At 63.4% G+C, this 112,867-nt stretch carries 90 protein-coding genes, 2 tRNA genes and 6 pseudogenes; 50 read left to right on the forward strand and 48 right to left on the reverse strand.

Annotation, left to right across the window (positions count from 1 at the left end):
• Positions 1 to 178: 178 nt before the first annotated feature.
• Positions 179 to 1,732, reverse strand: coding sequence for a DNA cytosine methyltransferase (locus DRF71_RS00045; protein WP_112309873.1), 1,554 nt, complete (start codon positions 1,730 to 1,732; stop codon positions 179 to 181).
• A 67-nt stretch (positions 1,733 to 1,799) separates the two neighbouring features.
• Here DRF71_RS00045 and DRF71_RS00050 point away from each other — a divergent pair, with 67 nt between their 5' ends.
• The 5 genes from DRF71_RS00050 to DRF71_RS00070 all read left to right on the forward strand — a co-directional run bounded on the left by DRF71_RS00050 (position 1,800) and on the right by DRF71_RS00070 (position 8,829).
• Positions 1,800 to 2,291: a very short patch repair endonuclease gene (locus DRF71_RS00050; RefSeq protein WP_112308624.1), complete on the forward strand. Its 492-nt coding sequence runs from the start codon at positions 1,800 to 1,802 to the stop codon at positions 2,289 to 2,291.
• A gap of 352 nt (positions 2,292 to 2,643) precedes the next feature.
• Positions 2,644 to 2,874 (forward strand): hypothetical protein, encoded by a 231-nt coding sequence (locus tag DRF71_RS00055; RefSeq protein ID WP_112308625.1) that lies wholly within the window; start codon positions 2,644 to 2,646, stop codon positions 2,872 to 2,874.
• The gene (locus DRF71_RS00060; RefSeq protein WP_112308626.1) at positions 2,864 to 3,088 is read left to right on the forward strand and encodes a hypothetical protein; all 225 of its coding nucleotides are present in this window, start codon (positions 2,864 to 2,866) and stop codon (positions 3,086 to 3,088) included. Before DRF71_RS00055 ends, DRF71_RS00060 begins: the two co-directional genes overlap by 11 nt.
• Before the next feature lie 12 nt (positions 3,089 to 3,100).
• The gene (locus tag DRF71_RS00065; protein ID WP_112308627.1) at positions 3,101 to 3,643 is read left to right on the forward strand and encodes a DUF3489 domain-containing protein; all 543 of its coding nucleotides are present in this window, start codon (positions 3,101 to 3,103) and stop codon (positions 3,641 to 3,643) included.
• A 227-nt stretch (positions 3,644 to 3,870) separates the two neighbouring features.
• Positions 3,871 to 8,829: a RecQ family ATP-dependent DNA helicase gene (locus DRF71_RS00070; protein ID WP_198672027.1), complete on the forward strand. Its 4,959-nt coding sequence runs from the start codon at positions 3,871 to 3,873 to the stop codon at positions 8,827 to 8,829.
• Positions 8,830 to 8,835: 6 nt separating this feature from the next.
• Here DRF71_RS00070 and DRF71_RS29175 read toward each other — a convergent pair.
• The 6 genes and pseudogenes from DRF71_RS29175 to DRF71_RS00100 form a co-directional block, all read right to left on the reverse strand.
• A pseudogene (locus DRF71_RS29175) lies at positions 8,836 to 9,711 on the reverse strand (type I restriction enzyme endonuclease domain-containing protein); the annotation flags it as partial.
• Positions 9,712 to 9,871: 160 nt separating this feature from the next.
• Positions 9,872 to 10,948, reverse strand: coding sequence for an endonuclease domain-containing protein (locus DRF71_RS00080; RefSeq protein ID WP_112308628.1), 1,077 nt, complete (start codon positions 10,946 to 10,948; stop codon positions 9,872 to 9,874).
• Complete coding sequence (locus tag DRF71_RS00085; protein ID WP_112308629.1) at positions 10,945 to 12,030, reverse strand: hypothetical protein; 1,086 nt, start codon at positions 12,028 to 12,030, stop codon at positions 10,945 to 10,947. Before DRF71_RS00085 ends, DRF71_RS00080 begins: the two co-directional genes overlap by 4 nt.
• A gap of 281 nt (positions 12,031 to 12,311) precedes the next feature.
• Positions 12,312 to 13,976 (reverse strand): recombinase family protein, encoded by a 1,665-nt coding sequence (locus tag DRF71_RS00090; protein ID WP_112308630.1) that lies wholly within the window; start codon positions 13,974 to 13,976, stop codon positions 12,312 to 12,314.
• Positions 13,973 to 14,302: a hypothetical protein gene (locus DRF71_RS27060; RefSeq protein ID WP_157970842.1), complete on the reverse strand. Its 330-nt coding sequence runs from the start codon at positions 14,300 to 14,302 to the stop codon at positions 13,973 to 13,975. Before DRF71_RS27060 ends, DRF71_RS00090 begins: the two co-directional genes overlap by 4 nt.
• A 281-nt stretch (positions 14,303 to 14,583) precedes the next feature.
• Positions 14,584 to 15,024 carry a MarR family winged helix-turn-helix transcriptional regulator gene (locus tag DRF71_RS00100; RefSeq protein WP_112308632.1) on the reverse strand — a complete coding sequence of 147 codons (441 nt, stop codon included), beginning with the start codon at positions 15,022 to 15,024 and terminating at the stop codon, positions 14,584 to 14,586.
• A 117-nt stretch (positions 15,025 to 15,141) separates the two neighbouring features.
• Between DRF71_RS00100 and DRF71_RS00105 the strand changes: the two genes are divergently transcribed.
• Both DRF71_RS00105 and DRF71_RS00110 read left to right on the forward strand, forming a co-directional pair.
• On the forward strand, positions 15,142 to 15,567 hold the full coding sequence (locus DRF71_RS00105) for an organic hydroperoxide resistance protein (RefSeq protein WP_112308633.1): 426 nt from the start codon (positions 15,142 to 15,144) through the stop codon (positions 15,565 to 15,567).
• Positions 15,568 to 15,650: 83 nt separating this feature from the next.
• Entirely contained in the window at positions 15,651 to 16,148 is a 498-nt protein-coding gene (locus tag DRF71_RS00110; RefSeq protein ID WP_112308634.1) for a hypothetical protein, read from the forward strand.
• Positions 16,149 to 16,264: 116 nt separating this feature from the next.
• On the opposite strand, the gene DRF71_RS00115 is transcribed toward DRF71_RS00110, so the two are convergent.
• Complete coding sequence (locus DRF71_RS00115; protein ID WP_112308635.1) at positions 16,265 to 17,017, reverse strand: SDR family oxidoreductase; 753 nt, start codon at positions 17,015 to 17,017, stop codon at positions 16,265 to 16,267.
• 106 nt (positions 17,018 to 17,123) lie between these two features.
• On the opposite strand from DRF71_RS00115, the gene DRF71_RS00120 reads away from it, so the two are divergent.
• From DRF71_RS00120 to DRF71_RS00140, 4 genes and pseudogenes are all read left to right on the forward strand, one after another.
• Positions 17,124 to 18,050, forward strand: a complete 927-nt coding sequence (locus DRF71_RS00120; protein ID WP_112309874.1) for an AraC family transcriptional regulator — start codon at positions 17,124 to 17,126, stop codon at positions 18,048 to 18,050.
• Between the two features lie 271 nt (positions 18,051 to 18,321).
• On the forward strand, positions 18,322 to 18,711 hold the full coding sequence (locus tag DRF71_RS00130) for a MerR family transcriptional regulator (RefSeq protein WP_112308637.1): 390 nt from the start codon (positions 18,322 to 18,324) through the stop codon (positions 18,709 to 18,711).
• 590 nt (positions 18,712 to 19,301) lie between these two features.
• Complete coding sequence (locus tag DRF71_RS00135; RefSeq protein WP_112308638.1) at positions 19,302 to 23,306, forward strand: hypothetical protein; 4,005 nt, start codon at positions 19,302 to 19,304, stop codon at positions 23,304 to 23,306.
• Positions 23,307 to 23,365: 59 nt separating this feature from the next.
• A pseudogene (locus DRF71_RS00140) lies at positions 23,366 to 23,476 on the forward strand (single-stranded DNA-binding protein); the annotation flags it as partial.
• On the opposite strand, the gene DRF71_RS00145 reads toward DRF71_RS00140, so the two are convergent.
• The 3 genes from DRF71_RS00145 to DRF71_RS00155 form a co-directional block, all read right to left on the reverse strand.
• Entirely contained in the window at positions 23,451 to 23,948 is a 498-nt protein-coding gene (locus tag DRF71_RS00145) for a plasmid pRiA4b ORF-3 family protein (RefSeq protein ID WP_112308639.1), read from the reverse strand. The pseudogene DRF71_RS00140 and the gene DRF71_RS00145 sit on opposite strands and share 26 nt — an antisense overlap.
• A gap of 389 nt (positions 23,949 to 24,337) precedes the next feature.
• Entirely contained in the window at positions 24,338 to 25,450 is a 1,113-nt protein-coding gene (locus tag DRF71_RS00150) for a Fic family protein (RefSeq protein ID WP_198672028.1), read from the reverse strand.
• A 29-nt stretch (positions 25,451 to 25,479) separates the two neighbouring features.
• Positions 25,480 to 26,295 (reverse strand): hypothetical protein, encoded by an 816-nt coding sequence (locus tag DRF71_RS00155; RefSeq protein WP_112308640.1) that lies wholly within the window; start codon positions 26,293 to 26,295, stop codon positions 25,480 to 25,482.
• A gap of 1,247 nt (positions 26,296 to 27,542) precedes the next feature.
• Between DRF71_RS00155 and DRF71_RS00170 the strand changes: the two genes are divergently transcribed.
• Entirely contained in the window at positions 27,543 to 29,144 is a 1,602-nt protein-coding gene (locus tag DRF71_RS00170) for a GMC family oxidoreductase (RefSeq protein WP_112309876.1), read from the forward strand.
• 65 nt (positions 29,145 to 29,209) lie between these two features.
• Positions 29,210 to 29,902 carry a GntR family transcriptional regulator gene (locus DRF71_RS00175; protein ID WP_112308643.1) on the forward strand — a complete coding sequence of 231 codons (693 nt, stop codon included), beginning with the start codon at positions 29,210 to 29,212 and terminating at the stop codon, positions 29,900 to 29,902.
• Here DRF71_RS00175 and DRF71_RS00180 read toward each other — a convergent pair.
• Positions 29,899 to 31,395 carry an aldehyde dehydrogenase gene (locus DRF71_RS00180; protein WP_112309877.1) on the reverse strand — a complete coding sequence of 499 codons (1,497 nt, stop codon included), beginning with the start codon at positions 31,393 to 31,395 and terminating at the stop codon, positions 29,899 to 29,901. The genes DRF71_RS00175 and DRF71_RS00180 overlap by 4 nt on opposite strands.
• Positions 31,396 to 31,504: 109 nt before the next feature.
• Here DRF71_RS00180 and DRF71_RS00185 point away from each other — a divergent pair, with 109 nt between their 5' ends.
• From DRF71_RS00185 to DRF71_RS00210, 6 genes and pseudogenes are all read left to right on the forward strand, one after another.
• A complete protein-coding gene (locus DRF71_RS00185; RefSeq protein ID WP_112308644.1) occupies positions 31,505 to 32,368 on the forward strand; it encodes a transketolase in 864 nt (287 codons plus the stop codon).
• 1 nt (position 32,369) lies between these two features.
• Complete coding sequence (locus DRF71_RS00190) at positions 32,370 to 33,356, forward strand: transketolase family protein (RefSeq protein ID WP_112308645.1); 987 nt, start codon at positions 32,370 to 32,372, stop codon at positions 33,354 to 33,356.
• A 76-nt stretch (positions 33,357 to 33,432) separates the two neighbouring features.
• Positions 33,433 to 34,671 carry a sugar ABC transporter substrate-binding protein gene (locus DRF71_RS00195; protein WP_112308646.1) on the forward strand — a complete coding sequence of 413 codons (1,239 nt, stop codon included), beginning with the start codon at positions 33,433 to 33,435 and terminating at the stop codon, positions 34,669 to 34,671.
• Between the two features lie 58 nt (positions 34,672 to 34,729).
• Positions 34,730 to 36,217, forward strand: coding sequence for a sugar ABC transporter ATP-binding protein (locus DRF71_RS00200; protein ID WP_112308647.1), 1,488 nt, complete (start codon positions 34,730 to 34,732; stop codon positions 36,215 to 36,217).
• A 91-nt stretch (positions 36,218 to 36,308) separates the two neighbouring features.
• Complete coding sequence (locus DRF71_RS00205; RefSeq protein ID WP_408634521.1) at positions 36,309 to 37,244, forward strand: ABC transporter permease; 936 nt, start codon at positions 36,309 to 36,311, stop codon at positions 37,242 to 37,244.
• Positions 37,228 to 38,305: pseudogene (locus tag DRF71_RS00210) on the forward strand (transposase); the annotation flags it as partial. The gene DRF71_RS00205 and the pseudogene DRF71_RS00210, both read left to right, overlap by 17 nt.
• Positions 38,306 to 38,472: 167 nt before the next feature.
• On the opposite strand, the gene DRF71_RS00215 reads toward DRF71_RS00210, so the two are convergent.
• On the reverse strand, positions 38,473 to 39,255 hold the full coding sequence (locus DRF71_RS00215) for a shikimate dehydrogenase family protein (protein ID WP_112308649.1): 783 nt from the start codon (positions 39,253 to 39,255) through the stop codon (positions 38,473 to 38,475).
• Positions 39,256 to 39,333: 78 nt separating this feature from the next.
• Here DRF71_RS00215 and DRF71_RS00220 point away from each other — a divergent pair, with 78 nt between their 5' ends.
• The 4 genes from DRF71_RS00220 (at position 39,334) to DRF71_RS00235 (ending at position 42,637) form a co-directional block, all read left to right on the forward strand.
• Positions 39,334 to 40,470, forward strand: a complete 1,137-nt coding sequence (locus DRF71_RS00220; RefSeq protein WP_198672029.1) for an iron-containing alcohol dehydrogenase — start codon at positions 39,334 to 39,336, stop codon at positions 40,468 to 40,470.
• A gap of 10 nt (positions 40,471 to 40,480) precedes the next feature.
• Positions 40,481 to 41,185, forward strand: coding sequence for an SDR family NAD(P)-dependent oxidoreductase (locus DRF71_RS00225; protein ID WP_112309879.1), 705 nt, complete (start codon positions 40,481 to 40,483; stop codon positions 41,183 to 41,185).
• Positions 41,186 to 41,196: 11 nt separating this feature from the next.
• On the forward strand, positions 41,197 to 42,171 hold the full coding sequence (locus tag DRF71_RS00230) for a zinc-binding dehydrogenase (protein ID WP_112308650.1): 975 nt from the start codon (positions 41,197 to 41,199) through the stop codon (positions 42,169 to 42,171).
• Between the two features lie 238 nt (positions 42,172 to 42,409).
• Positions 42,410 to 42,637: a hypothetical protein gene (locus DRF71_RS00235; RefSeq protein ID WP_157970843.1), complete on the forward strand. Its 228-nt coding sequence runs from the start codon at positions 42,410 to 42,412 to the stop codon at positions 42,635 to 42,637.
• Positions 42,638 to 43,598: 961 nt separating this feature from the next.
• Here the strand turns inward: DRF71_RS00235 and DRF71_RS00245 are convergent.
• Together DRF71_RS00245 and DRF71_RS00250 are read right to left on the reverse strand one after the other, a co-directional pair.
• Positions 43,599 to 44,510, reverse strand: a complete 912-nt coding sequence (locus DRF71_RS00245; RefSeq protein WP_112308652.1) for a LysR family transcriptional regulator — start codon at positions 44,508 to 44,510, stop codon at positions 43,599 to 43,601.
• Between the two features lie 75 nt (positions 44,511 to 44,585).
• Positions 44,586 to 45,590 (reverse strand): NADP-dependent oxidoreductase, encoded by a 1,005-nt coding sequence (locus DRF71_RS00250; protein WP_112308653.1) that lies wholly within the window; start codon positions 45,588 to 45,590, stop codon positions 44,586 to 44,588.
• Positions 45,591 to 45,945: 355 nt separating this feature from the next.
• On the opposite strand from DRF71_RS00250, the pseudogene DRF71_RS00255 reads away from it, so the two are divergent.
• The 3 genes and pseudogenes from DRF71_RS00255 to DRF71_RS00265 all read left to right on the forward strand — a co-directional run.
• A pseudogene (locus DRF71_RS00255) lies at positions 45,946 to 46,312 on the forward strand (primosomal protein N'); the annotation flags it as partial.
• A 169-nt stretch (positions 46,313 to 46,481) separates the two neighbouring features.
• Positions 46,482 to 46,690, forward strand: a pseudogene (locus DRF71_RS00260) (transposase); the annotation flags it as partial.
• 396 nt (positions 46,691 to 47,086) lie between these two features.
• A complete protein-coding gene (locus DRF71_RS00265; protein WP_112309880.1) occupies positions 47,087 to 48,448 on the forward strand; it encodes a formimidoylglutamate deiminase in 1,362 nt (453 codons plus the stop codon).
• Positions 48,449 to 48,920: 472 nt separating this feature from the next.
• Here DRF71_RS00265 and DRF71_RS00270 read toward each other — a convergent pair.
• A tRNA-Tyr gene (locus DRF71_RS00270) sits at positions 48,921 to 49,004 on the reverse strand.
• Between the two features lie 178 nt (positions 49,005 to 49,182).
• Between DRF71_RS00270 and rlmB the strand changes: the two genes are divergently transcribed.
• The 5 genes from rlmB (at position 49,183) to DRF71_RS00290 (ending at position 54,013) form a co-directional block, all read left to right on the forward strand.
• Entirely contained in the window at positions 49,183 to 49,959 is a 777-nt protein-coding gene (gene rlmB / locus DRF71_RS00275) for a 23S rRNA (guanosine(2251)-2'-O)-methyltransferase RlmB (protein WP_112309881.1), read from the forward strand.
• Between the two features lie 407 nt (positions 49,960 to 50,366).
• Positions 50,367 to 51,659, forward strand: coding sequence for a crotonyl-CoA carboxylase/reductase (gene ccrA / locus DRF71_RS00280; protein ID WP_112308655.1), 1,293 nt, complete (start codon positions 50,367 to 50,369; stop codon positions 51,657 to 51,659).
• A 185-nt stretch (positions 51,660 to 51,844) separates the two neighbouring features.
• Positions 51,845 to 52,021, forward strand: coding sequence for a hypothetical protein (locus DRF71_RS27815; protein WP_198672030.1), 177 nt, complete (start codon positions 51,845 to 51,847; stop codon positions 52,019 to 52,021).
• Positions 52,022 to 52,104: 83 nt separating this feature from the next.
• A complete protein-coding gene (locus tag DRF71_RS00285; protein WP_112308656.1) occupies positions 52,105 to 53,646 on the forward strand; it encodes an ATP-dependent DNA helicase in 1,542 nt (513 codons plus the stop codon).
• A 130-nt stretch (positions 53,647 to 53,776) separates the two neighbouring features.
• Positions 53,777 to 54,013, forward strand: a complete 237-nt coding sequence (locus DRF71_RS00290) for an Lrp/AsnC ligand binding domain-containing protein (RefSeq protein ID WP_112308657.1) — start codon at positions 53,777 to 53,779, stop codon at positions 54,011 to 54,013.
• Here the strand turns inward: DRF71_RS00290 and DRF71_RS00295 are convergent.
• Entirely contained in the window at positions 54,010 to 56,205 is a 2,196-nt protein-coding gene (locus DRF71_RS00295; protein WP_112308658.1) for a dehydrogenase E1 component subunit alpha/beta, read from the reverse strand. The two genes, DRF71_RS00290 and DRF71_RS00295, sit on opposite strands and share 4 nt — an antisense overlap.
• 107 nt (positions 56,206 to 56,312) lie before the next feature.
• Here DRF71_RS00295 and DRF71_RS00300 point away from each other — a divergent pair, with 107 nt between their 5' ends.
• Positions 56,313 to 57,233: a LysR substrate-binding domain-containing protein gene (locus tag DRF71_RS00300; RefSeq protein WP_232831226.1), complete on the forward strand. Its 921-nt coding sequence runs from the start codon at positions 56,313 to 56,315 to the stop codon at positions 57,231 to 57,233.
• Here the strand turns inward: DRF71_RS00300 and hpbA are convergent.
• Entirely contained in the window at positions 57,211 to 59,247 is a 2,037-nt protein-coding gene (gene hpbA, locus DRF71_RS00305; RefSeq protein WP_112309883.1) for an N-methyl-L-proline N-demethylase HpbA, read from the reverse strand. The two genes, DRF71_RS00300 and hpbA, sit on opposite strands and share 23 nt — an antisense overlap.
• A 123-nt stretch (positions 59,248 to 59,370) precedes the next feature.
• Between hpbA and DRF71_RS00310 the strand changes: the two genes are divergently transcribed.
• Both DRF71_RS00310 and DRF71_RS00315 read left to right on the forward strand, forming a co-directional pair.
• Positions 59,371 to 60,009, forward strand: coding sequence for a TetR/AcrR family transcriptional regulator (locus DRF71_RS00310; RefSeq protein WP_112308659.1), 639 nt, complete (start codon positions 59,371 to 59,373; stop codon positions 60,007 to 60,009).
• Positions 60,010 to 60,047: 38 nt separating this feature from the next.
• Positions 60,048 to 60,833, forward strand: coding sequence for a YdcF family protein (locus DRF71_RS00315; RefSeq protein WP_112308660.1), 786 nt, complete (start codon positions 60,048 to 60,050; stop codon positions 60,831 to 60,833).
• Positions 60,834 to 60,837: 4 nt separating this feature from the next.
• Here the strand turns inward: DRF71_RS00315 and DRF71_RS00320 are convergent, their stop codons facing one another.
• Together DRF71_RS00320 and DRF71_RS00325 are read right to left on the reverse strand one after the other, a co-directional pair.
• The gene (locus tag DRF71_RS00320) at positions 60,838 to 61,899 is read right to left on the reverse strand and encodes a quinone-dependent dihydroorotate dehydrogenase (protein WP_112308661.1); all 1,062 of its coding nucleotides are present in this window, start codon (positions 61,897 to 61,899) and stop codon (positions 60,838 to 60,840) included.
• A gap of 10 nt (positions 61,900 to 61,909) precedes the next feature.
• Positions 61,910 to 62,248 (reverse strand): DUF952 domain-containing protein, encoded by a 339-nt coding sequence (locus DRF71_RS00325; protein ID WP_112308662.1) that lies wholly within the window; start codon positions 62,246 to 62,248, stop codon positions 61,910 to 61,912.
• A 167-nt stretch (positions 62,249 to 62,415) separates the two neighbouring features.
• Here DRF71_RS00325 and DRF71_RS00330 point away from each other — a divergent pair.
• The 3 genes from DRF71_RS00330 to DRF71_RS00335 all read left to right on the forward strand — a co-directional run bounded on the left by DRF71_RS00330 (position 62,416) and on the right by DRF71_RS00335 (position 63,928).
• Positions 62,416 to 62,489: transfer RNA gene (locus DRF71_RS00330), tRNA-Gly, on the forward strand.
• A gap of 168 nt (positions 62,490 to 62,657) precedes the next feature.
• The gene (locus DRF71_RS29180) at positions 62,658 to 62,966 is read left to right on the forward strand and encodes a DUF6538 domain-containing protein (protein WP_332872048.1); all 309 of its coding nucleotides are present in this window, start codon (positions 62,658 to 62,660) and stop codon (positions 62,964 to 62,966) included.
• A 32-nt stretch (positions 62,967 to 62,998) separates the two neighbouring features.
• Positions 62,999 to 63,928 carry a tyrosine-type recombinase/integrase gene (locus tag DRF71_RS00335; RefSeq protein ID WP_232831227.1) on the forward strand — a complete coding sequence of 310 codons (930 nt, stop codon included), beginning with the start codon at positions 62,999 to 63,001 and terminating at the stop codon, positions 63,926 to 63,928.
• Here the strand turns inward: DRF71_RS00335 and DRF71_RS00340 are convergent.
• Positions 63,910 to 64,119 (reverse strand): hypothetical protein, encoded by a 210-nt coding sequence (locus DRF71_RS00340; protein ID WP_112308663.1) that lies wholly within the window; start codon positions 64,117 to 64,119, stop codon positions 63,910 to 63,912. The genes DRF71_RS00335 and DRF71_RS00340 overlap by 19 nt on opposite strands.
• Before the next feature lie 457 nt (positions 64,120 to 64,576).
• Here DRF71_RS00340 and DRF71_RS00345 point away from each other — a divergent pair, with 457 nt between their 5' ends.
• Entirely contained in the window at positions 64,577 to 65,170 is a 594-nt protein-coding gene (locus tag DRF71_RS00345; protein ID WP_112308664.1) for a CmcI family methyltransferase, read from the forward strand.
• 27 nt (positions 65,171 to 65,197) lie between these two features.
• On the opposite strand, the gene DRF71_RS00350 is transcribed toward DRF71_RS00345, so the two are convergent.
• The 3 genes from DRF71_RS00350 to fabA are packed head-to-tail and all read right to left on the reverse strand — an operon-like array spanning position 65,198 to position 67,773.
• A complete protein-coding gene (locus tag DRF71_RS00350; protein ID WP_112308665.1) occupies positions 65,198 to 65,986 on the reverse strand; it encodes an enoyl-ACP reductase FabI in 789 nt (262 codons plus the stop codon).
• Between the two features lie 23 nt (positions 65,987 to 66,009).
• Positions 66,010 to 67,239 (reverse strand): beta-ketoacyl-ACP synthase I, encoded by a 1,230-nt coding sequence (gene fabB / locus DRF71_RS00355; RefSeq protein ID WP_112308666.1) that lies wholly within the window; start codon positions 67,237 to 67,239, stop codon positions 66,010 to 66,012.
• Between the two features lie 24 nt (positions 67,240 to 67,263).
• Entirely contained in the window at positions 67,264 to 67,773 is a 510-nt protein-coding gene (fabA, locus tag DRF71_RS00360; protein ID WP_112308667.1) for a bifunctional 3-hydroxydecanoyl-ACP dehydratase/trans-2-decenoyl-ACP isomerase, read from the reverse strand.
• A gap of 272 nt (positions 67,774 to 68,045) precedes the next feature.
• On the opposite strand from fabA, the gene irrA reads away from it, so the two are divergent.
• Positions 68,046 to 68,474, forward strand: a complete 429-nt coding sequence (gene irrA, locus DRF71_RS00365) for an iron response transcriptional regulator IrrA (RefSeq protein WP_198672031.1) — start codon at positions 68,046 to 68,048, stop codon at positions 68,472 to 68,474.
• A 76-nt stretch (positions 68,475 to 68,550) separates the two neighbouring features.
• On the opposite strand, the gene DRF71_RS00370 is transcribed toward irrA, so the two are convergent.
• Positions 68,551 to 69,324 (reverse strand): hydroxypyruvate isomerase family protein, encoded by a 774-nt coding sequence (locus tag DRF71_RS00370; protein ID WP_112308669.1) that lies wholly within the window; start codon positions 69,322 to 69,324, stop codon positions 68,551 to 68,553.
• 9 nt (positions 69,325 to 69,333) lie between these two features.
• Entirely contained in the window at positions 69,334 to 69,948 is a 615-nt protein-coding gene (locus tag DRF71_RS00375; protein WP_112308670.1) for a DUF1285 domain-containing protein, read from the reverse strand.
• 335 nt (positions 69,949 to 70,283) lie between these two features.
• Between DRF71_RS00375 and DRF71_RS00380 the strand changes: the two genes are divergently transcribed.
• From DRF71_RS00380 to DRF71_RS00395, 4 genes are read left to right on the forward strand one after another with little or no spacing between them, the layout of a single operon-like run.
• Entirely contained in the window at positions 70,284 to 71,300 is a 1,017-nt protein-coding gene (locus tag DRF71_RS00380) for an AAA family ATPase (RefSeq protein WP_112308671.1), read from the forward strand.
• Positions 71,297 to 72,163 carry a DUF58 domain-containing protein gene (locus DRF71_RS00385; protein WP_232831229.1) on the forward strand — a complete coding sequence of 289 codons (867 nt, stop codon included), beginning with the start codon at positions 71,297 to 71,299 and terminating at the stop codon, positions 72,161 to 72,163. The genes DRF71_RS00380 and DRF71_RS00385 overlap by 4 nt, the downstream gene beginning before the upstream one ends.
• The gene (locus DRF71_RS00390) at positions 72,163 to 74,991 is read left to right on the forward strand and encodes a DUF4159 domain-containing protein (protein WP_112308672.1); all 2,829 of its coding nucleotides are present in this window, start codon (positions 72,163 to 72,165) and stop codon (positions 74,989 to 74,991) included. The genes DRF71_RS00385 and DRF71_RS00390 overlap by 1 nt, the downstream gene beginning before the upstream one ends.
• Positions 74,988 to 77,123 carry a hypothetical protein gene (locus DRF71_RS00395; protein ID WP_112308673.1) on the forward strand — a complete coding sequence of 712 codons (2,136 nt, stop codon included), beginning with the start codon at positions 74,988 to 74,990 and terminating at the stop codon, positions 77,121 to 77,123. The genes DRF71_RS00390 and DRF71_RS00395 overlap by 4 nt, the downstream gene beginning before the upstream one ends.
• A gap of 97 nt (positions 77,124 to 77,220) precedes the next feature.
• Here DRF71_RS00395 and DRF71_RS00400 read toward each other — a convergent pair whose 3' ends face one another.
• The 10 genes from DRF71_RS00400 to DRF71_RS00445 all read right to left on the reverse strand — a co-directional run bounded on the left by DRF71_RS00400 (position 77,221) and on the right by DRF71_RS00445 (position 89,252).
• Entirely contained in the window at positions 77,221 to 77,928 is a 708-nt protein-coding gene (locus DRF71_RS00400) for a DUF599 domain-containing protein (protein ID WP_112308674.1), read from the reverse strand.
• Positions 77,929 to 77,946: 18 nt separating this feature from the next.
• Positions 77,947 to 78,360: a CopD family protein gene (locus DRF71_RS00405; RefSeq protein WP_112308675.1), complete on the reverse strand. Its 414-nt coding sequence runs from the start codon at positions 78,358 to 78,360 to the stop codon at positions 77,947 to 77,949.
• 67 nt (positions 78,361 to 78,427) lie between these two features.
• On the reverse strand, positions 78,428 to 79,354 hold the full coding sequence (locus tag DRF71_RS00410) for a 2-hydroxyacid dehydrogenase (RefSeq protein ID WP_112308676.1): 927 nt from the start codon (positions 79,352 to 79,354) through the stop codon (positions 78,428 to 78,430).
• A 246-nt stretch (positions 79,355 to 79,600) separates the two neighbouring features.
• Positions 79,601 to 80,740, reverse strand: a complete 1,140-nt coding sequence (rodA, locus tag DRF71_RS00415; protein ID WP_112308677.1) for a rod shape-determining protein RodA — start codon at positions 80,738 to 80,740, stop codon at positions 79,601 to 79,603.
• Positions 80,741 to 80,744: 4 nt separating this feature from the next.
• Complete coding sequence (gene mrdA / locus DRF71_RS00420; RefSeq protein ID WP_112308678.1) at positions 80,745 to 82,691, reverse strand: penicillin-binding protein 2; 1,947 nt, start codon at positions 82,689 to 82,691, stop codon at positions 80,745 to 80,747.
• Positions 82,692 to 82,703: 12 nt separating this feature from the next.
• Complete coding sequence (locus tag DRF71_RS00425) at positions 82,704 to 83,243, reverse strand: rod shape-determining protein MreD (RefSeq protein WP_232831231.1); 540 nt, start codon at positions 83,241 to 83,243, stop codon at positions 82,704 to 82,706.
• Positions 83,240 to 84,253, reverse strand: coding sequence for a rod shape-determining protein MreC (gene mreC / locus DRF71_RS00430; protein WP_112308680.1), 1,014 nt, complete (start codon positions 84,251 to 84,253; stop codon positions 83,240 to 83,242). Before mreC ends, DRF71_RS00425 begins: the two co-directional genes overlap by 4 nt.
• An 84-nt stretch (positions 84,254 to 84,337) precedes the next feature.
• Entirely contained in the window at positions 84,338 to 85,375 is a 1,038-nt protein-coding gene (locus DRF71_RS00435; protein ID WP_112308681.1) for a rod shape-determining protein, read from the reverse strand.
• Between the two features lie 411 nt (positions 85,376 to 85,786).
• The gene (locus DRF71_RS00440) at positions 85,787 to 87,379 is read right to left on the reverse strand and encodes a 2-isopropylmalate synthase (protein WP_112308682.1); all 1,593 of its coding nucleotides are present in this window, start codon (positions 87,377 to 87,379) and stop codon (positions 85,787 to 85,789) included.
• A 424-nt stretch (positions 87,380 to 87,803) separates the two neighbouring features.
• Positions 87,804 to 89,252: a 2-isopropylmalate synthase gene (locus DRF71_RS00445; RefSeq protein WP_112308683.1), complete on the reverse strand. Its 1,449-nt coding sequence runs from the start codon at positions 89,250 to 89,252 to the stop codon at positions 87,804 to 87,806.
• A gap of 151 nt (positions 89,253 to 89,403) precedes the next feature.
• Between DRF71_RS00445 and DRF71_RS00450 the strand changes: the two genes are divergently transcribed.
• The gene (locus DRF71_RS00450) at positions 89,404 to 91,068 is read left to right on the forward strand and encodes an NAD+ synthase (RefSeq protein ID WP_112308684.1); all 1,665 of its coding nucleotides are present in this window, start codon (positions 89,404 to 89,406) and stop codon (positions 91,066 to 91,068) included.
• A gap of 986 nt (positions 91,069 to 92,054) precedes the next feature.
• Here the strand turns inward: DRF71_RS00450 and DRF71_RS27065 are convergent.
• Entirely contained in the window at positions 92,055 to 92,216 is a 162-nt protein-coding gene (locus DRF71_RS27065; RefSeq protein WP_157970844.1) for a hypothetical protein, read from the reverse strand.
• A 765-nt stretch (positions 92,217 to 92,981) separates the two neighbouring features.
• On the opposite strand from DRF71_RS27065, the pseudogene DRF71_RS29605 reads away from it, so the two are divergent.
• A pseudogene (locus tag DRF71_RS29605) lies at positions 92,982 to 93,167 on the forward strand (IS5/IS1182 family transposase); the annotation flags it as partial.
• Between the two features lie 389 nt (positions 93,168 to 93,556).
• Positions 93,557 to 94,753, forward strand: coding sequence for an MFS transporter (locus DRF71_RS00465; RefSeq protein WP_112308687.1), 1,197 nt, complete (start codon positions 93,557 to 93,559; stop codon positions 94,751 to 94,753).
• Between the two features lie 93 nt (positions 94,754 to 94,846).
• Here DRF71_RS00465 and ilvD read toward each other — a convergent pair whose 3' ends face one another.
• The gene (gene ilvD / locus DRF71_RS00470) at positions 94,847 to 96,685 is read right to left on the reverse strand and encodes a dihydroxy-acid dehydratase (protein ID WP_112308688.1); all 1,839 of its coding nucleotides are present in this window, start codon (positions 96,683 to 96,685) and stop codon (positions 94,847 to 94,849) included.
• Between the two features lie 246 nt (positions 96,686 to 96,931).
• Here ilvD and DRF71_RS00475 point away from each other — a divergent pair, with 246 nt between their 5' ends.
• On the forward strand, positions 96,932 to 97,846 hold the full coding sequence (locus DRF71_RS00475) for an NUDIX hydrolase (RefSeq protein ID WP_112309885.1): 915 nt from the start codon (positions 96,932 to 96,934) through the stop codon (positions 97,844 to 97,846).
• A 133-nt stretch (positions 97,847 to 97,979) separates the two neighbouring features.
• Positions 97,980 to 99,290: an MFS transporter gene (locus DRF71_RS00480; protein WP_112309886.1), complete on the forward strand. Its 1,311-nt coding sequence runs from the start codon at positions 97,980 to 97,982 to the stop codon at positions 99,288 to 99,290.
• A 66-nt stretch (positions 99,291 to 99,356) separates the two neighbouring features.
• Here DRF71_RS00480 and glnT read toward each other — a convergent pair whose 3' ends face one another.
• The 5 genes from glnT to DRF71_RS00505 form a co-directional block, all read right to left on the reverse strand.
• On the reverse strand, positions 99,357 to 100,700 hold the full coding sequence (gene glnT, locus DRF71_RS00485) for a type III glutamate--ammonia ligase (RefSeq protein WP_112308689.1): 1,344 nt from the start codon (positions 100,698 to 100,700) through the stop codon (positions 99,357 to 99,359).
• Positions 100,701 to 100,802: 102 nt separating this feature from the next.
• Entirely contained in the window at positions 100,803 to 102,140 is a 1,338-nt protein-coding gene (locus tag DRF71_RS00490) for an FMN-binding glutamate synthase family protein (protein ID WP_112308690.1), read from the reverse strand.
• Positions 102,141 to 102,150: 10 nt separating this feature from the next.
• Entirely contained in the window at positions 102,151 to 102,834 is a 684-nt protein-coding gene (locus DRF71_RS00495; protein ID WP_112308691.1) for a GltB/FmdC/FwdC-like GXGXG domain-containing protein, read from the reverse strand.
• A 1-nt stretch (position 102,835) separates the two neighbouring features.
• A complete protein-coding gene (locus DRF71_RS00500) occupies positions 102,836 to 103,729 on the reverse strand; it encodes a class II glutamine amidotransferase (protein WP_112308692.1) in 894 nt (297 codons plus the stop codon).
• Between the two features lie 187 nt (positions 103,730 to 103,916).
• The gene (locus DRF71_RS00505) at positions 103,917 to 104,843 is read right to left on the reverse strand and encodes a hydrogen peroxide-inducible genes activator (protein ID WP_112308693.1); all 927 of its coding nucleotides are present in this window, start codon (positions 104,841 to 104,843) and stop codon (positions 103,917 to 103,919) included.
• Positions 104,844 to 105,005: 162 nt separating this feature from the next.
• Between DRF71_RS00505 and katG the strand changes: the two genes are divergently transcribed.
• A complete protein-coding gene (gene katG / locus DRF71_RS00510; RefSeq protein ID WP_112308694.1) occupies positions 105,006 to 107,183 on the forward strand; it encodes a catalase/peroxidase HPI in 2,178 nt (725 codons plus the stop codon).
• 1,069 nt (positions 107,184 to 108,252) lie between these two features.
• On the opposite strand, the gene DRF71_RS00520 is transcribed toward katG, so the two are convergent.
• Genes DRF71_RS00520 through DRF71_RS00535 form a run of 4 tightly spaced genes read right to left on the reverse strand, consistent with a single transcriptional unit; the run spans position 108,253 to position 111,494 of the window.
• A complete protein-coding gene (locus DRF71_RS00520) occupies positions 108,253 to 108,687 on the reverse strand; it encodes a phage protease (protein WP_112308696.1) in 435 nt (144 codons plus the stop codon).
• A 45-nt stretch (positions 108,688 to 108,732) separates the two neighbouring features.
• On the reverse strand, positions 108,733 to 109,020 hold the full coding sequence (locus DRF71_RS00525) for a Mu-like prophage major head subunit gpT family protein (protein WP_112308697.1): 288 nt from the start codon (positions 109,018 to 109,020) through the stop codon (positions 108,733 to 108,735).
• A gap of 15 nt (positions 109,021 to 109,035) precedes the next feature.
• Complete coding sequence (locus tag DRF71_RS00530; protein WP_232831232.1) at positions 109,036 to 110,070, reverse strand: YcjF family protein; 1,035 nt, start codon at positions 110,068 to 110,070, stop codon at positions 109,036 to 109,038.
• A complete protein-coding gene (locus DRF71_RS00535; RefSeq protein WP_112308698.1) occupies positions 110,067 to 111,494 on the reverse strand; it encodes a YcjX family GTP-binding protein in 1,428 nt (475 codons plus the stop codon). Before DRF71_RS00535 ends, DRF71_RS00530 begins: the two co-directional genes overlap by 4 nt.
• Before the next feature lie 91 nt (positions 111,495 to 111,585).
• Here DRF71_RS00535 and truA point away from each other — a divergent pair, with 91 nt between their 5' ends.
• Positions 111,586 to 112,359, forward strand: coding sequence for a tRNA pseudouridine(38-40) synthase TruA (gene truA, locus DRF71_RS00540; RefSeq protein WP_112308699.1), 774 nt, complete (start codon positions 111,586 to 111,588; stop codon positions 112,357 to 112,359).
• Between the two features lie 73 nt (positions 112,360 to 112,432).
• Here truA and DRF71_RS00545 read toward each other — a convergent pair whose 3' ends face one another.
• Positions 112,433 to 112,864, reverse strand: coding sequence for a tellurite resistance TerB family protein (locus tag DRF71_RS00545; protein WP_112308700.1), 432 nt, complete (start codon positions 112,862 to 112,864; stop codon positions 112,433 to 112,435).
• Positions 112,865 to 112,867 lie beyond the last annotated feature (3 nt).

The raw sequence follows: 112,867 nt of genomic DNA on the forward strand, positions 1-112,867 counted from the left end.
GGGTTCAAGGGTTTGGAAGCGAAATGCGTGGTGCTTGTCGATATCGATCAGCTGATTGATGATGAACTGATCTATGTCGCCCTAAGCCGCCCGTCGCTTTTGCTTCGGGTGATCGGCCTGCCTGCGGACATATTGCGGCTAAAGGGCGGGTTGGGCAGCTAAGCGGTCAGTTTGCCCGTTACGCTTCGTGGGTGTCCGCTTTTGTGAGAGATGCGTAGATCAACGCTGCGATCTGGCGTGCCAAGAACGGTGGGACTGCATTTCCAACCTGGACGTATTGCTGTGTCCGGTTGCCGAGGAACAGGTAGTCGTCCGGGAAGGTTTGCAGCCGGGCGGCCTCGCGCACTGTCAGGCTGCGACACTGGACCGGATCAGGATGAATGAAGTAGTGCCCGTCTTTGGAGATGTGGCTGGTAACGGTTGTTGCTGCCTCATGGGACAACTGAACCCGGAAACGGTCGCTGAATATACCGCTGTGCCAGTTCTTGTGGTCGGGGCTGAGCGCGAGGGGAAAATCTGCCGCCTTCGGGCTGTACTGGCGCTTTTCACCGAAGACCGCCGCGAAAAGGTAGCGACCGAGATCTGACGCCATGTGCCCACGCGTTTCGTGCTGGGCAAGGGCCTGCAGTTCCGGTCGTTCGAGCCAACGCATCAGGTCGTCGTTGGAGGTCCCGTAGCCTGCGGGCAGGCTCGCGTCCGTACGTTGCCCCGGAGAGCCTTTCTTCATGCGCTTCAAAACATCGAGGAAAGCTTGCTGGAGAGCCTCATCTCCATTGCTCTTGCAAATGCTGGCCAGGATGTTTGCAGCCTCAACGACCTCGCGCTTCCAGGCGGTTGGCGTATCGACGTTGCGGCTGATACCGCTGCGAAGGGGCGGCATGTTTCCAATAGTCTCGCCGACCGTGCGTCTTGTGCCCGTGACAGGAATGCTGGTACCCGACATTCGGTTGGCAAGGTCCGACCTGATGCCAACGATGATGACACGATGGCGGCGCTGCGGCACTCCGAAATCCTCGGCACGTACGATGAAGTCGGACGGCTGTTTCGGCCCCAGCAGCGTTGCCTTGCCGTCCGAAAGACGGATCGCCCGAAGTTCATAGTGGTGTGCGTGCCCGGTGCCGAGCGAGGTCAGATCTTCCATCAACATCTCGAATACCATCCGGCTTTCGATCGTCGATGACAGCATGCCCTTCACGTTTTCCATCACGAAGGCGGCAGGGCGCAGTCGGTCCAGCACGCGGATGTACTCGCGAAAGAGGTAGTGCCGCGCGTCCTCTTCGGGCACGTATCCGATCTTGCCGTTGGCACGGGCGCGCCCGACCAGCGAATAGGCCTGGCAGGGAGGGCCACCGATGAGGATCGTGTCGTCGAAGTCCTTTCTCAGGCGGGCGATAACGTTGTCGATTGCTTCGGCGGCAGGCTCAGTGCCCAGTTCAAGGCAACGTGCCTCACTCGCGGCGTGATGCCATGCAACCGCGTCAACTGTAGACCAGTCCGGTTCTGCTGACTGGCCAGCATGGAAATCGATGTAAGCCTTCGGCAAAGCCCCATGCTTTTCGGCATAAGCGCGAACAAGTGCGCGCAGGGTCAGCGTCCTGTGCGCCGATGCCTCCTTTTCGACTGAAATGCCGATCTGAAACGGAGAATGATCGCCCACACGCAGCGAAGCGAAGCCCTCGCCCAATCCGCCAGGCCCGGCAAACAGATCGACTATGCCGAAAGTGGCTGGCAAATAAGTGTCCTCTCGCATTCAGATCATTGGCTGTATACCAGGTCCGACAGATGAAGCCAGGAGGCAAATGACAGACATCGTCGACAGCCAGACCCGCTCCCGCATGATGTCCGGGATCCGTGGAAAGAACACGAAGCCCGAACTGGCGCTGCGTCATTCCTTGCATGCGCTTGGCTTGCGGTATCGGCTGCACGCAAAGGGCGTTCCTGGCAAGCCGGACATCGTGATGCCGAAGTACCATGCCGTCATCTTCGTGCATGGTTGCTTCTGGCATCGCCACGCAGGCTGCCGCTACGCCACGGTTCCGGCAACGCGCCCCGAGTTCTGGGGGGCCAAGTTCGATGCAAATGTGATGAGGGATGTAGCAGTTCAGTCCGCTCTTCGGGAGGCGGGCTGGCGAGTCGGAACAGTCTGGGAGTGCGCCCTGCGGACCGAGACCTCCACTGCGCAAACACGGGACATGGTGGCGGCATGGCTTCATGGCGCTGGCGCTGTACTTGTCATCGGTGAGGTGGAGGTCCGAAATGCGCCATGCCCCAAACCTGATCATGCGTCGTGATACTAGATCTGAGATATGCGTGGCATGCGCTGGTTGAACGGTTGAGTGCGATGAACATTGAGCCATGACCGAGGTACTGGCCGATCTCGGCACAGGCCGGACCCGATGTTGTCGAGCATGCATCGAAAGAAAGCGAGGGTCCGCCAGAAGCTTCTGGTGTCATGTCCCACCTGAAGATCGAACTCTCCAACGCCCAACCAAGCACGACCAGCCTCGCGCTGATCGAGATGAGGTCGATTTGAGCGGGTTCATCACAAATCACTGATATTGCTTAAATTTAACTACAATCACAGGCGCCACAGAGCGATGCTGTTTGAACGAAGATTATGCAACTCACCCACGGAGAAATTCCATGACCACCCGCCGCGCCAACGCCTCCCGCGACAAAGCCCTCGACGCCTTCATGACCACCAAGTTTCAGATCGACGCGATGCTGGAGCGATTGAAGGCCCTGAGCAACGACCACTTCGAGACCCACCCCGACGAGATCAATTGGGGCCACGTCGGCGCCCTGAACCACTATGCCAGCCTTCTGCGCCAGATCACCGACGCCGCATTCAACGAGGGCGAACATGCCGCTTGATCCCGCCCAGCGCCACCAGATCGAACAGGATGCGATCACCGCCGCATGTGAGGCCGAACGCCTCGCCGCCTGCGATGACGCCATCGCCCTGCTGCGCGAGATCGCCGATCTGGAGCGCGACGACGATGGCGACGTGATCATTGGCGCCGGCGCCGACGGCCACAACGACCTGATGTCGCGGATCAGCGCCTTCCTTGCAGCCAACGACCAGTAGGAGGAACCCGCCATGACCAAGCTGACCGAAACCCAGACCATTATCCTCAGCGCCGGAGCCCAGCGCCCCGAAAACATCGCCTTGCCGCTGCCCAAGGGGCTGGCTGGGGCGGCGGCTAAGATGGCCGTCACCAAGATGATCGAACACGGCTGGCTGCTGGAAGTCGACGCCAACCTGCGGCGCGGCGAACCACTTTGGCGTGAGACTGCAGATGGTCACGGCACGACGCTGGTGGTGACAGATGCCGGTCTGTTGGCCATCGGAATTGAACCGATGGTGGTAAAGACAAGAGTGGCGAGCTGTCGAGTTGCCAATGCCGAACCCGAGGTGAAACACCCTACACTGCGCACGGGAACAAAGCAGGCGCTGCTGATCACCATGTTGCGGCGGGCCGAAGGAGCCACGATGCCGGAGATTATCGCCGCGACGGGGTGGCAGGCTAACAGCGCCCGTGGTGCGTTGTCGGGCGCGCTGGGCAAGAAGCTGGGGCTGGTCGTGGTTTCTGCAAAAGACGATGCGCGGGGCAGGGTTTATCGTATCGCCTTGCCGGAATGATCCACAGCCATCCGGCCTTCGGCGTAGACTGGTAGTCAAGGCCACATGCGCAGCCTGAGAAGGCAGTTTGTTTCTCGGAGCAGTCATGTTGCGGCAGAGCGGCAGAGAGCACCTGCCAATGCCCAAATGCAACTCGCAGCTGCAAACTGAGGCTATCGAATCCTGGCGATAGGGTTATCAATGGCTTAGAAGCCTTTGTTGGCCCTTGGAATTCGGATGCCTGACGTTTGACCTTTGACCCCGCCCCCTTCTTATCGTGCTGCGTCTCGGTTGATCTGGAGGTCGACCCGAAATCTGCGCGGATCTTTGCCTTTGCCGCAGTCCGGGAAGAGCGGTCTTTGGCTCACAAAGGGGCAGCGATTGACCCTGCGCTGGATCGGCTGGAGGCGCTCTGCGATGGGGCGGCACATCTGGTTGGCCACAACGTCCTGCGCCATGACCTGCCGCATCTGGTGGCCAACCGCGCGCGGCTGGCGGGGTTGGGGGCGGCCGCGATCGACACGCTTTGGCTGAACCCCTTGGCCTTTCCGCGCAATCCCTACCACCATCTGGTCAAGCATTATCAGGACGGGCGGCTGCAGGTCGGGCATGTGAATGACCCAGAACAGGACGCGCGGCTGGCGCTGCAGGTGCTGTCCGATCAGATCGCGGCCTTTTCACGGTTGGGGCAAGACGTGCCGGATGCGGTGCTTGCCTATCATCATTTGACGACGCGGGGCGAGGCCTCGGGCGGGTTCGATGCGTTGTTCCAATCCTTGCGCGGTCCTGCGCCGGGTGAAGCTGCTGCCCATGCCGCCATCCGTCGCCTGCTGGACGGCCGCGCCTGCAATCATCGGCTAGACCAGACGCTGGGTCGCCTGTCCGATCCGCGCAATGGCTGGCCGATGGCCTATGCGCTGTCGTGGATTTCGGTGGCGGGTGGGGACTCGGTCATGCCGCCCTGGGTGCGGATGCAGTTCCCGCAGGCGGGGCGGATCGTGCGGCACTTGCGCGACACCAATTGCGGCGATCCGACCTGCGGCTGGTGCGTTGAGAAGAATAACCCCAATGCCGCGTTGAAACGCTGGTTCGGTTTTCCGTCCTTTCGACCTCAGCCGGTTGATGACATGGGTCGCCCGTTGCAGGAGCGGATTGTGGCCGAGGCGATGGCAGGCAAATCCGTGCTGGGCATCCTGCCCACTGGCACGGGCAAATCGGTCTGCTATCAGATCCCGGCGCTGTCGCGGTTCGACAAGACCGGGGCGCTTACGGTGGTGATTTCGCCGCTGGTCGCGCTGATGGCCGATCAGGTGCAGGGGCTGGCGCGAGCGGGGATATCGGCGGCGGTCACGGTGAACGGCATGCTGTCGCTGCCGGAACGTCATGACGCGCTGGAAAAGGTGCGGATGGGCGATGCGGCGATGCTGCTGATCTCGCCGGAACAGTTGCGGTCACCGTCGATCCGTACGGTGCTGCAACAACGCGAGGTCGGGCTTTGGGTGCTGGACGAGGCGCATTGCGTCAGCAAATGGGGCCACGATTTCCGGCCCGACTACCGCTACGTCAGCCGTTTTATCAGGGAATTCTCAGGCGATAGCCCAGCGCCCGTCCTGTGCCTGACCGCCACGGCCAAGCCGGAAGTGGTGCGCGACATCCGCGACCACTTCCAGACGCGCCTTGGGGTGGACCTGATGCTACTGGATGGGGGCGCGGTGCGCACCAACCTGTCCTTCGCGGTGCTGCCCACGCAGAAGGCGACCAAGCTGACCGACATCCTGTCGGCAATCGAGGCGAACCTTCCGCCCGAAGGCGCCTCGGGGGCTGTGGTCTATTGTGCAACCCGTGGGGCGACGGAAAGGGTAGCGGAGTTCCTGAAAGGGCAGGGGCTGGCGGCTGATTACTTCCACGCAGGGTTACCGCCTGACCGAAAGCGCGATGTGCAAGAGGCGTTTCGCACCGGCCAGTTGCGGGTGATCGCCGCGACCAACGCTTTTGGCATGGGGATCGACAAGCCCGATATCCGGCTGGTCGTTCATGGCGACATTCCGGGCTCCTTGGAAAACTACCTGCAAGAGGCAGGGCGCGCCGGTCGGGATCGCGCGCCCGCCAATTGTGTGCTGCTGTTCAGCCCCGAGGATGTTGAGCGGCAATTCTCGCTGTCGGCGCGCTCGCGTCTGGCCCGGCATGAGATCGGCGCGATCCTGAAGGCGTTGAGGCGGATGGAAAAGCACAAGTCGGGCGAAGTGGTTGCCACGCCGGGCGAGATCGTGCGCGAGGAGAAGGATCAGGAGTTCGAGCGCGACAAGACCACCGATGACACCCGCGTGAAAACCGCTGTAGCTTGGCTGGAGGAAGCGACGCTGCTTTCGCGCGAGGAGAACCGGGTGCAGGTGTTTCCGTCGTCCTTGCGAATCCGGTTGGTTGATGAGGCGGCGGCCATCCTGGAGCGGGCGCAGATCACCGGCGTTCGGCGCACCCAATTGATGGACCTCGTGCGCAACGTGATGAACGCGCCTGTCGATGCAGGGGTTTCGACAGATGACCTAACGGGCGCTTGCGGCTTGTCAGGGCGCGAGTTGCACCGGGCCTTTGCCGATCTGGAGGCGCTGGGCATCGCCAGCAACGACACGGGCATCACGGTTTATGTGCATCTGGGTGTAGAGGATGCCTCGGCCCGCCGTCTGGATCACGCAGGCCGGATGGAGGCTGACCTGATTGCCCTGATGCAAGAGGCGGTGCCGGATGCCGAAGGAGCCGAGGCGCAACCCTTGAACCTGACCGAGACGTGCCAGGCCTTGCGCGACAAGGGTCATGTGCAGGTGCGCCCCGATCTGATGGAAACCATCCTGCGTGGCATGGCCCAAGATGGGCGTGATCAGGATGGCGGCAGGGGCAACCTGACCCTGCGCAAGGTCAGCCGCAACACGATCTTCGTGCGGCTGGAGCGGTCATGGCTTGTGGTCGCCCGGACGGCTGAACTGCGGCGGCAGGGTGCGCAGGCACTTCTCGCTCATATGACGGGCAAGGTCTCTAAGGGCACGCGCGGCAAGGATATTCAGGTCGAAACCACCCTTGGCGCGATGCTGGATGCGCTGAACGGCGACGCGCTGCTCAGGGCCGAGGTCAAGGACATGACCCGCCTGATGGACCGTGCGCTCTTGTGGCTGCACGAACAGCAGGTGGCCACCTTGGGTCGGGGCCTGACGGTGTTCCGCCCGGCGATCACGGTGCATCTGAATCCCAAGGGCGGGCCATTCACCGTGCAGCACTTTGCACCCCTCGAAGAGCACTACGGCGAGACAACGATCCAGACCCATGTGATGGCCGCCTATGCTGAAAAGGGGCTGGAGGCGATGGATCAGGCCCAGCGCCTGTCGGAAGATTACTTCGTGCTGGACCGCGACGCTTTCCTGCGCCGATGGCTGCCGGGGCGCGGCACGGAAATCCGGCGCCAGACGACGGGCACGTCATGGCGCACGATTGTCGATGCGCTCGACAATCCAGTGCAGGCCGAGATCGTGCGCGATGACCGCGAACAGACCAACGTGCTGGTGATGGCAGGGCCGGGGTCGGGCAAGACCCGAGTGCTGGTGCATCGCATCGCCTATCTGATCCGCGTGAAGCGCGAAGACCCGCGCGGCATTCTGGTGCTGACTTACAACCGCCACGCGGCGGCTGAGATCCGCGAACGCCTGCGCCGCCTGATCGGGGATGACGCGGCGGGGGTGACGGTGTCGACCTGCCACGCGCTGGCGATGCGGCTGATGGGGGCAAGCTTTGCAGGTGACCACGAGGGCCCGCGCGACTTTGACGGGATCGTCATGCAGGCGGTGGCCCTCTTGCGCGGCGATGGCCTTACCAAGCCCGAGGCCGAGGCCCTGCGCGAGACGCTGATCCAGGGCTATCGCTGGCTCTTGGTGGACGAATACCAAGACATCGGCCCCGAGGAATACGCCCTGATCGGCGCCGTGGCGGGGCGGTCGCTCGAGGATGACCTGCGCATCAGCCTCTTTGCCGTGGGCGATGATGACCAGAACATCTACGCCTTCGCCGGGGCCAGCATCGACTTCATTCGCCGTTTTGAGGCCGATTATGCCGCCAAACCGGTCTGGCTGACGGAAAACTACCGCTCCACCGCCGATATCATCGCGGCGGCAAACGCCGTGATTGCCCCAGCGGCCCAGCGCATGAAGGCGGGTCACGACATCACGGTGAACCGCGCCCGTGCCAAGGCGATGCCGGGCGGCGATTGGGCGGCGCTGGACCCGGTGGCGCAGGGGCGCGTCACCCTGCTGGGCGCCGGGGGCGATGCCGCGCAGGCGGTGGCCGCGCTGGACGAACTGCAGCGCCTCTCAAGGCTGGACCCCGATTGGTCATGGCGGCGCTGCGCCGTGATTGCCCGCGACTGGCGGCGGCTGGAACCTGTTCGCGCCTATGCCGAGGCGCTGGGCATCCCCATCGACATGGCGAATGAGAAGCCGCTTACCCTGTGGCGCATGCGCGAGATGCAGGGCTTCGTTCGTACCCTGTTGGCAGATCGCAGCCGGCTGCTGACCATCTCTGATCTGGTCGCGATCCTGAACGCGCAGCCGCAATCTCGCTGGACCGACCTGATAGGCGAAGGCATTGGCACCCTCGCACGCGAACTGGTCGAAAAGGCCGCCCCGGTTCCTGACATTGTCCAATGGTTCGGCGAATGGGCCCGGGATGTGCGTGGCGAACAGCGGGGGCTGCTGCTGATGACCGCCCACCGCGCCAAGGGGCTAGAGTTCGACCATGTCGCGATCCTGAACGGCGGCTGGGATCGCCCCTCGCGCGGCGAAGATGCCGACGCCCCACGCCGCCTGTTCTATGTCGCCATGACGCGGGCGCGGTCCACGCTGACCGTACTGACCGACGGACCGCACGCCTTCGTGCAGCCCGGTGACGCTGTCCTTTCCCGCCGCGTCACCCCCGACGCCGCCGCCTTGCCACGCGCCCGCCTGCGCTATGTGCCGCCCGACCCGAAGCTGGTGGACCTGTCCTTTGCCGGACGTCTGCGGCCGGGTGATCCGTCGCTGTCCGCCATCGCCGCCGCCAGCCCGGGCGACGCGGTTCAACTTATCCGCGATGGCGACCGCTGTCGGATCGACAACGCCCAAGGCCAAACCCTTGTCGACGATCTCGGTCGATGCGACAGCGCCATTCACGATCTGGCGGATTGCTAGGTCACGGTCGGCGGCCGACCGTCCCGAAGTATCGGCCGCCTTGACCATGGCAGCGCGGACCGTCTGGAAGAAACCCACCTCGTCCCGAACCTCGCGGGCCGCGTCGCTGGCTGAACAAAGGGCAAAAGCCTTGGATAATGCCAGCACCGCATCCTGGTATCGGCGGTGTGCTGCCTTCTTAGCTTCCTTGTCAGTTTCGCGCTGGGCTGCCTCGTCCTGTTTCGCAAGAATCCAGTCTAGAGCCTCGGCCAAAGCGACAAGTCGTTGGTGTGGTGTGCCGGTCAGTCCCTTGGAATAGTCGAAGCCATGATACATGGCGCGCAATATATCCAGCCGCTCCAATAGGGCCGCCACTGCTTCGGCCTCGTCGATACCCGCCTGTTCCTGGTCCGACTTGGAATACTGGCCCAGCGCCGACTTCAGGTTCTGTGCAACGCCGATGTAATCGACAATCAGTCCTGCAGGCTTGTCCCGGAATACCCGGTTCACCCGCGCGATGGCCTGCATCAGCCCATGCCCGCGCATTGGCTTGTCGATGTACATGGTGTGCATCGAGGGACTATCGAAGCCGGTCAGCCACATGTCGCGCACGATCACCAGCTTGAGCGAGTCTTTCGGATCCTTCGCCCGCTTGGCCAGCATATCGCGCCGCGCTTTGCCGCCGATATGCGGCTGCCAGGCTTCCGGGTCCGAGGCGGAGCCGGTCATGACAATTTTCACCAATCCGGCGCTGTCGTCGTCGGAATGCCAATCAGGACGCAGTGCTACGATCTGGTTGTATAGGTCGACGCAGATGCGGCGGCTCATACACACGACCATGGCCTTGCCATCCATCGCCTGCACGCGTGCCTCGAAATGGGCGACGAGGTCTTCAGCGACCATGCGCAGCCGTTTTTCAGCCCCGACCAGCGCCTCGACAGTCGACCACTTGCGCTTCAGTCGTTCCTGTTCGCTGACCGCCTCGTCCTCGGTCAGTTCCTCGATTTCGGCATCGACCTTGGGTTTTTCGGCGTCGGGCAGCTCGATACGCGCCAGTCGGCTTTCATAATAGATCGGTACTGTTGCTCCAGCCGCTGTTGCAGAGGCGTCGGCTCAAGGCGTCCGCAAACCCACCATCGGTGCGGCACCTTTGCGATAACCCACGAAGCCATTCGTCCCTCAGGACCATGAGGCTTTCAAAACGCGCTTCGATACACCGCTCCGCCTCGGCAGATACGCTGACGTGGGGCTTTTTCAAAACCGGCCACGCAAAGGCCTGATCAACTGAAGTGCTACTTGCGCCATCATCTTCCAAATCTGCCATAGCTTCGTCAAAAAGCTTTCGGGTCACTGGATCCATTAGCTGGATATCTAAGTCATGCTCGGCGCACTTGACGCAGGTTTCGACCTGTCGCCGCTCGGTCTCGAAAGCGGTCTGCATCTCGTTGGTGGGCCCCATGGTATCATGCATCAGGTCGATGCGGGCGCTCCACTCATCAATGAAGGCAGCGATTGATCCGAGCTTATCACCAAGGCTTTTCTTCGCCGTTTGCTGTCGAACAACCCGCGGCGCGGTGAAGGCGGGCGTATCGGCGAGGGCCATTCTTACCCGTCTGATCGCCTCGTCTGGCGTATTGAACACCACGCTCGCCGGAATTCTCAGGACGAGATAGCCGTTTTCGACGGAGTAGGCGTCCCTGATCCGGTCCCGTTCCACATGCTCGGGCGCAGAGTGGTATGTTGCACCGTCGATCTCGATGACCTGCCGTCCGTTCGCAAGGAAGTCGAACCGGTATCGATCCACCTCAACCTGCATGTCGAGAGTCATGACTGAGCATTTCAGCACCCCGTCATAGGGCTTAAGGTCGAAAGCGGTGACCATCGCGCGCAGGAAACTGGCCTCAGCAGGGGACTCGCATCGAGCGCAGAACAGGTCGAGCCAGCCATCGTCGGCTGCCGTGGCGTTGTACCAGCCCAACCGGGGCGGGGAGGGCGGCACAGCCGGAGTTTTGAGGTCCTCGAAGATGGTCCAGGCAAGAAACGCGACGCCGAAGAGCACATACGGCCAGGCGGCGCTGATCGGCAGCAGGATCGCGATCAACCCTATCCGGCGCCAGATGGTCTTGGTTTGTTCGGTCATCTGGCGTCCTCGGCGATCTGGGTCTCGATCAACTGACTTCCATCAAACAGGCAATCGATGCGATATTTCAGCTCAAGCCCGAACCCATTCTTGGCAGTGAAGCTCGAAACAACCCGAGCCCGGCCGGATGGGTGCTCCTGATACGCGAGATCCATGATCCGCGAGAAGGAGACGGTCGAAGGGTGGTTTGCTGCTGCCTTCGCGGACGCCTCGCATGCCTCGGCTCCATCGGCACGCCCGATTGGACGAATGGCGGCGAAGCTCGCGTCCCCAACCGCGTCATCCGGACTGAACCAGACGTTGAATACGGTTGCCCCGGTGCCGCAGGTCACAAAGAAGACCGGCTTTCCTGGCATGCTGCGGGACGAAGACAGGGCGACAGAGGATGGATCAATTTCACCACATTTGTCGTTCTCGCGCGCAATACGGTTCACGATCGTAACGATCTGAGGCTTGAAGCGGGAAGTGTCGTCATCCCAGTAAAAGTCCGCCTCTACAAAGATACGCTTCCCGGCATCGTCACTCTCGATGATCCGGATTGCGTCGGCCCGTACCCAGCCCCGGTTCCCCTTCAGCCACTCCGGCGTCAGCACCTCGATCTCAGTCCAACCCTCCTGGGCGCAAGTCCGGCGGAGTCGCTGCGAGTAATCTATTTGTTGATAGTGGGTCTCGCCCAGAGCGGCGGTAGCCTTCTCATTGATGATCCGCCCACCTTCTGGGGCAGCATAAAGTTCGTGGCTGCCATTCACGGTGACCTCGTCCATCAAGGCCAGTCCGCCATCGCCGCAGGCGGCCGGAACCAGGCTCGGGGCAACGGTTGCGACCGAAAGTGCGTCATCTGCCAACGCTTGCTGCTCTGTCTTTCTGGCTTCCGCTATCGTGCCCGACGCGGGCGCGGCTTTGGGGTTGTCGATTAAACCGACGAAGGTAACCAACGCCAACACCGCTACGAACGACCCGCCAACCCCTTTGAAGGCTTGGCTTCGGCTGCGGAAAGGTTTCAGCGGATACAGGATGCTGAAGAGGCTGTAAGCAAAAAAAAGGGTGGCGAGTAGCGCCAGAAGGCTGAGGAAAATTTGCATGAATCGGGTCAGGCCTTTGAAGGATCGCCTTCCTTAGAGGCGTGAATTGTGGACTTTCTATGGGAAAGCTGCGGCTTCTCGCCGAAAGTGATTATGATCATCTCATCCTGTGTGAGTTTACATCAACGCCACATCAACCTGCGACTGCACGTTTCGGTCCAGCTTTGCAGTTCAATCCGTGCGAATGTCGATGGGTGCTAGGATGAAAATTGCGCCGGGTCAAAGGCTTGGCGCGCAAGTCGTTGAAAGGACTAAGTTATTGGAATCGCTGGGGTTTTGGCTCATAACCTGAAGGTCACAGGTTCAAATCCTGTCCCCGCAACCAACGATCCCGGCGATAGCAAATTATCCAGGGCCTGCGCTTCCGAGAGGAAATCAGGGTTCTTCCTGCCCGCCGCAAAGCGCAAAATTGCGCCAAGATCGCCGCGCAGCACAATCGCCAATTCCCCATTGTCAGGCACCAGTGTCACCTGATCGACCAATGACCGGAAGGTCTCGGCGGCCTGGGTGCGACCATCCTCATCCTGCAGGTGCTCATAGAGCTGGCCGATGCGCTGCGCGTAGAGGCTTGCCATGTTGGGATGCATCAGGGGTGGGGGCTCGTCGCCATTGGCGAGTTTGTCGGCAAGCTCTGCCTTCCGCGCTTCCAGCTTCTTCATGTCTTCGATGATGGACTGTAGTGGCCCACCGGCCTTCAGGGCGGTCAGGAGCTTTGACAACTCACGATCCGTGCGTTCCAGCTCTCGCTTCCATCCTTCCAGGTCGGCACCGCGCTCGATGCGGAGCCGGTTCACCTCCCTGGTGAACTCGGCGCAGAACTCCTTGAACAGTTCAGGCTCCATCAGGTGTTTGCGCAGCCCGTTCAGGATCGAGGCTTCCAGCGCATCGCGCCGGATGTTCAGCCGGTTGTCGCAGGTGCCTTTGTTGCGCGCGGTGGAGCACCCCAGCAGATCCTTCGAGATCATGGAGTAGCCGCCACCACAGCAGCCGCATTTGATCAGCCCTGCGAAGAGGTGCTTCGGCCGCCGACGGTCGTTCAGGAAATTGCTGCTGGTCTCCTTGGCGGGTTCATAGGCGAGCCGGTTCTGCCGTTCCTTCACCGCATCCCAGATGTGCTGATCCACAAGCCGAAGCTCAGGAACCTCCTGTGTCACCCAGTCACTCTCGGGGTTAAGCCGCGACACTCGACGCCCGGTATCAGGGTCTTTGATGTAGCGCAGCCGGTTCCAGACCAGCTTGCCGACATAGAGTTCATTGTTCAGGATTCCCGTTCCACGCTTGGGATTGCCGTGGATGGTGGACGGTCCCCATTCACTGCCCTGCGGGCCGGCAATGCCTTCGCGGTTCAGGTCCATGGCGATGGTCCGGGAAGACTTGCCGTCGAGATAATCCGCAAAAATGCGGCGCACGACCCCGGCCTCTGTCTCGTTGATGGTTCGGTCGCCGCGCACCGCGTCCCCGGTCGCGTCGAAGCGCTTTACGACGTCATAGCCATAGCAGAGGCCGCCACCGGATTTGCCATCCTCGACGCGACCACGCAGACCCCTGCGGGTCTTGTCGGCGAGGTCCTTGAGGAACAGCGCATTCATCGTTCCCTTCAGCCCGACATGCAAATGGGTGATCTCGCCCTCGGACAGCGTGAACATCTTCACATCGGCATAGGTCATCCGTTTGAAGATGCCGGCGATGTCTTCCTGATCGCGCGACAGTCGGTCCATGGCTTCGGACATGATCATATCGAAGCGGCCGCGGGAGGAATCCAGGATCAGCGCCTGGATCCCCGACCGCAGGATCATGCTGGAGCCGGAGACGGCATGGTCGGTGTATTCCTCGACCACGGTCCAGCCTTCCTTCTCGGCGCGAAGGCGGCACAGGCGCAGCTGATCTGAGATCGAGGCGTCGCGCTGATTGTCGGAGGAATAGCGGGCGTAGAGTGCGACTCTCATGCGAGGTTCTCCCTAATCTGGGAGGCGGTCACTCGGCAGTCGGGCCGTCTCCTGTTGAACGAAGTCGCGTGCAGCCTGCCGGGCAAGTTGCCGGACAAGATCGACGAGGCGAGGATCGGGTCTGCGGGAATCGGCCACGCGCGCAACAGCTTCTTCTGTGGTCTGGGCGACCAGTCGAAGCGTCGTGGCTGTAGTTTGCCGTTGCCGTGCCATGTTCGTCCCATCGGCTGAAATGCCTGTATCGACGAGACTACCGAGAAAAAATCATCGGTTACAGAGAAGCGCTCGGCGGCGTTCGGGTGTTGGTAGAGTGCGGAATAGGGCATTGGCGTCGTCCTGAGCAGCATGGCGTCGCGCAAATACTGGCGCGACACTGTGCGAATGTGCGGCTCACAGGAGATATGAACATCTGCTCGCACAGCGAGACGTTCCAGCCAGGTCCTGAAGACAGGCTAGCAAGGGAAACGTGCGGCTGGCAAGGCTGATCGAAAGTACATAGACCGATTGGCATGGTCGCCCCATCGCGGCCGGTCGACCTGCCTGTGTTCTGCGAAACAGTGTTCCCTGGAACGGCAATTGCTCGGGATGCGGCAGTTTGGGCCGATCGCTATGCCTGCTCTTTGCTTGTCAGGGCCTCGTGCAGTTCCCGGACCTTGCGGTTGAGCGCGATCATATCTTCCGGGGCCATTCCGGCCTTGGCAAAGAGAGCCTCACCCAGACAACGGCTTTCAACCTTCAGCGCCGCCCCACGCGGGGTCAGCGCGACCGAGACGCTGCGCTCGTCATCCGGCCGGCGGGTGCGGGTGACCAGACCGGCCGCTTCCAGCCGTTTGACCAACGGTGTGATTGTGCTCGGTTCGAGATCCAGCCGGGCCGCTATCGCGCCGATGCCGCGGCCATCTTCCTCCCACAGCACGCTCAGCACCAGATATTGCGGATAGGTGATCCCCAACTGGTCGAGCAGCGGCTTGTAGAGCCGGTTGATCGCCATGGAGGTCGCATAGAGCGAGAAACACAGCTGGTCTTCGAGGGTCAGATCATGGTCCATGAGGCTCTTTACCACGAAACTCGTTATCGCGACAACAAAAAGCTGGACAGGGGCACCCGGGCGATCTAATGAAGATTATCGCAATAAATATTATCGAGAAACAGAAAGGAGGTGACCATGTCAGTCCAGGTCCTCTATCGCACCAAAGCCACCGCGACCGGTGGCCGTGAAGGTCAGGCCCGCAGCGAAGACGGTCGGCTCGAAGTCGCGCTGTCGACGCCGAAGGAACTCGGCGGCGCCGGTGGGGAAGGCACCAATCCCGAACAGCTCTTTGCTGCTGGCTATGCTGCCTGCTTCCTCGGTGCGCTGAAAGTCGTGGCGGGGCAGCAGAAGGTGAAGCTTCCCGCCGATGCCGTGATCACGGCGAGCGTGGGGATCGGGCCGCGCAGCGAGGGCGGCTTCGGGATCACGGCGGATCTGGAGATCAGCCTGCCGGGCATCGCGCGCGACGAGGCGCAGAAACTGGTCGAAGCCGCGCATCAGACCTGCCCCTATTCCAACGCCACCCGCAACAATGTCGCGGTCGGCCTGACCCTGATCTGAGACTGGCCCTACCTGATGCGATAGCCGCAGGCCGGCTGTCGCCTTCCAGCCTTCCGGCCCCCCAAATCATCACAGGAAATACCATGTTCGGGATCTCTCCCCTGGGCTGGCTGCATACGCTTGGCAGCCTGCCGGCCATTCCGCTTGCGCTCTGGATGCTTGCCCGCCACGGGCGGATCGTACCGCGATCAGGCGCGGGCATCGCCTGGTTCATCTTCATGGCAGTCGGCGGGCTGACGGTCTTTCTGATCGCGAAACAGCCGGTCAGCAATGGGATCGCTTCTGTGACTCTGGTGCTGCTCGTCGCGGGCTATACGGTCGGCCGGGTGTGGGCACTCGGCCGCGCCGCCCGCTATCTGGAAACCATCTTTCTGAGCCTTACGGTGTTCTTGTTACTGGCGCCCTCGGTCACCGAGACCCTGACCCGGGTGCCGAATGGCAATCCCATTGCGAAGGGGCCGGACTCGCCGATCGTGCTGGGCGCACTCGGCACGCTGGCTGTCCTGCTGGTCGTCGGGATAACGGCGCAGATCCTGCATCTGCGCCGCTCTGGAAATCAGGGCAGCGCAGTGTCGCGCTGACCTGATCATGAGGCACGCAGCCACCCCGGAGACTTCACCATGACGAGGCCGATCCCGCGCGCGAGAGTCGGCGGACAGGGACGCAGCCTGGCTATGCTGCTGCGCCCTATTCGGCCTCAGCCCCTGAACAGCGCCACGGCATCCGCGCCCGCCGGCACCCGCATAGGTGAGGTCGGATCGGTTGCCACGCGCCAGATCGCGGCTGCCACATCCTCCGCTTTGGTCTTCTCGTCATCAGATCCGCTGGCCAACCGCGCGAAGACGCCCTGAACCATCTCGGCATAAGGTTCCGGGAAGCCACCTGCCTGAGTCAGCCGCTCGCGGGCATTGGCCCCAAAGGCGGTGCCCGGTGCCTGACCAGGCAGCACCACATGGCTCCGGATGCCGAAAGGCGCGAGTTCCAGCGCCATCACCTCGGTCAGCGCGTTCACGGCAGCCTTGCTGGCGGTATAGACCGACAGCAGATCGTAATTGTGGAGGGTAACGCTGGAGGTCACGTTGATGATCACGCCGGTCCGATGCGCGCGGAACTGCGGCAGTACGGCCTGGATCATCGCGATGGTGCCGAAGGTGTTGGTCTCGAACACGTCGCGCACGACACTGATCGGGGTGCCTTCAACCGCGTTAAGCCAGCCAATGCCGGCATTGTTCACCAGCACGTCGATCTCTCCTGCGGCCGCAACGGCGGCGGCGATGCTTTGCGGCTCGGTGACGTCGAGCGGCAGGATCGTCAGTCGGTCGGAGGTGGGCAGCAGATCGGTCTTCGGGGTTCGCATTGTGGCAATGACATTCCAGCCTTCGGCCAAGAAGTGCCGTGCGGTCTCGAGGCCGAAGCCCGAAGAGCAGCCGGTGATCAGGATGGTGGGCATGGGGAGGTCCTTTCCTTGTAGCCTGCCTGATCTGGCCTTCCATGCCGCGATTACCTATAATCAGAAGTCCGAGATGATTTATCGAACGTCCAAGGTATGAGGGATGATGGCGGATCCGCTGAGCCAGATCGTGACCTTGCTTCGCCCCGGTGCGCCCTATGCCAAAATCGCGAGCGCCTCCGGTGCCTGGCGCGTGCGGCGGGACGAGGACGGCATCGTCTTCTACAATCTGACCCTTGCGGGGCGAGCGCTGCTGGAGGTCGACGAGCGACCGCCGGTTCTGCTGGAGGAAGGCGACTTCGCCCTGATCCCTGCCGCGCGGCGGTTCACCCTCTCAAGCCTGGAGCCGGCGCTGCCGCAAGGACGGTTCTCTGAACCCGTCCCGATCGCCCCCGGACAGGTCCGCATCGGTGACCCTGACCTGCCGGTCACGACGCAGTCACTGGTCGGCCACTGCACCTTTGCCGCGCGGGATGCCGGGCTGCTGCTCACTCTCCTCCCCGATCTTGTGGTGATCCGGGGTGAGGCGCGGCTGGCCATGCTGACCCGGCTGGTCGCGGACGAGGCACGAGCGACGCGGCCCGGGCGCGAGGTGGTGCTGGAACGGTTACTCGAGGTTCTGCTGATCGAGGCCTTCCGCGCTTCGGGCGGCACTACTGCGCCGCCCGGCCTGTTGCGGGGCCTCAGCGATCCGCATCTCTCCATTGCCCTGCGCGCTTTGCATGAGAACCCGGCGCGCCCCTGGACCGTGGCGGAACTCGCCCGTGCGGCGGGTCTGTCGCGCTCCGCCTTCTTCACCCGGTTCGAGCGCGAGGTTGGTCGCGCGCCGATGGCCTATCTGACCGGCTGGCGGATGAGCCTCGCCAGGGACCGGTTGCGGCGCGGCGATGGCAGCCTGACCGAGATCGGCGCAGCCCTGGGCTATGGTTCGGCCAGCGCGTTCAACACCGCCTTCGCGCGCGAGGTTGGTCAGCCGCCGGGGCAATATGCGATGTCTATTGCCGGAATGGTGCGGGAAGAAGCCCCCGCCTGAGGAAGGGCATAGTCCGTCCCGGCCCTTAGCCGCCGTTCAGCCCTGCCGCATGCTGTGCGACGACATCCCTGCAAGCCGCCGCTCAGAGGGCGCGCAGCGAAGCTGCTCGTCGCCACTGAAGTTGTGCGAGGCGAAGTATGAGTGTTTCTTGCCCTTCATCGGAGAACAGGCTTGAAGCGGGTATGACACCCGCTTAAACTTTGCGAAGCGGGTGTCATACCCGCTTCGTCGCAACAAGAGGGCATCATACCCATTCAGGAGCTTAGCGATCATGATCCCTGCGGGACGGGTACAGATATTGACAGGCCTGACCGCCAATCAACTACGGGAGTGGGCTCATCGGCGCGATCTCGTTCCACCCGATGTCGAGGCCGGCGGTCCGGGTCGGCCCGCGCTCTATAGCTGGCAAACAGTTTTGCTGCTGCGCATTGCTGTGGTTCTGCGCGAGCGGTTCAGGATTGAGTTGCAGGCACACAAGGAACTGCTGCACGCGCTGCACGAACTTCTTTCGGGTGTGCCCTTTCCGGCGCTACGGGGTGGCGTTCTGGCGTTGCGAGCCATGGAGCATGGCGAGCTCCTCTCTGAAGGCATGGCTCGTGTTGGCGTGGGTGTCCGAGGCATGGCTGGACGAGATGCCCTATTCCATCCTGTCGGCGCATGAGCTGGAGCGGGCAGCGAGATACTTCAACGAGATCGATCTAACGACGCTGGTGCTCGGACGAGCCCGCAACAAAGAGTACTCCCGCTGGGGGTTCGCTTCATATTGCTCGGAGGTTCATGGCAAGAACCGGCCTGCACTCCCGCGGCTCTTCGAGGAGGAGCATAACGCTTTGTTTGCGAATTTAGGGAGGTAGTTTTCTGTTTCAACGCGGCATCATCACAATCGTAGGTGCAACGTCAACATACGCGGTCCTTTGCACGCCTTGCGTCGAGGGCAGGACCGACGGGGGTCAACAACTCTGGATCAACGATAGAATTACCGCTCCCGCCGCGCCCCGCAAGGAGTTGCCACGGCTCTATCTGCAAACATTTTGCCCTAGTTCTCTTTCAAATTCGCCCATAGGTGCGGGGCGCTCTATCGATCAGCTCCGACAGAACGGAAAAGCGTGCGCGCGGGCCCTGCAATGCCATGTCAACGATCCGTGCGGCTAGCTACTATAAAATCGGTCTGCCACGTCGGAAAAGTCGAATTGGTAGCCAAATGAAAACATTGATGGAGCGTTCTGACGGTAGACCATCTAAAAGGATTCCATGCAGTTGTTCGGTTCAGGCCCACGTCTCGAAGCTCCTAGCGGTGACCCTGCTCGCCAGGCGGTTCCGGCGTTACGTGGCTATGCCTACCAGCTATATGTCTCCGCGCTCGCGTGGCTGGCGTTATCTGATGGCGAGATACTTTATCTGGAAGTCGCGGAGGATTATGCCATCGCGACACGCGAGGCGCTGACCGGCACGCAGGTCAGGGATACCAAGGGAAGTGGAAGAATCACGCTGCAGTCCGACTGGGCCCGGAGCACGATCGACTCCTACGTTGATCTCGTCATGCGCAATCCGGGACGTGTGGTCTCTCTCCACTATCTGACCACTTCTGCGATCGGGCTGGAGCGTGAGGGGGGCCACCGTGTCAATGGCGCGCCCGCTCTCGACTATTGGCGACGGGCAGCGACGGGCGCGGATTTAGGCCAGTTGAGAGGGCTGATCGAGAATCTCGACTTAAAGGAGGCAACTTCTAGCTATCTCGCGTCGCTGTCGGACGATGCATTTCGGACCGAGTTCTTGCAACGCATTCATTGGCATTGCGGGGCTCCCGGTCTGGCCGACTTAAGGGCGGACCTTGAGGCTGGGGTAGTCGAATATGTCGCATCAGCGCGCCAACTATCGAGCCAGACCGCGCGCAGCGTGATGCCGATAGTGCTGGAGCGGATACTGATGACGGCGGTATCCGAAGGAGCCCGTGCACTTCGGCGGGCGGACCTTCTACTGCTCATCGACGAGGCGGCGCTTGTCGCGGTCCCCATCGAGCAACTGGCATATGTATTCCAAGCCGGGATGCCGGCCAGAGCTATCACGCGCACGCAGTTGCTGACACCGGTCAACGACCTGCCAATGCCGGCGGTGAGGGCATCACGCGATGCGCTGGTAGCAGCAGTGGATGCAGCGCGCTGCGCCTGCGGATTGGCGATCGCAAGCGGGGCGACGGGACTTGGAAAGTCTCTGGCGGCGCGCATGGTCGCAGCACGGACCGGTAGGCCTTGGTTTGTCGTAGACTTTCGGTATCTATCCCCCACCGAGACTACCTCTCGGCTAAACCATCTTCGCGGCGAGATTGCAGCCTCGACCACACGAGACATTATCCTGGACGATTTGAATGGGCTGGACGATCCGATGGTGCGAGACGCTCTCGCAAGCCTGCTATCGGCCCTAAGGCGGCGCGATGCAACCGCGATAGTTACCACCTATCGCAGTCCCGCCAACACCACGTTGCAGCAGCTTGTGCCGGAAGCCGCCGCAACCGTTGAGGTTCCCTATCTGGATGAAGAGGAAGTTGCCGAACTTGTCGTCCAGACCGGTGGCGATCCCAAGTATGTAAGGGCGGTCTACCATGCCACGGCCAATGGGCATCCACAAATGACCATGGCGGCACTCCTACACCTAAGGCGCACGCAGTGGTCTCGGCAGGCACTCGCGGCGGTGTTCGGCGGACAGCTACATTCCGAGCTGGGCGCAGAACGGCGCGCAGTACGCGAGCGGCTGATCAGTGCACTGCCAGTCGATGCCCAAACACTACTTTTCCGCGCAAGCTTGATCCGCGGTGGATTCGATCGTCGCCTTGCGATTGCAATCGCCAGTCTGGATCCAGCAGTTCCGCGCGGCGGCCTCGTCCTCGACCAACTGATCGGTCCATGGATTGAGCCGTTCCGCCGCAGTAGGTTTCGGGTCTCACCGATGCTCGAGAATGCGGCAGACGAAGTACTCTCGAGGGAAGAGTGTCGGGCTATCCACCGCTGCGTCGCCGAAGCGACTATGATGGCTGACGAGGGGATGGACGCGGTCGATGCGTGGGTGGCGATGCACCACGCCCTACGCAGCGAGGATACAGATCTCGTTGTCGGATTCGCCCATAGCGTGATCACATGCAATGTGGAGATGATTGATGCTATCGCTCCGTTCCTGACCGAGCTCATGTACCTTCCGGTCGATGTGCCGATCTTCCCGAGCAACTCGTCCGCTTCCGCGATGATGCGCCTCGCCCAACTTCTTGTCCTGCTCCCCTATGGATCGGCCGATCAGGCCCATGCTGTTTTGCGAGCGTTGGAAGCGGAGCGGCTCGATATTCAGGGCGTGGCGCTATTCGAGGGGTTCGCGCTCTCCAAGTTGCTGCTGCACCCACGTGCGAGTGAGCTGTTTCCCGATTGGTTGGAAATCCTGTTGCGTTTCGACCAGCTCTGTCTGGCGGAGCCGCGGATAGCGGAGGCGAATTCGCGATTCACCTCAAAGGCCGGAGGAACTCCGCACGTGACCGGAGTCCTCTTCGCTGGCCAGCTGCGGAGCATTAAGACAATTGCGAGCTTCCGCGCGATCATTGAGCGCCTACACTGTGAGGACCCCGCGACTCGCGAGCGTCTACTCTCCTCGTTCCAACCAGGGCGTGGCGATATCTCGGTCTTCGTCAATCACGGGTGGATGAGGGAATCCGGTAGCGAGAACTTCGACTGGGAGGCCGCTCAGCGGGACTATGGTACCGCGTTCGAAATAGCCATGCAGTGGGGAAACAAGATGCTCGCCTCGCGCTGCGCGATCGCCCAAGCTATGTGCATCGACGAGAACGGGAACGATCCAGACCGCGCGCTCGCTTACCTGTCGCAGGTAGAGGCACGTATCGGGTGCCAAGTCGTATTGGGTCGTGCGAGAGCAAAAATCCATTGGCGTCGGCGCGATCACGCAGCTGCGCTGCCACTTCTTACAGCAGCGGCAGAGGTTGGTGGTCAGGATGCGATTGAGCACGCCTTCATTGCGCGGGAGGCCGGCATCAGCGCGGCGACGCTCAATGACTGGGAAGCAGCACGGCAATGGTTCGAGCGGGCGCATGTCGCAGCTGCAAGCGCGTCGGAGCTGCCGTCGGTGAGGGCTATGGCCATCGGCCTGCTCGCTGACACGGCCCAGGCGGCCTTCAAGGCCGGACGGCCGGACATCTCAATTCTTAAGATGCGCGACGCTTTGACGACGCTACCCAAAATTGACGCCGAGGGGGTGATTGCCGAGGCGCACTGCCATCGCGTCGTTAGGCATGGCCTGCTCTGGCTCTACCAACAGATCACAGGTGTATTGGACGATGAGGAAACCATTTACTTGCCGGGTGCCGCTAGCAACCCCGAGCCACTGGATGCAATCAGGTCGCATCCAGTGGTGGCGCTGGATATCTCGTTCTATTTACTCGCCGCAGCGGACGAGGCGCTAGACGAACCGACTGGCTTCTATCGGGCGTTCCGGGACCATCTCGTGGTAGGCTCGGTGCTGTCCTCGGAAATTTCTGCAACGATCACTGACGACCGCAAGGCAATCAGCACGCACGATCCGACTGACTTCGTCGCGCGAGTACGGCGACACGCCTCGATGGCTGGGATGGTATCCTCCGGCGAGGCGTACGAGTACGCTGCGGATGTGGTCAACCCGAGGCGCGGGACGATCCCCTTAGTGTCAATCGATGAGAATGCACTGGAGGATCATCTCCGTTTCGCCGAAGACTATTTGCTCAGCTTCGCTACCGGAGCGGCTATGGCGCGAGAGTTTGGAGCAATCGACTCCATCGTGGAGCAGGGCCTTGCCGCTCCAGAGGTATCCGCGCTGCATCCGCTGCTCCGGCGCATGGTGGGGGACATCAGCGCGCTAACATCTGATCGCGAAGGCGCAGCCAGTTCCATCTGGACAATCCGCGAAGACCTGTCGGGTCGCCCCGTCGAATTCTGCTGGACGGCAATGTGGCTCCTTATCCATGCAAGCAATTCGCGGCTACGTGATGGTGTAGTCGAGCCGCTGTTGGCATGGATTTTCGCGGGTGCCGATCACTTGGTCCGCAAAGCGCGGTTCCTATTGTCGAGTCCGGTGACCACAGCTCCACCCGTAGAGGAAATACTTGTAGTGCCAGAGCGGAGTATGGCGTCGGCAGCGCGCCTGCTACTGGCGCTCTCGCCCGCCGTGGGTACAAGGCTCATACCCAAAGTACGAGACAGGCTCGAAGCCATAATTGAATCTGATTAGAAGCCACAGGGCCGCAAGCGAAGAAGCGTAAGCCGTAATCTGTAATCGTGAGACTGACAATGCAGAACATCATCATCCTCGCGGGCAACATCGGCCAAGCCCCCGAAGCCATCACCACTCAGGGCGGCACCGGCATCACCCGCTTCACCCTGGCCACCTCCCGCCCCCGTTGCTGACGTTGGTGCGGAAAGTGTTGCGCAGATCTTTGTTGATCAGGTCGATGTCGAACCACTCGGGGTCGAAATGCCCGCCTGCCCAGCGAAGATGCGCCTTGTGGTCGTCATGGTCGGGGTCGCGGATGGTTTCGAGAAAGTCGGCATAGGACCAGGGGCCACCGACATCCTCCGGCGGTCGAGCGTGGGCTCCCTCCAGGCACTCAGCATGGCGGGGCGGGGGATCGAGGGACAGCCATTCCTCGATCCGGATCACATGGGTCCAGTCGTCGCCGAAGTCGTAGAGATAGCAGAAGGCCAGATCTTGTCCCGTGAAATCCGCCAGCCTGACCTCGGTGTAGTCGAAGACCCCCGTCCCGCCGAAACCGTGCTCCAACTGATCGGGATCGCCATAGCGCAAGCCGCCGATCCGAAACTCATGCAGATGGCTGTCGGTCCAGCTGAACGCGGCCTGAGCAGCCTCACGCATTTGTGGCCTCGCCGATTTCACGCCACGGTTTCCGCCCTCTTGCTTCCACAGTGCTTCCACGGGAGTTGGAAACGCAAACGCCGCCCCGAAGGACTGCGATTAAGCGTTTGATAACACGCGATTTTTTGGTTGCGGGGACGCGCAACAGACGATCACGGCGGAATGGGCCTGAACAGCAAAAAACCTCCGCGGCTGTCGCCTTGGGGGTTTCGCAAGTATCGTTGGTTGCGGGGGCAAGCAACCAACGATACTTGCGATTGGTCGAACGCCAGATCCCCAAGCTTGTTGCCTAGTGTAACCTGTTCTGCTGACATTGAAAATTACTCTTCTATGACCCACCAACTTTCAGCCTGATGCGGGTCTAATCGCGCCAGAGTTACCTTCGACCATCAGCCTTGCGTCGGCTCAACCAATCTGTAGTTGGTGCTGCGGCCACCGGCATCCTCCTTCTCCAGCACCCCCCTATCAACCAGGTCCGTAATGTCGCGGAGCGCCGTGTCGGAGGAAACCTTGGTCAGCTTCGCCCATTTCGAGGATGTCAGCTTCCCCTCGAAACCATCCAGCAGACGATTGATCACGGCGCGCTGACGCTCGTTGAAAGTCTCGCCCGCCACCGTCTCCCAGAAGCGTGCCTTGTGCAGGACGTGGCGCAGAACCTCTTCGGTGCCGTCGAAGGCCCGATCCAGGCATCCGAGGAACCAATAGAGCCAGCTGGTGATGTCCAGCCCGCCCTTCTGCGTTTTCTCCAGCGTCGAGTAGTACTCTCCCCGCTCGCGCCGGATCTGAGCCGACATGCTGTAGAAGCGCTGTGAACTCCCCTCGGATCGGGCTAACGCCATATCGGCAATGGCGCGGGCGATACGGCCGTTTCCGTCCTCGAAAGGATGGATCGTCACGAACCAGAGATGGGCGATGGCAGCGCGGATGACCGGGTCCGTGCCATCGCGTCTCTCGAACCAGTCCAGGAAGGCCTGCATCTCGCCAGGCAAGCGTTCTGCCTCCGGCGCTTCGAAATGCACCCGTTCACGTCCATAAGGGCCAGAAACGACCTGCATCGGTCCGGCCTCCGGCGGGCGCCATGCGCCGACAGCGATCCGGGTCATACCACTGCGCCCAGTCGGGAATAGTGCGGCATGCCAGGCGAAAAGCCGTTCCACAGTGAGGGGAGCGATATAGTTCTGCGTGGCATCCAGCATCATCTCGACCACACCCTCGACATCACGGTCGACCGGCGCAAGCGCACCGATCTCGATGCCGAGGCGCCGGGCAATGGAGGAACGCACCTGCTGCTTGTCCAGGTTCTCGCCCTCGATCTCGCTGGACTTCAGGACGTCCTCAGTCAGCGTCTGAAGGACGGCTTCGGCCTGCAGGTCGAAACCGAGCGCTTCCATCCGGCCGACCAAACGACCTTGGCGGTGACGAACCGCAGCCAAGGTTGTGCTGATGCCATCACCAGCCCATGTGAAGTTGGGCCATTCGGCCTGCTGATGGATATAGGTCATAATCACCGCTCCTCATGCGGCGATTATGATCAACAATCAGCGCAGCTGCAATACCAATCTCCGCAAAATATGCGGCGATTGAAAGGCTTTATCACCGCAAGGACCCATGCCGCATCGGCCAGAAACTCCAACGGCACTGCATCAAGGCCCTTCTTCAGGTTTTGCACTACTTCGGCTACAATTCTGCGCGCAACAGCACTTTTCCAAAACTGGCACAGATCCCTGATCAGAACGCCGCTTTCTGATACGGTGGTCAGGCAGGCATGCCCGCCGATCCCGTAGATGGGTAATTTTACACCGGGAACTTCCGCCCGCTTCCCCCGCATCGCGCCAATGATTTCTGCGCCATATTGTTCGGGGAAGTCTGGGCAGGCCACTGCCTTTGCGTCAAGTTCCAGATGTGATAGGTCTTCCCAGCTGATTGAACTGCCCGCTGCAATCTGATCGCCCGCGTTCACCAGCTCAAAGGATGGAAGAGCATAACGACCATGCAACTGCACCAGATAGTGCTGTGGCCCTTCCGTTTCCGAGAAGGCCGCAATCAGGAACTCGGCGGGCACAAATCCGTCGGCACCCAGGCGCTCGAAATGCCTCCTGATTGCAACAAGCGCGCTGTCCACTGATCCACCATATGCGGTTAACGCATCGCAGTGATTTATCAGATCAACGCAGGTTCCCAGAACGAACGAGGCGGAATCTCCCCGCCCGGTCACCGCCAGCGCCATTCCGGAAGCGGCGAACGCCTTGCGGGCGATAAGCCACAGATTGCCTGTCTCATCGAAGAACCCGCCATCCGTCAGGATTTGAATCCTGTCCGGGTATCGAAACGAGAAAAAGGCGCTCATCAGGCCTGCCCCCCAAGCACCATATCGACAGCCTCGGCAAAGCTGACACCCTTCTGCCGCGCGATGTCTTCCGCCTTGCGGGCCATCTCTGCGCTTTTGCGATCTACGGTATAGCCTTGGGGAACCCGATCATTTCATCGGTCCCGACATTCACAAAGTGATCAAAATGCCAGGAACCGCCAGCTTCGTGGCAGGCCCGAGCGTCAGCAAGGCTGTGGCGTTCGATCAACCGAGCCCGGTCGGGACGTTCATGGACCGGCAGACGGTCGCGATATTTACACCCGGTTCGGCTTCGGTGATGCGCCGGTGGGACCCTTTTGCATCTGATGATCGGGGGCGCGCCGGGCGGTGCGCGGCGATCCGGTCATCCAGGGCCGCGCCCCTCAGACCGTCGCCGGTCACGGTGCCGATTTGCTTATCAGGTGGGAAGAGGCTCCCGCCGGTTTGTTCGGGGGTGGCTTCCCGGCCCGATATCGCGTTGGTTGCTCCGGGAAGAGCTCCGCCGCCCGGATGTCGCCGATGATGGTGTTCATTGTCAGATGACCCCTATGATATTGGCCTTGCCGTTATGTGTCTCGCTTGCGCGCCAGCCTTTCACCATCACCCGGAACCCTGTCCCGGTGCTGACAGCCAGAAGGGGCCGCGGTCCTGGTGCGCGGGCGGCCCGATATCGGCTGCGCGATGCCTCCGGGAGGTTTGCGCGGTCCCGCCGGGGCCACGGTCCTGCCTGGATCCGGCGGTGGTTCGGGATGGAAAAGCCCGTCCCTGGCCAATCAGGACCGACCAGCGATGGGATGATCACAACCATCTCGCCGGGTTTCCCCGAACCAGTGGCGGAACCTGGCCCGATTTGACGAGGCGGCAGCCCGAACAGGGCTTCCATCTTCAGGCAGAGCCGGATGGCCGTCGTCAGGCAAGCAGCCTCCGGATTGTTTTCCGGGCTTTCTCCGTACTGAACAGCGGAGCCGGGCCATTGCGACAAGCAGTCGGCGCGCGCCACAGCATGCCCCTGATCCAGCCAGAGCAAAAGAGAGCCACGCCGCTTCAGCGCCTCCTGTTCGTTTTGCGGTCGTGCGAGGGCTCGGGCCGGGGCGAGACAGGCCATTAACCCAATGGATTCGCTATAAGAATACCGTCCGCCGTAAGCGTCTGCACCATAGCCGCAATCACCAAACAATCGCGAGCTCGCCGATTGACCCTCCCTCGCATAATAATATATGATATATTATTATGCGAGGGAGGAAAACATGGCGGATTACATCATCGTGGGCGGCGGCTCGGGCGGAAGTGCGCTGGCCGGGCGGCTGGCACAATCGGGGGCGAAGGTTCTGGTGCTGGAATCCGGGCCGAGGGACCGCCATCCTCTGATCCATATTCCTGCGGGCTTTGTGAAGCTGCTCGACAGCAAGTTGCTGTATCACTACGCCACCGAGGCGCAGCCACATCTGAACGGGCGCGCTCCGGTGATGCCGCAGGGCCATGTGCTTGGCGGCGGCGGTTCGGTCAATGCGGCGATCTATATTCGCGGTCAGCGGGGCGATTATGACGGCTGGGCCGAGGCCGGGGCCGAGGGCTGGGCTTACCGCGATGTGCTGCCCTATTTCCGCCGGGCCGAGGATAACGACCGGCTTGCGGATGCGTATCATGGCAATGGCGGCCCGCTTGGGGTCTCGGATCTGCGGCAGACCAGCGACCTGACCCGCGCTTTCGTGCGTGCGGCTCAGGAAGCGGGTATTCCCTTCACTCCGGATTTCAACGGGGCCCGGCAGCGCGGCGTCGGATTCAACCAGACGACCACCCGCAATGGCCGCCGTTGCAGTGCCGCTGTCGGCTATCTGCGGCCCGCCCTGAAGACCGGCAATCTCGAGATCCGGACCGGCTGCCTTGTCACAAGGGTCCTCTTCGACGGCGACCGTGCGACAGGTGTTGAATACGCCCGCAATGGCCGGCTGGAACAGGTGCAGGCGGCTGAGGAGGTGATCCTTTCGGCCGGCGCGGTGCAGACGCCGAAACTTCTGATGTTGTCGGGCATCGGGCCCGAGGTAGAGCTTGCCCGTCACGGCATCGCGGTCAAACAGCGGCTGGAGGGGGTGGGGCAGAATCTCCAGGACCATCTGGAATTCCCCGCCATCCGCTTTTGCACCGGCCGACAGGGGTATTACGGAGAGGACAGTTTCTTCCGGGCGATCAAAAACGGGCTGCAATATCTCCTCTTCAAATCCGGCCCGGTGATGTCGAATGTGACCGAGGCCTGCGCCTTTATGAATGTCGACGACTCCGAGGCAGAGCCGAATATACAGATGCACTTTGTCCCGATCGTTTTCATCGAGGGCGAGGCGGCACCGATCAAACGCGCCGGCGCCACGGTGAACCCCTGTGTGCTGCGCCCGGCGAGCCGGGGCGAGATCCGCCTGCGAAATGCCGATCCGGCCGCGAACCCGCTGATTGATCCGCGCTATCTCTCGGCGGCGGAGGATATGCGGCTGTCGGTCAGGGGGCTGCAACTGGCGCGCCGCATTCTCACGCAGCCGGCTTTCGCACCTTTTGTCGAGCCGACCGAGGCCTTTCCCGGCGCTGCGGTGCAGGAGGAAGCGGCGCTGCAGAGCTATATCCGCGCCCGGGGCAAGACGGTCTATCATCCGGTCGGCACCTGCCGGATGGGCCTGGATGAGATGGCCGTGGTGGATCCGCAGCTGCGAGTGCGCGGGGTGCGCAATCTGCGGGTCGTCGACAATTCGGTCATGCCGACGCTGATCTCGGGAAATACCAATGCGCCCGCTATTATGATTGGGGAAAAGGCCTCGGACATCATTCTCGGGATTGAGCCCCTGGCGCCCCTGAACGCCTGAGCGTGGGCGGGGCTTGTTCAACGGGGGTGGGAATGCGAAATATGGGTCAAATTGTGAGGTCGTCGATGACGCAGCTGCCAAAGATCGCCAAGGGCAACCTGTCCGAACAGGTCTATTCGACGATCCGGGCCTCGCTGATGGATGGCCATTACGAACCCGGCGAGCGGCTGACGATCGCCGCCATGGCCGAGCAGCTTGGCGTTTCGATCACCCCCGTCCGTGAGGCGATTTTCCGCCTCGTCTCGGAACGCGCGCTGGAGATGCGCGCGGCCACCTCGATCCATGTCCGCAGGCTGACGGTGGCGGAACTGCGCGAGATCCAGATCATTCGCAGCCATCTTGAAGGCGAGGCGGCGGCGCAGGCGGCGCATAAGATCAGCCGCGACGGGCTGAAAGAGCTGACCGATCTTCAGGAAGCCTTTACCCGTGCCGCTGCGAGTGATCCGCTGAACGCGAGCCGTCTGAACCGCGAATTCCATTTCCGTCTGGCCGAGGCGGCGGGCATGCCTTTGCTTTATGCAACCATTGAATCGATGTGGGCGCAGATGGGGCCGCTGATCCATCTCTATCACCTGAACACGCCGACCCGCGTGCTGGCCAGCGGCGATCACGGGCATTACCCGCTGCTGCGCGCCCTTGCGGCAGGGGATGCCGCAGCGGCACGCGCCGCCATCCAGTCCGATATTGGCGTCGGCTCTGTCATGGTGGACTGGCTGGAGGCGAAAGGGGCGGGAATTCCCGCCCCGCAAGACGGTTAAAGCTCGATCCAGGTCGTCTTCAGCTCGGTGTATTTGTCCAGCGCATGCAGTGACTTGTCGCGGCCATTGCCGGATTGTTTGAAGCCGCCGAAGGGCACCGTCACATCGCCGTGGTCATAGCAATTGACCCAGACCGTTCCGGCCCGAAGCCTGCGCGCCATGCGATGGGCGCGGCTGAGATCCCGGGTCCAGACCGCAGCCGCCAGCCCGTAAGAGCTGTCATTGGCCACGCGCACCGCCTCCTCCTCGTCGCGAACGGTGATGGTCGAGAGGACCGGCCCGAAGATTTCCTCCTGCGCGATGGCCATCGTGTTTTTCACATCCGCGAATATCGTCGGATTGAGGTAGAAACCATCGAGGCCGGTCTCCGGCCGGTCGCCGCCCAGCACCAGCCGCGCGCCTTCTTCGCGGCCTTTGGCAATATAGCCCTCCACCCGGTCGCGATGGCCGGATTCGACCAGCGCCCCCAGCCTGGTATCGGGGTCCAGCGGGTCGCCGGGGCGAATGCCGCGCGCGGTTTCCACCACGATGTCGAGAAACTGGTCCTGGATCTTTTCGGCCAGGATCAGACGTGAGGGCGCGACGCAGACCTCGCCCTGGTTGAAGCAGATCGCGGTGGCGGCGCGCTCGGCGGCAAGACGCAGCTCGGGCACGTCATCCATGATGATGTTCGGGGATTTGCCGCCACATTCCAGCCAGACCCGCTTCATATTGGACTGGCCGGCATAGTGCAGGAACAATTTGCCAACCTCGCCCGAACCGGTGAATGCGAGGCAATCAACATCCATATGCAGACCAAGCGCGCGGCCGGCGGTGGGGCCAAAGCCCGGCAATACATTGAAGACGCCCGCCGGAATCCCTGCCTCGGCGGCAAGCTCGGCCATACGGATCGCGGTCAGCGGCGATTGCTCGGCCGGTTTCAGGATCACGGAATTGCCGGTCGCGAGCGCCGGCGCCAGTTTCCAGGCCGCCATCAGCATGGGGAAATTCCACGGCACCACCGCCGCGACCACGCCGACCGGCTCTCGGGTGATCATGCCAAGCTGGCCGGGGCCGGTGGGGGCGATCTCATCATAAAGCTTGTCCGGGCATTCGGCATACCAGGCCAGCGTATCAAGCACGACATTCACATCAATGCTGCGGCTTTCGCTGATCGGCTTGCCCATATCCAGCGTTTCAAGGATCGCCAGCTCATCCATATTGGCCTCGAACAGAGCCGCAAAGCGCTGCAGCACTTTCTTGCGATCTTTCGGGCTCTGATTGCGCCAGACGCCGTTTTCAAAGGCACGCCGCGCCGCGCGCACGGCCTGATCGACATCCTCTGCATCGCAGGCGGCAATCTGCGTGATCACTGAGCCGTCGCGCGGCGCGATGGTGTCAAAGGTCTGCCCCGAAGCCGCATCCACAAACCTCCCGTCGATAAAGGCCTGGCCGCGCGGTTTCAGCCTGGCGCGGATCGCGTCGATCTCAGGCCTTGTCAATGTAAGGGTCATCTTTTCCTCCCGAATTTTCCCGGTGACATATATCATATATGATGCTAAATCACAAACAGGCAAGGATTCGTTGTCGCCAGTGACGCGACGCCTGAGGGAGGACAGAGGTGTGACCGCACCGATCAGAAACGACTTTCGACCAACCGAGGCCGAGGTGGCCCATCTGCGCGACCGCGCGCAGTTCATCCGGCTGGAGACCATAAGGCTGATCGAGATCGCCAAAGTGGGCCATTACACCAGCGTTTTCTCGGCCGCCGAGATCTTCGCCGCGCTGTATTACGACGTGATGCGGCTTGAGGACGATCCGAAACATCCCGACCGCGACCGCTTTCTGATGGGCAAGGGGCATGCGGCGGTGGGTCTGTTCCCCATCCTTGCGGAAAAGGGCTATCTGCCGGTCGAGGTGCTGAATGGCTACACAAGGCTTGGCAATCCGCTGGGCGACCACCCCGATATGCGCAAAGTGCCCGGGGTCGACTTTTCGTCGGGCTCGATCGGCCACGCGCTGTCCAACGGTCTTGGCATGGCGCTCGGCGGGCGTCAGCAGGGGCGCGACTTCACCACATTCGTGATGCTGGGTGATGGCGAGATGCAGGAGGGGCAGGTCTGGGAGGCCGCCATCGGCGCCGCCCATCACGGGCTGAACCGGCTGGTCGCCATCGTGGACCGCAACGGGTTCCAGCTTGATGGCGCTGTCGATGACGTGATGGGGATCGAGCCGCTGGACGAGAAATGGCGCGCTTTCGGCTGGGAGGTGCATGTCGTCGACGGTCACGACATCGCCGCTCTGACCGCCACCCTGCGCCGCGTCAAAGCCGACCAGTCCCGCGCGAAACCCTGCTGCATCATCGCCCGCACGCTGAAGGGCAAGGGTGTCAGCTATATGGAAACCGAACCGGGCTGGCATCTTGGCTATCTCGACCCGTCCGACGCCGAGGCGGCGCGGCAAGAAATCCTGTCGAGGGTGATCTGACATGACCATTCACAGCCGCCCGCAATCGCCGAACTCGTGGCATTACCGCGAACTCAACATGAAGAATCCGGGCCTTGATCACCTCTCGAACGGGTTGATCTCGCTGGTCGAGGCCGGGCATCCGGTGGTGGCCGGTTCCGCCGATCTGCAATATTCCAACGGGCTGAACCGCTTCGCCGAAAGATATCCCGACCGCTATATCGGTTTCGGCATTTCCGAGCAGAACATGGTCTCGGCGGCGGCCGGGCTCGCCACCACGGGGATGATGCCCTATGTCGCCACTTTCGCCTCGTTCCTCGGTCTTCTGACCTGCGAGCAGATCCGCATGGACGTCGCCTATTGCGCCTTGCCGGTGCGGCTGATCGGGCATCATACCGGCATTTCGATGGGCTTTTACGGCACCTCGCATCACGCGACCGAGGATATCGGCACCATGCGCTCGATCGCCGATCTGACGGTGGTTTCGCCCGCCGACGGCCCGCAGCTTGAGGCCGCGATCCGCGCCAGTGCCGACCATGACCGGCCGATCTATTTCCGCACCGGCCGCGGGCGCGAGCCCGGCCTCTACGACCCGGCTGCCCCCTTTGTCTTTGGCAAGGCCATCGAACATGCGCGGGGCGAAGAGATCACCATCATCGCCTGCGGCCTGCCGGTTCATCCTTCGGTGCAGGTCGCGAAAAAGCTGGCCGCCGAGGGGCGCAGCATCGGCGTTCTGGACATGGCGACGGTGAAACCCATCGACCGGGATGCGATCCTGGAGGCTGCCGCGCGCTCGAAAATCATCCTGACCATCGAAGAGCATAACATCCTCGGCGGGCTTGGCGCTGCGGTGGCCGAAGTGCTGGCCGAAGCAGGCAGCCCCGCACGCCTGGTGCGGCACGGGATCCGCGACGAATACGCGCTGATCGCGCCGCCCAGCCATCTTTATGCGCATTACCGGCTGGACGAGGCCGGGATCGAGGCGGTGCTTCGCGAGAATCTCGTCTGATCGGCCCCGCGCCGGGAGGGCGCGGGTGAAAAACAGGCCCGGGGACAGATCCCGGGCCGATACAAGGGAGAGAGAGATGTTTCATTCCAGAACGGCGCTTGCGCTGCTGTCCTCGGCTGCACTTTTGCTGGCGCTGCCGGCCGTCGCCGAAGAAAAGCACGAGATCTACACGCTGCTGCCCAATTCCGCGCTTTCCGGGGTGATCGACCCCGATCTTGCGGATCGCAGCGATATCGCCAAAGCGCTGCCGACTGCGCCGCGCGACCCGGCGGACAAGCTGGTGATCGGCTGGACCGAGATCACCCTCGGCAATCCGTGGTTTGTCAGCGTGATCGAGTCCGCCAAAGCAAAGGCCGATGAATATGGCTATGAGCTGGATGTGCAGGTCGCGGATGGCGACCCGGCAAAGACCAGCGCGCAGATCGACGCCTTCATCGCGAAAGGCGTCGATGTCATCGTGATGGACCCGACCGATCTTGCCGCTGCCGCCACCGATGCGCAGCGCGCGGTGGATGCGGGCATCCCGGTGATCGCGCTTGGCACCGTGCCCGATGACAGCCCGGTGGTGACGACCGTGCTCTTCAACCCCTATGGCAACGGGTTTGAGGCCGGCCGCTATGTCGCGCAGCATTTCGGCCCCGACACGCAGATCACCGCCGCTGCCATTCTGGGAACGGTCGGCAACTCTACCTCGGAAAGCCGGGTCAACGGGGTGATCACGGGGATCATCTATGAACGCTCGGAGCAGCTTGGCCTTGGCATGTCGAAAGAAGACGCGATGCTGGCCGGGTTCAACAAATTCCAGGAGCTGAAAACCGGCGGCTCTTTCAGCTATCCCGAAGCGAAGTTCGATGTTCTGTCGATGGGTGTCGGCTACTGGACAGAAGAGGGCGGGCTGGATGCGGCCGAAGACATCCTGACCGCGAATGGCCAGAAGATGAACATCATCCTGGCCGAAAATGACTTTATGGGCATGGGTGCGCTGCGCGCAATCGAGAACCAGGGCTACAAGGACAGGATCACGGTTGCCAATGCCGCTGATGGCTTCCGTGTCGCGCTGGATCTGGTGAAATCGGGCGACATGCTGGTGACCGGGCTCGGCTCGGGGTCGCATACCGGCGAGGGGGTCGTACAGCTGATCTATCAGATCTTCGACCAGGGGTTCGACGCGAACAACCTGCCGCTTGGATCCTACTACCCGTCCCAGATCGTGACGAAGGACAATGCGGACGAGTTCATTGATCCCGATACCAGCAACCTGTTCTTCCGCTACACGGTGCCCGCTTTCCGGACCATTCCCGAACTGCGCGGCTGATATCCAGCCCGGGTCGCCCTGGCGGCCCGGGGCTCACCTATGGCCTTGGGAGGGGATCATGGAACGCCTGCAAATGCATGGCATCGCAAAGGAATTCGGCGGGATCGCCGCTTTGCGCGACGCTGCTTTCAGCGCCCGCTCCGGTGAGGTTCACGCGCTGATGGGCGAGAACGGGGCCGGCAAATCGACATTGATGAAAATCCTCGCCGGCGCCTATGACCATCAGGGCGGCGAGATCCATATCGACGGCGCCCCCGCCGATATCCACACGCCGCTCGATGCCCTGCGCCGGGGGGTCTCGGTCATCTATCAGGAATTCTCGCTGGCCCGGCATCTGAGCGTGGCCGAGAATATCCTTCTGGAACATCTGGGCCACCGCTTCTGGCTTGCCCGGGCAGAGATGGAGCGCCGCGCAGCGGATCTGCTGGCCGATATGGGTTTTCCCGAGGTGGATCCCTGTGCTCTCGCGGGCGATCTGCCGGTGGCGATGCAGCAGGTGGTTGAGATCTGCAAGGCGCTGTCGCGCGATTGCTCTATCCTGGTGCTGGATGAGCCGACCGCGGTGCTGACGGCGCATGAGACGGAAAAGCTGTTCGCGCTGGTGCGGCGTCTGCGCGATCGGGGCGTCTGCGTGATCTATATCTCGCACCGGCTCGACGAGATATTTGCGCTTTGCGATCGGGTGACGGTGCTGAAAGACGGAGCGACGGTCGGCACCTGGGAGACCGCGACGCTGGATCACGACAGCCTGACCCGGCTGATGATCGGGCGCGAGCTGTCGGATTTCTTCCCGCCGCGCGCAGTTGAGCCCGGCCCCGTTGCGCTTGAGGTGCAGGGGCTTTGCACGCCCCGGCTGCGCGAGATCAGTTTTTCGGTGCGCCGGGGCGAAGTGCTGGGCATCGGCGGCCTTGTCGGTGCCGGCCGGACCGAGGTGCTGCGGGCGATCTTCGGCGCCGATCCCGCAAAGGGAACAATCCGGCTGCATGGCCGCGCGCAGACAATCCGGAACCCCGGAGACGCGGTGCGCGCCGGGATCGGCCTTGTCCCGGAAGACCGCAAGCAACAGGGCGTCTTGCTGGATCTGCCGATCCTTACCAATGCGATGCTGACCCCGGTTAATCCGCATCTGGGGCCGCTGGGCTTTCTGCGCGGCGGACGCGAGCGCGCGGCGGCGCAGCAGCTGCGCGAGGGGCTGCGTCTGAAGGCCGCCAGCCTTGAGGCTGAGGCAGGCACGCTTTCAGGCGGAAACCAGCAGAAGGTCGCCCTGATGAAATCGCTGGTCTCGGGCTGTGAGATCCTGCTGCTCGACGAGCCGACACGCGGTGTCGATGTGGGCGCGAAGGTGGAAATCTACCGCGTCATCAATGAACTGGCCGACAGTGGGGCGGCTGTGGTGATGGTGTCTTCGGAAATGCTGGAGCTGATCGGCATGTGCGACCGCGTGCTTGTCATGCGCGCCGGTCAGATCGCCGGCGCGCTTTCAGGCCCGGCGCTGACCGAGGAAGGCATCATCGAACTGGCAATGGGGCGGGACAATGTCCACTGAAACTCAGACCATCGGAACAGCGCCTGCCGCGAAGGGGCCCCGCGCGGGGCGGGGCTTGCTCGCGCGGCTGATCGACTGGAACATCTATATCATGCTCGTGGCGCTGATCATCGCCTCGGCCATTCTGTCAGAGCATTTCCTGACGGTGCAGAACATTTTCAACCTTCTGCGCCAGCTGGCACCGCTGGCGCTGGTCTCTGTCGGAATGCTGCTGGTGGTGCTGACCGGCGGGATCGATCTCTCGGTCGGCTCGGTCGCGGCAATCGGCGGCATGGTCGTGGCAATGATGATGCCGGCCCTGCCGGTCGAAGGCGGCTTTGCACTGATCCTTAGTGTCCTGGCCGCCCTGGGGGCAGGGGCGGTTCTGGGCGCGGTGAATGGCATCCTTGTTGCAGGGTTTGGCATGGCGTCCTTCGTTGCGACGCTTGCGATGATGACCATGGCGCGGGGCATTGCCTATATGCTGTCGAACGGCCAGCCGGTGCGTTTCCCGCGCGAGCTGCCGACGGCACAGATCCTGACCGCTTTTGGGGCAAAAGGGGTGCCAGGCCTCGGTATACCCTGGCCTGTGGTGGCAGCACTTCTGGCGGTGCTGCTCTTTGTCATCCTGCTGCGCCGCACCAGCTGGGGCCGGCTGACCGTGGCGACGGGCAGCAATGAGACTGCGGTGCGGCTCGCCGGTCTGCCGGTCGGGCGTTACAAATTCCTCGCCTATACGATCTGCGGCGGATTGTCTGCGCTGGCCGGGGTGATGGTGACCGCGCGCACTTCGGTTGGCACGCCGGTCACCGGCATCGGGCTTGAGCTGGATGCCATCGCCGCCTGCGTCATCGGGGGGGCGCTGCTGTCGGGCGGGAAGGGGACGGTGGTGCAGACGATGATCGGGGTGCTGATCCTCGGGCTGATCGGAAACATTATGAACCTGATGAGCGTACCGGCCTATCCGCAGCAGATCATCAAGGGGCTGATCATCATTCTGGCGGTGCTGTTGCAGGGCGTTGGGGCGCGGACGCGGCAACGGGTCTGACACCGGCCGAGGGTGTGTGGAAACTAGATGTTGTGGTAGACTTCTGCATGGCAGCAAGTTCCGGGCAGTGAATGCACGGGATCGCAACTTCACCAAGGGCAAGGTCGCCAGCCGCATCGCCCATCTGGAGGCGGACGTCGAACGCTACATCGCCGAGATGGTCCGCGTCGATCAACAAGAAGAAGGCGAGGTTCGGGCCGAGAAGGTCGCGCATTTGGCCAAGCGCTACGGCCGCGTCCGCCAGCACATCCAGCATCTGCAAGCTATGGATCGCGCGCTGGCCGATGCACCGGACGGTCAGATCTCCCTGACAGATCCTGACGCCCGCGCCATGGCCACGAGCGCCCGCAACAGCGGTATGGTCGGCTACAACGTCCAGACCGCCGTCGATGCGGAAACGCACCTGATCGTCGTGCATGACGTCACCAATCAGGGCCATGACCGCGATCTTCTGGTGCCGATGGCGCTGGCCGCGCAGGAGGCGCTTCATCGTGACACGATGCATGTGCTGGCCGACAAGGGCTACTTCAGCGGACGGCAGATCCTGACCTGCCATGAGGCTGGCATCACCACAACGATCCCCAAGCCGGAGACGTCCGGCAACAGGATCAAGGGTATGTATGTGAAGCCCGACTTCGCCTACGAGGCCGATGCGGATGTCTACCGCTGCCCCGCTGGCGAAGCGCTGACCTCTACCGCTACACGACCGAGGAAGACGGGCTGGAACTGCGCCGCTACTGGACCGGGGAGTGCGGCGGATGCCCCATGAAGGCCCGCTGCACAACCGGCAAGGAGCGCCGGATCACCCGGTGGGCGCACGAGCATCTGATCGAGGCGGCACGGGCCAGGTTGATCGGACCAACTGAGCCGATGACGATCCGCCGCGGCACGGTCGCGCATCCCTTCGGCACCATCAAGGCTGGATGGGCACGACCCACTTCCTGACCCGCAGGCTGAGGAACGTGAGGACCGAGATCGCGCTGAACGTCCTTGCCTGTAACATCAAACGGATGATGGCGCTGATCGGGATCCAAGGGCTGATGGCGGCGGTGAAGGCCTGAAAAGGGCCGCCAAACCACGTCCTGTCGAGATTTGTTGCTGGTCGCCTCATCTTGGCCGGAGCAACGCGTCAGATATCATCCGCGGTGAGTTTCCATACAGCCTAGGCCCATAGCGGACAGCGTCAACATCCGGGGCCCGCGCTTACCCTGGCGCGGGCCCCGGCCTGTCAGAGCAGGAAGTCGACCAGCAGACGCACCTGGGCGGTGATCATATGCAGCCCCTTATGGGTCGGGCAGCCCCGCGCGGCAGCGGCCGCCAGAAGGGGGGTCACATCCGGCTGCATCACCACCTCGGCCACAAGGGTTCCGGGCGAAAGCCGCGCCGGATCGAAGGGCAGCGGGTCGCCCGCATGCATTCCCAGCGAGGTTCCGTTGACAGCCATATCATATCCCGCCGGATCCATCGGCCCGACATCCACCGTGACGCCCGAAAAGGCCGCGCTGAGCGCGGTGGCCAGTGCCTCGGCTTTTGCGGCAGAGCGGTTTGCAAGCGTCAGCCGCGCCACGCCCGCGCCCGCCAGCGCATGGGCCAGCCCGGCAGCAGCGCCGCCTGCTCCGGCCAGCAGCACCGACTTTCCGCCCGGCTCATATCCTTGCCCGCGCAGCCCGGCGACAAAACCCTCACCATCAAACATCGCGCCGGTCAGGCTGCCATCTGCCTCGCGCCGGATGATATTGCAAACGCCAAGCATCTCCGCCGCGCCGGTCAGACGGTCGCAAAGGGCGGCAACTGCGGCCTTATGGGGGATAGTCACCACCATGCCGGCCAGGTTTTCGACGCCTCTCAGCGCGGCGACCGTCGCTTCGAGCCTCTCAGGTGCGACATCCATCGGCACCATCGCCATGTCGATTCCGCGCGCGGCACATTCGGCGTTGAAGACGCCCGGGGTCCGCACATGGCGGCAGGGATGCGCCAGAATCGGGGTGAATCGGGTGGTTCCTGTGATCATGGGTCTCCTCCGTTGCCCAGAAAGAACGATCTTGCAGGCGCGTAAATAACATATATGATATATTTTGTGGAGGGGCGAATGATGATACAAAACCCGCTGGAAGTGTTTGATGCCGGTATGACCGTGTTCGGGGCGCCCGGTCGTTATGTGCAGGGGCAGGGGCTCCTGGACCGGACCGGCGCCTTCGCGGCCCAGCTGGGCCATTCGGCTGTGCTGGTGGCCGATGCGGTGATCCTGCCGCTGATCGCGCCCCGGATCGCCGCCAGCTGTGCCGCCAGCGGCGTGGTGCTGGAGGTGCTGCCTTTCGCGGGCAAGCTTTTGCGCGAGACTGCTGCCGAACTGGAGGCAGCGCTTGGCGCGCGCGCGCCGGAGGTGGTGATCGCGGCGGGGGGCGGGCGCGCCATTGATGCCGGCAAGGCGCTGGCCGGGCGCAGGGATCTCGCCCTGATCACGGTGCCGACGGTGGCCTCGAATGACGCGCCGACCTCGAAAAACTATGTGCTTTATGATGAGGCGGGCCAGCTGGCAGAGGTCTGTCATCTGCGCCGGAGCCCCGATTTCGTGGTGGTCGATACGGCTGTTCTGGCCGGCGCCCCGCGTGCCATGTTCGCGGCAGGCCTGGGCGATGCGCTCTCGAAAAAGGCCGAGGCCGAGGCCTGTGCCCAGGGCCGTGGCACCACCATGTTCCTCTCGCGTCCGCCCCGGCTGGCGCTGACCATCGCGGCGCAATGTCATGCGGTGTTGATGGATCATGGCGCCGCCGCGCTGGACGCCGCCGGGACAGGCCAGCCGACCCCCGCTTTCGAGGCGGCGGTGGAGGCGATGATCCTGATGGCGGGGCTTGGCTTTGAAAGTGGCGGGCTTTCGGTCCCGCATGCGCTGACCCGTGGTGTGCCGCTTCTGCCCGGTGGCGCCGCTGCGCCACATGGGTTTCAGGTGGCCTGGGGCCTCCTGGTGCATCACCGGCTTTTGGGCGAGGCCCTGCCTGCCGATCTCTCGGCTCTGTTCACCGCAGCGGGTCTGCCGCGCAGCCTTGCCGCGCTGACGGGGCAGCCGGTCGGCCCGGCGCAGATCCGCGCGCTGGCCGGGGCCTCGCTGCCGGTTCGCCATATACTGAACTTTCCCCGCGTGCTGGACCTGCCGCAGTTGATCGAAGCCATCGAATGTGTCGAGGCCGCCGGAGAGCGGGGCTCCGGGCGGCCATGCGGCGGATGAGGAGAAGAAAATGACAAACGAGACTGAACGGCCCCTGGCCGTGATCACCGGCGGCGGCACCGGAATCGGGCGTGCCGTGGCCGAGTTGCTGGCGGAATCGGGCTATCGCTGTCAGGCGGTTGGGCTTGATTGCGACGCGGATCTGCCCGGGGAGGTCTCCTTCGCCCGCGCCGATGTGACCGATACAGCCGCCACGCTGGCGGTTCTGCCCGCCGGGCCGGTGGCTGCGCTGGTGAACTGCGCAGGCATGCTGCGCCATGCGAAAGAATGGGAAACCGGCCCGTTCGAAGAGGTCATGCGGGTCAATGTGACGGCGGGATTTGCCCTTGCCGCCGCCCTGGTCGACCGGCTGGCTGCTGCGGGTGGCGCGGTGGTCAATGTCGCCTCGATGTGGGCGATCTTCGGCTCTCCCGGCGCACCGGCTTATACCGCAAGCAAGGGTGCGGTGGCGGCGGTCACCCGCTCGCAGGCGGTGGCCTGGGCGGCGCGCGGGGTACGGGTGAATTCGGTCGCGCCGGGCTGGGTCGAGACGCGGATTTCCGAAAAAGCCCGCACCGATCCTGCGCGGGCGGACCGGATCGGCCAGCGGATCCCGATGGGCCGCTGGGCCCGCCCGGGTGAGGTCGCGACGGTGGTGCGCTTCCTGCTGTCGGCCGATGCGGGATATGTGACCGGTGCGATGATCCCGGTCGATGGCGGCTATTCGGTTTGCTGAGGGAGGAAAGCATGAAAGCCTGGCTACATCACGAAACCGGCGGCCCCGGGGTCCTGCGTCTCGAAGACTGCCCGAAGCCTGTTCCCGGCAAGGGCGAGGTTCTGGTTCGCAACCATGCCGTGGGGCTGAACCCGGTGGACTGGAAGTTCATCCTCTGGGGGCACCCGGCCTGGACCTGGCCGCATATCCCCGGTGTTGATGGTGCCGGCGAGGTCGAAGCCCTGGGCGAGGGGGTGCATCACCTGCGTCCCGGCGCGCGGGTGGCCTATCACACGGACCTGATCCGCCAGGGGTCGTTCGCGGAATATACTGTCATTCCGGCCCGGGCGGCCATCCCGCTGCCCGAGGCGCTGTCCTTTGTCGCAGCGGCTGCACTGCCCTGTCCCGGGCTGACCGCGCTGCAGGCGGTTGCGAAAGTGCCGCTGCCGCCGGGGGCACAGGTGATGGTCACCGGTGCTTCGGGCGCGGTTGGAGGGGGGCTCCTGCAGCTGGCCCGGGCAAGGGGCTGGATTGTCCATGCCGTGGCCTCGGCCTCCCAGACGGGGCGTGTCCTGCGCCTTGGGGCCGCCAGCGTGACCGATTACCGCCACAGCGGCTGGCGCGAGGACTGGGCAAAACGCATCGGGGACCGGCCGCTGGAGGCCGTCTTCGATATGGTCAGCGGCGAGCATGCGGCCAGCCTCGCCCCCCTACTGGCCGCCAATGGTCATTTGGTATGCATCCAGGACCGCCAGGAGACGGCGCCGCTGCCGGCCTTCACCACCACGATCTCGCTGCATGAGGTCGGGCTGAACGGGCTGCATGCCCATGGCAATGATGCGCAATGGGGTCGCCTTGTGGCCGAAGGCGCGACCATGGCCGCCGATATGGCCACAGGTCTTTTTGACCCGCAGATCCTGGAGGTTTCCCCATTCGATGATCTGCCTGCTGCTCTGGCGCGGCTGAAGGCGGGGCCAAATCCCGGCAATCGGGTGGTGACTCTGTAACCCCGTAGAGAAACACCCTAGGAAGTAGAAGCGGCGATCCCGTCTGATCCTCGGCCAGCCGATGGCCCACCAGGGCGCGAAGGTTCCTAAGGGCTATACCGTAGATCGCAAAGGCGCGGAGATGGCCCGCAAGGCCGAAGACATCGCGCGGCAGAAAGGCGCCAGCTGTCGATACCTGCCGTGTTTCGGGGAAATTTCCTGATCCTGACAGTATGTCGCCATGAAGGAAACTCATGTGATGGCTGACAACACATTTGGCAACCCACAAACGCACCGGGCCGCGCCGGGAGAACCCTGCGCGGCTCTGCAAGCGGATCAGGCGCTTCGGCGGCAATGTCTTGTCTGGGCTTTCCAGACGCGTGAACTTCGTGACCTGCCTCATATGCATGTCATCAACGTCGCACAGTCCTATTATGATTTTATCTGCAACCAATCTGAGCCGCGCGGGGCGATGGCTGAGCTGTGAGAGAGCTTGCCGCGCCCAGGGTGATCTGTCGCGGAATGCGGACCTGTCAGAAAATGCGCGACTGTCAGGAATTTTGTTCCGATCCTGACAGGCTGTAAGCGTGAATATGGTCACAGTTCGCACCCGCAGCCTGTTCGGAAACCTGTCTGGCATTATCATGCCTTATCAATACCTTAGGTTTCCGAACTGATTTCGGAAACTAACAGTGACCAACAGTCACAGTTTCCCAGTTTGCATGGCCGATTCTGGCACAATAGCTTCGTATAAATATGAATGATATCAGATTATTAAGGATAATCAACGGCCCAGAATACAAACTGGGAAGGGTTTTCCCGGTTCGCCGCCTCGTCCGGTTTCAGCGGTCAGACCTTGCTGCAGGGGATCTAAGGCCGCTTTCCCCAGAAATACTAATATTTACAAATCACTATCGAGGTCTGACCAAATCACGCGAGGTCTGACATTTCGGTCAGACCTCAACTGCCTCAGTCCCTCCGTTTTTTCCTCGCTCTAATGCATCCCATGGCTATGAATGGCGTCCGGGCTACGCCGCCCGTCGTTTTTTGCCTTGTGTTATCCGCATGATAGCCAATGTTGCCTGAATGACGTCTGGATGCGCGATAGATGATAGCTGGATGATGCCAGATCGCGCATTTTTGCCCCCCCGATTTCATCCCGTCCAGAATGGTTTCGCTCGAAATCGTCGGATTAGTTATGTCCTTTCAATTAGTTGTCAGGATTTCGGGCATCTGTGTATTCGTCCAGAAGTTAGACCCCCCTACAGACTCGTTCTGGAGGCCGTGCGATGCGACTTGAGATAGGTCGCGTCGATCATCACCGTTTTTGGAACGGCCGCCTCGGAAGCGAGAGCGAGCCGCCCCGTTCGGGACAGATCCCGGTGTCAGGGTCTGCCGTCCTGTCAGCAGGGGGGGGGCGCCGATATTCCTGGCAGCAGTCATTCCGCTTATGCGCGGCCAGGCGTTCCGGCCTGCGGCTCTGCGAAGGTGGAAAAATCATAGGCGCCGATATGCTCGCGGAAGGCCAGCTGGGCGCGGGACGGATTTTCCCGGCTGGGAAAGATCAGCGACATTTCATAGGGGGCAGGGGTCCAGTCCGGCAACAGGCGGATAAGCGTTCCGGCGGCGAGTGACGCCTGGCAGATATAGGCGGGCAGCAGCGCGATGCCGCCGCCAAGGATGGCCGATTGCAGCAGGAACCCCATCGAATCCGAGGACAGTGCCGCCGGCGGGCGCAGGTTCACCCGGATTTCTCTGACAAAGACCCAGTCGGGCTGGCTGTCATGGATCAGGCAGCGATGCCGGCTGATCTCGGCGGGGAGATCCGGCGTGCGGCAGCGCTCCAGATAGGCGGGGGACGCCACCAGCATGCGCCGGATCGCCGAGATGCGCCGCAGGATCATCTCCTGCCCCTGCGCTGCACCGACGCGGAAGGCGAAATCAATCTGCTCGCGCAGCAGATCCAGCGGGCGGTTTGTGGCGATCAGCTCGACGGTGATGCCGGGATGGGCCACAGCAAAACCGTGCAGAAAGCCGGGCATGAAATGGCTGGCGGTGATCTCGGGGCAGGTGATGCGCAATCTGCCCTCGGGCTGTGTCTTCAGATGCCCCATCGCCGTCGCGGCCTTGCGCGCCTCGTCCCTGATACGGCGGCAATATTCCAGATAGACCTGCCCCGCCGCCGTTGGCGTGACCTGGCGGGTGGAGCGGTTCAGAAGCCGCAGCCCCAGCCGCGCCTCAAGCTGGGCGATGCGCTGGCTGGCTGTCGATTTCGGTACGCCGAGGCGCTGGCCCCCTTTGGTGAAGCTGCCGGTCTCGGCAACTTCGACCAGCAGGATCATGTCGTCAGGACTGTCCATGGCTATCCCCTGTTGTCCGGCCAACAGAACAATATCCCGGCGCGACAGGGATGCAACGCCGATGGCGGGCCGGGGTCAGACCCTGACCAGCTGCTTGCCGAAATTCTCGCCCTTCAGCATCCGGGTAAGAGCATGCGGCGCCGCTTCGATCCCTTCGGCCACATCTTCCCGCGCCTCCAGCAGCCCCTCCTGATACCAGCGGGTCAACTGGCTGCGGGCCTCGGCATAATGCGCCTCGAAATCGTCCAGCAAAAAACCCTCGATCCGGGCGCGGGCGACCAGGATCCTGCGCAGGAAGCGCGGGCCGATATCCGGCTGATCGAACCGGTCGGCAAGGGCGACGGTGCCCACGATAACGATGCGACCAAAGGTGTTGAGGTTCAGGAGCGCGGCGTCATGGATCGGCCCGGCAGTGTTGTCCATGAACACATCGACGCCCGAGGGGCAGGCTTTCGCAATCGCCCCGGTCAGATCGCTTTCGCTGCGGTGATTGATGCCGGTCCGATAGCCGATGCCCTTGCACCACTCGATTTTCGCATCCGAACCGGCGATGGCAACGGGGTCGAACCCTTTGATCCGGGCGATCTGGCCCGCGATCTGGCCCACCGCGCCGGAAGCGGCCGAGATCAGCACCGTTTCGCCCTCTTTCGGCCGGCCGGTATGCAACAACGAGAAATAGGCGCTGAGCCCCGGCATCCCGAGGCATCCCAGCGAGGTCTGCACCGGCGCCGATGCCGGATCGAGCCGGATGGCCGTCTTCGCCGCAATGGTGGTCAGCGGTTGCCAGCCGAAATCATCGGCCTGGACGATGTCGCCGGGCCGGAACAGCGGCGATTCCGAGATGATAACCTCGCCCACCCCGCCACCGGTCATCATCTCGCCGGTCTTCTGGCTGGCGGCATAATTCTTTGCAGGGCTCAGTCGGGCGCGCATATAGGGGTCGACCGAAAGCCAGAGTGTGCGGACCAGCAGATCGCCGGGGCCGGCTGTTGGGGCGGCTCTTTGCTCAAGGCTGAAATCGTCGGGACCGGGCAAGCCGGTCGGAAAACGCTTGAGGATCCAGGTCGGATTTGACGTCATGGCTTGGCCCCTGCTGTCTGAGATATGGCGCCAGATTAACCCCGAACCGGGCGCGGGCACAGAGGGCCGTTTCGAACTGACTGTTCTGTATTATGGACAGTTCGATGTCTGGACAGAGCATAGGGGCGCGCCGTTCCACCCTGACGAATGCGCTGTCGGAGGCAGTGCGCCGCCGCTCCGGGGGACGCCTGTCCGTTTACAGGAGGTCGCGGGAAGGGGGCCGCCTCAGGGCATGGCCGCGAAGGCGGCTGCGGGTTGTCTTTGCAAGCGGCGGCCGTATCGACTGGCTGTATGTGTTCACCTCAGCCCCGGGCAGTGGTCCTCCGCACTTACACAGATGGAATGACGCCTGTATCGGGATATACTGCCAGGAGGTCCCGGCGCGACACGGGCGCAGGCGAATGAGCGTCGGCAGGCCAGCGCCCCCCCCTTTCGGCCGTTTTGCCGGCATCATCCTTTCCGGGGCCGATCTGCAACCGTTGTTCGATTTCGGAGCCGATCTCGCCCGGGCCGATGGCCCGATCCGCCAGGTCGGCGGCGAGGTGCTGGGTCCCACCCCCGCCCCTGTTGCCCGGGTACGCGGCCGCCACCGTGTTCGCCTGCTGATCCGTGCGCCGAAAAACGCCGCTCTGCAAAATGCCATTGCGGCCTGGCTGCGGCAGACCCGCCAGCCCAAAGGCATCCGGCTGGCCATTGATATCGACCCGCAAAGTTTTTTGTGACAGGGTCTTTTCTGGCCGCGCGAAGGGGGCGCTGCCCCCGCCTGCCTGCGGCAGCCTCCCCCGGAGTATTTCGGTCAAGAGGAATGGGCTTTCCTCCTGATCGGCTTTGTCGCACTCGCCTTCTGCCCGGCGGGTTCGTGTTTGTGGGTCGGCGGGTCGGGCTTGCCCCATGAAGAAACCTGCCCCTGATTTCCGAACACCGGACTGATCGGCTACAGTCATGCCCTGAAGCGCCGTGGCGCGCTGATGGTGTGGTTTGACCCGGAGATGGCCTGGTTCGCGGCCCCGAACGGAGGGCCGGGTCATCCTGAGAGGGGCCCGGCGGCGGCCATTCAGTTCTGCCTTCAGGTCAAGCTGCTGTTCCGGTTGCCGCTTCGGTAAACGGAAGGGTTTGTGGAGAGCCTGCTGGCCCTGTCTGGTCCCGGCTGGACGGTGCCCTTCATCGGGCGATCCCTCCACCGGAAGGCTCCTTGAACCGCTGGCGTTCCACTGCCTGATCTCAAACTCCCCGGTGAGCGCATTGTGCCGCAGACCTTCCCGACCCTGGGGCGTGCGCCTGCTCCGCATGCACCGCTTTATGCCACCCGGCACGCCCGGAGCCGTCCCCATGCGCCGACGATAGCCGGGAGCGGGGGGAAATCCGACCTTATCCCCAGTAGCGCAACAAAGCCGCCAGGGGCCATCATCAATCCCGATTGACGCGCTTTAAAAGTATATACATATTCAGGTCCGGCGCCTCGCGTTACCTGAATACAGCCCTTGGGGGAGGTCATCATGCGCATCCATGCGGCACAGGCATATCTGCCTGGCGGAGCGGCGGAAAACGTTGCGGTCTCGATTGACGGTGCGACGATCCGCGCGGTCGAAACCGGAGCCGCGCCGGCGCCCGGCGATATCCGGGTCGATGCCCTGATCCCCGGCATGAGCAATCTGCACAGCCACGCCTTCCAGCGCGGTTTTGCCGGGCTTACCGAGCATCGCGGCGAAAGTCGGGACAGTTTCTGGACCTGGCGCGAGATGATGTATCGCTTCGCGCTCGCGCTCTCGCCCGATGAGATGCAGGCCATTGTCGCATTGGCCTGTGTCGAGATGCTTGAGGCCGGCTACACCAGGCTCGGCGAATTCCATTACCTGCATCACGGCACCGATGGCCGCCCCTATGCCGATCCCGCCGAGATGTCGGCGCGGATTTTTGCGGCGGCCGCACGGACCGGTATCGCGCTGACCCATCTGCCGGTGTTTTACGCTCATGGTGGTTTCGGTCCGGCTCCGGCGGGCGAGGGGCAGCGCCGCTTTCTGCACAGCCCGGATGCGTTTCGCGCGCTGATGGAGCGCTGCGACCAGATGCTCACCCGGCCGCAGGACCGGCTGGGGCTGGCCGCCCATTCCCTGCGCGGCGCCACGGTCGGCGAGATTGCGACCCTGGCGGAGGATTTCCCCGGCCGTCCCTTTCACATCCATGTCGCCGAGCAACTTCGCGAGGTCGAAGACTGTCTCGCCCATACCGGCGCGCGCCCGGTGGCCTGGCTTCTCGACAATGCGCCGGTCGGGCCGGACTGGTGCCTGATCCACGCCACCCATCTTGATGCGGCTGAAATCACCGGCATCGCCCGCGCGGGCGCCGTTGCCGGTCTCTGCCCGGTGACCGAGGCCAATCTGGGCGACGGCATCTTCCCTGCCGGCCCGTTTCTCGACCAGGGCGGGTGCTTCGGCATCGGCACTGACAGCAATATCCGCATCTCGCTGAGCGAGGAGCTGCGGCTGCTGGAATATTCGCAGCGCCTCGCCAGCCATGAGCGCAACCTTTTCGCCGGTGCCGGTGGCTCGACCGGAGAGCGGCTCTTTACGGCTGCGCTGGAGGGCGGCGCCCGGGCGCTTGGCGTCGGGGCCAGAGAGAACGCGGCGGCAGAGATCGCGGTGGGCGCGCCGGCGGACCTGGTCGGGTTGCGGGACAGCCTATCCCCCGGAGCCGCGCCGGCGCGGTTGCTGGACCGCTGGATTTTCGGCCCGGATCTCCGGGTCAGCGATGTCTGGGCATGGGGCGTCCGGCAGGTGGAGGGCGGTCGCCATATCGCACGCGACGCGATCAGGGCAGAGGCGGCGGCCGCGCTGCGCACTATCCTGCACCGCGCGTGAGCGCCCCGCCTGCACCGCGCGTGGACGACTCAAAATGGGGGCCGCGTCCGGCGGGACAGTCAATAATGTGTAATGTATAGGATTCTCCGCAAGAAGATGCCAACACATTCGGGTCGACGCACGATCTTATTTATATAGCTACATGTTGATGCGGTTTGATACGGTCTGACCGTTGGGTGCGACGCGACTGGAACTGCATGTTCGATACAGATATGCTGCTCCCAACGGTGCCATTCCGAACCTCGATTCATCGTACGCTTGCGGGACGGCGTGAGGTCGCGTATTCTTTCCTGACAGGACTATCCAAAGTGCCGTCGGACGGAGTGCCAGCTCCTCCGGCGGTTTTCTTTTTCGCAGGTCGCGCTGCCCGAAACTGCGGGACACCTGCGTCATAACCCATTGATTTGCATAAGGCGCTGTAGATCAGATGCAGGGCACCTGATCGTTGATTTTCTTCGCTTTTCTGGAAGAATGGTGGGCGACCCTGGAATCGAACCAGGCATGAGTCTCCTCGGCGGAGTTACAGTCCGCTGCCGCACCTTGCAGCACGTCGCCCTCTGGGGCCGGGAGATAGCCGGGGGGGCTCATGGCGTCAAGGGGCTGCGGGCAGAGTTTTTCGCGCAGGCAGGCCATTTCCCGGGGCGGATCCTTTTGTCTTGCGCTTTCCTCTCGATTCCGCCTTTGGTCCGCTGATATTCATGGCGCAGCAGATGGTGCCGGACGGGGATGATGCGATGAAGAAACCTGCCTGGGTGGTCGATAAGGAACGTGCGAAGCGGGCCGAAGCGAAGGAGACTGTCTGGCTTTTCGGCCTTCACGCCGTGCGCGATGCGCTGCTGAACCCGCGGCGGGAAAAGCTGCGGCTGGTGGTGACCAAAAACGCCTTCGACAAGCTTGAGGATGCTGTTGCCGCTTCGGGGCTGGAGCCGGAGATGGTTGATCCGCGCAAATTCGATGTGCCGATTGACCCGGGCTCGGTGCATCAGGGCGCCGCGATGGAGGTGAAGCCGCTCAACTGGGGCAGCCTTGAGGATGTGGCGGTCTCGGGCGAGGGGGCGCCGCTGGTCGTGCTGCTTGACCGCGTCACCGATCCGCATAATGCCGGCGCGGTGCTGCGTTCGGCTGAGGTGTTCGGTGCCCGTGCTGTGATTGCACCGCGCCACCATTCCGCGCCCGAAACCGGTGCGCTGGCAAAGACCGCCTCGGGCGCGCTGGAGCGGCAGCCCTATCTCAGGGTCACCAATCTCGCCGATGCGATGAATGAGCTGCGCGATATGGGCTATTTGCTGATCGGGCTGGCGGGTGAGGCGGAGCTGACCTTGACAGAGGCGCTGACCCAGGCCGGGACGCGGCCGGTCGGGCTGGTTATGGGCGCCGAAGGGCCTGGTTTGCGGGAGAAGACCCGCGAGACCTGCGATCTGATCGCGCGGATTCCGGCCTCGGGCGGCTTTGGCAGTCTGAACGTCTCGAATGCGGCTGCGGTGGCGCTTTACGCGGCGGCGACGCGTTGAGTCTCGCTCTGAAAGGGCTGTCTTTCGGTCTGATCGGCAATGCCTGCTGATCACAAAGATGCGAACGGCCCTTTAATACAGCAGTAATGTTTCTAAGTCACAGTTATGAGGCGCGGGAACTGGAACCCCCGTCCTTGTTTGCACTGTCCCTCGTTCCGCACCTTGGCGCCCGCGCGATCTGCGCAGGGCGCCTTTTCTTTCCACCCCGCGCTTTCCCTTTCAGCTCGCATGCCCGACCGGCAGGCGGTTTTGCGGCTTCTTGCCCGGTTTCAAGCAGTGCTGCGACGCGGCGGACATAAAATTACCAAAAAATAGCAAATGAGGTTGCATTATTGCGTCACGAAACTTACACCTCCTGACAACGGCCCGCTGATTCTGCGGCGCGGCGCAAAATCAGGAGTTCGCTCATGGCACTGGACAGACAGGCACCGATCATGACCTACGACGCCCCCAGGAAAGACCTCTATGAGATTGGTGAAATGCCGCCGCTGGGCCATGTGCCCGGGAAGATGTATGCTTGGGCGATCCGCCGCGAGCGTCATGGCGAGCCGGAAACTGCGATGCAGCTGGAGGTTGTCGATACCTGGAAGCTCGACAGCCATGAGGTGCTGGTGCTCGTGATGGCCGCAGGCGTGAATTACAACGGTGTCTGGGCCGGTCTCGGTGTGCCGATTTCGCCCTTCGACGTGCATAAGCAGGACTATCATATCGCCGGTTCCGATGCCTCGGGCATCGTCTGGGCGGTGGGCGACAAGGTCAAACGCTGGAAGGTCGGCGATGAGGTCGTGATCCATTGCAACCAGGACGATGGCGATGACGAGGAGTGCAATGGCGGCGACCCGATGTTCTCGCCGACGCAGCGGATCTGGGGCTATGAGACGCATGACGGCTCGTTCAGCCAGTTCACCAAGGTGCAGGCGCAGCAATTGATGGAGCGCCCAAGGCATCTCAGCTGGGAGGAGTCGGCCTGCTACACGCTGACCCTTGCCACCGCCTACCGGATGCTCTTTGGCCATGCGCCGCATGATCTGAAGCCGGGCCAGAATGTGCTGGTCTGGGGCGCTTCGGGCGGGTTGGGTTCCTATGCGATCCAGCTTGCGAATACCGCCGGCGCCAATGCGATCGGCGTCATCTCGGATGAGACCAAGCGCGATTTCGTCATGTCGCTGGGTGCGAAAGGCGTGATCAACCGCAATGAGTTCAAATGCTGGGGGCAATTGCCCAAAGTGAACTCGGACGAATATAACGTCTGGCTGAAAGAGGCGCGCAAATTCGGCAAGGCGATCTGGGATATTTTCGGCAAAGGTGTCAGCCCGGATATCGTCTTTGAACATCCCGGCGAGCAGACTTTCCCGGTCTCGTCGCTGGTGTGCAAAAAAGGCGGCATGGTGGTGATCTGCGCCGGCACCTCGGGCTTCAACTGTACCTTTGACGTCCGCTATATGTGGATGCATCAAAAGCGCCTGCAGGGCAGCCATTTCGCCCATCTGAAACAGGCGTCCGCCGCCAATAAACTGATGTGCGAGCGCCGTCTTGACCCCTGCATGTCCGAGGTCTTCCCCTGGGCCGAGATCCCGCGCGCCCATACGCTGATGTGGAAGAACCAGCACAAGCCCGGCAATATGGCCGTGCTGGTTCAGGCACCGCGCACCGGGCTGCGGACCTTTGAGGACACGCTGGAAGCCAGCCGCAACCGCTGATCATCGGTGCCGGAATGGCCCTGTATCGCTGAAACCGGGCGCCGCATCTGCAAGGATGCGGCGCTTTTCCGTCGCTGTTTCTATTGTGGTGATAGCGAGACTGGATTGTTCAGAAAGTGACGGATATTCGCCACTGAGAGGGAAATGATAAACTTGACCGGATTTTCTCTGTTTCAGGTGGTATTATGGGGCACGACTGGGTTTTCGATGTCCTCAGGGACTTGCGGACTTACGCATTGAACAATGACCTGCCTGAACTTGCGCAAAAGGTTGAGGAAGCATTGCGTGTGGCCGAGCTGGAAATCGGCAAGCCCGCGGTGAAAGAGGACAAGCGGCCCGGCACCAAGGGGCTGCCGCATTAGGCCCTGACTGTCTGGCGCCCGACCGGCGTGTTTTCACCCTGTGATCGCTGGCACTTCCGGATGGCAGAGGATAGGCTCCGGCCATGCAGGCACAGGCCCCCCAATTCTCCGATGATCAGGCCGAGGCCTGGGACCGCATTTCCTCCGGGCTGAGATCCCAGGGGGTCGATATCGACAATGGCATTCTGGTGCCGCCGGCTGAGGGGCGGGCCTCGGTAATGGCGGTGATCGGCAAGGCGGGGTCCGGCAAGACGCTCTTGCTGGCGGAGCTGTACAAGGCGCTGAAAGGGGCCGGGGTCGAGATCGTCTCGGGCGACTGGGAGGGCAAGCGCCGCAAAGAGCGCCGCAGCCTTGCGATCCTCGCGCCCACCAATAAGGCGGCCTCGGTGCTGCGCCAGCGCGGCGTACCGGCGACGACGATCCACCGCATTCTCTATACGCCGGTCTATGATCCGCAATATGAACGCATCGCCGAATGGCTGGCCGGCCAGGCCGAGCGGCCAAAGGTCGAGGGGCTGACCGAAGAGGCGATGGACCGCGCCTATGCCTTTTACCAGCAGGTCGCCTCGATCCCCGGCGCGCTGGCGGCGGCGGGGCTGAAAGGCTCCGATTTTATCCAGGGCTGGAAACGGCGCGAGGATCCGCTGGATATCGGCTTTGTCGATGAGGCCTCGATGCTGGATGAGCGTCAGTTCAGCGACCTGCAGGAGATTTTCCCCCGCCTCGTGCTGTTCGGCGATCCGGCGCAGCTCGCTCCGGTCGGGCAATCGGGTAAGATGGTGTTCGAGTCGCTGGAGCCGCAGCAGCGGCTTGATCTGCACCGGATCCACCGCCAGACCCAGGACAATCCGATCCTTGATCTCGCCCATGCGCTGGCGGATGACCGCCTCGAATTCGACGCTTTCGAGCGGCTGGTGCGCGAAAAGGCAGCCCAGGATGACCGGGTGGTCTGGTCCGAGCGGGTGGATGCCGATCTGATGGCGCGCTCGCCGGTGCTGGTGTGGCGCAATGCGACGCGGGTGAAGCTGATCACCGCCTTTCGCCTCGGGCATGGCGCGCCGGTGGATGATCTGATGCCGGGGGAGCCGCTGATCTGCGACGGGATCGAGCTGCCGCTGAAACACCGCAAGAAGCGGGTGGACCTGGAGGCGCGTGGCCTTATCAAGGGCGCGCAGGTGATCTATCTGGGGCCGGGAAACCGCTCGGGTTTTGCGAAACTGCATGTGATCGGGGCGGAAGACCCGCAGCTCTCGGTCGCCTCGATCATCAAGATCGAGCGTCCGGATGAAGAGGAGCCCTTCATCCCGCATGCCCATACGATGGGGGCGGCGTTTTTGCACGGTGCGGCGGTGACGATCCATAAAGCCCAGGGCTCGCAATGGCCCGAGGTGCAGGTCTTCGCCCCCGATCTTTCTGCGGCGGCCTGGGCGAACCGGACCGAAGCCGGTGTGCCCTTGTGGAAACGCCTCGCCTATGTGGCGATCACCCGGGCCGAGACGCGGCTGCATTGGGTGGTCAGAAATCGCCTCGCGCGGCCAAAACAGCCCCTGGGGATCTCCGATCTGCGCGCCGCACCGAAGCTTGAGCTGAAATCCGGTGACGAGATGGACGAGAGGCTGACCTGACGCGGGCGGCCCGGAGTTTTAAGAAAAACTCCGGCACGATTTCTGGTCAGAAATCGTTTCGCGGCCGTCAGGGGATTTCCCTTTTCCGGACCTGGTGTTAGGCTGCTGCGGAAGTAGAGAGGATGCATCCATGTCGCTGGTTTTCGTTCAGATACGTTGCAATCCGGGCCGCACCTATGAGGTGGCCGATGCCATCTGGGACCGCGAGGTCGTCAGCGAACTTTACTCGACCAGCGGCGATTTTGACCTGATCGCAAAGGTCTATATCCCCGAGGGTGAGGATACCGGCCATTACCTTTCCTCGCGCCTGTTCGACATTCCCGGCATTCAGCGCACCCTGACCACCATGACATTCCGCGCCTTTTAACGCCCGAGCAGCCGCCGAGCGGCGGCGATGATCCCGTCGCGGGACGGCAACGTCGCGGCATAGGCCGGTCCGGTCGGGATGAAACTGTCTTCGGCCGTCAGCCGTGCAATGCTGGGCATGCCTGCCTCGGCCAGCAGCGCCATCAGCGCCTCGGCCAGCCCGCCCGTGCGGCGCGTTTCATCCACCACCAGCACATGGCCGCATTCCCGCACCGCCCGGATCAGCGCCTCCGCCGGCAGCGGTGCGATCCAGCGCAGGTCGATGATTCTGACCCCGATCCCGAGCGCCTCCAGCGCCGGGCGCGCCTGTTCCGACAGGTAGCGCCCATTGCCGAAGGTCACGATGGCGAGGTCCCGGCCCTCGCCCGCCTGACCGATCTCGCCGAGCGCAATCCTTTCGCCCGGCGCGGGATAGGGGCGCAGCCAGCGCCCGTCTTTCGCCTGATGCAGGTCGCGCATCGGGTATAGCGCGATGGGTTCAAGGAAGACCACCACCCGCTGTTCCTCGCGCGCGAGACGGTGGCATTCGCGCAGCATCCGCACCGCATCCGCCCCGTCCGAGGGCACTGCAAGGATCACCCCCGGAATGTCGCGCAGCACCGCGAAGCTGTTATCATTGTGGAAATGACCGCCAAAGCCTTTCTGATACCCCAGCCCCGCAATCCTCAGCACCATCGGATTGCTGAATTGCCCGCTCGAGAAGAAGGGCAGGGTCGCAGCCTCACCCCGGATCTGATCCTCGGCATTGTGCAGATAGGCCAGGAACTGGATTTCCGGCACCGGCACGAAACCGTTCTGGCCCATGCCGATCGCAAGGCCCAGAATGGATTGCTCATCCAGAAGCGTGTCGATCACCCGGTCCGGCCCGAACCGGGGCTGGAGCTTTTGCGTCACGCCATAGACGCCGCCCTTGCGGCCGATATCCTCGCCCATCAGCACGGTCTCGCCATGTTCAAGCATCAGGTCGGTCAAGGCCCAGCCGATCAGCCGCGACAGGATCTGCGGCTCCTCCATCGCCTTCAGGTCGGTGCCGAAAGCAGCTTCGCGGGCGGCAGGAGAGGGGCCATTCCCGGCCCGGCACACCCGCGCCGGCGGGAGAATGGGGCGCATGACCTCCTGAGCCGAGACAAGGCGCGGGCGGGTGCTGGCCTGCTGTGCCATTGCCGCGACCTCCTCGGCGGTCGATTTATAGATATCCAGCAATTCACCGGGCGAAGCGGCGCCGCTTTCAAGCAGCAACCGCACAGAATGCAACAAGGGATCATTGGCCTCATCGGCCTCGACCTCGGCTTTCGGCAGATAGGTTGTCGGCATATCCGCCCCCGCATGGCCATAGAGGCGAACCGTCCCGATATGCAAAAACGCGGGTTTCCTGCGCGTGCGGACATACTCTGCCGCCGCCTGGGCGGTCCTGTAGGTGTCGAACATATCCAGCCCGTCACAGGCGAAATATTTCAGTCCCGGACGCTGCCGGAAGGTTGCCGCGATCCAGCCCTTCGGGGTGCGGGTGGAAATGCCGATGCCGTTATCCTCGCAGCAAAACAGCAAGGGCAGCGGCAGCGACTGATAGGCGGTCCAGGCGGCGGTGTTGAACGCACCCTGCGCGGTCGAGTGATTGGCTGAGGCATCGCCGAAACTGCAAAAGATCAGCCCGTCATCCTTCAGCACGGCATGTTCCGGCCGGTGCCTCTTCGCCGCGCCGATCGACCAGGCGGCGCCCACCGCTTTCGGCAAATGGCTCGCGATGGTCGAGGTTTGCGGCGGGATGAAAAGCGCGCGCGATCCCAGGACCTTATGCCGGCCGCCCGAAATCGGATCCTCGGTCGAGCAGGCAAAGGACATAAGCATATCGCGCATCATCCGCCCGGGTGGATAGGCATCGGGCAGTTGCTTGGCGCGCTGGATCTGAAAACCGGCGTCGCGGTAATGCAGAAAGGCCATGTCATCGACCCGCAAAGCCGCCGCCACTGCCGCCATCCCCTCATGCCCCGACGAGCCGATGGTGTAAAACCCGGTGCCGGCGGCCTGCATCGCGCGGGCCTCGCGGTCGAGCGCGCGGCTCAGACAGGCGGAGCGGTAGATCGACAGCGCCAGATCGGGGGGCAGCGGACCCGAGGGCGCGGCGCCCGGCGGCAGATCGCCCGCCGTCACCCGGCGCAGGAAGTTCTCGTGAACGATGACCGAACGGCCCATGTCTGCTCCTGCCTCCTGCCGCCCAAAGATCCGGGCTTCGGTCTTTCATCCCGGATTTCTCCGGGCTAAGCCATAAAGGATTGGTCACAACATCATGCGGTTTCGGAATGTCGCTGCCTGCACCCCGTCGGTTTCTGCCCTCGCTTCCGCTTCTGGCGGCCTTTGAGGCGGCAGCGCGGACCGGCTCGATTACCGAGGCGGCGGCAGAGCTGTCGCTGACCCAGTCGGCGGTGTCGCGGCAGATCCGGGCGCTGGAGGGGCAGCTTGGTGTTGACCTGTTTCGAAGGGAGAAACAAAAGATCCGTCTCACTCCCGGCGGCGAGACCTATGCGCGCGAGATCCGCGATGCGCTGACCAGGATTTCCGACGCTTCGCTGCAGCTTTTGGCCAGCCCGGGCGGCGGGACGCTGACACTTGCGGTGCCGCCAACCTTCGGCGCGCGCTGGCTGATCCCGCGCCTCGCCCGCTTTCACGCGGCGCATCGCGATGTCTCGATCAACATCCTCAGCCGGCTGGGACGGTTCGATTTCCGCCAGGACGTGGCCGATGCCGCGATCTTTTTCGGTCAACCTGACTGGGGCGGTGCGGGCCTTCTTCACCTGATGGGAGAGCGGATGCTGCCGGTTTGCGCGCCGGGGCTGAAGGCGGAATACGGCTTTGCCCGCGCCGGGGATATCCGTCTTGCGCCGCTGTTGCATCTGACCACCCGCCCTGACGCCTGGGAGACCTGGCTGCGCGCTCAGGGTGCCGATCACCGGGGCGTCCAGGGGATGCTGCTTGACCAGTTCGCAGCGCTTGCCGAGGCGGCGGTGGCGGGGTTCGGCGTGGCGCTCTTGCCCGAGATCCTGATCGCGCGCGAACTGGCAGAGGGGCGCCTTGTCGCGGCGCTCGACCTGCCGGTCGAAAGCGCGGGCGCCTATCACCTGGCCTGGCCGGCGGACCGGCCCGATTACCCGCCGCTGATGCGGTTCCGCTCCTGGCTTCTGTCTGAAATCGCGGCAGAAATCACAGATCCTTCACCAGTCTGAGCGCATCATAGATGGCGGCATGGGTGTTTCTTGCCGCCACCGCATCGCCGATGCGGAACAGCCGGAAAGCCCCCGCCGGATTGGGCGCAAGCGTCTGGAGCCCGCCGGTCGAAAGCGCCTCATAATCCACCTCGCCCAGGTTCGATGACAGCGGTTTCAGCTCGAAATACAGCTCATCCAGCGGCCTTGTTCCATGGTTCACCACCACCTGATCGACCAGCCTCTCGCGCCGGAAATCGCCGTAATCGCTGCCAAGGGTGGCGCGCAGCCGGTTGCCTTCGCGCGCGACCGCGATCAGCCGCCAGGTCACGGTAAAGGTGGTGTCGCGCTTTTGCAGATTGCGCATATAGGGCACCAGATTCATCGCCATCACCTCGGGCGCGAAGCTGCGATCCGGGGTCACGATTTCGACCTTCGCGCCGGTTGCCGAGATCAGATCGGCGGCCTGCAGCGCCGCATGGTCGCCGGCATCGTCATAGATCAGCACATCCTGGCCCGGCTTTACATCGCCGGCCAGAATATCCCAGGCCGAGACCACCAGATCATTGCCGGAATCCAGCACCTCGGTATGAGGCAGGCCGCCGGTGGCGATGATCACCTCATCGGGCCGGGTCTCCTGCACTGTTTCCGGATCGGCAAAAGTGTTGAAGCGGAAGCTGACCCCCTTTGCCTCGCATTGTGCCATGCGCCAGTCGATGATCGAGATCATCTCGCGCCGCCTGGCATCCTGGGCGGTCAGGCGGATCTGGCCACCGGCGCGCTCGGCGGCCTCCAGCACGGTCACCGTATGGCCACGGGCGGCGGCCACGCGGGCGGCCTCCATGCCCCCCGGTCCGGCGCCGATGATCGTCACCCGTTTTGCGATCTCAGCCGGCGGGATGTCATGTGGCATCGTCTCTTCGCGCCCCGAGGCGGCATTGTGCAGACAAAAGGCCATGCCGCCCTGGTAGATGCGGTCGAGGCAGTAATTCGCGCCGACACAGGGGCGGATATCATCCTCGCGCCCCTCGCGCAGTTTCCTGACCAGATGCGGATCGGCCAGATGCGCGCGGGTCATCCCCACCATATCCAGCTTGCCAGACGCGATCGCATGGCGGGCGGTCGGAATATCGGGGATGCGGGCGGCGTGGAAGGTCGGGAAGCCGGTCGCCGCCCGGATCTCGCCCGCGAAATCGAGATGCGGGGCCGAGGGCATGCCCTGGACCGGGATCAGATCGGTCAGGCCCGGATCGGTGTCGATATGGCCCTTCACCACATTCAGGAAATCAACCAGCCCGCTGTCTCGCAGGCGTTTCGAGACCTCAATCCCCTCGGCAGCCCCCATGCCGCCTTTCAGGTCCTGGTCGCCGGTATAGCGCAGACCCAGGATGAAGTCCGGCCCGCAACGCTCGCGGATCGCCCGCAGCACGTCAAAGGTAAAGCGCAGCCGGTTGTCGAGACTGCCGCCATAGGGCGCGTCGAGGTCATTGGTCAGCGGTGACCAGAACTGCTCCAGCAGATGGCCGTAAGCCTCCAGCTCGATCCCGTCGACGCCGGCGGCCTGCATCCGCTCGGCCGCGTCGGTGAAATCGCGGATCACCCGGGCGATATCCCAGTCTTCCATCCGCTTTGGAAAGGCACGATGCGCCGCCTCGCGCTCATGCGAGGGGGCCAGAACCGGCAGCCAGTCGCCTTTGTCCCACCGTGTCCGCCGCCCCAGATGCGTCAGCTGGATCATCACGGCCGCGCCATGGTCGTGGCATTCATCCACCATCGCCTTCATCCAGCCGACCACCTCATCCTTCCAGGCGAGGATATTGTTGAAGACGGGCGGGCTGTCGCGGGCCACGCTGGCCGATCCTGCGGTCATCGTCAGCGCCACGCCCGCTTTCGCCCGTTCCACATGATAGGCGCGGTAACGGCCCTTCGGCATGCCATCCTCGGGATAGGCCGGCTCATGGCTGGTAATCATAATCCGGTTTTTCAGCGTGAGATGTTTCAGCTGAAAGGGCTGAAGAAGGGGATCATTCGACATGTCTTGCATACCTGCTGGATCGGGATGCGGCTGAGACTGGCGAAAATGTTCATATGTGTCAAGTTTAAGATCAGTGATGAACATTCCATTGCGCAACCGCTGCCCGAAGGATAGGCTTGGCGCATGACAGCAAGCGAAATCCCGGAAACCGGCTGGCGCGGATCGCCGGAAATCTGGCTGGAGGCGGCCTATGCCGCGCTGATCGAGGGCGGAATCGACCAGGTGCGCATCCTGCCGCTGGCGACGGGGCTGAACCTTGCCCGCACCAGTTTCTACTGGCATTTCAAAGACCGCCAGGCGCTGCTGGATGCGCTGGCGGATCGCTGGCAGGCGCGAACCACCGTGCCGCTGCTGGCCGCCTGCACCGCCTATGCGGCCTCTGAGGCCGAGGCGCATCTGAATGTGATCTCGATCTTTCTTGACCGCAGCCAGTTTGACGACCGGCTGGAATTCGCGGTGCGCGGCTGGGGCTTGCAGGATGCGGCCATCGCGGCGCGCATCCGGGCGGCGGATCAGCGGCGGCTGGGCGCGCTGGCCGACATGCTGATCCGCTGGGGCCACGCTGCGCATGAGGCCGATGTGCGCGCCCGTGCCATCTATCTGACGCAGATCGGTTATATCTCGATGCAGGTCAGCGAGAGCCTGGCCGAGAGGATGCAGCGCATCCCCGATTATGTGGCGATTTTCTCGGGCGGCGCGCGGCCCGGGCAAGAGGAAATCGCGCGGTTTCACGCCAGGCACGGGTTCTCCGCACCCGGCTGAGGCTTGCCCGCCTTGCCAGAGCCAGTCAGAAGGGCGCTATGGATACGGTATTCTTCATCGCGTCAAAGATCATCTGGGGCCTGATCGGGCCGGAGAGCTGGCTTTTCATCGGTCTTGCGCTGGTGGCTCTGGGGCTGTTCCTCGGGCGGCGCCGGCTTGCGGGCTGGTCGCTGGGTCTCACGCTCGGCTTCGCGCTGAGCGTCGCGATCTTGCCGCTCGGAGATATCGCGATGCGGCCGCTGGAGGAGCGCTACCCGATTCCGGACCTGCCGCAAAATGTGACGGGCATCATCGTGCTCGGCGGTGCCGAAGACGGGATCTGGACCGTTCAGGGCCCCCAGGTGCGCTTCAACGAAGGCGCCGAGCGCTTTACCGAAGGGCTGCGACTTGCAAAACTCTACCCCGATGCAAAGCTGCTCTTCTCGGGCGGGATTGGCGCGGTCGGCAATATTGAGGCCATACGCGTGCCACCCGAACAGACCACGGCGGGCGTTTTCTTCCTGGAACAGGGCATTCCGGCGGCGCAAATGGTGATCGAATCCGCCTCCCGCAACACGGCGGAAAATGCGCGGCTCAGCTATGATATGATGCAGCCAAAGCCTGGCGAGACCTGGATCCTCGTGACCTCGGCCTTCCATATGGAGCGCTCGCTCCGGACCTTCCGGGCAGCCGGCTGGACGGAAATCCTGCCCTGGCCGGTGGATTTCCGGGCGCGTCCCTTCGCCTGGGGGGTCGGCTGGAATTTCGCCTATAACCTGCGGCAGCTGAATGTTGCCATGAAAGAATATATCGGGCTGCTGGCTTACGGTCTGACCGGTCGCTGAGCGCTTACAGCCAGCTTCCCCGCCCGCTGCCGACTGCATCCCTTACCGAGGCAAAGCCCTCGCGCGCGAGGATCGCATCCAGCCCGGTCGCGATTTTCCCGATCAGCGAGATGCCGCCATAGACCATCGCCGTATAGACCTGCACCGCCGAGGCGCCGGCGCGGATCTTCTCCCAGGCCTGCTCGGCTGATCCGACACCGCCCACGCCGACCAGCGGGATGCGGCCCCCCGTCAGCTGCGAGAGCTGCGCCAGCACCCGGGTCGAGCGTTCGAACAACGGCGCCCCCGACAGGCCGCCGGTTTCGCTTTTATGCGGGCTGGAAAGCCCTTCGCGCGACAGCGTCGTATTGGTCGCGATGATCCCGGAAAGCCCCGAGGTCACTGCCACTTCGGCAATCGCGGCGAGGTCTTCGGCAGTCAGATCAGGGGCGATCTTCAGAAAGACCGGGATCGGGCGGGGCAGGGCAGAGCGCGCCTCCATCACCCCGGCAAGCAGCGCGCGCAACGCGGCCGGCCCCTGCAGGTCGCGCAGCTTTTCGGTATTGGGCGAAGACACATTGACGGTGGCGAAATCGACGAAAGGTCCGCAATGGGTCAGCACGGTCGCAAAATCCCGGGCGCGGTCGGCCGAGTCCTTATTGGCGCCAAGGTTCAGCCCCACCGGCACCGGCCCGGCGCGGCGCGCCTTCAGCCGGGCGGCAATCGCCTCCATCCCCTCATTGTTGAAGCCGAACCGGTTGATCGCGGCGCGGTCCTCGCTCAGGCGGAACAGGCGCGGGCGGGGATTGCCCTCCTGCGGGCGCGGGGTGGCGGCGCCGACCTCGACAAAGCCGAAACCGGCGCGCGACAGCGCGGCAACCGCCACCGCATTCTTGTCATAGCCCGCGGCAAGGCCGACCGGATTGGGCAGCATCAGCCCCGCCAGATCGGTCGAGAGCCGCCCCGATGTCACCAGCCCCGGCAAGGGCGCCAGCCCCGCGCGCAGCGCCGACAATGACAGCCCATGGGCGCGTTCGGGATCGAACCGGTGCAAAAGGCAAAGGCCGGCGCGTTCGATCAGGCTCATGGCAGGGTCCTCAGATCAGGCCTTCGGGGAAAATATGGCCGGTTGCGCCCAGCGGCAGCGATTTGTCCCAGACCACATCGTCAAGCCGCAGCTTGCGGTAAAGATGCGGGAAAAGCGCGCCACCGCGCGATTCCTCCCATTTCAGGTCGGGGGCGAGGCGCCCGGCATTGCAGGCGACCAGCACGAGATCGCTTTCCTCGGTAAAATGCTTTGCCGCCGTTTCTGCCGCCTGCGAGGCGGTCGAGAAATGGATATAGCCATCGGCGAGATCGACCGGCGCGCCGGCGGTCTCGCCAGCGGCACGGAAAGCATCCCATTCGGAGCGGCGGAAAATCTTGAGGATCAGCATGGCGCGCTTCCTGCACCCGAAGGGCGGCTGCGTCAAATAAAAACGCCCGATCTGCCGGGGAAGGTGCAGCTTCGTGCAGGAACCCGCCTTGCCACGCTTGCACCGGCGCCGGAAGCCCGCTATCTGAGGGGAACTGTAGCCAGGCCCGTCAGGGAAAGGCGACAGATGCGGGCGTTGTGTAATGGTAAGACCCCTGCCTTCCAAGCAGGAGACGCGGGTTCGATTCCCGCCGCCCGCTCCAGATTTACAAGGATCCAAAATCTATATATTTGCAAGTTTATCAATGACTTATGTGTCATTTTGTTGGCTGATTGTGCCATCCCGGTAAGTCTGATCTGCTTTTTCAGTAACTCATTCTGTGCATCATTTCCGCTTTGATATTGGAATTCTTGCCTTTATCACTGGTGGCATGAGCATAATTCGGCGTAGCAAAATCTATTACATTAAGCGCCGCGTGCCGGTGCGTTACCAGAGAGTCGAAGAGCGGCCCTGGTATGTGGCATCACTCAAGACAGATTCGTTGCGTGAGGCTGAGGCGAAAGCTGCGGTCGTCTGGGAAAACTGCATTCAGGGGTGGGAAGCCCGCCTTTCCGGTCGGTCATATGACGCGCTGGCGCGTTTCGAGTCCGCTCGCGATCTCGCCCAGACGAGGGGCTTTGCCTATCTGCCGGCATCTCCGTTGCCAGGCGCCCGCTCGCCGAACTTCTGGACCGGGTAGAGGCGATCCCTGACACAAGCGAGGCTCGATCGATGCGGGTTGATGCATCCGCTATGCTTGGCCTCGCAAAGACGCCGCAGATCAGCATTGCAAAAGCGCTGGAGATTTACTGGGGGCTTGCTGAAGAGCGGGTCCACGGAAAAGATCCGAACCAGATGCGGATCTGGCGCAATCAGCGCAAGCGCGCGGTTGCAAACTTCCTGGAGGTCATCGGAGATCTCGCCATCGATCAGATCGATCGGGACAATATGCTCGATTTTCGCCAGTGGTGGTGGGAGAGGATCCGGGATGAAGGGCTGACGGCAAACAGTGCCAACAAGGACATTTCCACGCTTGTCAGCATCCTGCGCACCGTAAACGAAATGAAGCGGCTGAAGCTGGATCTGCCTGTTGAGCGCCTGGCGTTTTCCGAGGGTGAGCAGAACACGCGCCTGCCTTTAAGCGATGAATGGATCCTCGACCATATCCTGCGGCAAGGCGCGCTGAATGGTATGAACGATCAGGCGCGCGGCATCCTCCTGGTGATGATTAATACCGGGTGCCGCCCGGCCGAGATTGCGGGCCTGCTGCCCCAGCACATTCACCTTGATCACGACGTCCCGCACATCTCCATCGAGCCTGAGGGGCGTCAGCTCAAAACGCCACATTCACGACGAAAACTGCCTCTGGTCGGGGTTAGCCTGAAAGGCATGAAGGGGCATCCTGAGGGGTTCCCTCGCTATCGCGCCAATGGCTCGCTGAGTGCTACCATAAATAAATTCATGCAGGAAAACGGCTTAATGCAGTCCAATGATCACAGCATGTACGGGCTGCGGCACAGCTTTGAGGATCGATTGCTGGCTGCTGGCGTGGATGAGCGCATCCGGGCTGATCTTATGGGGCATAAATTGAAGCGCGAACGATATGGCGCGGGCGCCTCTCTTGAGATGTCGGCTGGAATTCTTCAGTCAGTTGCGTTCTGAGTGGCAAGGAGCCGGCGCGCAGCCGCAACAGGATCATTTATCTGCATTGCTTCGGCGGCGCGCAGCTCTCTGTCGAGGCGCTCAAAGATTACGAGCGCCTCGCGATTATCCAATGCAATGACCGCCACCTTGGCATGCGCGCGGCGTAAGCGCTCGATGCACAGGCCCTGATACATGAAGGGCTTGCCCATCAGGCCGCAGCCTCCCTCACCATCAAATGGGCGCAGTTCGTCCGGACCAGCGCAAGGTAGGGGAAGACGGCCCGCGGTGATTGGTGCCCGCAGATCTGCCGCCCGAGGAACGGCGTGGCGTAGTGTTTCTGGTATGGGCTTCGCTAACCCTTGAGGAGCTGTGCGATCATCGCTCTGACCGATGGTTTACATAATGGCCTGAAGCCTATTGGTCGTGATCAGGCGAGCCGGATCGGACAGGTGTGATCCGAAACCGCTTCGGCAAATCTGCCCATGCCTGGTGGCGGTATGGGCCGGAAACCAACAGGATTTTCAGCGATGAGCTTCAGGGAAACCGACAGGACAGGGAGCGCAGCCGCAACGGGAGACGCGGCGGAAGCCGGCAGATCCACCGGAATGGGCGGCTTCGGCGCTATGGGCCTGAGCAAGGGGGGCAGCCGATTTCCAGAAAGGCATCATGTCCTATTCCTATCGCGGCCGGCCGATGTGGAAATGCCCGATGGATACGGCGATCTATGCCGATATCCTGTGGGAGATCCGCCCGAAAACCGTCATCGAATTTGGCTCGAACCGGGGCGCCAGCGCGCTCTGGCTTGCAGATCAGCTGACCACCTTCGGGGTGGCCAACGCTCATGTCTGGTCGCTGGACATCAATCCTGTGACCGATCTTGCGGATCCGGGACGCACCTTCGGATTCTGTGAGGTGGCCAATCCCGCCGCCAGCCTTGGTCCGGAGGATCTGCAGGCCTTGCCGAAACGGCTGCTGATGATCGACGATGCCTCCCCTCTCGGCCGGCATGTGCTGGCGGTGTTGCAGTTCATAGACCTGATCACCGACCCTGGCGATTATGTGATCATCGAGGATGACATCCTCAATCAGTTGGGCTGGGAAGAGGAATACCAGGGCGGCCCGCTGGAGGTGCTGCGTGTGTTTCTTGCCGGGGATACCGCCCGCGAGGCAGGGCCGCGCTGCCAGATCTACCACGCGTGCTGTGATATATTCGGGCGCAATGTGACCTTGAATCCGGAACGCTATCTGCGCCGGCTGTGATCCAGGCGCGACCGATGCCGCGCAGGATCAGAGGTTTTCCGATTGCGGGAAGCCAAGGATATGGAAGCCGCCATCGACATGGATCGTCTCGCCGGTGGTGGCGCTGCCATAGTCGGAACAGAGCCAGACAGCGGTGCCGCCAATGGTTTCCAGCGTGGCATTGGCCCGCAGCGGCGCGTTTTCTTCGGTGTGGCGGAAGGTCGCCCGCGCCCCGCCGATCGCCGATCCTGCCAGCGTCTTCATCGGTCCGGGCGAGATCGCATTGACCCGTACACCCTGGGGCCCGAGGTCATTCGCCAGATAGCGCGTCGCCGATTCGAGCGCGGCCTTCGCCACCCCCATCACATTGTAATTCGGCGCGATCCTGGTCGAGCCCTGGAAGGTCAGGGTGATCAGGCTGCCGCCCTCGGGCATCAGCTCGGCGGCGCGCCGCGCCACGTCGATAAAGCTGAAGCACGAGATATTCATCGAATTGAGGAAATTCGCGCGGCTGGTATTCGTGAAACGGCCGGTCAGCTCATTCTTGTCGGAATAGGCGATGGCATGGATCACGAAATCCAGGCTGCCCCACTGCTCTTTCAGCGTGGCGAAACAGGTGTCCAGCGAGGTCTCATCGGTCACATCGACATCGACCAGAATGTCTGATCCGACCGAGGCCGCCAGCGGCTGCAGCCGCTTGCCGAAAGCCTCGCCCTGATAGGAAAAGGCCAGTTCCGCCCCCTCAGAGGCCAGCGCCGAGGCGATGCCCCAGGCGATGGACCGGTCATTCGCAACCCCCATGACGAGGCCGCGTTTACCCTGCATCAGTCCGGCCATGTCCCGGCTCCCCCGCTTTATTCTTACCCGAGATATTTACTCATAACCAATGTGGCATTGGTGCCGCCGAACCCGAAACTGTTCGACAACACACCGTCGATTTCGACATTCTCACGAAGGCTGGTGACGATTTCTCCGGGCAGCAATTCGGGATCGGGGGTTTCCACATTGGCCGAGGCCGCGATGAAGCCCTTGTTCATCATAATCAGCGAATAGATTGCCTCATGCACGCCGGTCGCGCCAAGCGAATGGCCGGTCAGCGATTTGGTCGAGGCAACCGGCGGGGTCTTGCCCTCGCCAAAGACGCGGCGGATCGCCTTCATCTCGGTGATGTCGCCCACGCCGGTCGAGGTGCCGTGGCTGTTCAGATAGTCGATCCGGCGGCCCTGGGGCAGGGTGGAAAGCGCCAGTTTCATCGACCGCTCGCCGCCTTCGCCCGAGGGGGCCACCATGTCATAGCCATCCGAGGTCGCGCCGTAGCCGGTGACTTCGCCGTAGATCTTAGCCCCACGCGCCAAAGCATGGTTCAGCTCTTCCAGCACGACAAGACCACCGCCGCCCGCGATCACGAACCCGTCGCGATTGGCATCATAGGTGCGCGAGGCGCGCTCGGGCGTGTCATTGTATTTCGACGACATCGCGCCCATCGCGTCAAACAGGCAGGACAGCGTCCAGTCCAGTTCCTCGCCGCCGCCGGCAAAGACGATATCCTGCTTGCCCATCTGGATCAGCTCTGCCCCATTGCCGATGCAATGCGCCGATGTCGAGCAGGCCGAGGTGATCGAATAGTTCACGCCCTTGATTTTAAAGGGCGTCGCAAGGCAGGCCGAGGTCGTGGACGACATGCCCTTGGTCACGCCGAAGGGCCCGATCCGCTTGGGCGAGCCGGTTTCCGCAACGATGTTATGGGCCTTGAAAAACGACTTGGTCGAGGGGCCGCCGGAGCCGACGATGATCCCCGTCCGCTCATTCGAGATATCCCTTTCCTCAAGCCCGGAATCTTTGATCGCCTGGGCCATCGCGATGTAATTATAGGCCGCGCCATCGCCCATAAAGCGCAGGTCGCGCTTGTCGATATGGTCTTCTAACACGATATTCGGCTGACCATGCACCCGCGAGCGGAAGCCGCGCTCGGCATAGTCGGGGGCGAAAACGATGCCGGATTTTCCGGCGCGCAGGCTGGCTTCGACCTCGGCCACATCATTGCCGATGGGGGAGACGATGCCGAGGCCGGTGATGACGACGCGACGCATACGGTTTTTGTCCTTACCTTGAAGTCAGGAGGCCGAGAGGGCCACCTTCATGTCTTTCACCAGGTAGATGGTCTCGCCATCCGCCTCGACACGACCATCCGCCACACCCATGGTCAGGCGGCGGGTCTGCACCGCCTTGGTGAAATCTACGAAATAGCGGAGCATTTTGCGTTCGGGGCGCACCATGCCGGTGAGTTTGACCTCGCCCACGCCAAGCGCGTAGCCGCGTCCCTCCCAGCCGCGCCAGCCGAGGTTGAAGCCGGTCAGCTGCCACAGCCCGTCAAGGCCAAGACAGCCCGGCATGATCGGATTGCCGGGGAAGTGGCAGGCAAAGAACCAAAGGTCCGGGTTGATATCGAATTCGGCCACCACATGGCCCTTGCCATATTCGCCGCCATCTTCCGAAATCCCGGTGATGCGGTCCATCATCAGCATAGGCGGCTCGGGCAGCTGGGCGTTGCCGGGGCCAAACAATTCGCCTCTTGCACAGGCGAGCAGGTCATCCCGGTCGAATTTATTCGGATAACGCCCCATAATCTCCCCGTTCTGTCTTTAGTTTCACAACTTTCCTCTAACAGAGGCGACAAACATAGGGCAAGGGTGCAGCGCATGCGAGGGGGGCTGCGGCATTTTGGCGGTTTTCAATTGAATCCCTGGGCCGCAACACCTTATATTCGCGTCAGCAACGCCCGTATGACATGAGGCGGTGTCGCGCATTTCCGGTGCCTCTCCTGCATTTCACAGGGGTGGCGTCTCCGGGAGGGAGGCGTGACGCTGTGACACAGCCGGGCAGGAGCAGGATGGATATGGTGCAGACCACAGAAGACCGGGCTCAGGAAAGAGCATCAGACTGGCTGCAACGCGGGGGGCTTCGCCCGACGCGGCAGCGGCTCGCGCTGGCCAGCCTGCTGGTCGGTGACGGCGAGGACCGCCATGTCACCGCCGAAAGCCTGTTCGAGATGGCCGGCTGCGCGCAGGAAAAAGTCAGCCTTGCCACCGTCTACAACACGCTGCGCGCCTTTTGCGATGCCGGTCTGATGAATGAGATCGTGGTCGACGGCGCTCGCAGCTATTTCGACACCAGGATCGACGATCACCCGCATTTCTACTGGGAAGACAGTGCGGTTCTGACCGATGCTCCGAAGGAAGAGCTGGAACTCGCCCGCATCCCCGAGCCGCCCGCCGGCACCGAGGTCAGCCGCGTCGATGTGGTGATCCGCCTGCGCCGCCGCTGAGCCTTTTCGGCTGAGTGTGCTGGCCGGCTGAGATTTTGGCAGCATGAGCATTTTGGCGGGGGCGGGTGATCCCGGCTCAGCCGCCGATCAGTGTGCCTCTGGATTTCAGCGCATTCAGCCAGAACAGCCCCTGTGCCGTGCCGCGCGCCGGGCGGTATTCCGCCCCGATCCAGACATTCTCCAGCTGCGCCACCTCATCGCAAAGATCGGGCAGCGAAAAGCCACCGCCGCCGGGCTCGTTCCTGGCCGGGAAGCCGGCGATCTGCACATGGCGAATGCGCGCGCGGTGATCGGCCCAGACGCTGGCCGCATCACCATGCAACCGCGCCGCATGCCAGATGTCGAATTGCAGCCCGATCTTCGGATTGCCGAGATCGTCGATGATCCGCGCCGCCTGGTCGTAATCATTAAGGAAATAGCCCGGCATATCGTCGGGGTTCAGCGGCTCGATCACCAGGGTCAGATCGGGCGCCTGTTCCGAGGCCCAGGCGAGATTGGCGGTGAACACCGCTTCGGCCTGCGGACCGCGCGCCACACCGGCCATCACATGCACCGAAGGAACACGCAGTCGCGTCGCATAATCGGCTGCGTGCAGAAAGCCGTCTCGGAAGGTCTGCTCGTCACCCGGGCGGGCCGCGAAACCGCGATCCCCCGAGGTCCAGTCGCCGGGCGGCGTGTTGATCAGCACCAGCGGCATATCCCCAAGCGCACGTTCCCAGTCGGCGACCGGGTGATCATAAGGGAACAGCACCTCGACCCCGTCAAACCCGGTGCGCCGCGCCCAGTCAGGGCGGTCCAGCATGGGAACCTCGGTGAAGAGCAGCGTCAGATTGGCAGCAAAGCGGGACATATAGGGGGATCAGGCCAGTTCTGAGGATCTTATGACGGGAAAGAACAGCCCCGAAGACCAGAGGCCAAACCAGCTATCCCCGTCATGTGGTTCATGGCAACCGAAATCCACCATCCGAAGAAAGCTTTTACGGTCTATTCTGGCCCAGAGCGCGGCATCCTCTTTACCGCGGATCAGGATATAGGGGGAGGGCTCGCCTGTTACCCCATCCCTTGCGATGCGCAGCGGATGAGCCGCCGAGGCAATCGCATTATCGCCGGTTTTCGTGGTGAAACGCAGCACCTGGTCGCGCCCCTGACCCTCTGCCTCGATATCGACCGCGAAAAGCGGTGCATCCTCGACGAGGATACCGACCTTTTCCACCGGGGTGACAAGGAAGTATTTGCCCTCTTCGCGTTTCAGAATCGACGAGAAAAGCCGCACCAGCGCCTCGCGCCCGATGGGTGTTCCAAGATAGAACCAGGTGCCGTCCCGCGCGATCCGCATGTCGAGATCGCCGCAAAAAGGCGGGTTCCACAGATGGACCGGCGGCAGCCCGCCTTTTTTCGAGGCGACGGCCGCAGCTGCCGCCAGGCCGTCGGCCGAGGGGCTTTGGGGGGCGCTTTTGTGATTCTGGTCCTGCATGGTCCTCACCGGGTTTCCCCCCTTAATGTCGGGTCTTCGCCCCGCGATCACAAGGGCCGCCCGCTTCTGGCCGGTTTCGGAAGCCTCCGGCGGGGATATTTAGAGACAGATGAAATCAGGCGGTCTTTTTCTTTTCATCTGTCCTGAAATATCCCGGGGGTGAGCGGCAAAGCCGCGAGGGGGCAGGGCCCCCTCTTTCCACATATCACAGGCGGAACCTCGCGCCTCTGTCACGATCATTTGTGTCAAGTCGCCTTTTGGCATTTGTGGTCCGGTGGCGATTTCGTTCTAATGTGGCCGCTGACCTGTATGTGCCCAATGGATGGAGCCCCTGAATGACCGCAGCCCCCGCAGGAGATGTCGCGCTGGTGACCGAGATCGAGTCGCTTGGGGCAAAGCTCGGCGAGGCGCGTGCCTCGATCGAGCGCCGGTTCATCGGTCAGGAAAAGGTGGTGGAGCTGGTGCTCTCAGCCCTGCTATGCGGCGGCCATGCGCTGCTTGTCGGGCTGCCGGGGCTGGGGAAGACGCGGCTGGTTGATACGCTGGGCACCGTGATGGGGCTGAACGCGAACCGCATCCAGTTCACCCCCGATCTGATGCCCGCCGATATCCTCGGCTCGGAAGTGCTCGAGACGGCGGCGGATGGCAGCCGCGCTTTCCGTTTCCTTGAAGGGCCGGTTTTCTGCCAGCTTTTGCTGGCGGATGAGATCAACCGCGCCTCGCCCCGGACGCAATCGGCACTCCTGCAGGCGATGCAGGAGAAAGAGGTCACCATTGCCGGCCAGCATCGGGCGCTTGGTCGCCCCTTCCATGTGCTGGCGACCCAGAACCCGATCGAGCAGGAGGGGACCTATCCGTTGCCCGAGGCGCAGCTGGACCGTTTCCTCGTTCAGGTCGATGTCGATTACCCGACCCGCGTGGTCGAGCGCGAGATCCTGCTTGCCACCACCGGCGCGAGCGAGGCCGATGCCACCCAGGTCTTTGATACCGCTCAGCTGATCCAGGCGCAGTCGGTCATTCGCCGCATGCCGGTGGGCGACAAGGTGGTCGAGGCGATTCTCGATCTTGTGCGCGCCTGCCGCCCGGGCGAGCCCGAGGGCCGCGATCTGAAAGACAGCCTGGCATGGGGGCCGGGGCCGCGTGCGGCGCAGGCGCTGATGCTGACCGTTCGTGCCCGGGCGCTGCTGCAGGGGCGGCTTGCACCGTCCATCGAGGATGTCGCGGCTTTGGCCCAGGCCACGCTGACGCATCGGATGGCGCTGTCCTTCGCCGCCCGTGCGCGGGGCGAGACGCTGCCGGCGGTGATTTCGCGCACCACCACCCGCATCCTCGGGCTTGAGGCGGCTGCGTGAGCCTTAACCTCCAGAACCGGGCCGAGGCGCTTGGCCAGTCGCTGCCGCCTTTGCTGGCCGAGGCCGAGATGCTCGCGGCCACGTTGATGCTGGGCGAACATGGTCGCAGACGGTCGGGCCCGGGTGATGAGTTCTGGCAATATCGCGCCGCCCATCCCGGCGATCCGGCGCGGGCCATCGACTGGCGGCGTTCGGCGCGCTCGGACGGGCATTTCATCCGCGAACGCGAATGGCAGGCGGCGCAATCGGTGACGCTCTGGGTCGATCCGGCCAAAAGCATGGGTTTCACCGGCGGCAAGGACCGTCCGGCCAAGGGGGAACGCGCGCGCCTCCTGGCCCTCGCGCTGGCGGTTTTGCTGCTCAGGGGCGGCGAGCGGGTCGGGCTTGCGGGCCTCGCACAACCGCGCTCGGGACGCAACCAGATCGTGCGGCTGGCCGCGCGGCTGGCCGGAGAGCCCGAGGCGGGCGATTACGGCACGCCCGAGACCGCCGGCATGGTCGGCCATGGTCGCGCGGTGTTCGTCTCGGATTTCCTCGGGCCGATTGAACCGGTCGAGGCTGCCCTGGCGCGCGCGGCGGATCGTGGCGTCAAAGGCGCGTTATTGCAGGTGCTTGACCCGGCGGAAGAGGAATTCCCCTTTGATGGCCGGGTGATCTTTGAATCGATGTCGGGCGCCATGCGGCATGAGACACAGCAGGCCGGCGAGCTGCGCGCCCGCTATCTGGCGCGGCTTGCGGAACGCAAAGACCGTCTCAGCCAGCTGGCCCGCGCGGTTGGCTGGCAGTTTTCCACTCACCATACCGGAGCCACGGCGCAATCCGCGCTTTTGTGGCTCTATCGCGCGCTGGAGGGCGGGCGCTGATGTTTATGATTGGCCCGGTCGGGTTTCTGACGCCCTGGATTCTCTGGGGGCTCATCGCATTGCCGGTGCTGTGGTTCCTGCTGCGCGCAGTACCGCCGGCGCCGATCCGCCGCCGTTTTCCCGGCGTTGCGCTGCTTCTGGGCCTCAGGGATGAGGATGCCGAGACCGACCGCACGCCCTGGTGGCTGCTGGCTCTCAGGATGCTGGCCGTGGCGGCGGCGATCATCGGCTTTGCCGGGCCGGTGCTGAACCCCGAGCAAAAGCCGGGCGGCAATGCGCCGCTGCTTTTGGTGCTGGATGGCGGCTGGGCCGATGCCCGCGACTGGGCCCGCCGGATCGAGCGCGCGACGATGGTGCTGGATGATGCCGGTCGCGCCGGGCGCCGGGTGGCGGTGATCCGGCTGACCGACACCCCGCAGGAGATCACCTTCCGCGCCGCTGATGACTGGAGGGGGCGGCTCTCTGTGCTGGAGCCCGCGCCCTGGCTGCCGCAGGATGCCAGCGCCTGGACCGAATTCTTCCCCTCCGAGAATTTCGATACGCTCTGGATTTCCGACGGGCTGGACCATGAGGGGCGCGCCATGCTGGCCGATTTGTTCGCGGATAAGGGTCAGCTGACCGTGCTGACCGGCGACGGGCCGGTATTCGCCCTGCATCCGCCGGGCTTTGCCGAGGGGGCGGTGCTGCTCTCGGCCTCGCGCCCCGGGGCTGGGGCGGCGACCGATATCGAGGTAACCGGCCGCGGCCCGGACCCTTCGGGGATTGAACGCGAACTGGCGCGGGCCACGATCCGTTTTGAAACGGGCCAGACCCGGGCCGAGGTTAAGCTGGATCTGCCGCCAGAGCTGCGCAACCGGGTGACCCGGTTCGAGATTGCCGGACTGCGTTCGGCCGGGGCAGTGACGCTGACCGATGACAGTCTGAAGCGGCGCAAGGTGGCGCTGATCACCGCCGGCCCGCAGGCCGAGGGGCTGCAACTGCTGTCGCCACTGCATTACCTGCGCCAGGCGCTGGCGCCGGTTGCCGATCTGATCGAGGCGCCTGTCTCGACCGCGCTGCCGGCCAATCCGGATGCGGTGATCCTCGCAGATGTGGCGCGGCTGACCTCGGGCGAAGAGGCGGCGCTGGTCGAATGGGTGGAAAAGGGCGGGCTGCTTTTGCGCTTTGCCGGGCCGCGCCTTGCCGCCTCGGATGTCAGCCGGTTCGAGGAAGACCCGCTGATGCCGGTGCGGCTGCGCGAAGGCGGTCGGTCGCTGGGCGGGGCGATGAGCTGGGGCGATGCCAAGGCGCTGGCGCCTTTCCCGGAAGGCAGCCCGTTCTTTGGTCTGCCTTTGCCGGGAGATGTCCAGGTGGCCGAACAGGTGCTGGCCCAGCCCGATCCCGATCTGGCGGAACGCACCATCGCCGCGCTGGATGATGGCACGCCGCTGGTGACGCGAAAATTCATGGGTGAGGGCCAGGTCGTGCTGGTCCATGTCACCGCCAATGCGGAATGGTCGACCTTGCCGCTTTCGGGCCTTTTCGTGCAGATGCTGGAGCGGCTCGCGATCTCGACCCGTCCCGCCTTGCCCGGTATGCGGGAACTTGCGGGGCAGATCTGGGTGCCCGAGGTCACGCTGAATGCCTGGGGCGAAGAGCGCGACGCGGGCGAGGTGGCCGGCGTTCCGGGCGAAGAGCTTGCGGTTGCGATGGAAAGCGGCCCCGGCCCCGCCAATCCTCCGGGGCTTTATGCCGGGGCCGACCGCCGGGTGGCGCTGAATGTGGTGGCGCCCGAGACCACATTGACGCTTGCCGAATGGCCTGCATCGGCCCAGGTTTCAGGGCTTGCCGCCGAGCCCGAGCAATCGCTGAAAGGCGGGTTCCTGACGGCGGCGTTGGCCGCATTGCTGGTTGATATCCTCGCCTCGCTCTGGCTGGCCGGGCGCCTTTCGGGCTTTCGTCGCGGGATGGCGATGCTGGCAGTGGCGGCGCTTGCCGGGCTGGCGGCGCCCGACGCCCGCGCGCAGGAAACGACCGATATCCCCGCACCGCCGCAGCTGCCGGGCGCTGACCCGGACGCGCCGCAACCCGGCGACGATTTCGCGATCCGCGCCACCAATGGCGTCTCGCTCGCCTATGTGAAGACCGGCGATGCCGATATCGACGAGACCTCCGAGCTTGGCCTTGCGGGTCTTGGGGACCGGTTGTGGGAGCGCACCTCGATCGAGCCGGAATACCCGACCGGCATCGACCTGGAGGCCGATGAGATCGCGTTTTTCCCCTTCCTCTACTGGCCGGTGACCGCCGATGCGCCGACACCGTCGGATGCGGCCTATGCGAAGCTGAACCAGTTCCTGCGCACGGGCGGCATGATTCTGTTCGACACCCGCGACGCCAATGTGGCGAGTTTTGGGGGCGGCACTCCGGAAGGCCAGGCGCTGCAACGGATCGCCGCCGGCCTCGACATCCCGGCGCTGGAGCCGGTGCCCGAGGATCACGTCCTGACCCGCACCTTCTATCTCTTGCAGTCTTTTCCCGGCCGCTGGGCCGAGGGCACGATCTGGGTCGAGGCCGCACCTGGTGACGCCGCCCAGGACGAGGGCGTGCCGTTTCGCAACCTCAATGACGGGGTGACGCCGGTGGTGATCGGCGGCAATGACTGGGCAGCGGCCTGGGCCACCGATGAAAACGGCGTGCCGCTTTTGCCGGTCGGGCGCGGTGCCGCCGGCGAGCAGCAGCGCGAGCTGGCCTGGCGCTTTGGCATCAATCTGATCATGCATGTGCTGACCGGCAATTACAAATCCGACCAGGTCCATGTGCCTGCGCTTCTTGAAAGGCTGGGTCAATGACGGGCGTGACGGCGCATCTGGTTTTCGATCCGCTGGTGCCATGGCCGGTGCTCTGGGCGCTTGCGGGTGTGACGCTGATCATGCTGGCGCTGGCCTTGTGGCGGGGGCTGCCGGGCTGGGCCTTGCGCGGGCTTGGCCTTGCCGCGCTGCTGGCGGCTTTGGCCGGGCCGGGGCTGCAAAGCGAGGACCGGCAGAACCTGTCCGATATCGTGATCCTGCTGGTGGACGAGTCCGCCAGCCAGAGCCTTGGCGCGCGCTCCGATCAGACCCGGCGCGCGGTGGCCCGGATCGAGGCCCAGGTCGCCGCGATCGGGAATACCGAACTGAGGGTCAAACGCATCGGCGACGGGGTCGAGAATACCGGCACGCTGGCGATGACCGCGATGTCCGAGGCGCTGGCCGAAGAGCCCCGCGCCCGGGTGGCGGCGGTGATCCTCGTCTCGGACGGGCGGGTGCATGATCTTGAGATGCGCCCCGATCTGCCGGCGCCGTTCCATCTGCTGCTGACCGGCGAGGAGGCTGACTGGGATCGCCGCCTCGTGGTGAAAAACGTGCCGGCCTTCGCCATCATCGGCGAAGAGTTCAAGCTGAACCTGCGGATCGAGGATCAGGGCAGGGTGCCCGGCGATCTGCCGCAATTCGCCGAACTGACCATCGCGGTCGATGCCGAACAGCCGATGACCTATACGGTGCCGGTGGGCGAGGATCTGGAATTGCCGGTGGTGCTGCCGCATGGCGGGCTGAATGTGCTGCAATTCGCCATCGCGCCCACCCCGGGCGAGCTGACCGAGCGCAACAATGCCGCCGTGGTGCAGATCAACGGGGTGCGCGACCGGCTCAGGGTGCTGCTGGTCTCGGGCGAGCCCCATGCCGGCGAACGCGTCTGGCGCAATCTGCTGAAATCGGATGCTTCGGTGGATCTGGTGCATTTCACCATTCTGCGCCCGCCGGAAAAGCAGGACGGGGCGCCGGTGGACGAGCTGTCGCTGATCGCCTTCCCGACGCGCGAGCTGTTTGTCGAAAAGATTGACCAGTTCGACCTGATCATCTTTGACCGCTACCGGATGCGGGGGATCCTCCCGATGTCCTATATCGACAATGTGGTGCGCTATATCCGCGAGGGTGGCACGGTGCTGGTGGCATCGGGGCCGGAATTCGGGGCGGTGGACAGTCTTTACCGCTCGCCTCTGGCCGAGGTACTGCCGGTGGCGCCGACCGCGCAGGTGATCGAGGGTGGGTTCCGCCCGAAGATCACCGAGCTGGGCCAGCGCCATCCGGTGACCGAGGGGCTGGAGCGTTATGCCCCGCAGGGCGAGAATGGCGAGCCGGGCTGGGGCCGTTGGTTCCGGGTGATGGAGGTCGAGAAGCTCTCGGGCCAGACCGTGATGGAGGGGCCGGATGGCGCGCCTTTGCTGGTGCTGGACCGGGTTGGTGAGGGGCGGATCGCGGTCCTTACTTCGGATCAGGCCTGGCTTTGGGGGCGCGGCTATGAGGGCGGCGGGCCGCAGCTGGAGCTTTTGCGCCGGTTGGCGCATTGGATGCTGAAAGAGCCGGATCTTGAGGAAGAGGCGCTGACCGCCACCGCCAAAGGCGATGAGCTGACCATCACGCGGCGCACGATCTCGGAAGATCCGCCGGGGCCGCTGGTGGTGACCGGGCCGGTCAGCGGCGATGCGACCGGGGGCGCTGCCGGGGAGGCGGCCCGCGTGATGCTGGATATGGTCCAGGTGGCGCCGGGCAAGTTCCAGGTGGTCTGGCAGGCGCCGGAATCCGGGCTTTACCGTCTGGAACAGGGCGATCTGACGCGGATGATCGGCGTTGGCCCGGCCAGCCCGCGTGAATTTGTCGAGACGATTGCCTCGGGCGAGGCGGTTGCGGCACCGCAGAGCGAAGGCGCACAGCCCTATGCCTCGGTCACCCGGCTGGAGCCGGGCCTGCCCGATCTGCGCCAGGTGGCCGAAGGGCGGCCGGTGACCGGTCGCGGCTGGATCGGCATCACGCCCCGCGAGGCCTGGGTCACGACCGAGGTGCGGCTGGCCACTCTGCTGCCGGGCTGGGCCTGGCTGCTGCTGGCGGCGGGGCTGACCATCGCTGCCTGGCTGATCGAGGGGCGGCGTGGCGCGAAACGCTGAACGGGGTTTTGAAGGGGGCGCCCCTGCGGGGCGCCTTGCGCTCCGCGCGGGAGTATTTCGGTCAGGGGAAAGGGGGGCCGCCAGCCCAGGGGGCCTTTCACTCAGCCGCTTTTGGCGGGCGGCTCAGGATCACCTCGCGGGAATGCGACCAGAATTCGCGGCGCAGCAGCACCAGGGTGGCGGCGATGGTGGCGAGGATCAGCGCCACTGCCCCGAAAAGCCAGGCCAGCGCCGCCAGCGAAAAATAGATCGCGCGCAGCCCACGATTGTAGCTTTTCGCGGCGGTGCCGTTGATTTCGGCCGCCTGCCAGGCGCGATGGAGCGCCTCGGGATGGTCGTGCTCGTTCGGGACCGCCGCCATCAGGATCGCGCAATAGCCGAACAGCCGATGCGCCCAGATGAATTTCAACAGCGCATTGGCAAGGAAGGCCATTGGCAGCAGGATCTTCAGCGCCACATCAATCCGGCCGGTATCAAGCGGCAGATCGGCGGCAAGCTCATTGATGGCGCCGGAATTGCCGATCAGCGCCGCGCCGCCACCGATGGCGATCATCGAGGCCGAGGCAAAGAAGGTGGTGCCCTGGCGCAGCGAAGCGATCAGCGTCACATCGAAGATGCGCGGCATCCGGGTGATGAAGGCGCGCATCCAGTCGCGGCGGTAATCCTGCATCAGGATGGTGACTGAACAGCGGCTTTTGGGCGGATGCTCGACCAGCCAGCCGGTGCCGCTCCAGGCGGCAATGATCGCGCCGAGCGCGACCAGATCGGTGAGGGGCGCATTGGCAAGGCTGATCAGGCTGTTCATCGCATCGGCCCCGGGCGGTCAGAAGGGTTTCACCACCACCGCCCAGAGAATGGCGATGACGGCAAAGACGCTGATCTCATTGAAAATGCGCAGGAAAAAATCGCTCTCGCGAAACTCGCCGCGTTTGGCCCGCCAGACCATGCGGCCGGTCCAGAGGTAATGCAGCACCAGAAGGGCGACGAGGCCCAGCTTCAGATGCAGCCAGGGGTCGAATCCCCACCAGCCGAAGGCAAGCCAGAGGCCTGTGGCAATGGCGATGACCATCAGCCCGGCCGAAAAGCGGTAAAGCCGGATGGTCAGATCGCCAAGCGGTCCGAAGGCGCCAAGGCTTGCCCATTCGCGCTTCCAGTAGATCAGCGCGCGCGGCACCGCGAAGATCGAGGTCATCCAGCCCATCACGGCCAGAATGTGAATGATTTTGATCCAGTCCATGGCCTCAGGTGGCAGAGATTCCCCCCTTGGTTCAAGGGGAAATCGGCGGAGACTCTGTGGCGCGGCTTCAGTAGCCCCGGACGCGGTCGACGAGATGAAGGAGCGGCTCGCCCGCCTCGGCGCGGCGGATGTTTTCGGCGATCACCTGCGAGGCGGTGACGGCGCGGGTATCGGCCGCGACATGGGGGGTGATGGTGATGCGGGGATGCGCCCAGAACGGATGGGCCTGAGGCAGGGGCTCGACCCGGAAGACATCAAGTGTCGCATGGCCGATCTGGCCGGCATCAAGCGCGGCCAGCAGCGCCTGGTCGTCGATCAGCGGCCCGCGGCCCGGATTGATGATGACGGCGCCGGGGGCGGTCATGGCGAGGCTTTTTGCGTTGAGGATATTCTGCGTGTCGGGGGTGTTCGGCAGCAGGGTGATGACGATCTGCGCGCCGGAAAGTGCCTCGGCCAGACCCGCATCGCCGTGGAATGTCGGCAGGCCCGGGATGGCTTTCGGGCTGCGACTCCAGCCTTTGACGGGGAAATTCAGCGCCTGCAGCATGCGGGCGCAGGTCAGGCCAAGTTCGCCCAGGCCAAGGAAGGTGACCGGGCGCTGGCGGGCGATGGGCGGGCAGGCATGGTCCCAGATATGATCCGGATTGACGATATGACGATCCATGCCGAGATGGTGGCGCAGCACATGGCCGGTGACATATTCGACCATGCTCTCTGTCAGGCCGGGATCGACCATCCGGGTCAGCGGCTGGGTGAGGCTTTTATTGCCGACGATCCGCTCGACCCCGGCCCAGAGCGACATCACCGCTTTCGCCTGCGTAAAGGGGGCGAAATCCTGCAAAGGCGAGGAGGGCGCATAGAGGATATAGTCAATCGCTCCCGGATCATGGGCCTCGGTGACGATATCGGCACTGATACCGGCCGCTTTCAGCGCGGCGGGCAGGAAGGGTTCATATTCATCCCAGCCGGGAGCGGAAAAGAAGATCTGCATCATGGGTGCGAGCCTGCGCCGCGCGCCCGGAATTGTCCAGAGGAAGCGCCCCTTCGGCGCGCTTTGCGCGTCCCGCACGGGGGAGTATTTAAGTCAGGAGGAAGCCCATTTCCCCTTGATCCAAATACTCAAATCCGCGTTCTATCATTCCACAGGACCATCGGGACAGGCGCGCCCAGGGCGTGGATAACTGGCCCAGGATGAAGGCCTGTTTCACCCTGGGCCAGATACATATCTTCTGGCGGCCGCTCAGCGCGGGCGGTGGACATGGGCGCTTTGCATCAGACCAAAGCCCACAAGGATCACCAGCATCGCCGAGCCGCCATAGGACATCAGCGGCAGCGGCACGCCCACGACCGGCGCCATTCCCATCACCATCGACAGGTTCACCGCGATGTAGAAGAAGAAGTTCGCCGCCACCCCGATGATCAGCAAGGACGAGAAACGGTCGCGGTTTTGCAGCGCCGAGATCAGGCAAAAACCGATGATCAGCGCATAGAGGATCAAAAGCGAAAAGGCCCCGACAAAGCCGAATTCCTCGGCCAGCGTCGAGAAGATGAAGTCGGTTTGTTTCTCGGGCAGATAGTTCAGCCGCGATTGCGTCCCTTGCATAAAGCCCTTGCCGGACCAGCCGCCCGAGCCAAGCGCGATCTTTGCCTGGATGATGTTGTAGCCGGCGCCGAGCGGGTCGGCAGAGGGGTCAAGGAAGGTGTCGATCCGGCGGAACTGGTAATCATGCAAAAGCTGCCAGTCGGTGCCCCGGCTCTGGAACACCGCGACCACCGCGCCGACCACCAGCCCGATCACGGCGGCAAAATACCAGTAGCTCACGCCGGCTGCGAACATCACCGCCGCTCCCGCCATCAAAAGCATCAGCGAAGTGCCGAGATTCGGCTGCATCAGCACCAGAACCGTCGGCAGCGAGGTCAGAAAAACCGGGATCAGCACCCAGAGCGGCTTTGATACTTTGCGGATATCGAGCCAGTCGTAATAGGCCGCCAGCATCAGGACGAGCGAAAACTTCATCATTTCTGACGGTTGCAGCCGCAACGGGCCAATGTCGATCCAGCGCTGCGCCCCCATGCCGACCACACCGTAAAGATCGACGATGATCAGCAGCACGAAGGAGGTGAGATAGGCGATCCCCGCCATCGAACGCCAGAACCAGACCGGCACCATGGCGACGATGAACATCAGCACCATGCCGGCGGCAAAAACCTGCGCCTGGCGTTTGGCCCAGAGGTTGAAATCCCCGCCCGCCACCGACCACAGCATCAGGATGCCCACCGCCGAGACTGCGGTAACCAGCACGATCACCTGCCAGTTCAGGTAAAGCACCTTGCGGATGCCGGTCGGGGCCTGTTTCAGGCGGTTCTCAAAAAATGCCATGGGCTCAGGCCTGATCTGAACTGGTCAGCACGCCGGTTTCCGGGTCGCGCAGCGGCAGGTCTTTCAGCATGGACTCGATGCGGCCGCGCTGGTCCTGGGGATAGGCCGCGATGGGCGGCCGGCCTCCGGCCAGCGCCGAAAGGATCACGTCACGCGCAATCGGCGCCGCCGCAGTCGAGCCGCCGCCGCCATGTTCTACGATCACGGCGACCGAATAGCGCGGATTGTCAAAGGGCGCATAGCCGACATAAAGCGCATGGTCGCGCCGGCGCCAGGGCAGCTGTTCATTGCGGATCACGCCCGTGGCGCGCTCGGCTGCGGTGATGTTCCTGACCTGGCTGGTGCCGGTTTTCCCTGCCAGCACCATGGTCGGATCGACGATCCGGTTCGACCGCGCGGTGCCGGCCTGGCTGTTCACCACATCCCACATGCCCTGGCGCATCGCGGCAAGGAAGCGCTCTTCGAGGCCCAGAGGCGCGGCCTGTGCCGCCGGGATCTCCTTGCCGTCGATCATGCGCACAAGGCGCGGCACGACCGAGCGCCCCGAGGCGATCCGCGCTGTCATCACCGCCAGCTGCAAAGGCGAGGCCAGCACATAGCCCTGGCCGATCGAGGCGTTGATCGTGTCGCCGATGCGCCAGTCCTGGCCATAGCTTTCCTGTTTCCAGGCCCGGTCGGGTATGGTGCCGGGCACAATCGCTGACATCTGCAGGTCGTGCCGCATCCCGAGCCCCAGTTTGCGGGCCATCTCGGCCATCTTGTCGATGCCGACTCTCTGCGCGATGTCGTAATAATAGATGTCGCAGCTTTTTTGCAGGCTCTGGGTCAGTGTCATGGTGCCATGACCGCTCCGGCTCCAGCAATGGAAGCGCCTGCCACCATATTCCATATAGCCCGGGCAATTCACCTTGTGGCCAAGGTCAATGGCACCAGCCCCGAGTGCAGCCAGCGCCGTCACCATCTTGAAGGTCGATCCCGGCGGATAGGCGCCCGAGACCGCCTTATTCGCCAGCGGCCGGTGGTCGTTTTCGGTCAGAGCCGCATAGTCGCTATAGCTGATGCCGCGCACAAACAGGTTGGGGTTGAAAGAGGGCGCCGAGGCACAGCACAAGAGGTCGCCGTTCTTGATGTCCATCACCACCACGGCGGCGCTTTCCTCGCCCAGACGCGCCTGGGCGAAGTTTTGCAGATCGGCGTCGATGGTCAGGCGGATATCGCCGCCGGCAACACCTTCCTCGCGGCCAAGTTCGCGCATCACCCGGCCAAAGGCGTTCTTTTCCACCTGGCGGGTGCCGGCGCGACCGCGCAGCACCTTCTCCATCCAGCGCTCGCTGCCGATCTTGCCGATCTGGAATTTCGGCAGCCGCAGCAGCGGGTCGGGATCCTCCTGCTCGTCGATGTCCTTTTGCGACACGGCGCCGACATAGCCTACCACATGCGCGAAATCATAGCCGCGCGGATAGATCCGCGACAGGCCGACCTCGGGGATCACCCCCGGCAGCGCCGGCGCATTGATCGCGACCTTCGAGAAGTCGTTCCAGTCAAGCCGGTCCTTCACCACCACCTTCACATGGGCCGCGTTCTTCTTCACCTCGGACAGCGTCTGTTCCAGCTCCTCCGAGGTCATCGGGATCAGCCCGGCGAGGCGGTGCATCACCAGATCGACATCGCCGGCATCCTCGCGGGTGATCACCACGCGGTAATTCTGCTCGTTCCCGGCGATCAGCTTGCCGTTGCGGTCCTGGATCAGGCCGCGCCCCGGGGGGATCAGCTCGATCGAGACGCGGTTTTCCTCGGCCAGCAGCTTGAATTCCTCGGCCTGATCGACCTGGAGATAGCGCATCCTGACACCAAGCGCCGCGACCATCGCCGTCATGGCGCCGCCCAGCATCAGGCCCCGCCGCGTGATGGTGCGGGCGCTGTCTTCGACATCTTTCTGCGTGCGTCTCATCGGATCACCCGTTCACAACCGTCTGCCGAAATCATCCACCTCACCGGTGGCGGGCTTTCTGAGGTCAAAGGCAAGGCGCGACAGCCCCACCACCAGCGGATAGGCCAGGATCGACCACAGCACCTGGACCACGGCGAATCCAAAGGGCGGCAGATCCAGCAGCGTCAGCGTAAGCGCCAGCCGCTGCGCCAGCAACATCGCGATCATCAGCCCCGAGGCCAGCAGCCATTCGACGGCGAAATTCATCTCACGCGTCAGCGCATGGCGACCGCGCAGGAATTCGGTCGCCAGTACCACCAGTGCGGTCCAGAGCCCCGGCGGCCGCAAAAGCAGCAGATCCTCGACCAGAAAGACCGGTGCGATCAGCCAGACCGGCAGGAAATCCGGCCGCCGCATCATCCAGGCGAAGATCAGACACAGCAGCAGATCCGGGCCGGGAAAGCGGCCGACCATACTGTCCAGCGGCAAGAGCCGGACAAAGAGAAACAACCCGGCCAGCGCCAGAAACAGCAGCCGATACCCCCAGGGGTCCATCTGCATGCGGCCGATCACTCTGCCGCCCCCTGGCCTGTTGTTTCCTGACCGGCCGCGTCCCCGCCCTCGGCATAGCCCGAGCCGGTCTCGCCGATCTCGCCGCTGCCGGTGGTGGGCTGGGTTGCGGCCTGCGCCTCGCCATCGACCTCTGCCACGGGCACCGAAGGCAGCGGCGGCGCGATCAGGCTGCCGGGATCGAGGATCGGCTCCAGCTCATGGCTGCGCAGCACCCGCAGGAATTCGAGGCGCTGGTAATCGGCGGCCAACACCACCCGCAGCCTCCGGTCCGAGCCCATGGCGACCTGGCCGACCAGCAGCCCGGCGGGAAAGACCCCGCCATCGCCCGAGGTCACCACCCGGTCTCCGGGCCGCACCTCGTCGGTGGATTCGATGAAATCCAGCAGCGGCAGCGAGGAATTGTCACCAGAGAGCAGCGCCTTCTGCCCGGAGGGCTGAATGGTCACCGGAATGCGGCTTGAGGTATCGGTGATCAGGATCACCCGGCTGGTCCTTGCGCCGACGCCCGAGATGCGCCCCGCCAGCCCGATCCCGTCCATGGTGGCCCAGCCGTCGCGAATCCCGTCGCGCTCGCCCACATTCAGAAGCACCGACTGGCGGAAGGGGCTGCCACTGTCGGCCAGCACCACCCCGGTCACATGGGTCAGTTTTGGGTCAAGCCGCACATGGTTCAGATCCAGCAGCCGCGCATTCTTCTGCTCCAGCTGCAGCGCCGCCTCTTTCCATTCCTTCATCTTCAGAAGCTCGCGCTTGAGTTCCTGGTTCTGCTCATAGAGCCTGGTATAGGACTGGAAATCCTCGATCATCGTCATGGCGCCGGTCACCGGCACCAGCGCCCATTCCATATTGGGCACCACCGCATCGACCAGCGCCGCGCGGAACCGCTCGACCCTGGGGCTGTCGATCCGCCACAGGATGAAGATCCCCAGCAGCGCAACCACCAGCAAGCCGACCAGCAGCCGCCGCACGGGGCGGGAGAAATCTTCTGATCCGCTACGGCTTCTCGACACGCGCGCGCCCCGGTGGTGCTGGAAATGGTCTGGTTTGCAAGGCCGGGATCATCGCTGACCCCGGGCCGGCTCAGGGGATCTGGTTCAGATATCGTATTCGATCACATGCCGGAGTTGCTTTTCATATTCCAGCGCCTTGCCGGTGCCCAGAGCGACGCAATTCAGCGATTCATTGGCGACCGAGATCGACAGCCCGGTCTGTTCGCGCAAAGCCAGATCCAGATCGCCCAGCAGCGCGCCGCCGCCGGTCAGCATAACGCCGCGGTCAACGATATCGGCGGCGAGGTCGGGCGGTGTGGCCTCCAGCGCCTGCATCACCGCGTCGCAGATCTGCTGCACGGGTTCGGCCAGCGCCTCGGCCACCTGGGCCTGGCTGATCTCGGTCTCTTTCGGGACACCGTTAAGCAGGTCACGGCCCCGGATATGCATGACCGCGCCGCGCCCGTCATCGGGCATGCGGGCGGTGCCGATCGAGGTCTTGATACGCTCGGCCGTGGAATCGCCGATCAGCAGATTTTGATGGCGGCGCAGGTAAGAGACGATGGCCTCATCCATGCGATCACCGCCGACGCGGACAGACCGCGCATAGACGATATCGCCAAGCGAAAGGACGGCTACCTCGGTGGTGCCGCCGCCGATATCAACGACCATATTGCCGGTCGGCTCGGTGATCGGCATGCCGGCCCCGATGGCGGCGGCGATGGGTTCCGACAGAAGCCCCGCGCGTTTCGCGCCGGCCGAGATCACCGATTGCCGGATCGCGCGTTTTTCTACCGGCGTTGCGCCATGCGGGACGCAGACGATGATTTTCAGCCGGGTCCAGGTGCCGCGCCGGATCACCTTGCGGATGAAATGCTTGATCATCTCTTCGGCGGCTTCGAAATCGGCAATAACGCCGTCGCGCATCGGGCGGATCGCCTCGATAGAGCCGGGGGTGCGGCCCAGCATCAGCTTGGCATCCTCGCCGACCGCCAGAACCTGCTTTTTGCCATCCTTGGTGTGATAGGCCACCACCGAGGGCTCGTTCAGGACGATGCCCTTGCCACGGATATAGACAAGCGTGTTCGCCGTGCCGAGGTCGATCGCCATGTCCGACGAGAAGATTCCGGGGATAAGCGCCATGCGGGCAGCGTCCTTCGTGTCCTGTGGATCGCGTCCCGCGCCGGGCAGATAAGGCGGAAAACGACCTGTTGCACCCGCGACTCAGAGAACTCTGGCGGGCGCTTTCATATAAAGAGCCACAGAGTTTTGTGAAAGCCCGGCGATGGCGTTCCGGCACACATCTGCGTGCGTAAAATCGGCTTGTACTTTTGCGATATCCGACTGGCGGAAACAGGCCATTTGGCGTGACGACTTTACATTTTACGACATCCGCGCCTGGCACACCCGGGATGCCGGGCGGCAGCACCGAAATCCCCCGCAGCGGCGGCACCCCGGTGACAGTCAGTCAGCCGATTGCGGGAATCGGCTGGCCAGGGCCGGGACAGGGCAGAGAAAGGCGGACCAGGACCGCCTTTCTCCGTCTCTGCACCCTTACGGCGCGTCGATATAAGAGACCGATTTCAGATCGTCATTCGGTGCCGATTTGGTGCGGCGCACGATCAGCCGGTTCAGCGCGTTGATATAGGCCTTCACGCTGGCAACGATGGTATCGGTATCGGCAGACATGCCGGTGACGATACGCCCGTCTTCCTCAAGTCGCACCGAGACCGTGGCCTGGGCGTCCGTTCCGGCGGTCACCGCCGCCACCTGATAGACCTGCAACCGCGCCTTATGCGGGAAGAGCTGCTTCACGCAGTTGAACGCGGCATCGACCGGGCCATCGCCGGTCGCGTCGATATGGTGATCGACGCCATCGACCGACATCACCATATCCGCCTCTTGCGGGCCGTCGGTGCCGCAGATCACCCGCAACTTCTTCAACACAAGCGTGTCATGCGCGTCGAGGGTCTGCTCATCGGCGACCAGGGCCAGGATGTCCTCGTCATAGACTTCCTTCTTGCGGTCGGCGAGCGCCTTGAAGCGGACAAACACGTCGTTCAGCTGATTATCCGCCAGATCATAGCCCAATTCGGCCAGTTTCGAGCGCAAAGCGGCGCGGCCCGAATGCTTGCCCATGACGATATTCTTGGCGTTCAGTCCGATATGCTCGGGCTTCATGATCTCAAACGTCTCGACGTTTTTCAAAACGCCGTCCTGGTGGATGCCGGATTCATGCAGGAACGCATTCTTGCCGACGATGGCCTTGTTCGGCTGCACCACGAAGCCCGAAACCGTCGAGACCCGGCGCGAGAGATGCATGATTTTGGTCGTATCAATACCCGTGCGATAGGGCAGGATGTCATTCCTGACCCGGAGCGCCATCACGACTTCTTCCAGCGCGGTATTGCCCGCGCGCTCGCCCAGGCCGTTGATCGTGCATTCGATCTGGCGTGCGCCTGCCTCGACTGCGGCGAGGCTGTTCGCGGTCGCCATGCCGAGGTCATTATGGCAATGGGTGGCGAAGATGATCTCATCGGCGCCCGGCACACGCTCAAGCAACATGCGGATGATTTTTGCCGATTCCATGGGGTAGGTATAGCCGACGGTATCGGGGATATTGATCGTGGTGGCGCCGGCCCTGATCGCGATCTCGACCACGCGGCAGAGGTAATCAGCTTCCGTCCGCGTCGCATCCATCGGTGACCACTGGATATTGTCGCAGAGATTGCGCGCATGGGTCACGGTTTGGTGGATGCGCTCGGCCATCTGGTCCATGTCCAGATTGGGAATGGCGCGGTGCAAAGGCGAGGTTCCGATAAAGGTATGAATACGCGGAGATTTTGCGTGTTTCACCGCCTCCCAGGCGCGGTCGATATCCTTGTAATTCGCGCGCGCGAGGCCGCAGATCGTCGCGTTCCTGGCATTCTTCGCGATCTCGGACACAGCGGCGAAATCGCCTTCCGAGGCAATGGGGAAGCCCGCCTCGATGATATCGACGCCCATCTCGTCGAGCAGCCCGGCAATCTCCAGCTTCTCGGCATGGGTCATGGTCGCGCCGGGCGATTGCTCGCCATCGCGCAAGGTGGTGTCGAAAATCAGGACCTGGGGTTGTTTGGCGGATTGGTCAGCAACAGTCTGTGCCATGGGGAATTCCTTGATCTTGTCGTCTCAGCCGGGATGCCCGCAAGGCAAAGCGGGCCAGTTTGCAGGCCGGGCGCTTGGTCACATCTGAGCGGTCGCGCCCGAAGGCCCGCTCAGACGAGGCTGAGAAGAAGAAGGGCACGGGGCAGAAGCGGGCAGGCGCCCGGCTGCGGCAGGATAATCTGATGCGATCCCGTGTTCATGGGGCGGGACTATACGGAAGAATTGCGCCCTGAAAAGGGTCAGTTCGCATTTTTCTGCCCGACAGACCAATTTTTCACTCAGCAGCCTCTGGCTGGCTGCTGAAGCCTCCGGCGGGGATATTTAAGGACAGATGAAAACCCTTGCTGATTTCATCTGTCTCTAAATATCCCGGGGGTGAGCCGCAAAGCGGCGAGGGGGCAGGGCCCCCTCTGCCCGATCAACCTCAGGGCGCAGCGGGTACGGGTTCGGTCAGGATGCCATCCTGCCAGATGCCTTCCGCGATCTGGCCGGTCTTATAGGTCATCTTGCCCTGCCCCTGGCGTTTATCGGCTTTGAAGGCGCCCTCATAGATGTCGCCGGTGGCATAGGTGGCGATGCCCTGACCTTCGCTCTGGTTGTTCATCCAGTCGCCGACATAGCGGTAGCCCTCGCTGGTGGTCAGCTCACCCTTGCCTTCGCGCTTATCCGCTTTGAAATCGCCCTTATAGACGGTGCCATTGGCAAATGTCGCGGTGCCACTGCCATCGCGAAGCCCGGCTTTCCAGCTGCCCTCATAGCGGTAGCCGTCGGGGCGGGTCATCACGCCCTCACCTTCGGGACGGGCCTTGACGAAATCGCCCTCATAGACCTGGCCATTGGCATAGGTCGCCCGGCCCTTGCCCTCGATCACCCCATTCACCCAGGCGCCCTGATAGGTGGATTTGTCCGGATAGGTGATCGCACCCTCGCCATGCGACTGATCGGCCTTCATCGCGCCGACATAGACCGAGCCATCGGGATAGGTCACCGATCCGGTGCCCTCCATCTTGCCGGCAACCCAGGAGCCTTCATAGCGGAAGCCATCGGGGGTCGAGAATTTGCCCTGGCCGTCGCGCTTATCGGCTTTGAAATCACCCTCATAGACATCGCCGGCCTTATGGGTGGCGATGCCGCGGCCCTCGCGCTTGCCGTTGACGAAGCTGCCCTCATAAGTGTCGCCATTGGGCTGGGTGAGCTTGCCCTCGCCATTGATCTGGCCCTGGGCCCAGCCGCCGGCATAGACCAGCCCGTTCGGCATGGTCAGCGTGCCAAGCCCCGAGCGTTCATCCGCCCGCATCGCGCCCTCATAAATGGTGCCGTCGGAATAGGTGATCTTGCCGTTGCCTTCCTTGACGCCGTTGACCCAGTCGCCCTCATAGCGATAGCCGCCCTCGTTTTGCAGCACGCCCTTACCGTTCCTTTGTCCGTTCAGGAAGCTGCCGGTATAGGTTGCGTTATTGGGATAGGTGGCGACGCCCTCGCCGGTCATCTTGCCTTCGATCCAGATGCCGTCATAGGTGCCGCCATCGGCAAAGGTGATCTTGCCCTGGCCCTGGGGCTGGCCCTTTTCAAAGGCGCCCTCATAGACCGATCCGTTCGGATAGCGCGCCCGGCCCTGGCCCCTGATCTCGCCATCGACCCAGTCGCCGGAATATTCGTATCCGTTGGGGAGGCGGTAGGTTCCCTTGCCATGCTGACGGCCGTTTCTGAAGGTGCCTTCATAAACCGATCCGTTGTCATATTGCTTGGTAATGACCTCGCCGTCAGACTGGGCGAGGGCAGGGCCGGAGGACAGCACAATCGATGCGGCCACAAAAGTGGCCAGCGGCGCGGCAAGTGTGGCGGCGTAAAGGGTTGCCGTGAATTTGCGCATTGCGGGATGTCTCCGGTGTCGTTTGCGCCCGCAGCCTAAGCAGGGCGGAGCGCCCGTGTCCAGACTTCAGGCCCGCGCATCTGCGTGAGGCTTTCCTGCCCCGGGCGATCTGCTAGAAGCGGAGGGCGAGAGGCGCGATAAGGATAAGACGATGACCGATACGTTCCGGTTCCTCCTGGTGCAGGCCAATCCGGTATTGGGCGATATTGCCGGCAATGCCGCAAAGGCGCGGGATTATTGGGCAAAGGGGCGCGCGGCCGGCGCCGATCTGGTCGCGCTGACCGAGATGTTCATCACCGGCTATCAGACCCAGGACCTGATCCTGAAGCCTGCCTTTCACGAGGATGCGATCCGCGCCATCGAGGCGCTGGCTCTTGACTGTGCCGATGGTCCGGCGCTTGGGGTCGGCGGGCCGGTGCTGGCGGGTGGCGCACTTTACAACGGCTATTATATTCTTGAGGGCGGCAAGGTCTCGGCCCGGGTGCTGAAGCACCATCTGCCGAATGATGCGGTTTTCGATGAGAAACGGCTGTTTTCTTCGGCCGATGTGACCGGGCCCTATGTGGTCAAAGGCGTCCGGATCGGCACGCCGATCTGCGAGGATGCCTGGCACCCCGATGTCGCCGAGACGCTGGCCGAGACCGGGGCAGAGATCCTGCTGGTCCCGAATGGCTCGCCCTATCATCGCGGCAAGCCGAACCTGCGGCTGAACCTGATGGTCGAGCGGGTGGTCGAGACCGGGCTGCCGGTGATCTACCTGAATATGGTCGGGGGCCAGGATGACCAGGTGTTCGACGGCTCGTCCATGGTGCTGAACCGGGGCGGGCGGCTTGCGCTGCAGATGCCACAATTCGATGAGGTGGCAGAGCTGGTGACCTTCCGCCGCGGGCCTGATGGCTGGGAGGCCGATCAGGGCCAGATCGCTGCCATCCCCCCGATCGGAGAGGCTGACTATCGCGCCTGTGTCATGGGCCTTGGTGATTACATGCGCAAATCGGGGTTCTCAAAGGCGGTGCTGGGCCTCTCGGGCGGCATTGATTCCGCGATTGTGGCTGCGATTGCGGCCGATGCTCTGGGGCCGGAAAACGTGCATTGCGTGATGCTGCCTTCGGAATATACCAGCCAGCATTCGCTGGATGATGCTGCTGAGGTCGCGCGTCTGCTGGGCGCGAAACTGGATACAGTGTCCATCGTGGGCGCGCAGGGCGCGGTCGGCGATGCGCTGGCACATGTCTTTGCCGGGACCAGGCCGGGGATCGCCGAGGAAAACATCCAGTCCCGCCTGCGCGGGCTGATGCTGATGGGAATTTCCAACAAATTCGGCGGTATGCTGCTGACGACAGGGAACAAGTCAGAGGTCGCAGTCGGCTATTGCACCATCTATGGCGATATGAATGGCGGCTATAACCCGATCAAGGACATGTATAAGACCCGGGTTTTCCTCACCGCGCGCTGGCGCAATGAAAACCACCGTCCCTGGATGAAAGGCCCCGCTGGTCCGGTGATGCCGGAGCGGGTGATCACCAAGCCCCCTTCGGCCGAACTGCGCCCCGATCAGAAGGACGAAGACAGCCTGCCGCCCTATGAGGTGCTGGATGCGATCCTCGAAGGGCTGATCGAAAATGACCTCTCGGTCGCGGATCTGGTCGCGAAAGGTTTCGCGCGCGAGACGGTGAAGCGGGTCGAGCACCTCGTCTGTATCAGCGAGTGGAAGCGCTTCCAGTCGGCGCCGGGCGTGCGGCTTACCCAGAAAGCCTTCTGGCTCGACCGCCGCTACCCGATGGTCAACCGCTGGCGCGACGGGTCGGGCATATAGAAGCGGCAGTGTTGTAAAGGTCGTCGGTGCTCAGGATTCACCGCTCGAACTCATGGTCCTGATCACTGGCCGCACCATGCCTGTCGCAGTGCGCTCGTGCATGACGCGGTGGAGATCCTGGCACGAGGCGCTGCGGCAGCGAGGGTGTCTGCTGAACTGGCTGGGCAGGGATATGGTGTGGCTTGCTCGGGAAGGGTGAGGGGAGCCTTGGGGGGAGTGGGCTGGTGCCGGAGTTCAGTGACCTGGCCGTCCGGTTTTGTTGGGGTGGCGCCCGCCCGAGGGCATCGCCATCTGCCAGGGGGTGATGTCGAAATCGCCACAGAGGAGGGCTGTTCGGGGAAGGTATCACCCTGGTCGGGATGGATCCGCCCAGGAGCGTTTTCGAGGCCCATGACATCAATGCAAAGGTCGTCCTGCCCTCGGGACGCAGCTGCCTTCTGACCTTCATCTCCGCAGTTCGGCCATGCTTGTTGCCATCGAGGCCCGTATCAGATCGCCCCACCGGGCACGAGCGCGGCAGGCGCCCGCTCGGGACATCCGCCTGCTCCAGCCGTTTCATGTCAGGCCCTTCGTCAGGCGCCGGAAAAACGACGCGCATGATGGAAAAGCCAGTGCCGACGCGGCGATGAGGCCGTCGATGCGCCCCGGTCCGGTGCCATTGCCAGAGCAACAGGCGCTCGCCATGCTGTTTCGCCCCCGCGACCTGCTGCCCGTGCGAAAGACCCGCCTGGAGCATGCTCTGCGCGCCCATCTGGCAAAGCATGCGGGCGTCGTGGCCGGGGTTCGTCGTGGCCGGGGGTGTCGATCAATCGTCCCGCTCATCAAACCTGTCGCGGACAGGACGACGGCGCTTCCGCAGGGGGCCTTGAAGAACGGCAGTCAGAGGGTGGCTGCCACGTCGAGGCCTCCGGCGCTGGACCAGTGCAGCCGGTCGGCCTCATAGGGCGAGGACGGCCCCTGAAGGCCTCGGTGCAGGCGGCCATCATCTAGGCATGGCCGGTTGGCACCCAGGCGTCAGTATTGACCAGATGCGCGATACCCTGCGCCTGACGCGTCCCGGCCTCCCTGACCCAGGCGTTATAGGCGAGGCAGTTTGCCTCGCGTGTCGGTGCCGGCGCAACACCCGACAGGACGTCGTTTCTCGGCATGATTGTGGTCGCGCAGAGCCTGATCTTCGCACGGATGCCAACCGGCTGCGCGCCGATCCCGGTCCGGGCGCGCGCGAAAATCTCCGCAGCCCCCGCCTGCCAGCCCCCCGCCTGCCAGCCCCCGCCTGCCAGCCCCCGCCTGCCAGCCCCCAGAAGGGCTGTTCTCGGACATCCAGCGGCTGGAGCCACTGATATCGTTTGTGCCCGGATGGAGGAACAGGGTGACCATATGGCCACCTCGGCGGCAGCCACCAGCGCCCGCGTATCCCAATACCGGCCCGCAATGTAAGCGCCTCAGGCACAGACCTTACCCATATTCGCAGCCGGGCACCGGTCCGGACGGGTCAACAAACCACTTGCGCAAGCGGGGGGGATCGGCAGCGGTCAATCGTCGGGAAAACGCTCCACCGGACTGTTTTCTGACCCTCTTTATCCTGGCGATGGACACAGCCACCGGTGACATCCGTGCGGCAGAGTTCACCCCCCCCCGCGACAAAGGGCGACAGGGCCGACCAGGGCTGCAGAGGCGGCAGGAGTGACAGTCCTCTTCTGCCACGGCTGCCGGGCCAGATCCCGTCCGGCAAGCAGACCACCACCGTGACCGCCCCCTCTCACGGTTTGCAGGCAAGCCGTGAGAGGGCAACGGACGGCGGTTTCGATCCCCGCCGCCAGCGCTCGCAACGAGATCCTCAAGGGTACATGGGCACCTGAGACACATTCGTCAGACTTACGCGGTGCCACGGGCGCAAGGGGTCTTCCTCATCCTGGAAACGCTGCTGCGGATATCATGCCCGAAGCCGGATCGGGGCAAAGAGGAGGTGCCCCAAAGCCTTCGGAGAGCGCATCGCCTCACGAGATCCCGAAGGTCGAACCGCCGAAATCCACATCCGCGTCGTATTCAGGAACCACTTCAATCCCCTCGGTCAGACCGAGACAGAGCGCGGCGCATAAGGCCAGCCGGGAAAGCGGTCGAAGGGTTCAGACCCTGATCTTGTGCAACAATGCCGATGAATATGCTGCCCCATTTTGACCCCGCTCAGGAACAGGTAAAAATCGCACCAGGATCATCTGTGGCACCGAACCGCATCACCTTACGGCGAACAGATATGTCAACATATTGGTCTGGAAATCTAAAACCTCGCCATAGCCTCCGGATATCCTCGCCGGCGGCATCCGCGCTCTGCCAGAATATGTGGCGTCCGGGCGATGATTGCAGCGGCTGCAAAGCTGTTCTGCAAATGCGGATCATGGCGGCCATGGACAGCCGCCTTCCGTTATCGCAAACAACGCAAAATGCTGACCGGAGGAATCCGGTTTCCCTCATGCCGTCAGGTGCCTCCATGACTTCGTCGCACAGCCCCTCGACCGATTACCGCTGGGCTATCCTTGCGCTTGCGCTCGGGGCCTTTGCGATCGGTACATCCGAATTCGCCTCGATGGGGCTTTTGCCCTGGTATGCCGCCGATCTGGGGGTGAAGGAGGCCGAGGCTGGCCATATCATCAGCGCCTATGCCTTTGGTGTCGTGGTCGGAGCGCCGCTGACCTCTTTTCTGGGCGCGCGGCTGCCGAGGCGGCGCTATCTGGCCGGGCTTATCGCGGTTTATGGCGTACTGAATCTGCTGGCGGCGGTGCTGCCCGGCTTTTCGACCCTGATGGCGATGCGGTTTCTGGCCGGGCTGCCGCATGGCGGTTTTCTTGGCGTCGCGATGCTGTTTGCCGCCGATGCCCTGCCGCGCGAGCAGCGGGCGCGGGGCGTCACCCAGGTGATGCTGGGGCTGACCGTGGCCAATATTGTGGGCGTGCCTTTCGCGGGGTATCTTGGCCAGTCGCTGGGCTGGCGTTTCGGCTTTGCGTTGCCGGGGGTGCTGGCGCTGATCTCGGCCGTTCTGATCCTGAAACTGGCGCCGAGGGTCGGGGTCGATCCCAATGCCCGCCCGTTGGATGAGCTGCGGGCGCTGAAGAACCCGTCGGTTCTTTTGACGCTTGCGGTTGGGCTGATCGGCTGCGGCGGTCTCTTCGCGGTCTATTCCTATCTGTCGGCCGCGATGCTGGCGACCGCCAGCCCGCCCGAATGGGGGGTGACGGCGATGCTGGCGATCTTTGGCGTCGGGATCACGCTGGGGTCGATTCTTGCCGCCCGGCTGACGATCCGGCTGGGCACGATGAAGGCCGCGCTTTCGCTGCTGATCGCTATGATCTTTGCGCAGGCCTATGCCTCTTTCGCGGTGGGGGATTGGGTGCAGATGATCGCCTCGGCCTTTCTGATCGGCCTCAGCTCGGGCGTTTTTGTGCCCTTGCAGACGCGGCTGATGGATGTCGCCGGCAAGGCGCAGAGCATGGCAGCGGCGATGAATCACGCGGCCTTCAACGCGGCAAACGGGCTTGGCCCGCTGGCTGCGGGCTTCGCGCTGAATTGGGGCTACCGCTCTTCGGGGATCGTCGCGATCTGCTTTTCGGTCGCCGGGATCGCCATGCTGGGGGTGCTGGCCCATTACGCGAAGACCCATGAAGGCACCGCCGCGCAACAGGGGCAATGAAAAAGGCGGGTGATCCTGTCACCCGCCTTTTGCGTTACCGTCCCGGCTTGCCCGGTCGTTATTCTGGTCCGGGCCGTATGTCTGGCCCGGTCCTTATTCCGGCAGCACGCGTACGGCGCCCTTATCGGCCGAAGAGGCAAAGGCCGCATAGGCCTTGAGGGCGGTGGTCACGTTGCGCTTGCGTGGCTGCGCGGGCTTCCAGCCCAGCCGGTCCTGTTCGGCGCGCCGCGCCTCCAGTTCGGCCTCGGGGACAGCCAGCGTGATGGTGCGGTTCGGGATGTCGATCTCGATCGTATCGCCATCCTTCACCAGACCGATCAGCCCGCCCGCCGCCGCTTCGGGGCTGGCATGGCCGATGGAGAGGCCCGAGGTGCCACCCGAGAACCGCCCGTCGGTGATCAGCGCGCAGGCCTTACCCAGTCCGCGCGATTTCAGGTAAGAGGTCGGGTAGAGCATTTCCTGCATCCCCGGCCCGCCTTTCGGCCCTTCGTAGCGGATCACCACCACATCGCCTTCCCTGACACCCTTGTTCAGGATGCCTTTGACCGCCGCATCCTGGCTCTCGTACACCACTGCGGGGCCGGTGAATTTCAGGATCGACTCGTCGACACCCGCCGTCTTCACGATACAGCCGTCCAGCGCGATATTGCCCTTCAGCACCGCCAGCCCGCCTTCTTTCGAGAAGGCATGTTCGACCGAGCGGATCACGCCTTTTTCGCGGTCGGTATCAAGGCTGGGCCAGAGCGAGCTTTGCGAGAAGGCCACCTGCGTCGGCACTCCGCCCGGCGCGGCGAGATACAGTTCGCGCGCTTCGGGGTTGTTCGTGACCGCGATATCCCAGGCGGCCAGCGCCTCGCCCATGGTCTCGGAATGGACGGTGGGGCAATCACGGTGGATCAGCCCGCCCCGGTCCAGCTCACCCAGAAGCGACATGATGCCGCCCGCGCGGTGAACGTCTTCCATATGCACGCCGGCCACATTGGGCGCGACCTTGCTGAGGCAGGGCACCTTCCTCGACAATGCATCGATCTCATCCATGCCGAAATCAACGCCGCCCTCGCGGGCAATGGCCAGCAGGTGGAGGACGGTATTCGTCGAGCCGCCCATCGCGATATCCAGCGCCATCGCATTGTCAAAGGCGTCGCGGCTGGCGATGGTGCGCGGCAGAACGGTGGCGTCATCCTGCTCATACCAGCGGCGCGCCAGTTCGACGATCATCCGGCCGGATTTCAGGAAAAGCCCCTTGCGGAAGGCATGCGTCGCCAGCGTCGAGCCATTCCCCGGCAGCGCCAGACCAAGCGCTTCGGCGAGGCAGTTCATCGAATTGGCGGTGAACATCCCCGAACACGACCCGCAGGTCGGGCAGGCGGCTTTTTCAATCGCATCGACATCGGCGTCGGAAATGGTGTCATTCGCCGCCGCCACCATCGCGTCAACAAGATCCAGCTTGACCTCGCGCCCGTCGCCCAAAGTGACCTTGCCGGCCTCCATCGGGCCGCCCGAGACGAAAATCGCCGGGATGTTCAGCCGCATCGCAGCCATCAGCATGCCAGGCGTGATCTTGTCGCAATTCGAGATACAGACCATGGCATCGGCGCAATGCGCGTTAACCATATACTCGACCGAGTCGGCGATGATCTCGCGCGAGGGCAGCGAGTAAAGCATGCCGTCATGGCCCATCGCGATGCCGTCATCGACCGCGATGGTGTTGAATTCCTTGGCGACACCGCCCGCCGCCTCGACCTCGCGCGCGACCATCTGGCCGAGGTCTTTCAGGTGGACGTGACCGGGCACGAATTGCGTGAAGGAATTGACAATCGCGATAATCGGCTTGCCGAAATCGCTGTCCTTCATCCCCGTGGCGCGCCAGAGCCCGCGGGCTCCGGCCATATTGCGGCCATGCGTGGTGGTTCTGGAACGATAGGCTGGCATCTGGCTGTCGTCTTTCGCCTGAGAGTTTCCCGTCGCACCTCCTCCGGGCGACGGTCTGGCAGGAAGCCTGAATTGGGGTTTCCCTCCTGAGTTAGCGCAAGCGGGGCGCAGGTTAAAGACCTGTTACAATGTTTCACTCCTTGCTGCGCGAGGGACCTGAGCGGCAGGCTGAGCGGCGGGGCCGGGTGGCCGGGTGGTTTGACTGGCCGCCCGCGCATGGTAATCGGAGGGGAAAGAGAGGTTCAGGTGACAACAGGTCTGGCTCAGGCGGAACTGATCGCGGTGCTGGCGGCGGTGACAGGGGATGCCCCCCGGGTGATGACGGTTGCGGCGGGCGAGGCGCTGCCTTCGGGGCCTTTCACCTCGTCGCATCGCAGCCTCCAGGCGGGGCTAAGGGACTGGATCGAAAGCCAGACCGGCCATCCGGTGGGCTTTCTGGAACAGCTTTATACCTTTGCCGACCGCGACCGGGGGCCGGATCGGGGCTCAGATCGGGGGGACGCCGGAGCCGAGGCGGATCTGAGGCGGATTTCTATCTCATATCTGGGTCTTGTGCGCGAACAGGCGGCGCCGGGGGCGGGGCGGCCCGAGTGGCATGGCTGGTATGAATATCTCCCCTGGGAGGATCATCGCGCCGGTCTGCCGCCCGGCTGGCAGCCGATGGTCACCGCCCTGAATCTCTGGGCAGGAGAGGATGCCGGCCGTCAGCAGCGGGTGGCCTATGCTTTCGGTTTGCAGGGCCAGGCCTGGAATGAGGATCTGGTGCTGTCGCGCTACGAACTCCTCTATGAGGCCGGACTGGTCGAAGAGTCGGGCGGCCTCTCCGGGGCAGGGCGTGCGATGCAGGGCGACCATCGCCGCATCCTCGCCACCGGCATCGCGCGGCTGCGGGCCAAGATCAAATACCGTCCGGTGGCCTTCGAACTTATGCCGGAGAGTTTCACTTTTCTGCAATTACAGCGCCTGGTTGAGGCATTGATTGGGTTAAGATTGCACAAATCGAACTTTCGCCGCCAGATCGACCAGCAAGAGCTGATCGAGGAAACAGGCGAGACCACCGCAGAATCCCGTGGTCGCCCGGCCATGCTGTTCCGCTATCGGCCCGCCGTGCTTGAGGCCCGGGCCCTCGCCGGCACCCGGCTGCCCGTCACCCGGGGTTAGGGGCCGGCGCAAAACAATCACAGATGGAATTGACATAAACTCATGTCGAGTATATTTCCGCATCTCATATATATGCTCAATGTGAGTATATTGATATTTCCCGGGTAAGCCGGGCGGCAGGGAAGGGATGACGATGAGCGTAACGACAGTCGACACCGTGCTTGAGCGCGCCGGGACCGGCAGGTTCCAGCGCCGGCTACTCGGGGTTTTCGGCCTCGTCTGGACGGCGGATGCGATGCAGGTTCTGGCGGTGGGCTTTACCCTGGCTTCCATCGCGGCGAGTTTCGGGATGGAGGTGCCGCAGGCGCTGCAAACCGGGACGCTGTTCTTCCTCGGGATGCTGATCGGCGCGAGCGTGTTCGGCCGGCTTGCCGACCGCTTCGGGCGGCGCAAGATCCTGCTGATCACCGTGGCGATGGATGCGGTTTTCGGCATCGCCTCGGCTTTCGCGCCGGATTTCACCACGCTGCTGGTGCTGCGCTTTCTGACCGGCCTTGCGGTCGGTGGCACTTTGCCGGTCGATTACGCGATGATGGCCGAGTTCCTGCCGCCGTCGCGGCGCGGTCGCTGGCTGGTGATGCTGGAAGGGTTCTGGGCCGTCGGCACCGTGATCGTGGCGCTGACCGCCTGGGCCGCGAGCACCTGGGGCGGGATCGAGACCTGGCGCGTGATCTTCTTCGTCACCGGCATTCCGGCGGTGATCGGCATCTTCCTGCGCTTCTGGATCCCGGAAAGCCCGCTGCATCTCTTGCGTGAAGGCCGCGAGGCCGAGGCGAAAGCTGTCCTGGATCAGATGCTTGCCGTGAATGGCAAAGAGCCCACCGGGGATGCCCGTATCACCATGCCCGAGGCCAATGGCCCGGTCGGGATCTTCTCGCCCACGCTGATCCGCCGCACGGCGCCGATGCTGGCGGTCTGGTTCCTCGTCTCGATGAGCTATTATGGCATCTTTACCTGGATGCCGGCGCGGCTGGCGAATGAGGGCTTTGGCTTTGTTCGCGGCTATGGTTTCCTCGTGATCCTGGCATTGGCGCAGATCCCCGGCTATGCGCTGGCGGCCTGGGGGGTCGAGGCCTGGGGGCGCCGCAAGACGCTGATCGCCTTCCTGATCCTCAGCGCGGCCGCCTGCCTCTTGTTCACCCTTTCGGCGACGCCGGCCCTGATCGCGGTGGCGCTGATGGGGATGAGTTTTGCCCTGCTGGGGACCTGGGGCGCGCTTTATGCCTTCACGCCTGAACTCTACCCGACCGCAAGCCGCGCAACCGGTATGGGGGCGGCGGGCGCGATGGCGCGGCTGGGCGGTTTGCTGGCGCCTTCGGTGCTGGTCTGGCTGTTCATCCAGGATGTCGCAATGGCGATCGGTCTGTTCTCGGGGCTGCTGGCGCTGGCGGCGATCCTTGCCTGGACCATCGGTGCCGAGACCCGCAATGCCGCTCTGAACTAACATATATCCAACAAAAATGCCGCCTGGACAGGGTTCCAGGCGGCATTTTCTTTCACTTATCGAACCTCAGATATCGAGGGTATTTTGTTTTTCCCATTGTGTGAAATGTCCGCAATATTCGTTCCATTCCTGTGTTTTCATTTTGATGAATGCGGCTGAGAATTCTTCGCCTAGGGCTGCTTTGAGGCCTGTATCGGCATCGAAAGCGCGGATGGCGTCGAGGAGGTTTAGGGGCAGTTTGGGGGCGTCTTTGACGAGGTGGCCTTCGGTGTAGAAGTTGATGTCGGAGCGCGGGCCGGGGTCTGCATTGGTGCGGATGCCGTCGAGGCCTGCGGCGAGGATGACGGCCTGCATGAGATAGGGGTTTGCGGCGCCATCGGGGAGGCGGAGTTCAAACCGGCCCGGGCCTGGGACGCGGACCATATGGGTGCGGTTATTGCCGGTCCAGGTCACCGAATTCGGGGCCCAGGTGGCGCCCGAGGAGGTGCGGGGCGCGTTGATGCGTTTGTAGGAATTGACTGTCGGGTTGCAGATCAGCGCCAGCGCCGAGGCGTGTTTCATAATGCCGCCGAGGAAGGCACGGCCCTGATCTGAGAGGCCCAACTCCTTGGAATCATCGGAAAACGCGTTCGACTTTCCGTCCATGGTCCAGACCGAGATATGGGCATGGCAGCCATTGCCGGTCTTGCCCATCAGGGGCTTGGGCATGAAGGTGGCGCGCAGCCCGTATTTCTCGGCCAGGACGCGGGTCATGAACTTGAAGAAGGCGTGTTTGTCGGCGGTGGCCAGCACGTCGTCGTATTTCCAGTTCATCTCGAACTGGCCATTCGCGTCTTCGTGGTCGTTCTGATAGGGCTCCCAGCCGAGATCGAGCATCGCATCGGCGATCTCTTTGATCAGGTCATAGCGGCGCAGAAGGGCGTTCTGATCATAGCAGGGCTTGGTCGCATCATCGAATTCGTCGGCGACGGCAGACCCGTCGGGGTTCAGCAGGAAGAATTCCGGCTCCACCCCGGTTTTGACGCGCAGGCCCATCTCTGCGGCCTCATCGACCAGTTTGCGCAAGACATTCCTCGGCGCCTGGTCGAGGGGTTTTTCTGACATGACCGGGTTCGAGGCAACCCAGGCGACCTCGGGGTTCCAGGGCAGCTGGATCACGGTCGAGGGGTCGGGGACGGCCAGCATATCGGGATGCGCCGGCGTCACGTCGAGCCAGGTCGCAAAGCCCGCGAAACCGGCGCCATCCTTGCACATATCAACAATGGCGGCGGTGGGGGCCAGCTTGGCGCGCTGATAGCCCAGGAGATCGGTGAAGGAGATCATAAAGTAGCGGATGCCATTGGCTTCGGCATATGCCTTCAGCTCGGCTCCGGTTTGCGGCTTTGCGCTTTGCCCTTTGTCCAAGGCCATTTTGTGGGATTCCCTGTTGTTTTGATGGCAGCTGACCCGTCGAGGGGCTGGCTGATGTTGCGAAAGGGAAAGCCGGCCCCGAGGGACCGGCTTGCCAGAATATCAGTACCCGCCGCGTCCCGGGATCCAGCTGGTCCCCGCCAGCGGCACGCCGGCCATGGCGGCGGCCTCTACCGTCAGGGCACAGAGATCCTCGGGTTCGAGGTTGTGGACATGGTTCTTGCCGCAGGCGCGGGCGATGGTCTGGGCCTCCAGCGTCATCACCTTGAGGTAATTCGCGAGCCGCCGCCCCGCCTGAACCGGGTCGAGGCGCTTTTGCAGCTCGGGGTCCTGGGTGGTGATACCGGCCGGGTCCTTGCCCTCATGCCAGTCATCATAGGCGCCGGCGGTGGTGCCGAGCTTTTGGTATTCCGCCTCCCAATGCGGGTCATTATCGCCCAGAGCGATCAGCGCGGCGGTGCCGACCGCGACCGCATCGGCGCCAAGCGCCAGCGCCTTGGCCACATCGGCGCCGGTGCGGATACCGCCCGAGACGATCAGCTGCACCTTGCGATGCATGCCCATATCCTGCAGCGCCTTGACCGCCTGGGGCAGCGCCGCCAGCGTCGGCTGGCCGACATGTTCGATGAACACGTCCTGCGTTGCCGCCGTGCCGCCCTGCATACCGTCGATCACCACCACATCGGCGCCCGCCTTGACCGCCAGCGTGGTGTCGTAATAGGGCCGTGCGCCGCCGATCTTGATATAGATCGGCTTCTCCCAGCCGGTGATCTCACGGATCTCGAGGATCTTGATCTCAAGGTCGTCAGGGCCGGTCCAGTCGGGGTGACGGCAGGCCGAGCGCTGGTCGATCCCTTTGGGAAGATTGCGCATTTTGGCAACCCGGTCCGAGATCTTCTGGCCCAGAAGCATGCCGCCGCCGCCGGGCTTCGCGCCCTGGCCGACCACAAGCTCAATCGCATCGGCACGGCGCAGGTCATCGGGGTTCATGCCGTAGCGGGACGGCAGATACTGGTAGACGAGGGTTTTGGAATGCCCGCGTTCCTCGGGCGTCATGCCGCCATCGCCGGTGGTGGTCGAGGTGCCCGACAGCGTCGCGCCGCGCCCCAGAGCCTCTTTGGCGGCGCCCGACAGCGCCCCAAAGCTCATCCCCGCGATGGTTACGGGGATGTCCAGCGTGATCGGCTTTTTGGCGAAACGGGTGCCGAGGACAACCTTGGTCTCGCAGCGCTCGCGGTAGCCTTCCAGCGGATAGCGCGAGATCGAGGCGCCGAGGAACAAGAGGTCGTCGAAATGCGGCAGCTTGCGCTTGGCGCCACCGCCGCGGATGTCATAGATGCCGGTCGCGGCCGCGCGGCGGATCTCGGAATTGATCTCCTGGCTATAGGTCCAGGACTGGCGCGGCACGGTTTGCGGGATCGTCTTCTGTTCGTCTTTCATGGCCGATCCCTCAGTAAGCCGACGCATTGTCGATGTTGAAATTATAGAGCTTGCGGGCCGAGCCGTAGCGTTTGAACTCTTCCGGCTTTGCATCCGCCCCGGCCTGGGCCAACAGGTCCTGGAGGATCGCGATATGCTCGGGGCGCATCTCTTTCTCGATGCAGTCGGCGCCGAGCGATTTGACCGATCCGCGCACGAAAAGCCGCGCCTCGTAAAGGCTGTCGCCAAGCGCGTCACCGGCATCGCCCAGCACCACGAGGTTCCCCGATTGTGCCATGAAAGCAGACATATGGCCGATATTGCCATGCACGACGATATTGATGCCCTTCATCGAAATGCCGCAGCGCGAGCTGGCATTCCCCTTGATCACCAGCAGCCCGCCATTGCCGGTCGCACCCGCATATTGGCTGGCATCGCCCTCGATGATGACGGTGCCGGACATCATATTCTCGGCGACACCAGGCCCCGCCGAGCCCTTCACCGTCACCGTCGCCTGCTTGTTCATGCCGGCGGTGTAATAGCCGGTCGAGCCCTTCACGGTGACCTCGATCGGCGCATCAAGCCCGACGGCCAGCGCGTGGCTGCCCTTCGGGTTCACGATCTCCCAGGCGGTGGCATTGGTCTGGCCTTTGGTGGCCTGCAAGGTCGCGTTCAGGTCGCGCAAGGTGGTGGTTGCAAGGTCAATCGTCTGCATATCAGTGCTTCCAGAAATAGACGGTTGCGGGTTCGGGTTCCCAGACGCGGGCGTCCTCGATCCCCGGAAGATTGACCAGCGCGCGGTATTCCGAGCCGAAAGCGACATATTGGTCGGTCTCGGCCATCACGGCCGGCTTGCAGGCGATCGGGTCGCGCACCACGCCGAAACCGTCCTTGGTGCCGACGACGAAAGTGTAGAAGCCATCAAGCACATCAAGACCGGCGCGCAGCGCATCGCCCAGCTCAACCCCCTGGGCGAGCTTGTGCGACAGCCAGGCGGCGGCCACTTCGGTGTCGTTTTGCGTCTCGAAGGTCATCCCCTCGCGGATCAGCTCGCGGCGCAGGCTGTTATGGTTCGAGAGCGAGCCGTTATGGACAAGGCACTGATCCATCCCCGTCGAGAACGGATGCGCCCCCATCGTGGTGACCGCCGATTCGGTCGCCATCCGCGTATGGCCGATGCCGTGACGGCCCGACATCTGGGAAACCCCGAACCGCGCCGCCACGTCTTTCGGCAGCCCGGTCTCTTTGTAGATCTCGATGGAATCGCCGGCGCTCATCACCCGCAGATCCGGGCGCAAACCCGTCAGCGCAGCCCGCGCCGCCGCCGATTTGTCCGAAGGAAGCGACAGGATCGCATGCGTATCCTTGCGCGAAAGCGACACCGGCCCGCCAATCGCGCCGCCAAGATCCTCGGCCAATGTCGCGAAATCCCGTTCCGCAAAAGCAGACTGAACCGTCAGCTTCACAAGACCCGTATCATCCCCGTAAACCGCGATCCCCGCTGAATCAGGACCGCGATCCGTCATCGTGATCAGCATATCCGTCAGCAAACGCCCAAGTTCAGGCTCAAGCGAACGGTCCTTCAGAAAAAGTCCAACAATGCCACACATGGCAACGGCTCCTAATATTGCTCTGGCGCAATGCAATCCTAACAACCTCTCAAACAAACACACAAGAAATAAAGTTGAATAAGGGGAAAGCAGATGAGCGCTTTTTCGGCCATTGCCAGATTTCCGGGCAGACGCTGCAGGGCAGCATTCTGCAGCCGCCCGGGCGCGGGCTGAAATGTTAAGGAATTCAGCGGGCAGGGGGGGGCGATTGCTGCGTAAGCAGCACAGGCAGGCTTTGGTTCAGCAATGCTGCAATCCGCGCCAGCTGTGGCCCGAGCGGGTTGGACCGGCGCCAGACCATGCCGATCACCCGCTTCGGCTGCGGCGCCGCCAGCCGGTCAACCGCGACAGAGGCCGACCGCGTCTCAATCGGCAGCGCCATTTCGGGAATCAGCGTCACCCCTATCCCCGCTCCGACCATCTGCACCAGGGTGGTCAGCGAGCTGCCCTCCATCAGGTCGCGCGGCGCGCTGGAGGCGGGGATCTTGCAAAAGGACAGCGCCTGGTCGCGGAAGCAATGGCCCTCTTCCAGCAGCAGAAGCTTCATCTTGGCCAGCCGTGCTGCATCGGGGACCGGGCGACCGGCATCGGAATGCGGGCGCACCAGCAGGAATTCCTCTTCGATCAGCGGCGCCTCTTCCAGCGCCGGTTCGGACGCGGGCAGCGCGAGGATTGCAAGGTCAAGCCGCCCCTCGCTCAGATCGGTCAGCAGCGTGCGCGTCACCGCCTCGCGCGGGCGCAGATCAAGGCCGGGCCAGCGGCGCGCCAGCTCCTGGATCAGGCCGGGCAGCAGATAGGGCGCCACGGTTGGAATGACGCCGATGCGCAGGATGCCGCCGGGCTCATCACCCGAAGCGCGCACCAGATCGCCCAGCTGATCCACCCGGCGCAGGATATCGCGCGCGCGCAGCGCGAATTCCTCGCCGAGCGCCGTCAGGCGCACCCGCCGCGCGGCGCGCTCGACCAGCGGCGCGCCGATCAGCGCCTCCAGCTCGCGGATCTGCATCGAGAGCGCGGGTTGCGAGATGGCGCAGGCCTCGGCGGCGCGGCCGAAATGACCGATGCGGGACAGGGCCTCGAAATAGCGCAGATGTTTCATCGACAGGGCATTCATCAGATAAACTTATCGCAACGGTAAGATTTTGCAATTTTGAATTATTCCAAAACCAGGCTAGGTCAGAGGCAGCCCCGGGAGGGACGGGATTCGGCCATGGGCCGGCCAGCCGCCCGGCGGGAAATGCGCGCTACGCGAAACCGCAGCCAGTCGGAGGATAAGATGGACGGAAATGACGTGAAATCGGGCGGAAAATGCCCGGTCATGCATGGGGCGAATACCGAGCTGGGCATGAGCGTGATGGCCTGGTGGCCGAATGCGCTGAACCTCGACATTCTCAGCCAGCAAGACACCAGGACCAACCCGCTGGGGCAGGCTTTCAACTATCGTGAAGCCTTGAAGGGCCTTGATGTCGAGGCGCTGAAAGCCGATCTGCGCGCTTTGATGAATGACAGCCAGGACTGGTGGCCGGCGGATTACGGCTCTTATGTCGGCATGTTCGCGCGGACCGCCTGGCATATGGCGGGCTCGTATCGCGTCACCGACGGGCGGGGTGGTGGCAATACCGGCAACCAGCGTTTCGCGCCGCTGAACTCCTGGCCGGACAACGTTAATACCGATAAGGGCCGCCGCCTTCTGTGGCCGATCAAGAAGAAATACGGCAATGCGGTCTCCTGGGCCGATCTGATCCTGCTTGCGGGCACGATTGCCTATGAGGTTGCGGGCCTGAAAACCTATGGTTTCGCCTTTGGCCGCGAAGACATCTGGCATCCCGAGAAAGACACCTATTGGGGGTCGGAAAAGGAATGGCTGGCGCCGTCTGATGGCCGTTACGGCGATGTGGCGAAGCCCGATACGCTGGAAAACCCGCTTGCCGCCGTGCAGATGGGCCTGATCTATGTGAACCCCGAAGGCGTGAACGGCAAATCCGATCCGCTGGCGACGGCAGCGCAGATGCGCGAGACCTTCTCGCGCATGGCGATGAATGACGAGGAAACCGTCGCGTTGACCGCCGGCGGCCATACGGTCGGCAAATGCCACGGCAATGGCCAGGCCTCGAACCTCTCTCCCGATCCCGAAGCCGCCGGCCCGGAATTCCAGGGCCTTGGCTGGATTAATACCAAAACCCGCGGGATTGGCCGTGACACGGTTGTCTCGGGGCTGGAAGGCGCCTGGACCACCCATCCGACCAAATGGGATAATGGCTTCTTCGAGATGCTGTTCAAACATGACTGGCATATCGTGACGACCCCGGCAGGCGCCCATCAATGGGAGCCGGTCTCCATCCTTGAGGAAGACAAGCCGGTCGATGTGGAGGATCCGCAGACCCGCGTCATGCCGATGATGACCGATGCCGATATGGCGCTGAAGGTCGATCCCGGTTACCGCGCAATTTCCGAGCGGTTCCGCGCGGATCAGGCGTATTTCTCGGAGGTCTTCGCCCGCGCCTGGTTCAAGCTGACCCATCGCGACCTCGGCCCGAAATCGCGCTACATTGGCCCGGATGTGCCCGCCGAAGACCTGATCTGGCAGGATCCGGTTCCGGCAGGCGCCAAAGGTTATGACGTGGCGGCGGTGAAGGCGAAGATCGCAGCCTCGGGCCTCTCGGTCCAGGACCTGGTCACCACCGCCTGGGATTCGGCACGCACCTTCCGCCATTCCGACAATCGCGGTGGCGCGAATGGGGCCCGCATCCGTCTGGCGCCGCAAAAAGACTGGGAAGGCAATGAGCCCGCCCGCCTCGCCCGCGTGTTGTCGGTGCTGGAGCCGATTGCGGCTGCTTCGGGCGCCAGCCTCGCCGATGTGATCGTGTTGGCCGGCGGCGTCGGTGTGGAACAGGCCGCGAAAGCCGCCGGTTTCAGCGTCGAGGTCCCCTTCGCTCCGGGTCGTGGTGATGCCTCCGACGCCCAGACCGACGCGGAAAGCTTTGCCCCGCTGGAGCCGATCCATGACGGTTTCCGCAACTGGGTCAAAGCCGATTACACGGTCTCGCCAGAAGAGCTCCTGCTCGACCGCGCCCAGCTGATGGGGCTGAGCGCGCCGGAAATGACTGTTCTCCTTGGCGGGCTGCGGGTGATCGGCGCGAACCATGCCGGAGCCAAACATGGCGTCTTTACCACGACCCCCGGCGCGCTCACGAATGACTTCTTCACCACGCTGACCGATATGGCGTTCAAATGGGTGCCGGTCTCGAAATCGACCTATGAGATCCAGGACCGCAAGACCGGGGCTGCGAAATTCACCGCCACCCGCGTCGATCTCGTCTTCGGGTCGAATTCGATCCTGCGCGCCATTGCCGAAGTCTATGCCCAGGACGACAACAAGGAAAAGCTGGTCCAGGACTTCGTAAAAGCCTGGGTCAAGGTGATGAACGGCGACCGGTTTGATCTGAAAGCCTGAGCCAGACCGAAAGGCCCCGGGAACCACTCTCCGGGGCCTTTTCCTGTCCTTTTCATAGTCCTTAAATCCCGGGGGCGCTGCCCCCGTCTTGTTGTGTTTCTGTAAGTCTGTGACCGGGTTTTATTGGGTTTGATACCAGCCAGCCATTTCCGGTGTAAGCCAGGATCAGGCGGTTGAGGGCTGCGCTGTGGCGTGGTTGAAGCGCCGCCACCACCTGCTGATCGAGGACCGCGAGACCCGACGCGCGGCGGGAAATGTGGTGCGAACCGCGCTCACGATCTGATCATAGGTCTGGCTGCCGATCCGGTCGAGGATGAAGGCCCTGACTTCCTGGTCAGCTTCGCTTCCAGGTGGTGCCCGCTGCGGCGCTGCGCCCGCCATTCGCCCGGAATTAACCCCGTGTTTAAGGGGGGGATCAAACTGCCCCTGAAGCACGGCGGAAAGCGCTGTCCTGTTGTTCTGCGCCCGTCCGATATCTGCGGCGACCTCCTGTGCCATTTTGGACAGACGACAAGCCACGGCAAAACCCTTTGTCATTGGCAGCAGGGCCTTGTGTCCAGCAACAGTGCGTCCCACTCAGGAGGAGCTGCGCAAAGCGACTGAACCTCTGCAACCATGTGGGAGAAGGTATCAGGCGCCCAGGTCAATGAGAAAAACCGTTCCTGTGGCCTGCCGCCAGGCCGGATAAGATTGAACCTGTCGGCGTCAAAACATTCTCCAATCGTTGCATTCTCCCCTGAAGCGCCCAGGTGATGGCTGTCGCAGGCAAGTGCCAGAGTTTCCCCCGGCTTTCCCCGGGCAACTTCCCAATCAACTTTGATCGGCGGACATAGCCCCCTGCGCGCTGCCCGTGATAGGGATCAGGCCCGTCATCTTCTTTCGCGCAGTCAGGGATGATACCGGCATGTATCTGGCAGGGGCAAGTTCAGCGCCAGGCCGCTCTTTCAGCGCTGCCGGAATGTCTTCCACTCTGGCCCTGGGCGGCAGGCCGGGAAGATCGGCCAGCACCTGCCCGAAGCGAGCGAGATCGGGATTGGGGGTCGTTGCAATCCTGTCGGAGGGGCGGGATTCATGCGGTCTTGCCTCGCTGGCCAGCGCCCGTGAGGCAGAGATTGGGGCTCTGAACCAGACCTGCGCCTTTCAGGCGAACGATCTGTCGGGTCTTCGGGTGGAACAGAAAGGACGGGCTGAGGGTGCGGTGTTCCTTCCTCCCGATCATTTCATATGCGGTCGCGGTCCACTCGACGCGCTCCCGGATCCCGCTTTCGTCGGCTCGCAACTCCCTGATCCGGCCAGCGGCGGGCACCGGGCCGTTGAGCCTTGCTTCGGCTTTGCCGTTCTGGTGCTGGTAATCGACCGGAAGATCGATGCCCGAGGCCTGGAATGCGAGAATCAGCCCCGAGGGGTCCGGCAGGTCAAAGCTGCGACCATCCCGCCCGGCGACGGGGCCGGACGGCGACAGGTGAACCCATTCAGGCACGAGAGCCAGCTGGCGGAAGCGCAAGGTGACAGGTGGCGGTCTCGAGGCCGTTCATCCTCCCCGCCCCCCTCAGGCGATCCACGGGGTAACGATCAACTCTGCGGTCCCTTTCCAGACGTTCGACCCGCCATCGGGATTGAGAAGGGCATTGAGAATGTGCAATGCCTTCTGTTCCAGAACGGGCGGCACAACCAGGATTGTCGGCTGAATACCGGGAATGCGATCCCCATCGGCGCGGAAGTTCATCATCGCAGCACGGGCGCCGGCATAGCTCTCCGTCGTCAGGTCCCGTTTCGATCCCCAGGCGAGGTGCCAGAGGCCGAAACCCGCATTGACCCGTGCCCGGACGCAATAGATGCCCCCCGCGCGCCTTCAGCCCTTCCGCGTCTGCGCCGGGTCCCCGCGCGGGATCAGCCCGGCCAGGGCCCGCGACACCAGCGCCGACACGCCGGGCCGCGCCACCGCCCGGAACGGCAGCGGCCGGCATTGCTCCATCGCGGCGACGCCAATCCGCGCTGTCAGCGCCCCGTTCACCACCCCCTCACCAAAGCGGCGCGAGAGTTTCGACAGCACGCCCCCCCCCAGGGCCGAGCCCATCAGGTCATCGGCCAGCGACACCGCCCCCGCCGCCAGCAGCGAGGAAAACACCCGCCTGAGCAGGCTCCAGCTGCCCAGAGTGCCCGAGCGTCCGCCATAGATCACCGCAATCCGCCGGATCATCGCGAGGTTGGAATAGAGCACCGCTGCCACATCGGCCAAAGCCAGTGGCACCAGCGCGGTGACCATCGCCACCCGCCGCGCGGCGGCCTCGATCTCGGCGCGGGCAAGCTGGTCCAGCGGCGCGAGCATCTCTGCCTCGGCGAGCGCCATCAGCGCATCGGCATCAAGCACCTCTCCCTCATGGCTGCGAAACCGGTTGAGCCCCCAGGCCGCCTCGGGGCGGGTTTTATAAAGCGCCGCGATGCTCCCGGTGACGCTGCGCGCCTCTTTCAGATCGGCGCTCAGATGCGCGTCCACGGCCCGCGCGCGCAGATGGTCAAGGCGTGCGATACGGGCAAAGCCCATCCCCTCGCGCGCGGCCAGGATCAGCGCGATCAGCACCGCCAGCGCCACCAGCACGAAAGCGATCCAGCCCAGCAAGGCATTGCGGGCAAAAAGCGAGGCGGTGAAATCCCAGGCGGCAACCCCCAGAACAAAGGTGAAAAGGCTGCTGAACACCCAGATCGCCGCCCGTTTCAGCCCCGAGCGCCGCATCCCCGCCGCCCGGGCCAACTGTTCCAGCGCCAGATCGGCCGCAGCGCCCCCCTGGGGCAGATCGGTGATCGGGGCTGCGGTGCCGGGATCGGCCTCTGGCAGATCCTCTGCGTCGATCTCTTCGATAAACGGCCGATGGGGAGATTGGGTCACAGCCGGTCTCCGATCAGAAACTCCACCGCGCGGTCGAGGCGGATATGGGGCGGCCCTTCGCCGGGTTTCAGCGACAGCCGGGCAGGGGCAAATTCCATCATGCCGAATTCCGCATCCAGCCAGGCGGTCGCGCCTTCGCGGGCCGGCGACAGGATCCGCGCCGGGTCTGAGGGCAGGGCGCCGGGATACATCACCGCCTGTCGGCCGGTCGATAAAAGCCGCCCGCGCACGGCGGGCAGGTCGACCCCATCGCGCGTCACCATCTCCTCGACCGTGGCGCGCAGGCTGGCCAGAGACAAGGCCGCCACCTCTGAGCCGGCGAATTCGGCACGGCCCTTCGCCTCGGCGACCAGCGCCCCGGTGATCGCGGTCAAAGCGGGGTGCTGTTCGTGATGCAGATGATCGGCGCGGGTGGCGGCAAAGAGGATTTTCGCCACCCGTCTGGCCCCGATCAGCGAAGCCAGCCAGGACGCGCGCCCGACGCGGAAGGCGGTCAGCACCTCGGCCATCACCTTCCTGAGGTCCTCGACCGCCTGCGGCCCCTGATGGATGGCCCCCAGCACATCCATCAGCACGATCTGGCGGTCGACGCGGGCGAAATGGTCGCGGAAAAACGGGGTTACCACTTTTGACTTATAGCCCTCGAACCGCCGCACCATTTCGCGCCAGAGCGATCCGCGCGGCGCATTGGCCGGTTCGGGGAGGGGCGCGAAGGCCAGGACGGGCGAGCCGGCAAGGTCTCCGGGCAAGAGGAACCGGCCCGGCGTGCAATCCGACCAGCCGGCGGCGCGGGCGGCGGTCAGGTAGCGGGTGAAGGAGGCGGCCAGTGCCTGGGCGCGCGCCTCACCCAGCGGCAGGGCCCCGTCTTCTGCCCGGGCCAGCGCCAGGAAATCGCGCGCCTCGGGCAGGCGAGTGGCCCGTTTCGCAACCAGGGCAAGGGTATCCTCGGACCAGGCGGCATAGGGTTTCTCCATCAGCGCCAGATCCAGCAGCCATTCGCCGGGGTAATCCACGATGTCGAGATGCAGGATCTGCGGCCCCCGGAACCCCGCAAACCAGCCCGAGGGCCTTGTGCGAAACGACAGCCGCAGCTCGGCGATCGAGCGGGTGGAAGAGGGCCAGCGCGGATCGTCGCCGGTCAGCGCCGCCAGATGCGTCTCATAGTCGAAACGCGGCAGCGTCAGGTCGGGTTGTGGCTGCAGATGCACCGCTTCGATCCGGCCTTCGCGCGCGGCGCTGAGCTGCAACATCCGGCCCCGGTTCAGCAGATTGGCGATCAGCGAGGTGATGAAGACGGTTTTCCCTGCGCGCGACAGGCCGGTGACGCCAAGCCGCAGCACGGGTTCATAGAGAAGGCCGGAAATCCCCGCCTGGGTCTGTTCGATCCCGCGCGCGATCCCGTCAGTGATGCCGAAAAGTGCCAAACCTGCCCCCACTTCACTAGCGGCGAAGATAGGGCCTGGGGCGCGGCTTGGGAAGGTGGACGAAGCCCCTGTTCTCGGCTAAGCGGCGGGAATGGCGCGCTTTGCTTTCAGGATCGAATATGACGGGGGGCCGTTCAACGGCTGGCAGCGCCAGGCCGGGGGGCAGCCTTCGGTGCAGCAGGCGATCGAGGAAGCGCTGGCCAGGCTTGAGCCGGGCGCGCATCGCATCTCTGCCGCCGGGCGCACCGATGCCGGTGTCCATGCGACGGGGCAGGTGGCCCATGCCGATCTGACGAAGGAGTGGGAGCCGTTTCGCCTGGCCGAGGCGCTGAACTGGCATCTGAAACCACAGCCGGTGGCGATCACCGCCTGCGCCGGGGTCGCGCCCGATTTCCACGCGCGGTTTTCAGCGCTGGAGCGGCGGTATCTGTTCCGCCTGATGGCGCGGCGCGCGCCGGCGGTGCTGGAGGCGGGCCGTGTCTGGCAGGTGCGCGGCTCCCTTGATCTGGCCGCGATGCAGGAGGCTGCGGCGCATCTGATCGGGCGGCATGATTTCACCACCTTCCGCTCGGCCATGTGCCAGGCGGAAAGCCCGGTCAAAACGCTGGACGAGATCAGGATCGAGGAGGTTCCCTGCCAGGGCGGCCAGGAATTCCGTTTCCACCTCAGGGCGCGCAGCTTCCTGCACAACCAGGTGCGCTCTATCGTTGGCACGCTGGAGCGGGTGGGGGCCGGTGGCTGGCCGCCCGCCAGGGTAAAAGCAGCGCTGGAGGCGGCAGACCGCGCCGCCTGTGGCCCGGTCTGCCCGCCAGAGGGGCTGTATCTGACCGGGGTTGGCTATCCGGCGGATCCATTCGGCGAATAAGCGGCCCCCCGGATTATGGCCCCCTGGATCACGAACGCAGAAGTCACGCCCGCAGAGGTCAGGGGCGCATAAGTCACGCCCGCAGATGGCGCACCCGCGCCGCCCATTCGATGGCGGCGGCGTGGAGGCGGTCGATCCGCAGCTCTTCGCGCAATTCCTCCAGCATCCGCAGTTCTTCCTGGCTGTGGCGCCCGTCGGCGGTGACCACATCGCAGGCCAGCGCATAGGCGGTCTCATGCAGCCTTTCCGGCAGCGCATCGCGGATCAGACCGAAAAACGCATCCAGCCCGTCCTCTTCCTCAAAAAGGTCGAACACGGTCTGCGCCACGCGGCGCATCCGGTCGGTGTCATAGCCGGAAAAGACCGGCATCAGATTGACCATGCTCTGGATGGCCACCAGCTCGGCGGTGCGCATATTCTGGTCCGAGGCCGAACAGGCGATCATCACCGCGACCAGAGCATCCTGGGGTGACATCGAGGGGGGGGCGGTCTGGGGCAATCTCATCCT

This window comes from Pseudogemmobacter bohemicus, assembly GCF_003290025.1.
GTDB classification, from domain to species: Bacteria; Pseudomonadota; Alphaproteobacteria; order Rhodobacterales; family Rhodobacteraceae; genus Pseudogemmobacter; species Pseudogemmobacter bohemicus.

What these genes read in the sequence shown, in the direction of transcription:
- DRF71_RS00450 (WP_112308684.1), top strand. Translation starts at nt 89,404, where the DNA reads ATGACCGATACGTTCCGGTTCCTCCTGGTGCAGGCCAATCCGGTATTG.
- DRF71_RS27060 (WP_157970842.1), bottom strand. Translation starts at nt 14,302, where the DNA reads ATGCCCTATTCCGCACTCTACCAACACCCGAACGCCGCCGAGCGCTTC.
- DRF71_RS00105 (WP_112308633.1), top strand. Translation starts at nt 15,142, where the DNA reads ATGTCAGTCCAGGTCCTCTATCGCACCAAAGCCACCGCGACCGGTGGC.
- glnT (WP_112308689.1), bottom strand. Translation starts at nt 100,700, where the DNA reads ATGGCCTTGGACAAAGGGCAAAGCGCAAAGCCGCAAACCGGAGCCGAG.
- DRF71_RS00390 (WP_112308672.1), top strand. Translation starts at nt 72,163, where the DNA reads ATGTTTATGATTGGCCCGGTCGGGTTTCTGACGCCCTGGATTCTCTGG.
- DRF71_RS00155 (WP_112308640.1), bottom strand. Translation starts at nt 26,295, where the DNA reads ATGAGCGCCTTTTTCTCGTTTCGATACCCGGACAGGATTCAAATCCTG.
- DRF71_RS00065 (WP_112308627.1), top strand. Translation starts at nt 3,101, where the DNA reads ATGACCAAGCTGACCGAAACCCAGACCATTATCCTCAGCGCCGGAGCC.
- DRF71_RS00410 (WP_112308676.1), bottom strand. Translation starts at nt 79,354, where the DNA reads ATGATGCAGATCTTCTTTTCCGCTCCCGGCTGGGATGAATATGAACCC.
- DRF71_RS00380 (WP_112308671.1), top strand. Translation starts at nt 70,284, where the DNA reads ATGACCGCAGCCCCCGCAGGAGATGTCGCGCTGGTGACCGAGATCGAG.
- DRF71_RS00190 (WP_112308645.1), top strand. Translation starts at nt 32,370, where the DNA reads ATGACCATTCACAGCCGCCCGCAATCGCCGAACTCGTGGCATTACCGC.
- DRF71_RS00290 (WP_112308657.1), top strand. Translation starts at nt 53,777, where the DNA reads ATGTCGCTGGTTTTCGTTCAGATACGTTGCAATCCGGGCCGCACCTAT.
- mrdA (WP_112308678.1), bottom strand. Translation starts at nt 82,691, where the DNA reads ATGAGACGCACGCAGAAAGATGTCGAAGACAGCGCCCGCACCATCACG.
- DRF71_RS27065 (WP_157970844.1), bottom strand. Translation starts at nt 92,216, where the DNA reads ATGCCGAGAAACGACGTCCTGTCGGGTGTTGCGCCGGCACCGACACGC.
- DRF71_RS00130 (WP_112308637.1), top strand. Translation starts at nt 18,322, where the DNA reads ATGATCCCTGCGGGACGGGTACAGATATTGACAGGCCTGACCGCCAAT.
- ilvD (WP_112308688.1), bottom strand. Translation starts at nt 96,685, where the DNA reads ATGCCAGCCTATCGTTCCAGAACCACCACGCATGGCCGCAATATGGCC.
- DRF71_RS00490 (WP_112308690.1), bottom strand. Translation starts at nt 102,140, where the DNA reads ATGAAAGACGAACAGAAGACGATCCCGCAAACCGTGCCGCGCCAGTCC.
- DRF71_RS00285 (WP_112308656.1), top strand. Translation starts at nt 52,105, where the DNA reads ATGCAGGCACAGGCCCCCCAATTCTCCGATGATCAGGCCGAGGCCTGG.
- DRF71_RS00135 (WP_112308638.1), top strand. Translation starts at nt 19,302, where the DNA reads ATGCAGTTGTTCGGTTCAGGCCCACGTCTCGAAGCTCCTAGCGGTGAC.
- DRF71_RS00335 (WP_232831227.1), top strand. Translation starts at nt 62,999, where the DNA reads ATGCGGGTTGATGCATCCGCTATGCTTGGCCTCGCAAAGACGCCGCAG.
- DRF71_RS00100 (WP_112308632.1), bottom strand. Translation starts at nt 15,024, where the DNA reads ATGGACCATGATCTGACCCTCGAAGACCAGCTGTGTTTCTCGCTCTAT.
- irrA (WP_198672031.1), top strand. Translation starts at nt 68,046, where the DNA reads ATGGTGCAGACCACAGAAGACCGGGCTCAGGAAAGAGCATCAGACTGG.
- DRF71_RS00480 (WP_112309886.1), top strand. Translation starts at nt 97,980, where the DNA reads ATGAGCGTAACGACAGTCGACACCGTGCTTGAGCGCGCCGGGACCGGC.
- DRF71_RS00295 (WP_112308658.1), bottom strand. Translation starts at nt 56,205, where the DNA reads ATGGGCCGTTCGGTCATCGTTCACGAGAACTTCCTGCGCCGGGTGACG.
- DRF71_RS00500 (WP_112308692.1), bottom strand. Translation starts at nt 103,729, where the DNA reads ATGTGTGGCATTGTTGGACTTTTTCTGAAGGACCGTTCGCTTGAGCCT.
- DRF71_RS00395 (WP_112308673.1), top strand. Translation starts at nt 74,988, where the DNA reads ATGACGGGCGTGACGGCGCATCTGGTTTTCGATCCGCTGGTGCCATGG.
- DRF71_RS00545 (WP_112308700.1), bottom strand. Translation starts at nt 112,864, where the DNA reads ATGAGATTGCCCCAGACCGCCCCCCCCTCGATGTCACCCCAGGATGCT.
- DRF71_RS00110 (WP_112308634.1), top strand. Translation starts at nt 15,651, where the DNA reads ATGTTCGGGATCTCTCCCCTGGGCTGGCTGCATACGCTTGGCAGCCTG.
- rodA (WP_112308677.1), bottom strand. Translation starts at nt 80,740, where the DNA reads ATGGCATTTTTTGAGAACCGCCTGAAACAGGCCCCGACCGGCATCCGC.
- DRF71_RS00060 (WP_112308626.1), top strand. Translation starts at nt 2,864, where the DNA reads ATGCCGCTTGATCCCGCCCAGCGCCACCAGATCGAACAGGATGCGATC.
- DRF71_RS00090 (WP_112308630.1), bottom strand. Translation starts at nt 13,976, where the DNA reads ATGAGAGTCGCACTCTACGCCCGCTATTCCTCCGACAATCAGCGCGAC.
- DRF71_RS00325 (WP_112308662.1), bottom strand. Translation starts at nt 62,248, where the DNA reads ATGCTGATCCTCAAGATTTTCCGCCGCTCCGAATGGGATGCTTTCCGT.
- DRF71_RS00145 (WP_112308639.1), bottom strand. Translation starts at nt 23,948, where the DNA reads ATGCGTGAGGCTGCTCAGGCCGCGTTCAGCTGGACCGACAGCCATCTG.
- DRF71_RS00195 (WP_112308646.1), top strand. Translation starts at nt 33,433, where the DNA reads ATGTTTCATTCCAGAACGGCGCTTGCGCTGCTGTCCTCGGCTGCACTT.
- DRF71_RS00310 (WP_112308659.1), top strand. Translation starts at nt 59,371, where the DNA reads ATGACAGCAAGCGAAATCCCGGAAACCGGCTGGCGCGGATCGCCGGAA.
- DRF71_RS00055 (WP_112308625.1), top strand. Translation starts at nt 2,644, where the DNA reads ATGACCACCCGCCGCGCCAACGCCTCCCGCGACAAAGCCCTCGACGCC.
- DRF71_RS00245 (WP_112308652.1), bottom strand. Translation starts at nt 44,510, where the DNA reads ATGGACAGTCCTGACGACATGATCCTGCTGGTCGAAGTTGCCGAGACC.
- fabB (WP_112308666.1), bottom strand. Translation starts at nt 67,239, where the DNA reads ATGCGTCGCGTCGTCATCACCGGCCTCGGCATCGTCTCCCCCATCGGC.
- DRF71_RS00180 (WP_112309877.1), bottom strand. Translation starts at nt 31,395, where the DNA reads ATGACCCTTACATTGACAAGGCCTGAGATCGACGCGATCCGCGCCAGG.
- DRF71_RS00445 (WP_112308683.1), bottom strand. Translation starts at nt 89,252, where the DNA reads ATGCGCAAATTCACGGCAACCCTTTACGCCGCCACACTTGCCGCGCCG.
- truA (WP_112308699.1), top strand. Translation starts at nt 111,586, where the DNA reads ATGGCGCGCTTTGCTTTCAGGATCGAATATGACGGGGGGCCGTTCAAC.
- DRF71_RS00375 (WP_112308670.1), bottom strand. Translation starts at nt 69,948, where the DNA reads ATGCAGGACCAGAATCACAAAAGCGCCCCCCAAAGCCCCTCGGCCGAC.
- DRF71_RS00080 (WP_112308628.1), bottom strand. Translation starts at nt 10,948, where the DNA reads ATGACCGAACAAACCAAGACCATCTGGCGCCGGATAGGGTTGATCGCG.
- DRF71_RS00230 (WP_112308650.1), top strand. Translation starts at nt 41,197, where the DNA reads ATGAAAGCCTGGCTACATCACGAAACCGGCGGCCCCGGGGTCCTGCGT.
- DRF71_RS00205 (WP_408634521.1), top strand. Translation starts at nt 36,309, where the DNA reads ATGCTCGTGGCGCTGATCATCGCCTCGGCCATTCTGTCAGAGCATTTC.
- DRF71_RS00120 (WP_112309874.1), top strand. Translation starts at nt 17,124, where the DNA reads ATGGCGGATCCGCTGAGCCAGATCGTGACCTTGCTTCGCCCCGGTGCG.
- DRF71_RS00315 (WP_112308660.1), top strand. Translation starts at nt 60,048, where the DNA reads ATGGATACGGTATTCTTCATCGCGTCAAAGATCATCTGGGGCCTGATC.
- katG (WP_112308694.1), top strand. Translation starts at nt 105,006, where the DNA reads ATGGACGGAAATGACGTGAAATCGGGCGGAAAATGCCCGGTCATGCAT.
- DRF71_RS00050 (WP_112308624.1), top strand. Translation starts at nt 1,800, where the DNA reads ATGACAGACATCGTCGACAGCCAGACCCGCTCCCGCATGATGTCCGGG.
- DRF71_RS00370 (WP_112308669.1), bottom strand. Translation starts at nt 69,324, where the DNA reads ATGTCCCGCTTTGCTGCCAATCTGACGCTGCTCTTCACCGAGGTTCCC.
- DRF71_RS00340 (WP_112308663.1), bottom strand. Translation starts at nt 64,119, where the DNA reads ATGGGCAAGCCCTTCATGTATCAGGGCCTGTGCATCGAGCGCTTACGC.
- DRF71_RS00225 (WP_112309879.1), top strand. Translation starts at nt 40,481, where the DNA reads ATGACAAACGAGACTGAACGGCCCCTGGCCGTGATCACCGGCGGCGGC.
- DRF71_RS27815 (WP_198672030.1), top strand. Translation starts at nt 51,845, where the DNA reads ATGGGGCACGACTGGGTTTTCGATGTCCTCAGGGACTTGCGGACTTAC.
- DRF71_RS00150 (WP_198672028.1), bottom strand. Translation starts at nt 25,450, where the DNA reads ATGACCTATATCCATCAGCAGGCCGAATGGCCCAACTTCACATGGGCT.
- DRF71_RS00440 (WP_112308682.1), bottom strand. Translation starts at nt 87,379, where the DNA reads ATGGCACAGACTGTTGCTGACCAATCCGCCAAACAACCCCAGGTCCTG.
- DRF71_RS00435 (WP_112308681.1), bottom strand. Translation starts at nt 85,375, where the DNA reads ATGGCGCTTATCCCCGGAATCTTCTCGTCGGACATGGCGATCGACCTC.
- DRF71_RS00115 (WP_112308635.1), bottom strand. Translation starts at nt 17,017, where the DNA reads ATGCCCACCATCCTGATCACCGGCTGCTCTTCGGGCTTCGGCCTCGAG.
- DRF71_RS00250 (WP_112308653.1), bottom strand. Translation starts at nt 45,590, where the DNA reads ATGACGTCAAATCCGACCTGGATCCTCAAGCGTTTTCCGACCGGCTTG.
- hpbA (WP_112309883.1), bottom strand. Translation starts at nt 59,247, where the DNA reads ATGTCGAATGATCCCCTTCTTCAGCCCTTTCAGCTGAAACATCTCACG.
- ccrA (WP_112308655.1), top strand. Translation starts at nt 50,367, where the DNA reads ATGGCACTGGACAGACAGGCACCGATCATGACCTACGACGCCCCCAGG.
- DRF71_RS00085 (WP_112308629.1), bottom strand. Translation starts at nt 12,030, where the DNA reads ATGCAAATTTTCCTCAGCCTTCTGGCGCTACTCGCCACCCTTTTTTTT.
- DRF71_RS00175 (WP_112308643.1), top strand. Translation starts at nt 29,210, where the DNA reads ATGACGCAGCTGCCAAAGATCGCCAAGGGCAACCTGTCCGAACAGGTC.
- DRF71_RS00300 (WP_232831226.1), top strand. Translation starts at nt 56,313, where the DNA reads ATGTCGCTGCCTGCACCCCGTCGGTTTCTGCCCTCGCTTCCGCTTCTG.
- DRF71_RS00400 (WP_112308674.1), bottom strand. Translation starts at nt 77,928, where the DNA reads ATGAACAGCCTGATCAGCCTTGCCAATGCGCCCCTCACCGATCTGGTC.
- DRF71_RS00495 (WP_112308691.1), bottom strand. Translation starts at nt 102,834, where the DNA reads ATGCAGACGATTGACCTTGCAACCACCACCTTGCGCGACCTGAACGCG.
- DRF71_RS00235 (WP_157970843.1), top strand. Translation starts at nt 42,410, where the DNA reads ATGGCTGACAACACATTTGGCAACCCACAAACGCACCGGGCCGCGCCG.
- DRF71_RS00215 (WP_112308649.1), bottom strand. Translation starts at nt 39,255, where the DNA reads ATGATCACAGGAACCACCCGATTCACCCCGATTCTGGCGCATCCCTGC.
- DRF71_RS00200 (WP_112308647.1), top strand. Translation starts at nt 34,730, where the DNA reads ATGGAACGCCTGCAAATGCATGGCATCGCAAAGGAATTCGGCGGGATC.
- DRF71_RS00170 (WP_112309876.1), top strand. Translation starts at nt 27,543, where the DNA reads ATGGCGGATTACATCATCGTGGGCGGCGGCTCGGGCGGAAGTGCGCTG.
- rlmB (WP_112309881.1), top strand. Translation starts at nt 49,183, where the DNA reads ATGAAGAAACCTGCCTGGGTGGTCGATAAGGAACGTGCGAAGCGGGCC.
- DRF71_RS00220 (WP_198672029.1), top strand. Translation starts at nt 39,334, where the DNA reads ATGATGATACAAAACCCGCTGGAAGTGTTTGATGCCGGTATGACCGTG.
- DRF71_RS29180 (WP_332872048.1), top strand. Translation starts at nt 62,658, where the DNA reads ATGAGCATAATTCGGCGTAGCAAAATCTATTACATTAAGCGCCGCGTG.
- fabA (WP_112308667.1), bottom strand. Translation starts at nt 67,773, where the DNA reads ATGGGGCGTTATCCGAATAAATTCGACCGGGATGACCTGCTCGCCTGT.
- DRF71_RS00505 (WP_112308693.1), bottom strand. Translation starts at nt 104,843, where the DNA reads ATGAATGCCCTGTCGATGAAACATCTGCGCTATTTCGAGGCCCTGTCC.
- DRF71_RS00345 (WP_112308664.1), top strand. Translation starts at nt 64,577, where the DNA reads ATGTCCTATTCCTATCGCGGCCGGCCGATGTGGAAATGCCCGATGGAT.
- DRF71_RS00320 (WP_112308661.1), bottom strand. Translation starts at nt 61,899, where the DNA reads ATGAGCCTGATCGAACGCGCCGGCCTTTGCCTTTTGCACCGGTTCGAT.
- DRF71_RS00265 (WP_112309880.1), top strand. Translation starts at nt 47,087, where the DNA reads ATGCGCATCCATGCGGCACAGGCATATCTGCCTGGCGGAGCGGCGGAA.
- DRF71_RS00465 (WP_112308687.1), top strand. Translation starts at nt 93,557, where the DNA reads ATGACTTCGTCGCACAGCCCCTCGACCGATTACCGCTGGGCTATCCTT.
- DRF71_RS00405 (WP_112308675.1), bottom strand. Translation starts at nt 78,360, where the DNA reads ATGGACTGGATCAAAATCATTCACATTCTGGCCGTGATGGGCTGGATG.
- DRF71_RS00350 (WP_112308665.1), bottom strand. Translation starts at nt 65,986, where the DNA reads ATGGCCGGACTGATGCAGGGTAAACGCGGCCTCGTCATGGGGGTTGCG.